We start from the raw sequence: 112,625 nt of genomic DNA on the forward strand, positions 1-112,625 counted from the left end.
CGGTCAGCACGTCGTTCTGAGCTTTCGGCCGAGACTCGTTGATGTCGATGGGCTGCCCGGTACCGCTGTCGACCAATCTCGGATCGAGCTTGCCGGCGTCGAAGGCCGAGTTGATAATCTCCTGCTGAAAGTTCCTGTACCCCTGGGCATTTATTTCGGTGACGTTTGGGTACAACGGAGAACCCAAGGGATCGGGTTCGGGCACGAACTTCGAGATGAGCCCACCTGCGGCGTGCTCGGCGAGCATTTCGGCAGCCACGCCACCGGCTTCGCCGCCTGGCACGTGAGCAACCTCGAGGGAGCCGACGCCGACTTGGGAGATGATCTCCGCGGCCGCCATCTTCTTTTCGAAGATCTCCTGCAGGTTGGCGTTGTAGTCGTGGATCTTGTTGCCGTCCTGGAACGTCAAGGCGTTCTGCGCCGCGTTGGTGACTCGCGCATCGAGACCTGCCAGTTGCTGCATCTTGGAGCTGGCGTAATCGCCGGGTGACACCCCGTCCTGCGCGAATGCCCTTGTGAGGACATCGGATTCATATGCCTGCCGCGCGACCTCGAGCGTCAGGCGGCCCTGCTCCGACTGGCTGGAGAGGAAGAGCAGGCGGTTCGCATCGGTCACGTTGAGCTGTGCCTCGCCCGCGTCCGGAAGGTATTTCGTACTGGGCGCCGCGCTGTCGATGTAGGAATCGATATTCGAACCCATGACGTGTGCGAGTGACCGAGCGAGTTCGGGGTTGTCGGAGAAGCCCTTCGCAGTCGCGGTGAAGGAGCCGACGTCGAGGCCGCCGCTACGATGCAGCGCCGGTTTGCCGTCGAGCTTCGACGGATCTTGTGGATCGTCGGAAGGCGCGAAGAAGTCCGGTAGCCGGGTAAGCGCCTCACGGGCATGCAGAGCCTGAATCGTGGGTTTGCCATCGGGGCCGGTGTCGTGGGAGTCAGTGCCGATCCAGTCGATCGTCTGTCCGACGGCTTTTCCGTCATCCTTCCAGTCATGTTGGAACAGTGAGGAATAGAGCTTTGGATCGTACTTTTCGTAACTCTGTCCGGGCACGTCCTTGCCGAACAGCTCCTCCGAGCCGTTTCCGGTCAGCAGGGCGTAACTGGATTCCGTGTTGCGGGCACCCACGCCCAGGAGGTTCTGTGCGCTGCGTTCGGTATCGGACAGCCATTCGGACTCGTTGACCCCGATCGAGCTGTATCCTGCGTAGCCGCCATGGTCGAGGATCCAGGCTTGATGTGCGGCCTGGCGTTGCAATTCGACTCCGAATCGCTCGCCCGGGATGTAGTTCGGGTCCGCGTTGTTGAGGAAGCCCGCGAACTTGGCCATGTCCTCCGTGTAGTTGAACAGTCCGTGCCGGTCGTCGATGGGGGCTCCGAAGAGCTTGCCCCGGTAGTCGTCTGGAAGTAGGCGGGTATTGGAATCGGGTGCGTCGGCGATGTTCGGTCGGGTGCCGATGAGTTCGCGGACCTCGGAGTCGAGCTTGTTCCAGCCGCCGCGGTCGCTGATTCGGCCATCGGATCCTCTGGTCACGACCTGCTCGTTCGAAAGCGTGACCATGCCATTGGCGAGTTCTTGACGCAGCCGAAGGGCTTCGGGGGAACCGTTCGTCTGCAATCGGTCGGCGAGCTGGATCAACCCGTCTCGTCCGGCCTTGTCGTAGAAGTTCGACAGGTAATCCATGGTCGATTGCGGAACCGTGATCTCGCCGCCGCCAGCCAGCGTCAGTAACTGCTCAGGAGTAAGGCCCGCTTGATCGAGCCGGCCCGCGATCCGTGCCATCTCCTCAGACGAGAGTTTCCCATCCGAGACGGTTTCACCGTCCTGGCGACCGAGTGCCGCCGGATCGACGTTGGTGGGAGCCGGAGCATCGATGCCTTTGCCGAGTTGGTCGCCACGGATGCGAACCTCGTCGGCAGCGCTGTCGATCCCGGCGATCAGCTCGGCGACGGCGGACAGCAGGTTGGTATGAGCGGTGTCGATCAGACCCTGATGATGGTTGATGCGGTCCAGGACCTTGCGCTGATCCTGATCCGAGAGGTTCTCGTACGGCTTGGCCTGTACTTTCCAAGCATCGTCCACGGTCAATCCGACAGGAGAGTCGGTGTCGTGTTCAGCGTCGGAAACCCGTGAGAGAAGGACGCGCTGTTCGTCTGTCAGCCGCGTATCGGCTTTGCGCAGTGCGGTCGCGATGTCGCGGATTTCCTGGGAAAGTTTGAGGCCTTGCTCATGCTCCTCGCCGAATCGGTCGTAAGCGGCGAGGTACGCCTTCCCCGACCACGTCGTTCCGCGGAAATGGCTGAGCGTCAGACCTAGCTGGACTTCGTAGGCGGCAGTGTCGTCGTCCAGTTCTTGGGCCCAGGCCGATAGTTTCTCGGGCTTCCAGCCCTCTACGTCCTTGCGACTGGGCATTACGCAACACCGTCGGTGCGAAAGAAATCCATCGCATCGAGCCGATTCTTGAACTCGACATCCGTCACTCGGACGTCGTCGGCGCATTGATTGACGATGCCGGCCAGCTTGCGCATCCGATCGGCGATGCGCAGCCAGGCTCCCTCGGTGTACTCGCCTGCCTTCGCGCACGAAGCCCCGACTGCGATCCCCGGCAAGGCTGAGCCGATCTGGTCACCGGTGGTGCGAACGTCGATCTTGTCGATCTCCTCGCCGACCGATGTCACCGTGGAGGCCAGCGCCTTCAACTCGTCAATATCGACCTTGAACATTCGGCACCGTCCCTGGATCCGATGTCTGCTTCCAGCGAACTGGGAGCTTCACTCGCTAATGCCCAGGTTTGGCCTGGTAGATGGATTCTGCCAGAGCGCTCATCGGGTGCTTGATGTGGGTTCAGTGAATAATTCGCAATGGCTGCCCGGGGTGATGTAGCCGAGTCAGCCCTGGATTCGGCACTCCCACACATAGTCGCGTGCCCGGCTCCGGGCGACCATGATCTGCCGCGCCGCCAGTTCCGGGTCGTCGGGAAGGGCGGATTCGCGGACTATGTGGAAGACGGCCGCGAAGTCCATGCCCTTGGCTCGGTGGACGGTGCCGACTTTGATTCGGGTGTCGTCGGTGCCGTCGTAGTGCTCCAGGGACATGGTGCGGAAGCGTTGGCGGGTCAGGAAGTCGCGGATGTGTTTCGCGTCGCGGTGGTTGGTGATGATGGCGATGTCGCCGGGGGCGAAGCCGCAGGTTCGGATTCGGTGGAGGAGGGCGGCTTCCAGGTCTTTGGCGGGGAGGGATTCGAGGGTGGCGGTGCCTTCGGGGAGGACGGCTTCGCTGTCGCGGAGGGTGTAGGCGGGGGAGCCGTCGAGGTCGTCGACGGTGTCGGTGGCGTTGATTTGCTGGGCGAAGGTGAGGATGGCCTCGCGGTTGCGGTAGTTGATGCGGAGTTTGGCGCCGCGGCCGACGATGGGGATGCCGGCGTCGCGCATGCGCCAGCCGCCGGGGTAGACCTGCTGTTGGCCGTCGCCTACGAGGAGCAAGGGGGAATCGGGGGTGCCGCCGGCGATTTGGTGGACCAAGCGTAGTTCTACGAAGGTGAAGTCCTGGACCTCGTCTACGACTACCAGGCCGTAGGGGTCGTCCAGCGGGGCGGCGCGGAGTTCCTCGGTGGCGGTGGTGATGAGGTCGTTGTAGTCGGGGAGGCCGCGGGCGGACAGGAGGGCTTGGTAAGGCTCGTATAGTTCGTGCCAGACGAGTTCCTTGCGGCGGCCATCGAGGGTGATGCCGTGGCGGCTGGTGCGGTCTACGCGTTTGTATTCGGCCAGGGTGGTCAGGCCGAGTCCCTTGATGATGCGGTCGATTTCGTCTTGCCAGTAGGAGGGGCTGGGATGGATGGGGGTCAGCAGGTCGCGGGCGCGCCACCGCCAGATGTCGGCGAAGGCGGTCCTGAACTTGCCTTCCTCGGGATTGAGCGGCTTGCCGCGCTCTTTGAGGAATTCTCTTGCCCAGGAGTGCAATCCGATGAAGGTCGCGCGGTCTGCGGCGTGCGGAGCCAGTTGGGCGAACCCTGATCGATGGTAGGTCGGCAGGGTTTTCACGAAGCTGGTGAAGAGCAGGCGGCCGGGGTTGTGCTTCGCGAAATGCGCCATACGGTGCACGGCGACAACGGATTTGCCGGTGCCGGCGGGGCCGCTGAAGCGGGCGGGACCGTTGAACTTCCGGTACACCAGTTCGAGCTGCTGGGGGTCCAGGAACGTCATCCAGTCCTTGAACGGGCGTTGCAGCATACGGTTGCGTTCGTCGTCGCGCAGGTCGGTGGAGTCGAAAAGTCCTTCGGTGACCGGTGTTTCGGTGCTGGGTGCGTCGTCGGCGGAGAGCAGTTCGAAGTGGTCGGAGCGGGCCGCCACCTCGAAGGCGATATCGCGGGCGCGTTGGCGCGTCAGTTGTGCGGCCTGGCTGAACAGGTGCTTCGGCAGGCTGGTCGGATCCAGGACGGTGTAGGAGCCGGAATCGCCTGGAGCGGTGGGTCGCTCGGACAGCACCAGCATTTCGATCATGTGCGGCACGTACCGGTGTTGTCCCGCGGTTACATTCGCGAACAGCTCTTCGGCTTTCACCCGAATTCGCGTCAGCCGGTCGCGTTCCGGGAGGTGGTCGGCGAAGACGAAGGCGAACACCCCGGTCGGGCCCACCGCGAACGCTCCGGCCCGGCTGGTGGGCGGGAAGGTCTCGCCGCGGTGGACGAGCACATGCCAGCCGCTCTGCATGAGCGGCACGGACAGGAACAGTCGATGCGTTCCCGACAATGCCGGGAACGCGCCCAGCTGTTCCTCGATCCACTGCCGCCGCTTCTCGCGCCGCATATCGACCATCGGATCAACCCCTCGGTACCTTCGCGGCCCCCGCGCCGCGAATCGAGTATGAGCGAGATGTCCGCAGAAAGACTGTGGTTCAAGGAGATTGGCAGGCGACGGTAGGTTCGGTCAGGGCGAGCGGGTGGTCAGAGAGCGTTGCGGAAGGGCTGCCAGGTGGCGTCGGAGGAGACGAACAGCTGGACGTTGGAGGCCGGGATGTTGGGGAGGGCTTTGGCGCCGGGGAACTCCGCGCGGCGCAGGGTGAGGCCGACTATGACGGGTTGCCAGGTGCGGTTCAGGGAGCGCATGTGCTTCTCGATCTCGGTGAGGGTGCCGATATCGCCGAAGACGTCATAGCTGATGCCGTCCTTCATGGCCTTCCACTGCGTGAGAATGATCGGATAGTTGTTCACGTCGGCTTCGGTCGCCGTGTTGTAGGCGATGTCGTAGCGGCGGCCGGGGGCGTTCCACTCGCGTTCGAAGTTCAGGCCCTGGGCGGCATTGCCTTGATGGAGTTGCCAGCGCAGGAACTGGACGACGCACCATTGTTCCCAGCCGCCGTTCTTGGAGAAGCTGACAACCTCGTTGAGGGCGACCGCTTCGGCGGCGGCCCATTGGGTGAGATCACTGAAGAGATTGTCGATCGTAAGTTTCCGCATCGTGTCCTCCGCGGTGCTCGTGTCCCCGGAATCATGGTAGGGCGGATGAAATTCGCAGGGACACGGTTCATCTGACGGATCGTGCCATCCTTGGGCACGTCGGCGAGCCGGGTGGTCGGTCCGATTATGTGTCCCAGCCGAGCCGGGCCGGGGGCGGTTCCGAATATCAGGTCATGAATGATCAGCCGTTGACTCCGGTGGGCGAGATCTGGCGGATGACGGACGCGTTCGGCACCCGTATCGCGATCATCGCCGGATTCGGGCTCGGTGAGGAACGATCGGTGTATTGCATCGATGTCGATGTGTGCGCTGAACCCGAGATATTGGGTGCGTGCGAGTTCGCCGCACTCGAAGATGCGATGGAGGCATGGCGTTTCACCGTGGGCGATACCGCGGCCGACTCCCGCGCGGATGCGGTGAGTGATCCGCAGTGGCTGATAGGTGTACTCGAATACGCCGCAACAGATCTCGACAATGATGCCGACCGTGACGTCGCGGATAGAACCCAGGCGCTCACGCGGAGATGGCGAGACGAAGGCGTGCAACCGAAATCGGATGAGCCGCTGTCATTGTCGGACACTTCGCAGATCGTGGACGTCTTCATCCGATGGCATCGCGAACGCTTCAAAACCGCAGTCGATGTCTCCGCCGCTGTCGCCCTAGCCTGGCATTGGCACACGGTCGCGATTCGCGGCACCTGGGGCCGAATTTCACCCCACCGTGCCGCTCATCTCCGGGCCGTCATCCACGGCTGGGATCACAACGAGATGGTCCGCGCGGCAGCCCTCAAACTACTGCCGCGCTGGATCCTCTTCCTCGGCGAATGCGGTAAATTGCCACCGTCGCTGGTGCAGTCAGCCGTTGACGCAGCAGCGAAGGATGCCTGCGCGTCATGTGCGCATCAGTGCTGTGACGACACCGAAGTCACGCCGACACCGAGTCCGGCCCTTCCAGAATCACCTTCCGAATCGCCTGCAACACAACGGCCCGATGCGGAATGACCAGATGCCCCGGCTTCGGCTCGCTGACCCAATGCCAATCCGCGGGATGATCCGAACTCGGCAACATCACCCGAGAGCCGCGCGCCGGGAACGTAACCCCATAGGCGGTAAGCAAACTCCGCATACGCACCGGCACCCCGTGATACGGCGTCGGCGCCGCCACCAGAAACGCCCAACGCCGATCCCGCGGATCAGCCACCGCCGGCGTCGCGGGCAATTCCGCGAGCCGATCCCGCACCTGCGCCCCCATTCCCGCCGGAATCTCGATCGCCTCCACCTGATCCCCACTGGTGAGATATAGGCGAGCGGCGAACATCTCCACGGGTAGCCCGAAGCGGGAATGCAACAGGTGTGCGGATTCGTGTGGTGAGCAGCATGATTCGAACATCGGAACCTCCGGAAGACGGTGTGGTGTGCACCCGGCGGCGGGGACGCGGCGGATATTTGCATGGACCGGACGCGAAGGCTGGAGAACTTCGTGTCGGACCCGCGGCGTGGGGCCCGAATGCGGAGGGTTGGGGCCCTTCGACCCGGCGCCGGGTGCAGAAATATTGTGCGCCCGGATGTTTGCCATCGGAGTGACGTCCTGATGGCTATCCGATGACCGGCTGTAACGTCGCGGTAGCCGAACGTGCGGAAGTGGCTGTGAGTTGATTCACCGTACTGGACGGCCTCGTTTTTGGGGTGAACCGCATTGGCACGTAACCGATTTGGTTGTCGGTGGGGTGCTCTACGGTGAATGCGGTCGATGCGTCGAACGGCATTGGAGCGGAATGAGCAACGCTGTCCTGTCCCTCGTGGTGGTGCTGAACAAAGTCGAGGATCGTCTCGCCGTCTGGCATGTGAATGTCGGGCGGCCGATCGGGCTGTCGCGATTGTCCGGAGCTTGGGTGCTGGGGGCGGAACGGGAAGAGGTGGCGTCGTTGACTGCGGGGTATCGGGCGTTCGATTGCGGGGAAGGCTCGCTCGACGGGCTCGAAGTAGCCGGGGTGATCGATTTGGATGCCACCGTCGCGGCGGCCCGGGCGGAGGTTGCCGCGGTGGATGAGGCGTTCACCGCGCACCAGGAGCTAGGGAACAAACTGGTTCGACCGCACTGGCCGGAGATCGGTCATCCGCTCGAGACTCGGTTGCCTTCGAGTGAAATCGACGAGGCGGTGCGCCCGGTGCTGGCTGCGGCTCGGGGAATCGCTGAATTGGCGGATGGGTGGGCGGCGTTCGAGTCGTTGCGGACGGCTCGGTCGTTTCTCGCGGATCTGGGCGGGGAGGTTGCCCGGCCATTGCCACTCACGGTTCGGTGAGCGGATCGGCGGCGTAGTGGTCAGTCGGTGCGATACGAGTGAAAGGGGAGGGACCGATAAGCTCTGACGGGTGACCGACGAGAAGCTGCTGCAGGGACCCATCCATAACGTCCACGTTGAGTTGGGCGCCACCTTCGCACCGTTCGGGGGGTGGGAGATGCCGGTTTCCTATGCGGGGACCGTGGGGGAGCACACTGCCGTGCGCACCAGTGTGGGGCTTTTCGACGTCAGCCATTTGGGGAAGGCGACCGTCAAGGGCGCGGGGGCCGCGGCGTTCGTGAACTCGGCATTGAGCAATGACCTGAATCGGATTCGCCCCGGGAAGGCGCAGTACACGCTTTGCTGCACGCCCGAGGGCGGGGTCATCGATGACTTGATCGCCTATTACGTGAGTGACGACGAGATTTTCCTCGTGCCCAACGCGGCGAATACCGCCACCGTGGTGGCCGAGCTGGTGAAGGCCGCGCCCGAGGGCATCACCGTGACCGATGAGCATCGGGAGTACGCGGTGTTCGCGGTGCAGGGGCCCAAGTCGGCGGAGGTGCTCGAGAAGCTGGGGCTGCCCACCGAGATGGAGTACATGGCGTACGCCGACGCCGAATGGGAAGGGCGACCGGTTCGGGTTTGCCGGACGGGCTACACCGGCGAACACGGGTACGAGCTGCTGCCGCGGTGGGCGGATGCCGAGGCGGTGTTCCGGGGGATCCTGGCCCAGGTTGAGGCCGCCGGAGGACAGGCTGCCGGTCTGGGCGCCCGGGATACCTTGCGGACCGAGATGGGTTACCCGCTGCACGGACATGAACTGTCCGTTGATATTTCGCCGCTGGAAGCGCGCACCGGGTGGGCCGTCGGCTGGAAGAAGGACGACTTCTGGGGCAAGGCCGCGCTGGAGCAGGAGAAGGCCGCAGGGCCGAAGCGGATTCTACTGGGGCTCAAGGCAATCGACAAGGGCGTGCTGCGACAGGGCCAGACCGTGATGAAGGGGGATGCGAAGGTCGGGGAGACCACGTCCGGGACCTTCTCGCCCTCGCTGAAGATCGGCATCGCGCTCGCGCTGCTGGATACCGCCGCGGGGATCGAGCCCGGCGACGAGGTCGAGGTGGATGTGCGCGGCCGGCGCTTGCGCTGCGAGGTCATTCGCCCGCCGTTCGTTCAGGCCAAGACGGCGTAATCACTGAGATCGCCCGCCTGCCAGGGGTTTTCGGACCGGCGGGCGGGCGATCGTCGTTTCAGCACCAGGTGCCGACTACTGAATCGTCCTGCTTGCATTCGGCCTGGGAGAGATTCGCCGGACGCAGGGTCATGAACATCTGCCGCATGGTGTCGGCCGTGGCGGCGTCGGAGACGTCCTGGTCGGCGTAGATCACCATCACAACCGACTGACCGTTGTTCGCCGCGATGGCCACCGCGTGCAGCACCGCGCTGGCGGTGTTCTTGCAGTCGTAGGGCGCCGCATTGGCGATGGTCGCGGTGACATGCGCGGCCGTTCGGCCCTGGATGGTGAGCTCCTCGGTGCCGCTCAAGCTGATCTGACCGGCCACTTTGCCTTCATCAGAAGCCGCCACCTTGGCCCAGTTGTCGGCGACGGCGCGCGCCGCATCGGCGGGAATGCCCAGCCGGGAACCGGTCACCCCGGCGATGGCGCGCGGACTGTAATCCCCGCACGCTTTCTCCCTGAAGTTCGACGCCCCACTCATGACCACCCGATTCCCGCCGTCCTCGAACCCCACGATGGTGGTCGGCGTCCGGACATTCCAATCGGCGGGCACGTCGTACGCGGCATTGCGCGAGATCGAATACGCGGTCTGCCAGCCCGGGACCACGGCGGGGATTACCGCCTTGGGCGCGGTCGTCGTAGTCGGCGTGGTGGTCTTCGGTGCGTGGGTCGCCGTGTCCTGCGGCCCGTAATTGTCTGCGGGAAGCGCGTTTCCATTGACCACATGATCAGGTTGCAGAGCCGCCACGGTCAGCACCGCGATCATCGCCACCACCGACACCAGGATCAACGCGAGCAGCCACGGCCGGGTCGACCGGGGCGGTTCGGGTGTGGCGGCGTATTCGGTGGGCGGCTGCTGATACACGCCGTCAACCCTATCGGCGTGCCGACCGCCCGGCTCGATTCCCGGGTTTGCCGCCGGGCGCGGCGCGGCCCGGGATACCGGCTCCCACCTCGCGTGCCCGGCGATTTAGACTCCAAGCCATGACTGTTGCCGCGAAGTTCAGCCGTGTCTCGCATCCCGCACCGATCGCTGCGGAGCGGCGGCAGGAGATTCTCGCGGCGCCCGGCTTCGGGCGGTTCTTCACCGACCACATGGTGTCCATCGATTACGTGGACGGGCAGTGGGTGAACCCGACCGTCGAGCCGTACGCGCCGATCTCCATGGACCCGGCGACCATGGTGTTCCACTACGGTCAGGCCATTTTCGAGGGCTTGAAGGCGTACCGGCAGGCGGACGGCAGCATCGCCACCTTCCGCGTCGATGCCAATGCCGCGCGCTTCCGCCGCTCGGCCGCCCGCATGGCGATGGCCGAGCTGCCCGATGAACTGTTCATCGAATCCGTGCGCCAGCTGCTCGAGGCCGACGCCGACTGGGTGCCCGCCGCCGGCGGCGAGGACGCGCTGTACCTGCGGCCCTTCATGTTCTCCACCGAGGTCGGCCTGGGCGTCAAGCCCGCCTCCGGCTACAAGTACCTGCTGATGGGTTCCCCGGCCGGCGCCTACTTCGCGGGCGGGCTGAAGCCGGTCAAGGTGTGGCTGTCCACCGAATACGTGCGCGCCGCACCGGGCGGCACCGGCGAGGCGAAGGTGGCGGGCAACTACGCCGCGTCGCTGCTCGCCCAGCGCCAGGCCGCCGAGAAGGGCTGCGATCAGGTGGTGTGGCTGGATGCCTGCGAGCACCGGTATGTCGAGGAAATGGGCACCAACAACCTGTTCTTCGTCTTCGGCAGCGGCTCCGACGCGCGCCTGGTCACCCCGGAACTGTCCGGTTCGCTGCTACCCGGCATCACCCGCGATTCGCTCATCACCCTCGCCGCCGACGCCGGCTACGCGGTCGAAGAGCGCAAGATCTCCGTCGACGAATGGCGCAAGGGCGTCGAATCCGGTGAGATCACCGAGGTTTTCGGTTGCGGCACCGCCGCCGTCGTCATCCCGGTCGGCTCGGTCCGCTCCGCCGAAGGCGAATTCACCATCGGCAACAATGGCGAACCGGGCGAGGTCACCATGGCCCTGCGCGACACCCTCACCGGCATCCAGCGCGGCACCTTCGCCGACACCCACGGGTGGATGCGCACGCTCGCCTGAGCTGACAGCCGAACGAAATCCGCCCGCCCCGAACAGATTCGGGGCGGGCGGATTGCTGTGAGGGTGTGGGCGCATCGCCTGAGGCTCGGCATGCACCGCGCGGGCGCACGACGTCCATCCGGCCCTGCGCACGTTACGCGATGTGGCTGGGGCCGGTTGGCCACGAATATGAACCGGTCAGCTGGGCATGAACATCTGCCACTGTTCGAGGGTTTGCGGCCGCATCACATAGTTGTGGTCACGGATGTGCGAGAGGGCGGCGGACGGTTCGTCGGAGTACCAGTGGCCGGGGTACACCACCGGATCTCCTTGCAGCCCAGCCAGATAGCGCAGGCTGCGGAACATGTCGTCGGAATTGCCGCCGGGGAAATCGGTGCGTCCGCAGCCGTCCACGAACAATGTGTCGCCCGCGATCAACCGGTTCTCGAACAGGAAGCACTGGCTGCCCGGGGTGTGGCCGGGGGTGTGCAGGAGTTCGATCTCGAAGCCGCCGACCTGCACCTTGTCGCCGTGGGCGTGGCCGGTGAGTTCACTGGGGGCGATGCCGGTGACATTCGCGACCCAGGGCAGCTCTTCGGAGTTCACGTGCACGGCCACATCAGTCTTCTCCAGCAGCTCCTTCACTCCGCGCAGCGTGAAGCCGAGCATGGTGCCGCCGACGTGGTCGGGGTGGTGGTGCGTGGCCAGCACCCCGGTCAGCCGCATATCGTCCGCCGCTGCGATATCGACCAGCTGGCTCGCCTCGTACGCCGGATCCACCACAACGGCTTCGCCGGTTTCGCGATCGCCGATCAGGTACGCGAAGTTTCGCATCTGCGTGGCGATCGGATCGCCGACTGCCCAGTCGCGCCCGGAGAGCAGCTGTCGAAAATACAAACGGTCGGAAGCCATGCGGTAAGAGTAGCTAGGCGGCAAGTTGCGTCCCCGCAGTACACCGCTCAGTGACCGCGCGCAGCCAATTGGCGAAGAACAGGCGGGAGTGGGCGGACCAGTCGGCGGCGACCTCGGTGTAGTCGGCGGGCAGCGGCAATTCGTCGAGCAGGCTCGGGTCACGCTGGGTGCGAACCAGTTCGGCGTGCGCGGTCAGCCGGGCATACACGTCGGCGGGGAAATAGCCGCGCGGGATGTCCGGGAACGACAGCGTGGGGTCGGCCAGCCAGCGCCGCAGATCGCGCCGGTATTCGCGAGCCATGGTGTCGCACAGGTACTCGGGATGACCCTGGATGAACAGCATCCCGTCGGGGCCGGCGGCGAGCTGCCATTCGGCTTCGGCGGAATCCAGCAGGATGGGCACCCCGGCGGCGCGCAGGTCGGCGGAAAGCATTGCGTTCCAGCGGGAATGGGGCACGAGCACGGTCTCGGGCAGATCCGCGGTCAAGGGATCGGCCACCACCCGATGCTCGAAACACCCGTGCTGCCGCCGCGCCAACCGCTGCCGCCCCAGCCCGTACAGCAGATGAAGGGCGGCGTGCGCGGACTGGCAGGAGAACAGCAGGGACGCCCCGGCGCACTCCCGCAGCATGGCGTCGATGATCCGCAGGCACGGCTCGTCCGCGATATCGGCGGTGGTCGGTTCGCTGCCGCTGACGATCAGCGCGTCCATGGCGGCCAGACCGGCCCAATCCGCATCCTCGACCGGTCCGCGCGGATCCACCCCGAAAACCGTTGTCTCGAAATGGAATCCACCGGGTCCTAGATACTGGGCGGCTCCGTCCAGAGCCTCCAGGAATACCCGGCGAGTCATGCTCTCGGGTCGCAGCGAGATCAAGTCGACAATGCCGACCCGCACCACCATCATCAGGTCCTTCGAAATAAAGAGTGTGCGCGCAGAAAACCGCACGCTGATCAACGAGGATCAGCGTGCGGGATGAACTTTTCAGGCAGGTGTCAGCGAAGAATACTTTCGATCTCGGCCGCCGCCTCCGAACCGTACGCTTCGCGCAGGCGCTTCAGGGCGACGTCGTGATCGAGGGTCCATTCCTGGGTGCCGACGGTTTCCAGGATGTGCACGGCGATGAGCGAACCCAGCTGCGCCGAACGCTCCAGCGACAGGCCGGCGGTGTGGCCGGTGAGGAAGCCGGCGCGGAAACCGTCGCCGACGCCGGTCGGATCGACCTTGGCGGTGTCGGGGACCACGTCCACGTGCAGTTCGGTGCCGTCGCGGTCGACGATCTTCGCGCCCTTGGAACCGAGGGTGGTGACCCGGATGCCCACGCGCTCAGCCACTTCGGCTTCGGTGAGGCCGGTCTTGGACAGCAGCAGGCCCCACTCGTACTCGTTGGTGAACAGGTAGGCGGCGCCGTCGATGAGCTTCAGCGCCTGCTCGCCGTCGAGGCGGGCCAGCTGCTGGGAGGGGTCGGCGGCGAAGGGGATGCCGGCGGCGCGGCACTGCTCGGTGTGCAGGACCATCGCGTCGGGGTCGTTGGCGCCGACGAGGACCAGCGAAAGATCGCGGCCGTCGGCCAGATCCCCGATATTGATGTCGCGAGCCTCGCTCATCGCGCCCGGGTAGAAGGAAGCGATCTGAGCCATGGACTCGTCGGTGGTGCAGACGAAGCGCGCGGTGTGGGCTTCGGTGGAGACCTTGACAGCCGAGCAGTCGACGCCGTTGTCCTGCAACCAGTTCCGGTAGTCGGCGAAGTCGGGGCCGACCGCGCCGACCAGCAGCGGGGTCTGGCCCAGCAGGCCCATGGCGTAGGCGATGTTGCCCGCCACGCCGCCGCGACGGATGACCAGGTCGTCGACGAGGAAGCTCAACGAGACGTGCTGCAGCTGGTCGGCCAGCAGCACATCGGAGAATTTCCCGGGGAATCGCATCAGATGGTCGGTCGCGATGGAGGCGGACACGGCGATGGTCACGGCTGTGGATCCTTCGGTGACATGCGCGCACACCAACATTCGACGTGCAGACGCGGGGGCCGGGTAGGGGAGGGCAGCCGAGAGTGGCCGCACTTAGAAAATACAACGCCCGTTCCCGGAAAAGAACTGTCCGGGACGGTTTGTGTTCATCTTCGACTCTCGAAGCGTTGTTCAACTCTCGAAGCTCTCAGGGGCCTCGCCCCCGAACCCCCAGGGACGGGCCTTGGGGGGCTTGTGCCCCGAACCCTGAGGACGGGCCTCGGGCTTGTGCCCGAAACCCCTGGCCTCGGGGCATGAGTTCGCTCCGGACACGCAACAGCGCGGAACCTCCGGAGGGATGTTCCGCGCTGAATGCGTTATGTCAGTTGAAGCTGTCGCCGCAGGCGCAGGAGCCGGTGGCGTTCGGGTTGTCGATGGTGAAACCCTGCTTCTCGATGGTGTCGACGAAGTCGATCGAGGCGCCCTGGATGTAGGGGGCGCTCATGCGGTCGACGGCCAGCTTGACGCCGCCGAACTCGACGACCAGGTCGCCGTCGAGCGAGCGATCGTCGAAGAAGAGCTGGTAGCGCAGGCCCGCACAGCCACCCGGCTGGACGGCGATGCGCAGCGCCAGATCGTCGCGGCCCTCCTGGTCGAGCAGCGCCTTAGCCTTGGCCGCGGCAGCATCGGTCAGAGTTGCACCGTGAGTGGTGGGCTCGTTCTGCACAGTCATGGACTCTCCTAAAAGGACCTGTTTTCAACCCGTGAAATGCGCACGGCTCGGTGGCTGTCAACGCCGCTTCGCGGGCGACTATTCCCAATCCTACGCGGCAGCTATTGCACAGGACGGCGGGGTTGTTGGGTCGCGGACAAATAGCCCTGGGGTTGTGCCCAGGTGACAACTGATTTCGGACGGCGAGGGTAACTCGCCGGGTACGCCCGGAATCGGGTCGGCTCGCAACCCCCGGGCCGCATGCACGCCGCTCAACGGCACTCGGTCGGGCGCTGAAGTTCCGGGGAGGCGGAATTGTTAGCCTGGTCGGCGTGAAGTTCCTGCGCCGTGGCGAGTCCAATCCCGCATCCGAGTCCGTCAGTGCCGACGCCGGTGGTGCCGCGACGGTCGCGGACAAGCCGGTCACCCTCGGTAAAGGGCGGCCGACCCCGAAGCGCCGCGAGGCCGAGGGCCGCCGTCGTGGCCCGGTCGCGCCCGCGCCCAAGACCTCCAAGGAGGCGCGTGACCGCCGCAAGGCGCTACGTGGTTCCAAGGAGGACCGCAAGGCCGCCTCGGCCGAGCGCAAGGCCGGGATGCAGGATCGCCGCGCCCGCATGCTCGCGGGTGAGGAGCAGTACCTGCTGCCTCGCGACAAGGGTCCGGTGAAGGGCTACGTGCGTGACATCGTCGATGCGCGCCGCAATCTGCTCGGCCTGTTCATGCCGCTGGCGCTGGTGCTCATCGTGAGCATGATCCTGTCGCCGGCGCTGCAGGCCATCGTCACGCTGGCCATGCTGGTCATGATGCTGTTCATGATCATCGAGGGCTTCGTGCTCGGGCGCATCGTGAATCGCCGGGTGCGTGAGCGCTTCCCCGAGCACACCGATTCCAGCTTCTCGCTCGGCTGGTACGCCTTCGTGCGCGCCTCGCAGGTGCGCCGGATGCGCGCGCCGAAGCCGCGGGTCAGCGCGGGCGACAGCGTCTAGTCCCCAGGACAGCCGGCGGCCGGGTGAGCGGAGTTGCTCACCCGGCCTTCGTGTTTCCCGGACCTCACCGGGGGATGAGGGTGTTCTGGCGGGCGGCGGTGTACCAGCGGCCGTCCTGCTTGACCAGCACGTAGAGCGCGATCATGGCGGGGTCGCGGTCGATGAGCTCGCCGGTCGGCGTCGTCGCCCGCGCCACCTTGTGCGCGATCGCCACATCCGGGCGCAGGAAGGTGAGGTCCTGGATGTCGTAGCGGACGTACTCGTCCTTCAGGAACCCCGCCAGCCCCGCGGTATTCGCCGCCAGCAGCGCGTCGTAACCGGTCATGAGCGTGCCGACGGCATTGACGACGCCCGCGTTGGCGGTGAAGTCGGCGGTCATCAGCTCGGGATCGTTGGTGTTGTAACCGGTTTCGACATTGGTGATGATCTGCCGGATGGCGGCGATATCCGCCTCGTGATCGACGGTGGCGTCGGCGACGATCGGTGCCTGAATATTCGCTGTGCTCATGACATTCAGGATTGATCCTCAACCATTGTTGAGGTCAACACCTTTCGCTGTGCGGCCGGTCACGTGGCCGGTTCAGCCGTGCTCGCGCATCCCGGCGATGGCCCGGATGTCGTGTGCCGCGCGTTCGCGGTCCCGATCCTGGAAATTGGTGGAACCGGCCAGGTCCCAGCCGCTTTCGCGGTGGAAGGGGACCGCGCGGCCGGCGGCGGCGAACAGGGCGGTGATGCGTGCGAGCCTGGCGTTGATGCGCGAGAACATGGCGGGTACATGCGATTCGGTAGTGGCGATGCGGAATTCGCGATTGCCGGAGAGGGTTGTCATGGCTACACCTCGAGGTCGTCGGTGGGGTGGGATTCGCCGCCGGCCATGGCGGCGCAGGTCAGAAAGCCCAGGGCGCTCATTGCGGTGCCGGCGGTGACGATTGCGGTCAGTGCGTCCATGGCAGTAAGTTTTCTCCAAAGAACTTTCTGCCAACAGTGGCTGTAATGACATTGTTCGCAAAAATCCAGCCAGGTAGGGTGGAGCCCATGCTGTCGAAGGTCGCCGTCGTACTCAACGACCGCCTCGCCATGTTCGAATTCGGCGTGGTCTGCGAAGTATTCGGCCTGGACCGGACCGCCGACGGACTGCCCGCGTTCGACTTCCGGGTCTGCGGAGCCGAACCGGGCAAGCCGCTGACCACCAGTTCACCTGGGATCTCGGTGACGCCGCAATACAGCCTCGCGGAATTGCGCGACGCGGATCTGGTGGCGATTCCGGCGTTCCCGTTCTCGGCGCAGATCCCTCTCGACCCGCGAGTGGTGGAAGCCGTGCGCGACGCCTCCGCGCACGGGGCCACCGTGCTGACCGTGTGCTCCGGGGCGTTCCTGGCGGGCGAGGCCGGACTGCTGGACGGGCGCAAATGCACCACGCACTGGCGGTATGTCGAGCAACTGGCGGAACGGTTTCCGCACGCCACCGTCGACCCGGACGTGCTGTTCGTGGACGAGGGGAACCTGATCACCAGTGCGGGGACGGCGGCCGGGATCGACGCCTGTCTGCATCTGGTGCGGCGCGAACTGGGCAGCAGCGTGGCCAATGCCATCGCGCGGCGCATGGTGGTGCCGCCGCAGCGGGACGGCGGGCAGCGGCAGTTCATCGAACGGCCGGTGGTGGATTGCAGCTCCGATTCGCTCAGCGACACCCTGCACTGGATGGGCGAGCATCTCGAAATGCCGCACACCATCGATTCATTGGCGGCGCGCACCGCCATGTCCACCCGCACCTTCGCGCGCAAATTCGCCGCCGAGACCGGGACCACGCCGGTGAAATGGCTGACCGGGCAACGGATTCTGCTGGCCAAACAGCTGCTCGAGGAAACCGATCTGGATCTGGAGTCGCTCGCGGCGCGCTGCGGGTTCGGGTCGGGGGCGTTGCTGCGGCATCACTTTCAGCGGCTGGTCGGGATCGCGCCGGTGGAATACCGGCGCCGATTCGGGGCGCGGGTGTCGTAGGGGGCGGTTAGCGTGTGGGGGATGAGTATCGAGTTTCTGCTGACGACGCTCGTGATCGTGGCGACGCCGGGCACGGGAGTGCTGTTCACGCTCGCGGCCGGGCTCTCGCGCGGGGTGAAAGCCAGTGTGATCGCGGCCTTCGGGTGCACGCTCGGCATCGTGCCGCACATGATCGCGGCTGTCACCGGGCTGGCGGCGCTGTTGAACGCGAGTGCCGTCGCCTTCCAGACGTTGAAGTACCTGGGTGTGGCGTATCTGCTCTACATGGCGTGGAACACCTTGCGGGACAAGGGCGCGCTGGCCGTGCCGGAGGAGACCACCGAGGCCGCGCCGTCCGCCGGGCGGGTCATCATGTCCGCGATCCTGCTGAACGTGCTCAACCCGAAGCTGACCATCTTCTTCTTCGCGTTCCTGCCCCAGTTCGTGCCCACCGGATCGGCCGACGCGCTACCCCGCATGCTCGAGCTGAGCGGGCTGTTCATGCTCGCCACCTTCGTGGTGTTCGCCGTCTACGGCGCGTGCGCGGCCGCCGTCCGCAGCCACATCATCTCGCGCCCGGTGGTGGTGGCCTGGATGCGCCGCGTCTTCGGGGTCTCGTTCATCGCCCTGGCCGGACGGCTGGCGGTACAGAACCAATAGGGCGGTACAGCACCAACCTGGCGGTGCAGAACCAATGGGCGTCGCCCGGTCCGGGGCGGCGGGGCAGCTGTTTCGGGCGTGGTCCCGCGATTCCGGGTGTGTGTGCGGCTCGGCCGTTTCGCGGCTGGATCACCGCTGCGGCCGTGCCGACTCCGCCGCGGTCCGGCTCCGGTTGATACCGTGCTGACCGTGTCGCACACTGCTCAAACATCCGATCGGCCGCTCCGGACGCTGGTGCTCGGTGGAGCCCGCTCCGGAAAGTCGGCTTTCGCGGAACAGTTGGTCGCCTCGGAAGCGGTGCGGTACATCGCCACCGCCGTCCCCGACCCCTCCGACACCGACTTCGCGGAACGGATCGCGGCCCACCGCACCCGCCGCCCCGCCGACTGGATCGTCATCGAAGGCGATGCGGCAGCCGCCCTGACCGAGATCACCGCGCGTACCAGCGCGCAGGTCGCGGCAGCGCCGGCCGACGGCGTGCATCCCTCCGAATCGATCCCCGCAACATTGATCGACGACCTCGGCACCTGGCTCGCCGCGCGCATCGACGCCCGCGCCGCCTGGGAATCCCCCCGCGGCACCGTGGCCCCCGACGTCGACGCCCTCGTCGCCGCGGTCACCTCCTACGAACACCGCCTCGTCCTCGTCAGCCCCGAAACCGGCCTCGGCGTCATCCCCGCCACCCCCGTCGGCCGCCTGTTCCGCGACGAACTCGGCACCATCAACCAGCGCCTGGCCGCAGTCTGCGACGAGGTCTTCCTCGTCGTCGCCGGCCAAGCCCTCCAAATCAAACCCGACCGCGCCACCACCTCGGCCGCCCTCTCCGACGCCGTAGCCACCGCCTCCCTCGGCGCCCTCACCCAAATCCCCGCCGACGCCGCAGTAGCTCCCGCAGCGCTCGATTCGACATCGGCCCGAGTCACCGGGGACACGTCGGCGACGGCAAGTGCGGTGGCGGCAGCTGGTGCAACGGCGGCCGTCGGCACTGTCGCCGACGGTGCCTCCTCCAAGGTGGAAGCAGGCGGCGACTCGGCCTTCGCAGGTGCCGCGCGCACCGAATCGGCTTCGGGCACGGGTGATTCGACCACGGCCCCCGGTCCGTACGGAGTCGCCGTGCCGCCGACTTTCACGGCGGAGCCGGGTACCGGAGGAGCAGCGGCTGCCGGCGGTGAGTTCGCTGCTGGCGGTGCGACTGAGGTCGGCGGGGTCGCTGCTGGCGGTACGACAGAGGTCGGCGAGTTCGGATCTTCCAGCGCGACACCAGCAGCCGGCGACGGCGCAGGTTCCGGGGCGACCCCGGTGGCGGGTTCGGTGGCTGGGGTGGATGTTTCGCACTCCACCGCGGCGGTGGACGCGGCGGAATCTGTGGCGGCTGAGCTGGGCTCGGCGGCTGCGGGTGTGGCTGCGAACCTTTCGAAGGGGCCCGCGGTGCGGGTGCGGTTCGGGCCGGTGGAGGGGCCCGATGCGGTGGTGCGCCAGGGGGCGGAGGAGCGGCAGGGGCAGTTGACCAAGCCGGCGGGGGCGTTGGGAAGGTTGGAGGCGCTGGGGAATTGGGTGGCGGCGTGTCAGGGGGTGGTACCGCCCAAGCAGTTCGAGCGGGCTCGGGTCGTGGTGTTCGCGGGGGATCACGGTGTTGCGAAGCATGGGGTGTCGGCGTATCCGAGTGAGGTGACCGGGCAGATGGTCGCCAATTTCCGGAATGGCGGCGCGGCGGTGAATGTGCTGGCGCGGCTGGCTGATGCCACGGTGCGGGTGGAAGACATTGCGGTCGAAGGGGATACGGCCGCCGAGATTTCACGGTTCAAGGTGCGGCGGTCGAGTGGGTCGATCGATCGCGAGGATGCGCTGAGCGAGGCCGAGGTGCAGGCGGCGCTCGCCGCGGGCGCGGCCATCGCGGATGAGGAGATCGATTCCGGGGCGGATCTGCTCATCGCGGGTGAGATGGGAATCGGGAATACGACCCCGGCGACGGTGCTGATCGCCACCCTCACCGATACCGAACCGGTGGTCGCCGTCGGCCGCGGCACCGGCGTCGACGATGCCGGCTGGATCCGCAAGACCGCCGCCATCCGCGACGCCATGTGGCGTGCCCGCCCGCACGTCAAGGATCCGGTCGCCTTGCTGCGCACCGCATCCGGCGCGGACCTCGCCGCCATGGCGGGCTTCCTCGCCCGCGCGGCCGCCCGCCGTACCCCGGTCATCCTCGACGGCGTCGTGGTCACCGCCGCCGCCCTGGTCGCCGACCTGCTCGCGCCCGGCGCCCGCGACTGGTGGATCGCCGGTCACCGCTCCAGCGAACCGGCCCACACCATCGCCCTCACCCGGTTGAACCAGGAACCGCTGCTGGACATGGAAATGCGCCTCGGCGAAGGCTCCGGCGCCCTCACCGCGCTCCCCATCCTCCGCGCCGCCGTCGCCACCCTCTCCGACATGGCGACCTTCGCCGAAGCGGGCGTCAGCACCGCCGACGCTGGTACGACAGCCGAGGAGGCCAGCACTGCCGACGTCGGTGCGTGAGGCAGTACCGATCCGCGCCGCCTCGACGACGAGAACGGCGCGGCCCGAGGCATATTCGCACCGTTCGGCGAGCCTGCGACCCCGGTCGGCAGGGCGGCAGCTCGCGAGCGGCCGGCGGGTGCAGTTGACAGATCTGCTGCCGCTCGACATGAGGCCGGCAGGCGCGTCGAACCTCGAGTTGGCGGGGGTGGTGGACTTCGAGTTGGCGGGGGTGGCCGGCTTCGAGTTGGTGGGAGTGGCGGGCTTCGAGTTGGCGGGGGCGGCGGGGATTCATGTTGTGGTGCGGTCCATGTGGTTGGTCGGTCGCGGTGTCGCGGCGGGCGGGGTTGCCCAGCGTCGGGGAGTAGCGGGATGCTCTGGCCGAGCACTTCCCGGGCGTTGTGGGGCTGCCGGCTATCGGGGTGGGGTTGCGCGTTCCGCTGGATCAGTTGGGGTGAGCTCGGTGTGCTTCGGTTCCGAGGGGGTGCGGCCATGAACGGTGTGCGGCTGGCTGTTTCGTGGTTGACCGTGTTGCCGGTGCGGGGGCCGGATGAGGTGGATCGGAAGGCGGCGGGGCGGGCTATCGGGTGGGCGCCTGTGGTTGGGGTGCTGCTGGGGTTGGGTACGGCCGGAGTGCTCTGGGCGATCGGTGCCGCCGGCGGTTCTTGGCTGCTGGGCGGGTTCGTGGCGGTGGCGGGGCTGGCGTTGATCACGCGCGGCATGCATATCGACGGCCTGGCCGACACGATGGACGGGCTGGGAAGCTACGGGCCGCCGGAACGGGCTCGGGAGATCATGAAAAGTGGTGGGGCGGGGCCGTTCGGGGTGGCTGCGCTGATTTTCGTGATCGGGATTCAAGCGGTGTCGTTCGCCGCGCTGGCGGAGGCCGGGCGGTGGGTTGCGGTGGTGCTGGCGGTGGTCGTCGGCCGGGTGGCTGTTGTGCTGGCTTGCCGGAGGGGGATTGCGGCGGCACCCGGGGCGGGGTTCGGGGCGCTGGTCGCGGGGACGCAATCGCTGGCCGTGGGGGTGCTTTGGACTGTGGCAGCGGTTGCCGCTGGTGTCTGGGCTACCGGTGACTGGCGCGGTCCGCTGGGTGTGGTTGCGGCTTTGGGAATTTCGGCGCTACTCGTGCGGCATTGTGTGCGCCGATTCGGTGGATTGAACGGCGACGTGCTGGGTGCGGCGCTGGAGGTCGCGGTCACGGTGTCGGTTGGGATTGCTTCGCTCGCGGTGTGAGCTGCGGGTGCGGTGGAGTTTTGCTCCACTTTTCGGGCTCCTGAATCCGTTTCCCGACAGATCGACGGGAAAAGTGGAGCAAAAGTCTCATGATCACTTTGGGACCAGTTGGCCGACCGCCGCGTGCACGAACTCGAGCAGGCGCTCGAGCGGGAAACGTTCCGGGTCGGTGAGCGCGGAGCGCAGCAGTTGCTCGCCGACCGCCAGCAGGGCGATGGCCAGGATTTCCGGGTCCAGGCCGCGAGGGCCGTCGGAGCGCTCATCGGCCCAGGCGATCAAGGCGCGCAGGTTCGACAGGGCGAATTCGCGGGCGCGGGCGGTGTATTCGCGGACTTCGGCGGGGGCGTCGTCAGCGGGAAGGATCAGCAAGCTCGCCGAATCGCGGTGATGGGTGGCGGCGCGGAGCATATTCGCGGCGGCGGTGGCCAGGGTGGTGGCGAAGTCGGTGCGATCCGCGTGGGCGGGCATAGCGGTGTCGAGTTGGGAGAGGACTCGGCGTTGCTCGCGTTCCAGCAGGGCCAGCAGGAGCGGGCCGCGACCCGGGTATGCCGCGTAGACACGTGGTTTCGCGAGCTGAACTTCCCGGGCGATGGCCTCCATGGTGGTGGCCGCGTAGCCGTCGCGGGTGACCAGGCGCAAGGTGGCGTCGAGGATCTGTTCGCGGCGGACCTCGAGATCCATGCGGGGCTGGCGGGGGCGGCGTTCGGCGGGCACGGGTTTCACGCTAGGGGACCGGCGTTGCGCCCTGCCGAGCGGATGGGGCCGAAATTCGATTGCTGGACGGGTCAGCGGTTTCTAGGGTGGGCGGCATGTCATGTAGCTGTTTCATGCGTTTGCGGCTGTGCCGGGCTCTGGCCCGCTAGCGGACGCAGGCGTCTGAATACGCGCGTCCGCAGGCGCGCCCAGGGCCCTTCGAGTGTTCCATTCCTCGAAGACCCGGAAGGGCAACCGCTGTGGCGCAGAACTTTTCATTTCAGGACAAGGCCGGGGTCGGTGGGCGGAGCCCACGGGATCGGGCCAGGCGGGAGTTGTCGCAGAATTTCCTCGTCGATGGCGAGGCGGTGGAATCGCTGCTGGCGGTGGCGGATCCGGGCGGGCGGGTGCTCGAGCCGGGCGCGGGGGACGGGGTGCTGACCCGGGCGCTCGCGGCGCGTGGGGCGGCGGTGACCGCGTACGAGATCGATCCGGTGATGGCCGGGAAGCTGGTGGCGCGTACCCGCGCGGAGGCCGGAATCACGGTCGTGCGGGGCGATTTCACCAAGGCGCGGCCGCCGGGCGAACCGTTCGCCGTGGTGGGGAACATTCCGTTCTCGGCGACGGCGGCGATCGTGGACTGGTGTGTGCGGGCGCCCGCGCTCACCTCGGCGACTTTGCTCACGCAGCTGGAGTACGCCCGCAAACGCACCGGTGATTACGGGCGGTGGAGTCTGGTCACCGCGCGCAGCTGGCCGTGGTTCACCTGGGAACTGGCCGGTCGGGTGGATCGGAGCAGCTTCCGGCCGATTCCGTCGGTCGATGCCGGCATCCTGCGGATCGACCGGCGCGCGAAACCGCTGGTGCGAGAGCGGCGTAGCTATGCCGAGTTGCTGGAGCTCGGGTTCTCCGGTGTCGGTGGTTCGGTGCGGGCGTCGCTGCGGACCCGGTACCGGGCCGTGGACGACGCGTTGGCGGCGGCCGGGATCGCACCTGACAGTCTGGTCGGATACGTGCATCCGGACCAGTGGGTCAGATTGCATCACGAGCTCGCATACCTGTCGTAATCAGCTGTGACAGTCCGTATCCGCGATCGGCGTACCTGTCGTAATCAGCTGCGACAGTCCGTATCCGCGATCGGCGTACCTGTCGTAATCAGCTGCGACAGTGCGCATCCGCGGTCGGCCTAGCTGGCAGCGCGGCGGCTGATCAATACAGATCCGTGCTGCCCAGCCGGGGCGGAGTGAGCTGGATCGGTCCATTGGCGAGCCAGGCCCCGGCGGGCGGGCAGACGGGCGCGAGTCGCGCGGCCAGGGTGCGGCGGCGGCGCACGGCGGGATCGGTGGCGCGCATGATGCGGAGCGCCCGGGACGACACATCGCGATTGTGCAGACCCCAGGCGCGCCGGTCGGCGGCGCAGCGGGTGATGACCCGGTGCGCCTCCGCACGATCGGCTGAATGCACCGCGGCGGCAATGGCTTTCGCCGCATCGGTGGCATCCAGCACCCCGGAGTTGAGCCCCCGCCCACCCCATGGCGCGAAGAGGTGCGCGGCCTCGCCGGCGAGCAGGACGCGCCGGTGCGGATCGGTGTAGGTGTCCGCGACGACCTGATGGAAGCGGTAGGTGGACACCCAGGTGATGTGGTCGGCGTACCAGGGCGAAACGATCGGCGCGGTCCATTCCCGGATGCCGTCCCGGGTGGCGAGCTGTTCGGCATCGTCGCCGGGCAGGCATTGCAGGTCGATGCGCATGCCGCCGCGGAACGGCATGTGCATGACATTGCGGCCGTTCAGCGCGGGATGCCGATAGTGGAAGTGGCCGGGCGTGTTCGGTGTCGAACCGTCGGGCAGTTCCTCGACATCGACGATGATGAAGGGGGTGTCATCGGTATGTCCGATCATGGTCGCGCCGATGGCCTTGCGCACTACGGACCGGGCGCCGTCCGCGCCGATCACATAGTCCGCGTCGAGAACACCCCCGGACCGCAAGGCGATACGCACCCCACCGGGATGGGATTCCAGGTCGGAAACGCTGCTCTCCCAGCGGAATTCCACCCCGGCTCGAACGCAGGCCTCGTACAGATGCCGCTCGGTGGCGCGCTGCGGCAAGCTGGTGACCAGCCGGTCGGCGCGTGCCACGCGGCCCAGCACTCCACTCCCGCTGCGGTAGTGGAAGATTCGCCGCCCTTCGTAATACGCGTCGTACCCGGTCACCCCGATGCCGTCCGCCGCGATGGCGCGCCCCAATCCGGGCAGCACCGATTCGAACCGCCGCAATGTTGGCCGAGCCAGCGCGATCGCCCGGCTTCCAGGCCGAATCCGTTGCAGCGGTTCCGATTCCAGCACCAGCGTGGGCAGGCCGTGCCGGGCCAGCGTGAGGGCGGCGATGAGCCCGACCGGCCCCGCGCCCACGACTACACAGGGGTCTCCGATGGATCGACGAATGTGCGGATTCATGACGTCCTCTCGTGCGGGCGCCGCGGGACGGGCTCGATCAGGAGCGGACCGCGGCGGCAATATCCGTACGGTAGCGTAACTACGACACCGTAACTAGCGTTCGGCCGAATCTCGCCGCACCCCAACACGCCTGCGACGCGCCGCACGGAAACCTCCCGCGTAACAGATTGTTTGCGCTTCGCAATCCGACCGCCCCGTGGCAGCGAATACCTTCCGATCGAATCTGCCCGGGTCTGGAGATGGGGTCGCGCTATGGCTTTGCGTATGGGCGTGCTCGTGTTGTTCGCGGTCGTCGCGGTGGTGGTGTTCCTCGTCGGCGACAAGCTGCGGCCCAAGTCGTGGCGGCATTCCGATGACGAGGCGTCCAGCACGATGGTGCTGGATCTGGTCAATATGTTCTTCGCGGCCATCGTCGCGTTCGTGGTGGTCATTCTGTGGCAGCAGTACGACACCGCGCACGCGCACACCGTGTCCGAGGCCAAAGGGCTGGTGACGGTGTACGAAGCGGCCAACGATCTGCCCGACGACTACCGCATCCAGATCCAGGGATTGACGCGGGAGTACACCAAGCAGGTGGTCGGAGACGAGTGGGACGTGATGGATTCCGAGCGGCGGCTGAGCCCGGACGCACAGGACACCTTCGACGATCTGCGGTCCACCGTGTCGGCGATTCCCGGCACCGATCCGGATGTGAAAGCGTTGCAGGACAAGGCGGATACGGCGTTGGACGCCGTCGCGGAGGCGCGCTACGACCGAGCGCTCGATGCCGAGTACAAGCTGCCGGGGTTCCTGTACATCGCGCTCTGGTTCGGGACCGGCATGCTGCTGCTGGGCACCGTGCTGTCCGGGGTGATGGTGACCAAGCGCAGCGTGCTCATGACCGCGCTGTTCGGGTTGGTGATCGGCGGTGTGATCGTGGCGATCTACCAGCTCGACCAGCCGTTCGCGGGCGGCAACACCGTGTCCAAAGAGGCCTACGAGCTGGCGATGTCGCGCTTCCAGCAGATCACGTCCTCCAGTACCGTCGGCGCGCTGCTGCCGCGCTGAGAATCGCACGCACGGAGGGATCCGCCCATGGCGCCCGCAACCAGGGATGGCCGAAACCGCAAGGCCGCGAAGGGAATCGCGATGGCGACGGCGGTGCCGATCGCCGCAGCCCTCATCGCCACCGGGCCCGCCACCGCCGACCCGGACCTGCCGGACCTACCTTTCCTCGGTGAAGTCGTCACCGGCAGCGGCGGTTCGGACGGGCCCGGAGCAGTGGCCGCACCGTCCGGCAGCGGGCTCGGAATGGGAACCGGCAGTTCCTACTCCGGCAGCGGAGACGGCGGAGCCAACAGTGGAAGCTCGCTGGGCCTCGGTCCCAGCGGTGCGGCGGCCGGCACCGGCAGCGCGATGGGCAACCCCGGGCAGGTCGCCGGAAGCGGCAGCGCCGTGGGGACTCTCGGAGATGCCGCCGGGACCGGCAGCGCCGTGGGGACTCTCGGAGATGCCGCCGGGACCGGCAGCGCCTTGGGGATTCCCGGCGATGCCGCCGGAACCGGTAGTGCGCTCGGCGGACTCGGGCAAACGGGCGGCAGTGGCAGTGCCGGGAATCCGGCGGCGGGACCTGCGACCGGCAGCGCCCTCGGCCTCGGACCGGGTGCGGCGGATATCGACGGCGGGGCGTACATCAAGACCGGCAGCAGCCTGACCGGCAGCTCCGGCACCGAGGCGGGCGGCAAGCTCGGCCGCGACTTCGGTGGCACCCCCGTGGCCGGTCCGAGCACGCTCGGCGAAATGCTGGGTCTCGAATCCGGCAGCGTGCTCACCGCCTGCGCGGGCAGCGCGGTGGTCGGCGTCGGCGCGATCCTGCTCGGCCTCGCCACCGGCAGCGGCTTCGGATCCGGTCTGCTCGGACCGGGATTCGTTCCCGGCTCCAGCGGCCTGGTCGGTCCCGGCTCCGCCGGCGCGGGCAGCGTGGTGGTCGGCAGCGCCGTCACCGGCAGCGCCCTGATTACCTGCCTCCTGCTCATCCCCGTCCCACCTACCCCCGAACCCGGCATCCCCCTGGAGATTCCGACCCCCGTCGCCCCGGTCGCCGCACCCATAGCCCCGGTGCCCGCTCCGGAAGTGGCGCCCCCAGCGCCCGTCGTCGTCCCGCCGCCCCGGCCCCCACACGTGTATCCCATTGCCGCCGCGCCGGTTCCGGAAGAACCCACCAACTGGACCGCGCTCCAGATGATGACCGTCATCGTCATCACCATCATCGCCGCCGCCCGCGTCAAGACCAGCCGCGGTCGCGACTGAACGATGCCGCCGGCGATGTATCGCGTAGCGCAGTGTCCACCGACGTCGGCCGGGCGGGCACCCGCCATTTCCGCATGCTTTTGGCGGGAATCCACCAAACGTCGTGTGGATCCCGGCTGAAAGCATGCCGGGATGACGGGGCGCTACCCTCGCGAAGTTTGGTGGATCCCGCACTAGCGGATAGATAACGCAGCGCGGCGAACCGCGATCCGGTGACGGTGCTGCCGCAGCGGCTGTTCTCAGTGCTCGCAGGGACCGAGTGGGCGCGGCGTACCGTCAGCGTTTCGCTTCGCCACCGCGGCTGAGGAAGGCCGATCGCTCCGATATGAACCTATTGGCGGCCAGCCGGGATCGGCATGTTCGTGCACGTCGGCCACGACCGGGGATCGTCTGAACGTAGGATGGCGGCGACGCAGATGACCGCTGGGCGAGGGTGTGAGGTGGATGGTGGGCGACCGGGAGGACGGGACGGAGGTTCCGACGCGGACGCTGGTCGAGAGCATGATTCGCGAGGATTCCACCATCGACGCGGGGGAGTTGTATGCCGTGGGCAATGCCCTCGGGATGAGTGATCAGCAGGTGCGGTTGTGTGTGCGTCGACTGGTCGCGGATGGGCAGTTCACGCAGGAGGGGCGCGGGCGGAAGGCCTTGCTGCGGGCCGGTGACAAGATGCGGCGGTCGATCGAGCCGGAGCTGGAATACCTGCGGTACATGTATGCGCAGGATCGGGGGGATGCGCCTTGGGACGGCGTGTGGCATGTGGTGGCGTTCGCGGTGCCGGAGACCGAGCGGCAGGGGCGCGATGCCATGCGGGATGCGATCGGGTACTTGGGCGGGGCCGCGATTCAGGGTGGGCTGTATGTGTCGCCGAATGCGTGGGAAGACCGGATCGCCGATGCCGCAGGGGAATTCGGGGTCGGGGAGTACATCAGCACCATGACGACCACGGATCTGCGGATCGGCCGCACGGACGGGGCGCGGGAGCTGGCCGCGCGGCTGTGGCCGCTGGATCGGCTGGCGGCCGAGCATGATCGATTGCTGCGGTTCGCGCGGCGGCAACTGGATCGGCTCCACGATGTGCAGGCGCTGACCGACACCGAGCGCACCACCATCGCGGTCGAGCTGGCCGCTGAATTCAGCCGGGTCATGGATCCCGACCCCCTGCTCCCGCCCGAACTGCTGCCTGCCCCGTGGATCGGCGCCGAAGCGAGAGCCGTTGTGGCGCAATGCTGGTCGGAACTGCTGCGCGCCGAACAGCCCGACGCGATCCGCTTGTTCCGCGTGTACTCCGACGTGCTGCGCGAAGCCGCCGCGCGCTGACCCGTCCTGCGCGCGGTGCCGGCGTGCCGTATACCTGGCCCCGGCTCAACCAATCCCGCACCGGGTTTCGTAGCTCCGCTCCCGCTCGTAGCTCTGGCCTGCTCCCGCTCGTAGCTCTGGCCTGCTCCCGCTCGTAGCTCCGGCTGCCTGCCGCCCGTAGCTCCGACCTGATCCCGCTTGTAGCGCGGGGCCCGCCGCCACCTACCGCCTGCCGCCACTGGCTCGGCCCGCTCGCTGCTGACAGCTGTCCTCTGCGGGGTATGCCCACCGCGAAATCTCTCAGCACGATTTCAGAATCGTTCAACTACAATGCGGTCGTAGAAGAAATGAACGATTAGTTCGATCGGAGGCTGTGATGAGGGTGCTGGCGCTCGGTGGAGCAGGGGCGATGGGAGCGGCGGCGGTGCGGGTCGCGGCGGACTTTCCGGATGTGGACGAGATCGTCATCGCGGATCGGGATATCGGGGCGGCGCGGGCGTTGGCGGCGGACTTGTCCGATGCCACGGTGCGGCTGCGAGTGGCGCAGGTCGATGTCACCGATTCGGATGGGCTGCGTGCGGCGCTGGAAGAGGCCGATGTGGTGCTCAATACCGTTGGGCCGTACTACGAATTCGGGATCACCGTGCTGCGCGCCGCCATCGCGACGGGAACCGACTACCTCGATATCTGCGATGACTGGGAGCCGACCCTGGACATGCTGGCCCTGGACGCGGAGGCGCGGGCGGCCGGGGTATGCGCGATCGTCGGGATGGGGGCGAGCCCCGGGGTGAGCAATCTGCTCGCCTGGTCAGCGGCCCGCGATCTGGATTCGGTGCGGGACGTCTACACCGCGTGGCCGGTGGATGCGGCTGGGGCGGACGATGATCGCGCCCAGTTGATCGGCCCGGACGGCCGTCCCTCCGCGGCGGCCGTGCACTGGATGCAGCAGATCAGCGGCACCATCGCCACGGTCGGAGACGGCCGGCTGGTACGGCAGCGCCCGCTGCGGCCGGTGCGGATGCTGCTGCCCGGAGACCGGCGCGGCACCGCCTACACCGTCGGCCACCCCGAGCCGGTGACCTTGCATCGCAGCCTCGAAATCACCGGCGACGCGGTCAATCTCATGGTGATCAAGTCCGCCACCGTCGCCTATCTGGACGACCTGCGGCGCGATATCGACGCCGGTGCGTTGAGCAACCAGCGGGCCGCCGCCCTGCTCGCCGAACCCGGTGCGTGGCGCGGCATCCGCTCACTCCTCGCGGCACCCCTTTTCCGATCGCCGGGCACGCTGCCGCCGTTCTTCGCCGTCGCGACCGGAACGCGCGCCGGACGCCCCGAGACCGTACTGGCGCGCCTGTCCGGCGGCCTGGAGAGTTTCGCGATCTCCACCGATATGGCCACCGCCACCGGAATTCCCTTGGCACTGGGCTTATCCCAGCTCGTCGCCGGCCGGGTCCGGCGACCGGGCGTACATCCACCCGAAACGATCATCGACCCCGATCGCTTCTTCGCCGGCCTGCTCGCCCACCTCGGCGCCGCCGACGCCGAATCCGGCATCGTCCTCGAACGATCCCCCCTCGCCCCGGTCACCGACCGCTGACCCGGCGACGGCTGACGGTATGCCGGGCCAACCGATGCCGCTACTTGCGGAACTTCGCTTCCAGCTCGGTCGCGGTCGCCTGGAGGTCGGCAGGGGTGTTGGTCTTGAAGATGCCGTCGTAGCCTGCTTCGGCTCGGATTGCCGCCTCGACTTCCGGATCGTGGTAGAGCTGAGCCAGTTTCAGGTAGGTGGGGTTGTCCTTGTCGGCGGCTCGGGCGGCGAAGATGTTGATGTATTGCTTGAGGTCGGCGCGGTTGGGGTCGTCGGTGTAGATGGTTTCCTTCTTGGTCAGGCCGGCGGGGATGGCGAAGGTGTCATCGACGAATGCGGCGTCCACGCTTTCCAATGATTGGGCGGTGAGCGTCGGATCGATCGGGGTCAGGCGGACCTTGGAGGCCGACTTGTCGACGTCCTCGAGTTTGGAATCCCATGTCGCGCCGCCCTTGAGCGTGATCAGGCCGGCCGCGGCGAGGCTGAGCAGTGGGCGGACTTGGTTCGCCGGATTGTTGCTCAGGGTGATTTCGCCGCCCTGCGGGATGTCGGCGACGGTCTTGTGCTTCTTGGAGTACAGGGTCAAGGCGAAGATCTCGGTCGCGCCGAGGGGCACCAGCGTGTCGTTGTTGCGGGCGTTGTAGTTGGCCAGGTAGCGCACGTGCTGGAACTTGTTGAGGTCCACGCGGCCCTGCGACAACGCCGGATTGGGCTGGTTGTAATCGGTGAAGTTGGTGAATTCGACCGTGATGCCCGCTTCGGCGGCCTTGCGCTTGTACACGTCCCAGTGCGGGAGAGCGAGATCGTTCACACCGATGCGCACCACATCGGCGGGGTGGTCCTTGCCACAGGCGGCGGCGGTGAACAGCGCTAAGAGGAGAGGAATCACCAGCAGACGGCGCATTTTTCGCATTTCACGCAAGATAGGCGGCCGACCGGTCGCCGGGCGAGCCTTTCACTCCGCCGGATCGCAACCATTGCCGGTGGATTGCCGCAACGGTTCCATTGCCGGGTTCTGTTTCGACGAATCATGCGGGAGCACGAGTGAAATTCCATCGGGTACTGGCGATCCCGGTCCTGGTAGCGGCAGTCGCGGGCCTCACCCTCACGGCCACGGCGTGCGGCAAGAACGAGAGTACCGACGCGAACACGGTGCGCATCGGCACCACCGAGAGCGACCCGCAGTGGGACGTCTTCGCGGAGAAGGCCAAGGAGCAGGGGATCACGCTGAAGATCACCCACTACTCGGACTACTCGCAGCCGAACACGGCGCTGGCGCAGCAGCAGATCGATGTGAATCTGTTCCAGCACCTGCAGTTCCTGGGCCAGTACAACGTGGCCAACAATCAGGACCTGACGCCGATCGGGGCGACGCAGGTGGTGCCGCTGGGGCTGTACTCCAAGAAGCACAAGTCGGTGGCCGAGATCCCGCAGGGCGGTGAGATCGCCATTCCGAACGATCCGACCAATCAGGCGCGGGCACTGTTCGTGCTGCAGGCCGCCGGACTGCTGAAGCTGTCCTCCGCCGATGTCCGCCAGCCCACCGCGGCCGATATCGACAAGGCCGCGTCCAAGGTCAAGGTCACCACGGTGGACGCCGCGCAGACCGCGCTGTCGCTGGAGTCGGTGGACGGATCCGTCGTCAACAACACCTTCCTGCAGAAGTCCGGCATCGACCCGAAATCCGCGCTGTTCAAGGATGATCCGAAGAGCCCGGGCGCGGAACCGTACATCAACGCGTTCGTCACCCGCGCGGCCGACAAGACCAATCCGACCTATCTGAAGCTGGTCGAGATCTGGCACGGCGCCGAGGTGCAGAAGGCGGTCCAGGAGAACACCAAGGGCACCGCCGTCGAGGTGCAGCGCGCCGGGCCGGAACTGGAGACCATTCTGGCCAAGGTGCAGCAGACCCTGCGCGAGAAGAAGTGAGCGACGAAAGCGCGGCGGTCGAATTCCGTTCGGTCACCAAGGTTTTCGAAGCCGGTAAGCAACGACACACCGCACTGTCGGAGATCGATCTGCGCATCGAGCGCGGGGAGATCTTCGGCGTGATCGGCTATTCCGGGGCGGGCAAGAGCACGCTCGTGCGGCTCATCAACGCCCTGGAGAAGCCGTCGTCGGGCACGGTGCTCATCGGCGGCGAGCCCATCACCGGGGTGCCGGAGTCGCGGGTGCGGCAGCTGCGCCGCGATATCGGGATGGTGTTCCAGCAGTTCAACCTGTTCCGATCCCGTACCGCGGCGGGCAATATCGAGTATCCGCTCAAGGTGGCGGGCTGGCCGCGCGCTCGGCGCAAGGAGCGCGTGGCCGAACTGCTGGAGTTCGTGGGCCTGACCGACAAGGCGCGCAGCTATCCGGATCAGCTGTCCGGCGGGCAGAAACAGCGGGTGGGCATCGCGCGAGCGCTGGCCACCTCACCGTCGCTGCTGCTGGCCGACGAGGCGACCTCGGCGCTGGACCCGGAGACCACCGGGGAGGTGCTGCGGCTGCTGAAGAAGGTGAACCGGGAACTCGGGGTCACCATCGTGGTGATCACGCACGAGATGGATGTGATCCGGTCGGTGGCCGATCGGGTCGCGGTGCTGGCCGAGGGCCGGATCGTGGAATTGGCGCAGACTTTCGATGTCTTCGCCGCACCGCAGGCCGCGCCGACGCGCTCGTTCGTGGAGACGGTGCTGCACAATCGCCCGACCGCCGAGGAACTGCGCAAGCTGGGAGAGCGGCATGCCGGGCGATTGGTGACGGTGGATGTCGGCGACGAACGAGGTGTGGGTGCGGTGCTGGCCACCGCCGCTCGCGCCGGGGTCGGCTTCGAGATCGTGTTCGGCGGCGTGAGTTCGTTGCAGGACAAGACCTTCGGGAGTTTCACGGTGGCGCTGGACGGGCCGGAGGAGGCCGTGGAGCAGGTCGCGGCCGAACTGGCGGCCTACGGTGGCGGGCGGGCGGACTCCGCCCCGGATGCCGTTGCCGACGACGCGGTGCGAAGCGACGCGGTCGAGACCGAGCGGAGGTCCGCGTGAATATCGCAGCCGTGCAAACGGATTGGGACAAGCTCCGGCCGGTCTTGAGCGAGGCCGTCGGCACCACCGTCTACCTGGTGCTGCTCACCTTCGTGGTGGGCGGGGTCATCGGCCTGGGCCTGGGCACCCTGCTCTACACCACTCGCAAGGGCGGCCTGCTCGCCAACGCACCCATCAACCTGGTGCTGAACTTCCTGGTGAACGTGGTGCGCCCGATCCCGTTCATCATCCTGCTGGCCGCGCTCGGCCCGATCACGCTGGAGATCGTCGGCACCACCATCGGCACCGACGCGGCGGCCTTCGTGATGATCGTGGCGGCTTCGTTCGGCATCGCGCGCATCGTGGAACAGAACCTGGTCACCGTCGATCCGGGCGTGATCGAGGCGGCGCGTTCCATGGGCGCGGGCCCGCTGCGCATCATTCTGACCCTGCTCATCCCGGAAGCCCTGGGCCCCTTGGTGCTCGGCTACACCTTCGTGGTGATCGCCATCGTCGACATGTCGGCCATGGCGGGCACGGTCGGCGGCGGCGGGCTGGGCGATTTCGCGCTGGTGTACGGCTATCAGCGCTTCGACTGGCAGGTCACGCTGGTGGCGACGCTGATCATCATCGCCGGGGTGCAGGTGATCCAGTTCGTCGGCAACTATCTGGCCCGGAAGGTGTTGCGGCGCTGATGGTTCAGTCGGTGTGGTCGGCGGATGCGGTGGCGGGGGCCCGCATCAGCACGGCCACGCCGGCTGCCGCGAGCAGCATGAGCACGGTGGTGACGGCCATGGCGACGGTGAAGCCGTGGAAGTAGGCGGTGGAGGTGCCGCGCGGGGCGCTGCCCGGGAACGCGCCGATGATCGGTGTCATCGCACCCAGCCCCAGGCCGAAACCCAGTTGTCCCACCACGGTTTTCACCGCGCCGACCGAACCCACCATGCCGGGCGGGGCGGCGGACATGATCACCGCGGACTGCGGATTCTGCGCGCACATGACGCCGAACCCGATGAAACCGCCCGCGAGCGCGTAGTAGTCCAGGCCGGTGTGCGGAGTGACCAGGCACAGCAGGAGGGTGCCGAGGCCGCAGCAGAGCAGACCGGCGACGAACAGCGTGCGCGGGGCGGTGCCCTGCTGTTGAGCGCGGCCGGCCAGCACCGCGCCGGCGATCATGCCGAAACACGCTGGGATGGTGACGAGTACGACCGTGAACGCGGATTTGCCGAGGTAGTTCTCCAACAGGGCCGCGGTCTGCAGGATGACGGCGGCGTGGCCGAAATTGAACACCACGCCGGTGAGGCAGGCGGCGCTGAAGGCGGGGGAACGGAACAGCGCGACCGGGAAACCCGGCTCGGGCGTGTGCTGTTCCCACCAGTAGAAGCCGGCCAGCAACACCACGGCGACGATCACCCCGCCGAGCACCAGCGGACTGCCCCAGCCGCGGGTGGACGCCTGCCCGATGCCGCCGATCAGGGTCATCAGGGCGGCCGCCGCCAGCAGTACGCCGATCAGGTCGAAGCGGCGGGCCCGCGCGGCACGGGAATCCGGGATGACGAACCAGCCCGCCGCGGCCGGCGCCAGCGCCGCGGCCGCGGTCAGCAGATAGCCTGCGCGCCAGCCGAATTCGGTGATCAGCAGACCGCCGCCCAGATCCGCCGACAGCAGGATCACCGACTGCACCCCCAGCCACAATCCGAACGCCCTGGGCAGCTCGCGCGGGAAGAACAGGGTCGGCAGCAATGCCAGGCTCATGCCGAAGCCGGCCGCCGTGCCCGCCCCCGTCAGCGCCCGGCCGAGCAGGAAGAACGCGGTGTTCGGGGCGGCGGCGGTGAGCAGGCAGCCCAGCGCCGTGCCCAGGGTGCCGTAGAGCAGGACCCGGCGGCGGCCGGTGTGATCGCCGAGCATGCCCGCGCCGAGCATGCACGCCGCCATCAGCAGCGTGCCGACACTGGCCGCGAGCGCCAGCGCGCCATCGCTCATGCCCAGGTCGGCGCCCGCCAAAGGCATTGCCAGGGAATGGATCGCGAGGTCGATGCCCTGCGGGCACGACAGCAGGGCGGTGGCCCACAACGCCTGGCCGCGACGATCGGCCCGGCCTGCCACGGCCGCCGGCCACGCCTGCGTGATGGGAGTGTCGGGGGGAACGGACGTTTCGGTCATCGGTGGCCGAGCCCGGTGACGTTCGGGGTGGATCCGGACAGAACGGTCAAAACCTGCACGCAACACCGCCTCACGAGATCGCCGCATTGTGACTCGCTAGAGATTAGCGAACCATCAGCTATTCAGCGGGTGTCGCATATTCTGAGCCATGCCGCCGGTCGGCGCGGTCGATTCCCGGATTGTGAGCTATGGAAGGAAAGTCATGATCTCCGCGGATCTCCTGTTCACCGATGGCGCAGGGTGGGCTGCCTGGATGGCCTAAAGGTCGCGGTACACGTCGCGTCGCCAACCGACCTTGATGACGAGAATCACGAGCACATCGTCTTGTACTTGGTAAACGATCCGGAACCGGCCGACGCGCAGCCGGTAGGCGTCGACCCCGGCGAGTTTCCGTATGTCCAGACCTTCGGCATAGGGGTCGTCGCCGAGGGCGGTGAGCGCGGTGAGCAGGCGCATGGCGTCCCGCTGTTCGAGACCGCGCAGTTCGCGGCGGGCCGATTCCAGGAATCGGAATGCATATTTCACTTACGCGCCTCGAATATGTCGGCGAGCACCTCTGCCATGCTGACGGTCTTCTCGCTGGAGGCGAGCCGGGCGGCGGCCTCACGGGCAAGCAGTTCGTCCTCGGCGTCGTCGACCGCATATACAACCGACAGTGGTACGAGCGCGGCCGCGGGCTGGCCGTCGCGAAGGATGACGACGTGTTCCCCGGCCTCGGCGGCATCGATGTACTTCGCTAGGTTGGCGCGGAGTTCGCGGGTGCTGATCTCGGACATCTCTCAAGTGTACACGCACATGTGTACACGGCATCCGGGCTCGAAGCACCGGCCGAGGGGCACGCGAGCCCGATTGCGGGCGCAGGTCATCATGTGCGGCGATATGGCGTTCACGCCCTGGCCGCTGGTAACCGAACTCTGCGACCGGAACCTGGCCAAGGTCCGCATGCGCGTGGCCTCGGCGGTTACCCGGAAGTCGCGGACCGGGCGGGTGCTGGCGGCGGAGGAGCGCATCACGGTCGAGCAGGCCATTCGCGCGCAGACCATCGATCCGGCGTGGCAGTTGTTCGCCGAGAACCTTGCCGGGTCGATTGCGCCTGGAAAGTACGCGGATCTAGTTGTCTTGGATAACGATCCGCGTCGCGCGGACCCGGATACGTGGTACGACATCGGTGTACACACCACCTACCTCGCGGGGCAGCCGACGTATCAGGCGTGATTCGGAACGGTCCCGCACTCTCATGAGGGGGAGTGCGGGACCGTTCGCTCTCTCGCGCTAGGCGGGACGGGCCTCGTGTTCGATGCCGTCGTGTTCCGCGCCGCGCCGGAAGCGCAAGAGGCGCAGGGCATTCGCCACCACTATCAACGTTGAGCCTTCGTGGACGAAGACCGCCGGGCCGATGGGCAGGCCCAGCAGGGTGGCGGGGACCAGGATGGACACGATCACCAGGGCGAAGGCGAGGTTCTGGCGGATGATGCGCGCGGTCTGGCGGCTCAGGGCCACCGCGAAGGGGAGGCGGCCGATGTCGTCGCTCATCAGGGCCACGTCGGCGGTTTCCAGGGCGACGGCGGAACCGCCTGCGCCCATGGCGATTCCGACCGAGGAGTTGACCATGGCGGGGGCGTCGTTGACGCCGTCGCCGACCATGGCGGTGCCGCCGCGGGCGGTCAGGCGGGCGATCATGGTGACCTTGTCCTCGGGGAGCAGGTTGCCGTGCGCGGCGTCCAGGCCGAGACCGTCGGCTACCGCGTCAGCCACCCGCTGATGGTCGCCGGAGATCACCACCATGTCGGTGATGCCGAGTTCGCGCAGCCGGGCGATGACGGGTGCGGCCTCGGCGCGCGGGGCGTCCATGACGCCGATGACGCCGAGGTAGACGCCGCCGCGGCGGACGATCATGGTGGTGCGGCCGTGGGCGTGCAGGTCGTCCACCGCCGCGACGATCGGCGCGGGCAGGCCGTCCGGATCGAGTTCGGTGAACATGGTGACATTGCCGATCTCGGTGGGCTGACCGGAGACCAGGGCGGTCACGCCGCGGCCGGTCACCGAATTCACCTCGGCGGCTTCGGTTTCGGTGTCGGCGGGGACCTGCTGGGCCAGATCGCGGGTGATGGCGGCGGCCAGCGGGTGGTCGCTGTAGGACTCGACCGCGAACACCGTCTCGATCAGCTCGTCGCGCACCTCCTCGCGGACCGGCACGATATCGGTGACGCGGGGGCGGCCCCAGGTGAGGGTGCCGGTCTTGTCGAAGGCGATGGCCTTGACCCGGCCCAGCGACTCGAGCGGCCCGCCGCCCTTGGCCAGCACCCCGGCCTGTGCGGCGCGCGCGATACCCGCCAGCACGGCACTCGGCGTGGCGATGGCCAGCGCGCAGGGGCTGGCCGCCACCAGCACCACCATGCCGCGATAGAAGCTGTCGCCGAAGGGCTCGTTCAGCAGCAGCACACCGAAGCCGATGACGGCCAGCACGCCGGCGAGAACCGCTGGGACATAGAAGACTTGGAAGCGGTCGATGAAGCGCTGGGTGGGGGACTTGGTGGCATCGGCATCGCGCACCATGGCGATGACCCGCGCCAGGGTCGAGTCCTCGGCCCGGCTGGTCACCATGATCTCCAGTGCGCCGGAGCCGTTCAGCGTGCCCGCGAACACCCGGTGCTCCTCGGGCACCACCCGCGCCCCGGACAGTGCGGCCGGATCATCGGCGGCCCGCTTCTCGACCGGGATGCTCTCGCCGGTGACCGAGGATTCGTCCACCGCGCTGCTGCCCGCGATCACGATGCCGTCGGCGGCGGGCCGCGAATTCGGCAGCACCACAACCACATCGCCGACCTCGAGCTCGTCGACCGGCACCTCCTCGACCGGACCGCTGCCGCGTCGCACCAGCGCGGTGCGCGGGGCCAGCTCACCGAGGGCCTCGATGGACCGCTGCGCCCGGCTCATGGCGTACTCCTCGAGCGCGTGACCGAGGCTGAACAGGAACAGCAGCACCGAGCCCTCGGCCCATTTGCCGACCGCCGCCGCGCCGGCCGCCGCGACCAGCATCAGGAAGTCCACCTCGAACCGCCCGCGCCGGATCGATTCGTAGGCCCCGCGCACGGTGAAGAAGCCGCCGAAGAAACAGGTCGCCACGAACAGCGCCGTCGACACCGCCGCCGGGGTGTGCACCACGTACCGCGCGATCATGCCCGCCGCGTAGGTGACGCCGGAGGTGATGGCGAACCCCATCTCCATGCGTGCGCCCGAGAGCGGGCCGCCGTGCGCGTGATCGTCCCGTGTGCGCTCTTTCGCCTTGGTCTCCATACGTCCGAGAATACATCAATACATGCGTATCTATGCATGTGTTGTGCCTGAGAAAACATCGCTCCGCCGCTGACCGGGTTCTCCTCGCGCGCATTCGAACGCAACGAGTGATTTCGTGCCGAGCAGGGTAACTCGGCGGAGACGCCCGACATCGGTTCGCCCCCCAACCGCCGGCACGCGTTCCCGGCGGTCGGCGGCTCTCAGCCGTGCGCTGAAGTCTCGGGGAGGCGGGGGAGCACTACAGGCTGACCGGGTAGACCGGTTCCTGGATCTCGGGCTTGATGCGGTGCTCCACGAAGATGCCGTGCCACACCATGAAGCAGATCAGGGTCCACAACCGGCGGCTGTGGTCGATCGGGCCGGTGCGGTGCGCCTCCAGCATGGCCAGGATCGCGGGCTTGTCGAGGAGGTGATCGGTGCCGGACTCGGTGATCTGGGTACGCGCCCAGTCGAAGAGCTCCGGCCCGCGCAGCCAATGCCGCAGCGGCACCGGGAAACCCAGCTTGGCGCGGTGCAGGACGTGCCCGGGCACGATGCCCTCCAGCGCCTGCCGCAGCGCGTACTTGGTGGTCTCCTTGGTGATCTTCTGGTCGTAGGGCAGCTTCTCGGCCACCTTGAAGACCTCGGCATCCAGGAACGGCACCCGCAGCTCCAGGGAATTGGCCATGGTCACCTTGTCGGCCTTGACCAGGATGTCGCCGCGCAGCCAGGTGAACAGGTCCAGATGCTGCATGCGGGTCACCGGATCCCAGTGATAGCCCTGCATGCCGTAGATGGGACCGGTCACGTCCTGATGCGTCCACTCCGGGCGGAATTCCCGCAGCACCGAACGTAATTGGGCGTCGTTGAAGCTGCGCGCGTTGCCGTAGTAGCGCTCTTCCAGGGTCATCGAACCGCGATTGAGCAGGCTCTTGCCGCGGGTGCCCTCCGGAATGCGCTCGGACAGCTTGCCCGCCAGCTTGCGCACCCGCTTGGGCAGGTATTCGAAGGGCTTGAGCGACAGCGGTTCCCGGTAGATGGTGTAGCCGCCGAACAGCTCGTCCGCGCCCTCGCCCGACAGCACCACCTTGACGTGCTTGCGGGCTTCCTTGGCCACGAAGTACAGCGGCACCAGCGCCGGGTCGGCGACCGGATCGTCCAGGTACCAGATGATTTCGGGGATCGAGGCCGCGAACTCCTCCGGGCCCACCACGCGCACCACGTGCCGGGCGCCGATGGCCGCCGCGGACTCGGCCGCCACATCCACCTCCGAGTAGCCCTCGCGCTCGAAACCGGTGGTGAAGGTGATCAGGTTCGGGTTGTGCCGCATTGCCAGGGCCGCGATCGCCGTGGAGTCGATGCCGCCGGACAGGAACGAGCCGACGGTGACATCGGCGCGCATGTGCTTGGCGACCGAGTCCTCCAGGGCCTCGGCGATCTCCTTGTACCGATTGGCCGGGGTGTTCGGGCGCTGCGCGGCCGGACGCGGGCGGGTGGTCGGCGCGTGCGCGGTCACGTCGTCGGGCTTGCCGAACGGGACGATGCGGAACTGCGGGTTGAAGTAACGGGTGACGCGCGGCGCCTCGCCGGGCTCGACCCAGGCGTAGCAGCCGGATTCGAGGCGGCGGATGTCCTTGTGCAGGGTCTCGGGCTCGGGCACGTACTGCAGCACCGTGTAGTGCTCGAGCGCGCGCGGGTCCAGGTCGTGGGTGAGCTGCAGATCGTCCAGCAGCTCCAGGATCGACTTCTTCTCCGAGGAGAAGGCGGTGCCGCCGGGGCCGGTGGCCAGGAACAGCGGCTTGATGCCGAACGGGTCGCGGGCGATGAAGAGCTTGTTCAGCTCGGTGTCCCACACCGCGAAGGCGAACATGCCGCGCAGCCGGCTCGCGGCCTTGGCGCCCCAGTAGTGGAACGCGGCGACGATGGTCTCCGAGTCGCCCTCGGTCCGGAACATGGGCGCCTCGCCGAACTCGGCCCCGTGCTCGGCCTGCAACTCCTCGCGCAGTTCCAGGTAGTTGTAGATCTCGCCGTTGAAGGTGAGCGCGTACCGTTCGGGATTCTCCGGCGGGCCCCAGCGCAGCGGCTGATGCGAGTGCTCGATATCGATGATCGACAGGCGATTGAATCCGAAGATCATCCGCTCGTCGTTCCAGGTGCCCTTCTCATCCGGGCCACGATGGCGCTGGCAGTGCAGCGCCTCGTACACCTGCGCCGCGGTGGTTTCCACCGTCCGTCCATCCGGAGTTGAAGCCGTCTGTGCTGTCAGAAATCCGAGCAGGCCACACACTGCGCCGAGAACCTCGTTTCCGGAGTCGGGGATGGTCGCGCCGCGTCACGGGCGTGAGCGGGGCGTGGGGGACGCGAAACGTACTGTCCGAGTATGCCGCACGCGGGTGGATCTCGCCGCGAGAGGCTCTGTCCTCTGTGTATGTGATTCCCGGAGTGTCGAAGTCGACCCCGGCACAACGTGGCCGGGGGTTTGGTCTACGCTGCGTAGTACTTGGGAAACTCTCAGGGTCGGTTGTGCGTTCGCGTACGGCCTTCTCAGAATTCCCAGAACGTGCTGTAGTTGCGTCGCCCGGCGGTAGGGAGTCCGGGCGATGCCGAGTCGGATAGACGACCAGGAAGGCGTTGAGCGTGGCGCACAAGGCGAGCGAGGCGATAGGGGCACGACCCGCCCAGGGTCGGCGAGGCCGTATCCTTCGGCGGGCCGGGCTGGCGGTGTCCTTGGGGATGACCGCGATGCTCGTCTCCGGTTGCTCGATCGACAACCCGTGGCTTCGGTTCGGTTGGCCCTCGGGCGTCACGCCGCAGGCCACCCGGATGCGTGAACTGTGGACCTGGTCCGTCATCGCCGCGCTGGCGATGGGCGTGCTGGTGTGGGGTCTGACCTTCTGGACCATCGCGTTCCACCGCAAGAAGGCGAATTCGCCGGAGTTCCCGCGTCAGACCGGTTACAACGTGCCGCTGGAGCTCAGCTACACGGCCATTCCGTTCGTGATCATCGCGGTGCTGTTCTACTTCACCGTGGTGGTGCAGAACTACGTGCACGAGAAGGTCGCCGACCCGGACGTCACCGTGGATGTGACCGCCTTCCAGTGGAACTGGAAGTTCGGCTACCAGAAGGTCGACCTCAAGGACGGCAGCGCGATCTACGACGGCGTCGATCACGATCGCCAGGAGATGAACACCGAAATCGACGAGCGCTACAAGGAGCGCACCGAGGACGGTCACCCGCAGCCCGGCCCGAACAACGGCAAGCCCGCGAACGACATCTCCTACCTGCACTACGACAAGATCGAGACCGTCGGCACCTCCAACGAGATCCCGATCCTGGTGCTGCCGACCGGCAAGAACATCGAGTTCCAGCTGGCCGCCGCGGACGTCATCCACTCCTTCTGGGTGCCGGAGTTCCTGTTCAAGCGCGACGTGATGCCGAACCCGAAGGAAAACAACTCGGACAACGTCTTCCAGATCACCAAGATCGAGAAGGAAGGCGCGTTCGTCGGCCGTTGCGCCGAGATGTGCGGCACCTTCCACTCCATGATGAACTTCGAGGTCCGCGCGGTGTCGCCGGAAAAGTTCAAGCAGTACCTGGAAGCCCGCAAGGCCGGCAAGACCAATGCCGAGTCCCTGGAGAGCATCGGCGAGTCCCCGGTCGCCATCACCACCAAGCCGTTCAATACCGACCGGACTGCCCGCGGTAATGAGCGCGCGGAAGCCAAGTGAGGACTGAACTGATATGAAGGTCGAAGCTCGCATCTTCGAACTGATCACGGTCTTCTTCGTGATCGTGGCCGTCGTGTACGGCTACTTCACCGGCCAGTCCCGGACCGGCGTCGAATGGGCGGGCACCACCGCCATCGTCCTGTCCGCGGGCCTGGCCCTGATCGTGGCCACCTACTTCCGCTTCGTAGCCCGCCGCCTGGACCTGCGTCCCGAGGACTACGAAGAAGCCGAAATCGTGGACGGCGCCGGCGACCTGGGCTTCTTCTCGCCCGGCTCGTTCTGGCCCATCCTGCTGGCCGCCGCGGGCTCCATCACCGCCCTCGGCTTCGCCTTCTTCGAATTCTGGCTGATCGGCACCGGCGTCGTCTGCGTGCTCATCGCCGCCGGCGGCCTGGTCTTCGAGTACCACCTCGGCCCGGAAAAGCACTGACGCTCGGCCGAGCGAACTGAACGAAGCGCCCCACCCGAATCCGGGTGGGGCGCTTCGCTGTTCCGGGCCGTTCACCGAAAGTCAGATGCCGAGGGCGTGTTTCAGGCGGGTGGTGCGGGGGGCCATGTTCGCCAGGCCGAGGAGGGCTCGGGGGAAGCGGGGGTGGATTTGGGTGGGGCGGGTGCGGATGGCGGTTTCGATCCAGCGGGCGGCTTCTTCGGGGTTCAAAAGGGGTTGTTCGGTGAAGGCCGTGGGGGTGGTCGCGTCGGGGCGGAAGGCGGGGTAGTGGACGGCGGTGACGTGGATGCCGCGGGGGGAGAGTTCGGCGTCGGCGCATTGGCCGAAGGTGGTCCAGGCGGCTTGGGAGCTGGCGTAGGAGGCGTAGTTGGGGGCGGCGCCGGTGGTGGGGTTCCAGGGGCCTACGTTGACCACGTGGCCGGAGCCGCCGGCGAGCATGGCGGGCAGCAGGCCCAGGGTGAGGCGGAGGGGGCCGAAATAGTTGGCGGCCATGGTGCGCTGGTAGTCGCGGAAGCGGTCCAGGGATTGCAGGACGGGGCGGCGGGTGGGGCGGGCCGCGTTGTTGACCAGGACGTCGATGCTGTCGAATTCGGTGAGCAGCCATTCGACGAGCTGGTCGACGTCGCCGAGGGCGGACAGGTCGCAGCGGTACCAGTGCGCGCGGCCACCGGATTCGATGAGCTGGGCGCAGTCTTCGACGAGTTGAGCGCCGTTGCGGGCCACCAGGATTACTTCGGCGTCCTGGCTGGCGAGCAGGCGGGCGGTGGCGCGGCCGATATCGGAGCAGGCGTCGGTGATGACCACCCGCTTACCGGCTATGGGTTGTTTGCCGGGTAAAGCGGCGGGTCTGGGACGGCGGGCAGCACGGAATTCGATCATGGGACAGGCAACCTTCGCTGGAAAGAATGAGCTGAACCATGCACCGGCACCCCGCCGACAGTACCGATACCGCCGCACCGCTCCCGGCTGCTAACCGGTTGCTGGGAGTGCGGCGGAACACATTCTAATCGGTCGGGTCATAACGCCGGGCGCGTTCGGAGACGCAGATCTCGTCGATCGAGGAAACGATGTCCCGCAACAGTTCCGAGGGCAGCGCGGCCGGGCGCAGCCGGCAGGTGAAGGTAATGAAGGCGTGGTCTTCGTTATCGAGTTCGTGCAGGTAGCGGGACCGCACGCCGTAGGTCATCGCGGAGATGACGGTGAAGCACCCGGTGCGTTCGCGATGCCCGGAGAACAGATCGTGCAGCCGGTGGAACACCCGCGTGTAGGACGTCATGGGCGCGAAAAGCGAGACGCGATAGGCGGGTCCGCGCTCCGAGGAGCTGATGACGGTATCGGCCAGGTACTCCGCATCGCGCAGGGTCAGCACCTTCGGAGCGAACATGAGGGCGCCGGCGGCGGCATTGCGCACGGGCATGCCGGCGCGGCCGCTGGCCGAGGAGGCGATGGCGCCCAGCGATTTACGGGCACGCGCGCCGACCTCGCGGCGGGCGCGCAGCGAGAGGTTGGGGGTGGTGGGGTGCAGGCTGGACCACTGGCCGAAGCGGACGGTGCCGAGCTGCACGTGACCGGTACCGACCGGTCGTGACACTTTCAGGGGCGCGGTATCGACCCAGCGGCCGGACTGCAGCAGCGAATCGCCCGGCGACTGAATCGCTTTGAACGACTGCTCGACGAAGGTGTCGAAATCCAGGAAGCGATGCGCGTCCGAGGTCAGCCAGGTGCGGTCCTTGTCGACCGTGTTCACTTCGAGCGTCAGCGCGGTGATGATCCCGGTGCGCCCGCCCCCGCCCAGGATCTTGCGGAACCGCTCCACGTGATGCGTGCGCCCGCAGGTGCCGAAACGCCCGTCCTGATCGACGTATTCGAGCTCCACCACATTGTCGCTGAACATGCCGTACTTGTGCGAGGCCGCCGAAAGCCCGCCCACGGCCGCGAACCCGCCCGCCGTGATGTCCCGATGGTCGCCGACGACCGGCAGCCCGAGCCCGTGCGCCGCAAGGGTTCTGTCGATATCGGACAATTTGGCGCCCGCCTGCACCCGCACGGTGCGCGCGTCCGCGTCCACCACCTGGACGCGGTTCATCTTGCGCAGCGAGAGCACCTGCCCGTGGTCGGGCACCGCCAGTTCCTCGTCCGGCCGTTCCCCACCCCGGATGATCAGGGGTTTCGTATTCTTGCGTGAATCCCGCACGGTGCGAACCACATCCGCGGTATCGCGGGGCAGGAATTCTTCGGGGAGCGTGGAGACGGGCGTGCTCATGGCGCTACAGCTAACCATAGTCGCGCCCGTCGCGCTCGTAGTTGGACAGCCGTCTCAGTGTGCGGGGGTGAGACGCTGCGTGAACAGCACGTTCCCCGTCGCGTCACACAGGTTCACCGTGAGTTCGCGGGACTTGCCGTCGATGCGCACTTCACCGAAGTGCTGGAAGGCGCCATCCAGCGGCGATGCGTTCTGAACCGGCGGCGCGTGCACGAAAACGGCTTCCGGGCCGAAGGTTCCGTCCAGGTCGTTCGGGCCGAACGCACCGGCGTTGAGCGGCCCGGAGACGAACTCCCAGAATTCATCGAAGTCCTTGAAGGCGGCGCGCTCGGGGGAGTAGCGGTGTGCGGCCGTGTAGTGCACGTCCGCGGTCAGCCACACCACGCCGCTCACCTTGTTCGCCTTGATGGAGCTGAGCACCTTGGCGATCTCGACCTCGCGACCGGACGGCATCCCCGGATCGGCATTGGCCGGGCCCTCGAAGGCGGTGCGATCCTTCTGTTCGCCGTCCTTGACCACCAGGCCCAGCGGCAGATCATTGGCGACGATCTTCCAGGTGGCCTTGGAGTCGCGCAAACCGTCCATCAGCCACTGGGTTTGGGCCGAGCCGAAGATCTTGCCGTCGGGGGAGCGGTTCTCGTTGTTCTCGTCCTTGTAGGCGCGCATGTCGAGCACGAACACGTCCAGCAGCGGGCCGTAGGAGATCTTGCGGTAGAGGCGGCCGTCGACGGCTTCCTTGGGCTCCAACGGCATCCATTCGTGGAAGGCCTGCCAGGAGTGGGTGGCGAGGGTGTCCATGCTGCGCTCGGTGTAACCCTTGGATTCGGCGACCAGGCCGCCGTGGTACCAGTTGTTGACCGTTTCGTGGTCGTCCCATTGGACGATCTGCGCGACCGAGGAGTTGAACTTCCGATAGTGCTCGTCGGTCAAGTTGTAGGCGTAGTTGCCGCGGAACTGGTCCAGGGTCTGGGCGACAGCGCTTTTCGCCTGCGAGACGGTATTGCGCCAGATGCGGCCGTCGGGCAGCGTGACCGATTCCTTCAAAGGCCCGTCGGCGTAGATGGAATCGCCGGAGTGGATGAAGAAGTGCGGGTCGCGGGCGGCCATGGCGGAGAAGATCTTCATACCGCCGAGGTCCGGGTTGATGCCGTAGCCCTGCCCGACCACATCGCCGGACCAGAGCAGCGTGATATCGGATGCCGCGGTGGGCACGGTGCGGAAGACGCCGGTGACCGCCTCGGATGTCGCGCCGCCCTCGCCTTCCAAGGTCACCCGGTAGTGCACCTGTGAACCGGCGGGCAGCCCGTTGACCCGCACCCGCCCGGTGCCGTCACTGTCCGGCGTCAGCATCGGCCCCTCGAAACGCTTGGTGTCCTTGAAGGATTCGGTGGCCGCGGTCTCCACGATCAGCTTGGCCAGCTGATCCGAACGCGCCCAGATCAGCGCCCCGTCACCGCGCGGGTCGCCGACCGCCACGCCGTGGGTCAGTGTCGGCCGCTGACGCACCAGCGCCGGGCCGTTGTCCTTGGAACACGCGACCAGACCGGGTGCGATGACCAGTCCGGCCGCGGTGGTGCGCAGCAGGGTGCGGCGCGAGAAACCGGATTGCCGAGGTGTCGAATGCGGTGCCATGCCCCGACCTTTCATCAGCCGGCTCAACATCAGCTGAACTGTGCCGGACGGGTCAGCGAATGCTCGGCTACACCGCGGCGTGTCGCCCGTGGGATATCCGGCGGACGCCGTCACCCGGGTCCACTAAGGTCGGGCGACGTGGACAGGGCGCAGCTGACAGCCGAGATGGCGGACGGATCCAGACCGGAATTCCTCTACTTCTGGGGACACACCCGGACTCCGGGGCACGAAGTGGGGAAGTGGGTGCTCAGCCAGTGGTGGCCGGTGGAGTTCACCGTCGACGGTCAGAATTACCGCAGCGCCGAACATTTCATGATGGGTGAGAAGGCGCGACTCTTCGGCGACGAGGAGATGCGGGGGAAGGTGCTGGCGAGCGAGACGCCCGCCGACGCGAAGCGGATCGGGCGGGCGGTGCGCGGATTCGATCAGGATGCCTGGATGGCGCATCGGTACGACATCGTGCTGCGGGGGAGTATCGCCAAGTTCGGGCAGCATGCGGCGCTCCGTGAATTCTTGGTGGCGACCGGGGAGAAGGTGCTGGTGGAAGCCGCGCCGCGGGACACCATTTGGGGGATCGGGCTGGGGGCGGAGCATCCGGACGCGGCGCATCCGGCGACGTGGCGGGGCGAGAATTTGCTGGGGTTCGCGTTGATGGATGCGCGGGCTGCGTTGGTATAGCTGCTGATTGGAATTCTGCTCCACTTTCACCCCCGGTCTGTCGGAAAACCGACGGCGGAGGCTTGAAAGTGGAGCAAAACTCCAGGTTCAGCGGTTGGCTAGTTCGGCCAGGCGGAAGGTGATCGCCTTCCGCACCGCTGGAATGCGGGTGACGTTGCTGATGAGCAAGTTTCGGATCGCGCGAGCGGGGCGTGCACGCAGCGTCGCCATGCGGGTGATGCGGTCGGTGAAGGCGACGACCCCCAACGCGACGGGGCGGCGCTTCGTCTCGTACTCGTCGAGCAGAGCGGCTGCTTCGCCGTTGAGCACCCGCCCGAGCAGAGTGCCCAGCAGTGCGGCGTCCTGGATGCCGGTGTTCATGCCCTGCCCGCCGGCGGGGCTGTGCACATGGGCGGCGTCGCCGGCGAGGAAGAGGCGGCCGGCGCGGTAGGCGTCGGCGACGCGGTGGTGGATGCGGAAGCGGCTGCTCCACAGCACTTCCCGCACTTCTACGTGCGCGCCGGGGCGGCGCGCGTCGATGATCGCCTGGATATCGGCGAGGGTGGGATGTTCGGGGGCTTCCGCGACGGTGGCGACCACGCGGTAACGAGTGCCGGATTCGTCGGGGAGCGGGGCGACGACGGTGACGCCTTCGGGTGAAAGATGCAACGAGACCTGGGTGCGCGGGTCCGGCCACGCCATGTGGACGTCGGCGAGGACGAAGGACTCCTGGTAGGTGGAGCCGGTGAAGCCGATGCCTGCGGCCTCGCGGACCCGGCTGTGCATGCCGTCGGCGCCGATCACGTAATCGGCTCGGACGGAACCGGTCTCGCCCGCGGCGTCACGATATTCGACGGTGGCGTGCGTGCCGTCCTGGGCGACCCCGGTGACCTCGTAGGGGCGATGCACCTGCCCGCCCGCCTTCTCCAGCCGCGCCAGCAGCAGCGCTTCGGTGGTCTCCTGACCGAGCATGAGCGTGTACGGGTAGTCGGTGGGCAGGCCCGAGAAGCCGAGGTGCGCCAGTGCCCGGTCACCGTCCCACAGCACGAAATCCGGTACCACGACGCCACGTTCACGCAGCTGAGCGGTGACCCCGTACTCCTCCAGCACTTCCAACGTGCGCGCGTGGATCACGGCGGCCCGGGAAGTGTTCGCGCCCTCGGCCAGGCGGTCCAGCAGCAGCACGTCCACGCCCGCGTCGGCGAGCGCGATGCCGGCGGTGAGACCGGCGGGCCCGGCGCCGACGATGACGACCTGGGCGGAGGCGGGGAGGGCGTTCATGGTGACTCTCCTAAAGCGTCGGCAGTGACGTGGAACAGGCTGGCATCGCGGCGGTGCGCGGGACAGTGCGTGCGCCATCTGTAGTAGGTGCGGTATCACCTGGCGGCACCGTGCAATTTGCATGAGCACCAGGGGAATCGGTGATGTCAACATCTGTTGGCCAACTTCCGTTGACTTAACGATAGGACCCCGCCGCAGCGCTGTCAACACTTGTTGGCCTACAGTTGTTGGCATGACCGCATCGCTGGAACCCGACCCCGCGCAGACCCCGGCGCCGCGCCGCTCCGACGCCACGCGCGCCGTGATTCTCGAGGCCGCGCGCCGCCGTTTCGCCGAGGACGGCTTCCGCAAGGCCACCATTCGCGCCATCGCCACCGATGCCGGGATCGATCCGGCCATGGTCATGCGCTATTACGGCAGCAAGGACGGATTGTTCGCCGCCGCCGTGGATATCGAGCTGGGATTGCCGGATCTGTCCGCGGTGCCCTCGGATTCGATCGGCGAGGTGCTGGTCCGGCGGTTCCTGGAACTGTGGGAGACCGCGCCGGGCGACGAGATCCTGTTGACGCTGCTGCGTTCCGCGGTGACCGACGACGCCGTGGCGGCCCGGGTGCGCGAGGTGTTCGCCGGGCAGGTGATGCCCGCGGTGCTGCGTTTCGGCGCGCCCGCGGACGCGCCCCGGCGGGCGGCGCTGGTGGTCTCGCAGATGCTGGGAATCGCCCTGTGCCGCTACGTGCTTCGCATTCCACCGGTCGTCGCGCTCACGCACGAAGAACTACTGGCCGAGGTCGCGCCGGCCATCCAGCGCTACCTGTCCTCCGAGCCCGCCGCCTGACCGGCCAGTGAATGGAAGACCGCCGCGGTGCGCGAACCCGGGGCGGGGCAGTAGACGATCAGCCGCTGATCGGTGTCGGAGATGTGCAGCACCTGGCATTCGAATTCCAGCCGGCCGAGCTCGGGATGCTGCAGGCGTTTGTGATACCCGCGCCGCACCTCGACATCGTGCGCGCGCCACATCTCGGCGAAACGCGGTGCGGTGCCCAGTAATTCGGTGACCAGCCCGGCCAGCGCCGGATTGCCGGGATAGCGGGCGTAGGCGGCGCGCAGGTCGGCGACGGTGGACTGGGCGAAGCGTTGCACGTCCTCCTCCGACCATTGCGGATGGTCGGCGGCCTGCTGGAACATCCAGCGCACCATATTGCGCTCGTGGCCGGGCACTCGTTCCAGATCGCCGATGAACGGCACCGCGGCGCGATTCCAGGCCAGCACCTCGTAGGTGGCGTCCACCAGATAGGCGGGCGTGGTGAGGCTGTCCAGGATCACCCGCGCCGAGGACGGCACCGTGCGATCCGGCCCGGTCACGGCCGGCGGCTGCTCGCCCGCGATCCGGTACAGGTATTCGCGTTCGTCGGCGGTCAGCATGAGCGCCCGCGCCACCGCGCCCAGCACCTGCCGGGACGGCCGGGCGCCGCGCGCCTGCTCCAGCCGGATGTAGTAGTCGACCGAGATCCCGGCCAGCTGGGCGACCTCCTGCCGGCGCAGCCCGGGCGCGCGCCGGTTCAACCCGTCGGGCAGCCCGACATCGCTGGGCTGCAAACGATTTCGCCGGGTACGTAGGAAATCCGCGAGTTCGCTCCGATCCGCCATACCTCAAGTGTCGGCCCTGTGGGCGATTCGCGGGTGGTACAACTTGTTCCTCCCCGTGGATTTCATCCGATGTCAGGGTGAATGTCATGACCATCGCACTCATCACCGGGGCCAACAAGGGCATCGGATTCGAAACCGCGCGGCAGCTCGCCGCGCGCGGCACGACCGTGCTCGCGGCGGCCCGCGACGCCGAATTGGGGCGGGCCGCGGTCGAGAAGCTGAAAGCCGAAGGGTCGCAGGCGCACTTCGTGCACTTGGATGTGACGGACGCGGAATCCATCGACCGGGCCGCCGCGTGGATCGACGCCGAGTTCGGCAGGCTCGACATCCTGATCAACAACGCGGGTATCACCGGGGGATTCGACGGGGACGGTAAACCGTCCTCGACCTCGCTCGCCAATCTGCGGAACGTATACGAGACCAATGTCTTCGGGGTGGTGGCGGTGACCAATGCGCTGCTGCCGCTGCTGCGCCGCGCCGAGGCGGCCCGCATCGTGAACGTGTCCAGTGAGGTCGGTTCGCTCGCGGGCATGAGCGACCAGGCCGGGCCCATGTGGCCGATGGTCTCGGTGCCGTATCCGTCGTCCAAGACGGCGCTGAACATGGTCACCGTCATGTACGCCAAGGAACTGTGGGACACCCCGATCAAGGTCAATGCCGCGAATCCGGGTTACTGCGCGACCGACCTCAATCGCAATACCGGCTTCCGCACCGCCGAGCAGGGTGCGGAGCCGTCGGTGTATCTGGCCACGCTGCCCGCCGACGGGCCCACCGGCGAACTGTGGGGTTACCTCTGGGGTGTGGAGGGCGGGGACGAATACGGGCGTCTGGCTTGGTGATTCACTCGCCGCGTTCGTGCAACAGGAGCATGCCGTAGGCGGCGACGGTATCGGCGTCCAGGATCTCGCCCGCGCGGATCATCCGCTCCAGTTCCGCCCGGGTGAACCAGCGCGACACCATGTCCTGCTCCGAGGGTTCGCGTTCGTGCGCGCCCTCGGTCAGGTGGGTGGCCAGGAAGACGTGCCCCGAATGGCTGCACACCGACGGGGCGACGGCCAGCTTGCCCAGGAAGGTCATGCGCCCGGCCCGCAGCCCGGTCTCCTCGCGCAGTTCCTGCCGCGCCACCGCCTCGGCGTCGAACACCTCGTCGGCGACGGTGCCCGCCGGGAACTCCCAGCTGCGCCGGTCGATCGGGTACCGGTACTGCTCGACCAGGTGGAACCGTTCCCCGTCGAACGGGATCACGACCGCGAAATCGGACTTCTCCACCACCGAGTACAGCGACGGCTGCCCGTCCCAGCCGGGAATGTAGTCCTCCCGCACCGTAATCCACCGATTCGAATAGACCTCGCGCGAGGAAAGGGCGTCCATTCCTCCGATCCTGCCCTATGACCAGCGCTGTTGCCGTTCTCCCGGAGGTGCGCGGGTGCGATTCGGTGCTTACGATGCGCATCGAGCGGTAGGGAGAACACCGGAATGTGGATGATCGTGTCGGTCGCGGCCGTGATGGCGGGGATGACCGCGGTGTTCTGGCAGACGGATCACCTGGTCGCGTTGCTGCCTTGGATGGCGGCGAGCTACCTGATCGTGTCGCTGGCGCTGCACGAACTCGGTCACCTGGCGGTCGGCCGGCTGCTCGGGGTGCGTGCGACGGCGGTGTACCTCGGCGCCCAGCCCGGGCAGTCCGGGACCCGGGAAATCCGGATCGGCGGCCTCCCGGTGTACTTCGGCCTGCACCCGACCGCGCGCGTGGAACTGCCGGTGCACCGCGCGAGATGGCCCCGGCTGATCTATTTCGCCGGTCCGGCCGCGAACCTGCTCCAGGTGGCGGCGGTAGCCGTGCCCGCCCCGATCGTGGTGCGTGTCGTGCTCGTGATGGTGCCGCTCTCCCTTGCTGTCGGCAACCTCATCCCGATGCGGGACCGGACTGGAATGTGGAGCGACGGAGCCCGCATCTTCGGCTTCGCCTCACCGACCGAGGGACGCGAGATCGAGCAGCGTCAGCGCGTCCTGACCACCGCATTCGGCCTGCCCGCCCCCGTATCCCCGGCCCCGCGCGCGGATCTCGCGCCGACCGTGATCACCGTCTGCCGCCGCACCCTCACCAGCCCCACCCCTACCGAAGCCGATCTGGAACTCACCGCGAAACGCCTGCAATGGTTGATCGAGAACACTCCGCGCACACCGCGATTGATCGGCCTGCTCGCCCTCGCCGCGCTGCGGTCCGGTGACCCGGGCCGGGCGGAGAGTCTGAGCGTCGAAGCCTTGTCGTACGGCCGGAGCCCCGCTGAAGGCGAGGAGGCCGAGTCTGGCGACGGCCGCGACTCCAGCAGCGGTGCAGCGCTTCCCGGCGATCCAACCTCCGCCGAACTGGCCGACATCCACGCCGTCCGCGCGCTCGCGGCGCACGTCCTCGGCGGCGATGGCCGAAACCACCTACGTGCTGCGATCGCCCTCGACCGCAGCGGCGACCTCGTCCGAGAAGCCGTGCGCGCCATAGCCGTTCAGCCCGACCCGATCCAGCGCTGATCATGCCGGGATGACGCGGGGGCGCGTCCGAGTCGGGGAGAGTTGAGCTGTGCCTTCGGATTCAGCGGGCGCGGGTCACGGTGTCTGCGGCGGCGACGGTGGCGGCGGCCAGCGCTTCGAGTTCGGCGGCGGAGAGCTGGCTATCGGGGCAGGCGACTATCGAAGCGGTGACGGTGCGCTGGGGGGAGAAGATCGGGGCGGAGACCGAGACGACGGCGTTGTGGTCGGTGAGTTCGTCGGGGAGGTAGTCGATGGTGATCAAATCGGCGATCAAGGCGCTGAGGCGGTGGCGGAGGGGGTCGGTGACGGGGGAATTGCGCAGGGCGGCCAGGGCTTCCAGCATGGGGCCGGAGTCGTCGGCGAGGCGTTCGACGGTGTAGCCGCGGGTGCGGACGGCGTCGAGGACCGATTCCAGGCGGGCGCGATGGGTGGGATCGGCGGCGGCCAGCCAGGATTCGCGTTCGGCGGCATCGGCCCAGGCGATGTATTCGCGGGTCACCGGGGGCGCGAGCGGGAGGCGGCGGCCGGTGCGGATCCACGGGACCGACGGGGTGCCGAGGACCTCGGTGATGACGATGGTGTCCTGCTGGCGTTCGGACAGGAAGACCGGGACGCCGAACCGCTCGTGCAGGGCGTGCATGGGGGCCAGGGCCAATTGGTGCAGGGGGAAGGCGGATTCGGCGCGGCGCGCGACGGCCAGCAGCGATAGGCCCAGGGCGTAGTTGCCGGCGTCGTCGCGGGTGGTCCAGCCGTCGGCGGTGAGCTGGGTGAGCACGGCGTGCGCGGTGGCGCGGGACATGCCGGTGGCCCGGACTATGCGGGCCAGGGACAGCCGTTCGGCGGGGTGCCGGGAGAGCAGTTCGACGGCCTGCACCACGCGGCGGGTCGGCGGCGAGGTCGCGGCGTCGGGTGCGGCCTCGGAAGTCGATGCGGCGGTGGTCATTCGGGCGGGTCCATCCCTACTGGTCGGGGGGTGCGGCGAAGCAATTATCCGTGGTCGGTGCCGGTGGGGCATGTCCGGCGGTCGGGGCGGCCGATGGCCCGCGGCTGCCGGCCGTTCGGCGGGGTGCGTATTCGGGTGTACGGGCGTGCTGTTCGCGATGCGGTGGACGGCCGCACCGCCCGCCGGGTCTTTGGCTGCACGGCCGTGAACAGGCCGGACACCGGAATGCGCGGCGGGGTATTGACCGCTGCTGGTCGGCCGACCTATCGTCGGTGTCACATTATCGAACGATAGCGTCGAATATTCGACAACGCAAGTTGGGCGGATCGGCGCGGCGAGTGAGTGACGTTGATGCGTGCGGGATACGAGTTGTCGCACCTGTCCGCCCTGGAGGCGGAATCGGTGCACATCATCAGGGAGGTGGCGGCCACCTTCGAACGGCCGGTGCTGCTGTTCTCCGGCGGCAAGGATTCGGCGGTGATGCTGGAGCTGGCGCGGCGGGCGTTCTGGCCCGCGCCGCTGCCTTTTCCGTTGCTGCACATCGACACCGGGCACAATTTCGACGAAGTGATCGACTTCCGGGACCGCACCGCCGCCGAACTCGGCGCGCAATTGCTCATCGGCAGCGTGCAGGAGGACATCGACGCCGGGCGTGCGGTGGAGAAGCCGGGCGAGACCCGAAATCGCCTGCAGACCACCACTTTGCTGCGCACCATCAAGGAACACCGCTTCGACGCCGTGTTCGGCGGGGCGCGCCGTGACGAGGAGAAGGCGCGCGCCAAGGAGCGGGTGTTCAGCTTCCGGGACGAATACGGCAGCTGGGATCCGCGCGCGCAGCGCCCCGAGGTGTGGAACCTCTACAACGGCCGGCACGCCAAGGGCGAGCACATCCGGGTCTTCCCGCTCTCCAACTGGACCGAGCTGGACATCTGGGAGTACATCGATCAAGCCGGCGTGCAGCTGCCTTCGCTGTACTACGCGCACCGCCGCACCGTCCTGGAACGTGACGGAATGCTGTTGGCGGACAATCGCTTCCTGACCGTCGGCGCGGACGAGAAGCCGTTCGAGACCACCGTGCGTTTCCGCACCGTCGGCGACGCCACCTGCACCGGCTGCGTGGAATCCACCGCCGCCACCCCGGCCGAGGTGATCGCCGAAACCGCCGTCACCCGCCTCACCGAACGCGGCGCGACGCGCGCCGACGACCGCATCTCCGACTCCGGCATGGAGGATCGCAAGCGAGAGGGCTACTTCTGATGCGCCGCAACCTTTTACGCCTCGCGACCGCGGGCAGCGTGGACGACGGCAAGTCGACGCTCATCGGGCGGCTGCTGTTCGATTCCAAGGCGCTGTTCAGCGATCAGCTCGACGCGATCGAGAAGGCGAGCGTGGCGCGCGGGGCCGGGCAGCCGGACCTGTCGCTGGTCACGGACGGGCTGCGGGCCGAGCGGGAGCAGGGCATCACCATCGATGTCGCGTACCGCTATTTCGCCACGCCGCGTAGGAAATTCATCATCGCCGACACCCCGGGGCACGTGCAGTACACCCGGAACATGGTGACCGGCGCCTCCACCGCGGACCTGGCGCTCATCCTGGTCGACGCGCGCAAAGGCGTCTCCGAGCAGACCCGCCGGCACGCCTTCCTGTCCTCGCTGCTGGGCGTGGGCCACCTGGTGCTGTGCGTGAACAAGATGGATCTCGTCGACTACTCCGAACAGCGGTTCGAGGAGATCCGTTCGGAATTCGCCGATTTCGCCACCAAGCTGGATGTCGGCGACCTGAGTTTCGTGCCGGTGTCGGCGCTGCTCGGCGACAATGTGGTGGACACCTCCGAGCGCATGAGCGACTGGTATCCGGGCCCGCCGCTGCTGCGGCATCTGGAGGAAGTGCACGTCGCCTCCGACCGGAACCTCATCGACACCCGGCTGCCGGTGCAGTACGTGATCCGGCCGCACGGGGATTCGCAGCGCAGTTACGCGGGCACCGTCGCGGGCGGCATCTTCAAACCGGGCGACGATGTGGTGGTGCTGCCGTCCGGGCGCACCAGCAAGGTCGCCCAGATCTGGGGACCGGGCGGCGGCAAGGTGGAGGAGGCCTTCACCGGGATGGCCGTCTCGCTCACCCTGGACGACGAAATCGATATCGGCCGTGGGGATATGCTCGCGCGGCCCGGCAATCAGCCGCATCAGGACCGGGAACTGGACGCCATGGTGTGCTGGTTCTCCGACGACACCGAGCTGCGGGCCGGCAATTCCTATTCGATTCGCACGGCCGCGCAGACCTCCAAGGTCGTGGTGAGCGAGCTGGACTACCGCCTGGACGTCAACACCCTGCACCGGCAGACGGACGCGGATCGGCTGGGGCTCAACGATATCGGGCGCGTGATCCTGAAGGCACGGCAGCCGCTGCTGTTCGATCCGTATCGCGCCAATCGGTCCACCGGCAGTTTCATCCTGGTCGACGACGCCACCAATCAGACCGTCGCGGCGGGCATGATCACCGGGCGGTCGACCGGTGCGCCGAAGGTCGAGCACAAGGCGTCCAATGTGGTGTGGCATCGCTCGGCCGTCGATCGCACGCAGCGGTTGAGCACCGGCGCGACCGTGTGGATGACCGGGCTGTCCGGGTCCGGGAAGTCCACCATCGCAGTGGAATTGGAGCGGCAGCTGATCGCCGCCGGACAGCCCGCCTACCTGCTCGACGGCGACAATCTGCGGCACGGGCTCAACCGCAACCTCGGCTTCACCGACGACGACCGGCGCGAGAACATCCGCCGCGTCGCCGAGGTCGCGGCGCTGTTCGCGGATGCGGGCATGATCGCCATCGTCTCGTTGATCAGCCCGTTCCGGGCGCAGCGGCGCGAGGCCCGGAAGCTGCACGACGAGAAGCACCTGCCGTTCCGCGAGGTATTCATCGACACTCCCCTGGACGAATGCGAACTGCGCGATCCCAAGGGGCTGTACAAGAAAGCCCGCGCGGGCGAACTGCGCGAATTCACCGGCATCGACTCGCCGTACGAGCGACCGGAATTCGCCGAGCTCACCATCACCCCGTCGGCCGGGACCCCGGCCGAAATCGCCCGACTCATCCGCACCGAACTAGGGATCACCGATAGCTGATGAACCAGCCGAATATCGAACAGGCCGAGCTACCGCTCACCGAGCCGTTCCTGGCCGCCGTCGCCGAAGCCGAAAAGCTCATCGCGGCAGCCGATTTCATCCGTGACGAACACGACCTGGCGGAGGGATACGACTACCTCCAGGGCAGTATCGCCGCGGTCCTGCAGCTGTCGCGGGCGCACGGGACCTCGCACCCGTACTTCGTGACCTCCACCGGGCCTTACACCAAGATGGGCCTGGATAATCCGGACACGCTGTACTACCACGCGAATATCGAACCGGGCGCGGAGTACCTGCTCACCGGCGTGCGCGGCAGCACCGTCGATCTCAGCTTCCAGGTGCTCAAAGGCGACTACACCGCCACCGATGTGCCGGGCGGTGAGGACGCGTTCGACGATCGCCGGCTGGAGATCGCCGAAGACGGCAGTTACACACTGCGATTCGGGCCGCCCAAGGAGAACCCGGAGCCGAACTACTTCCAGCTCGGCGAAGGGGCGTCCATGCTCGCGGTGCGCGAAGTTTACGGGGATTGGGCGAACGAGCGCAAGGGGCGGATCCGGATCGAGCGGGTCGACACCATCGGCACCGCGCCGGTGGAAGCCGATGCGGCGCAGCTGCGCAAGCGGTATCGGGCGGCCGGGCGGATGCTGCTGACGCGGGTGCACACCTGGTTCAACTTCCCGAAGTGGTTCTATCTGAACCTGCCGGTGAATACGCTGACCGAGCCGCGGCTCACCCCGGGTGGGTTGAGCACGCAGTACTCCTCGGTAGGGCATTACGAGCTGGCCGACGATCAGGCGTTGATCATCACCGTGCCGAAATCCGATGCGCCGTATCAGGGTTTTCAGCTGGGTAACCGCTGGTACACGTCCCTGGATTACGTGAACCACCAGACGTCGTTGAATTCCGCGCAGTCGCAGGTGGATCCGGACGGGAACATTCGCCTGGTCGTGTCGGCGCGTAATCCCGGCGTCACCAACTGGATCGAGACCACCGGTCGCAAGCTGGGCATCCTCCAGTTCCGCTGGCAGCGGGTGGCCCGGCCCATCACCGAGGCCGATGGACCCACCATCGAACTCGTTCCTTTCGACAAGGTCGCCGAGCGACTGCCCCACTACGAGACAAACAAGATCGACGAAACCGCTTGGCGCGCACGCATCGCCGACCGCCAGCGGGCTTTCGCTGAAAGGATGCTGGGCTGATGAGTGAGGACAACTCTCGTACCTCTCAGGGGCAAGCCCCTGAAACCCCGGACCAGCGCCTGCGGACCGCTCTGCTCGCCGACAAGGTCGTCGTGGTGAGCGGCGTCGGGCCCGGTCTCGGTCGTTCGATCTGCCTGGAAGCCGCCGCTGCCGGCGCCAAGGTCGTGCTCGCCGCGCGCACCGAATCGCGGTTGAAGGAAGTCGCCGCCGAGATCGAGGCCATGGGCGGCACCACGCTGTGCGTGCCCACCGACATCACCGATGACGCGGCCGTGCGGAACCTGGTGGAACGCACCCTCGCCGAATTCGGGCGGGTCGACGCGCTCATCAACAATGCCTTCGCGGTGCCGTCCATGAAGCCGTTCGCGCGCACCGACTTCAAGCAGATCACCGACAGCCTGGAGCTGACCGTGCTCGGCAATCTGCGCATGACGCAGGCGTTCACCGACGCGCTCGCCGAGACCAAAGGCGCTGTGGTGATGGTGAACTCGGCGGTGCTGCGGCACTCCGAACCCCGCTACGGCAGCTACAAGGTCGCCAAGTCGGCGCTGCTGGCCATGTCGCAGACCCTGGCGACCGAGCTGGGGGAGAAGGGGATTCGCGTCAATACCGTCGCCCCCGGCTACATTCACACCGATCAGCTCAAGTGGTACTTCGGCGAGGTCGCCAAGAAATACGGCATCACCGCCGAGCAGGTGTACCAGACCACCGCCGCCAAATCCGACCTCAAGCGACTGCCCGAACCCGACGAGATCGCCAACTCGGTCATCTTCCTGGCGTCGCCGTGGGCCAATGCCATCACCGGGCAGACCCTCGACGTCAACTGCGGCGAGTACCACGTTTAAGGAGAACGCATGAGCGGGCGTACCAACGTCGGCACCGTCGAGGATCTGCACGCCTCGGCCACCAAGCTCACCGGGCTCGACGACTTCGGGTCCGATGATCACCTCGAGGGTTTGAGCGTGCTGCTCGAGTCCTATCAGCGCGACGCCGAGCTCACCGAGCTCGGCTCGAAGATGAGCCGGTACTTCCTGCGCGGGGCGCTGGTCGCCCGCGCGCTCAGCGAAGCGTCCTGGAAGGCCAACCCGGGCTATGCCGAAACCTCGGTAGCCCGGCCGATTTTCGTGACCGGGCTGCCGCGCACCGGCACCACCGCGTTGCACCGGCTGCTCGCGGCCGACCCGCAGCATCAGGCCCTCGAAATGTGGCTGGCGGAATTCCCGCAGCCGCGCCCGCCGCGCGAGAGCTGGGCGAGCAATCCGGTGTACCAGGGCATCGACGCCGGATTCGCGCAGCATCGGGTGGAGAACCCGGACTTCATGGGCGTGCACTACATGAGCGCCGCCGATGTGGAGGAGTGCTGGCAGCTGCTGCGGCAGACGGCCAAATCCATCTCCTACGAATCGCTGGCCTATCTGCCGACCTACTCGCAGTGGCTGCGCAAGCAGGATTGGACCAATGCCTATGCGCGGCACAAGAAGAACCTGCAGCTCATCGGGCTGGGTGATCAGCGGCGCTGGGTGCTGAAGAACCCGAGCCATCTGTTCGCCCTCGACGCGCTGATGGAGGTGTACCCGGACGCGCTGATCATCCAGACCCATCGCGATCCGGTGACCATCGTCGGGTCCTCGTGCAGTCTGTCCGAGCACGCCGCTCGCGGCTGGTCCACCGGGTTCACCCGGGAACGGATCGGGGAGACCCAGCTGGAACTGTGGTCGCGGGGGCTGCGCGAGTTCGATACGGCGCGGGCCAAGTACAACCCGGACCAGTTCCTGGACATCCAGTTCGAGGATCTGCGGGCGGATCCGCTGGGCACGGTCGAGCGCATCTACTCCGCGTTCGGATTGACCTTCGACGAGCCCGCGCGGCAGGCCATGACGGCGCTGGACGAGGAGAGTAAATCCGGCGACCGCAAACCGAGCCACACGTATTCCCTGGCCGATTACGGACTGACCGAAGACCAGGTCAAGGCGGAATTCCGGGTGTCCTGACCCGACCGAAAATCCTTCCAGCTATGGTTAGCATCACCTAACGCCATCGTGGGCGTTGAGTTGGAAGGACCAAGGCAATGAACGGACGCTGGAACGGGATGCCGTCGCTGCGCAAGAACGCTCTGCGCGCGACGGCACTCGGCGCGGCGCTGATGGTCGCCGCTGCGTGCAGCAGCACCTCGTCGGACACCGACGAGGTGAAGGCCATCGACGGCAATACCTACGCGCAGACCAATCTGGCGGCCAATGCCGACAAGTACAAGGCCCAGTTCACCTTCCCCGACATGGTGAACGCCTGGGGCATCGCGGATCGCCCCAAGGGCGCCGGCGGCCACTTCTGGGTCGGCGGCGGCGGTTACTCCTTCCAATTCGTCGGCGATGTCACCGCCTCGCCGGATCCCAAGCTGCAGAAGCTGTTCCAGGATCCGCTGAAGCTGGTCACCGTGCCCGGCGCGGATTCCGACACCTCGGACAAGAGCATCGGCAAGACCACCGGCGTGGTGTTCAACGGCGCGCCCATCACCTCGGATCTGTTCGTGGTGAAGGATCAGCCGGTCAGCTACGACGGCAAGGACGAGAAGCTCACCGGTTCGGCGCGTTTCATCTTCGCCACCGACTCCGGCAAGATCTCCGCGTGGACCGAGCAGGGCGCGGGCGGTTCGATCGTGCGTCACGACGGCCCCGCGCCGCTCATGTTCGACGGCTCGGACCAGAAGATGCAGTTCTTCGGCATCGCCCTCACTCCGTCCGGTGACAAGCTCCTCGCCGCCGATTTCGGCGAGAACTCGCAGATCCGCACCTTCGACAAGAACTGGAAGCTGGTGCCCACCACCGGTTTCGCCAACCCCTTCGCCACCGGTGACGCGATCGACGCCGCCGACGCCTCGAAGGGCAAGAAGGTCAAGCCCGGCGATCCGGCCCCCTGGAACGTGACCACGCTGGGCCAGCGCGTCTTCGTCTCCTACGCCGCCACCAAGCCCGGCGAGGAAGATCCGTCGAAGATCGATGCGGGCGAAGAGGATTCGCTCGACGCGGCCGCCGAGAAGGAAGCCAAGTTCAAGCCCGGCAAGGGCAAGATCGCCGAATTCGACGCCACCGGCAAACTGGTCCGCACCCTCGACGGCGCCGACCGCTTCAACGCCCCCTGGGGCGTCGTGGTGGCCCCCGACAACTTCGGCCCGCTCTCCGGCAAGCTCCTGGTCGGCAACTTCGGCGGCGCCGGCCGCATCGTCGTCCTCGACGACAAGACCGGCGAATTCGTCGATTACCTGCGCAACACCGTCAGCCAGCCGGTCGAGATCGGCGGCCTGTGGGGCCTGATGTTCGGCAACGGCGAAAGCCTCGGCGACGCCAACGCCCTCTACTTCACCGCGGGCCCGGAGGACGAGAAGGAAGGCCTCTTCGGCAGCCTCCGCCTGAAGTAATCAGTCACCCACGTGAGCCCCGAGCCGATTCCGGTTCGGGGCTCTCGTGTTTCGCGGGTTGCGGTTAGTGCGCGAGGGCGGCCTGCTGGCGGCGGAGGGCGGTGTCGAGGGCGAGGGTGTCCTCGAGGACGAGGTCTTCGGTGAGGCGGCCCCAGCGCAGGGTGAGCCATTGGATCGCGGTGTTGCGGTAGGGGGTTCCGTCGGCGAGGGTGCCGGTTACTCGCAGGCGGGCGGCGACGGTGGTGTTCCAGGGCCAGCCGCCCGCTACGACGTCTTCGAGTTCGAGGCGGATGCCGGGGAGGTGTTGTTCGAAGGTGCCGAACCAGGCGCGGAAGGCGTCGCGGCCGTGCAGGTCCGCGCCGAGCGGGGTGTCGCCGAGGAAGCGGAAGTGGACGTCCGGGGCGGCCATGCCGACGGCGGCGTCGAAATCGCCCGCGCCGGCGCGACGCCAGGTTTTCCGGACCAGGTAACGCACGATAGCGTGGTACATATAATGACGTTAACCTGCTGACTTGCTTCTAGCAAGGGACTCTAGGGAAGGGTGTGCCGTGGCTCGGACGGACTTCGGGGCGATCGCGTGCTCGATCGCGCGGTCGGCGGCCATCGTGGGGGATCCGTGGGCGCTGCTCGTGGTGCGGGACGTGGCGGTGGGGCTGCATCGGTTCGACGAGTTGCAGCGGGATCTCGGGGTGGCCACCAACGTGCTCAGCGATCGGTTGCAGCGGCTGGTGGATGCCGGTGTGCTGCAACGGGATCGGTATGCGACGCAGCCGGATCGGTTCGAGTACCGGCTCACCGGGAAGGGGCGGGATCTGGTGCCGGCGCTACTGGCATTGATGGCGTGGGGCGACCGGTGGGAGGCGGGGGCGGACGGGCCGCCGTTGCTGGTGCGCCATCACGACTGCGCGCACGTCACGGCGGCGGCGGTCAGCTGCGCGCACTGCGGGGAGTCCCTGGCCGCGGAGGCTGTGGAATACCTGCCCGGCCCGGGTGGTCGCGGGGGGCCGGGCGCGGCCTTGATCGGCGGCTACCTCAGCCCGCCTGCGTGACCGGGATCGGCAGGGCCGCAGCCCATTCGCGGGCCATGTCCTTCGGCTTCACTTCGCTGGAACCGTCGTGACGGGCGTGTTCGCCGATCTGGATCGCGCCGCGTTCGGTGAGCTTCTCGGCCGCGATCTCGCCGCCGCGATTGAAGGTGTCGCCGTACACGCTGTCGCCGAGCCCGAAGACCGCGAAGCGCAGGCCGGTGAGATCGGGGCGGGTGGCGTCCAGGGTGTCGAAGAAAGGCTCTGCGCCGGTGGGCAGGTCGCCGTCGCCGTAGGTGGAGCAGACGACCACCAGGAGTTCTTCCGCGGTCAGATCCGCGGGGTCGAAATCCATCATGTCGTAGATCGACACATCGCAGCCCGAGAGTTCGTCGGCGATGCAATCGGCGACGGTTTCGGCGGTGCCCATTTCGGTTCCGAACAAGATGACGACGCGCACACGGCTCCCTTCGATAGGTAAGTAAGCCTATCCTAACCGACGGGTTTGCCGAGCTCCACGGCTTTCCCGCGCAGTAGCGGGACTACTTGCGGCGCTTCTTCTTCGAGAACGGCTCGAAGCGCAGCGACAGGCCGTCCACGAACGCGGTGAGTGCGAGTTCGAAACTCTCCGAATCGATTTCGTCGGCTTTGGCGCGTAGTAGATGCGCCTGCTCGAGGTGTGGGTAGCGGTCGCGGTAGACCTGTACGTCATCGACGAAGCCGCGCGAGAACGAGCCGATGGTCGCGCCCATGACCAGGTAGCGGGTGGCGGCGCCGATCATGGTCGCCTCGCGGGGCGGCCAGCCCGCGCCGACCAGCCCGCCGTGCACCGCGTCGGCGTGGCGCAGGTTCTCTTCGCGCTTGCCGGGGCCGGTGGCCAGGTACGGCACGAAATTGGGGTGGGCGACCAGGGCGTCGCGATAGGACCGGGCCCAGGACATGAGCCCGGCGCGCCAATCGCCGGACTCGAAACCCGAGGTGTCGACGGTCGCCATGATGGCCCCGGCGATCTCGTCGTACAGATCGTCCTTGGTCGGGTAGTGGCCGTACAGCGAGGCCGCCTGCACGCCCAGTTCGGTGGCCAGCTTGCGCATGGACAGCTCTGCCAGCCCGTCCCGGTCGATGAGTTCGACCGCCGCGTCGCGTATGCGATCACGGCTCAGCAGCGGCACTTTCGGCCTGGCCATGGCACCTCCCTCGCCTGTCCCGGTGAAGTTATCACCTCGTCCTTGATAAACCGAACAGCGTTAGGATAGCGTGGGTCACATAAACCTAACAACGTTTGGTTAAGGAGCATTCGCTCATGGACTTCGAACTCGGCGAATCCCAGCGCGAGCTGCGCGACCTCGCGCGCGCCTGGGTGGACAAAGAGGTGGTTCCGTTCGCCGCGGCATGGGATCGGGCCGAATCGGTGGACACCGCCATCGTCGGCAAGCTGGGGGAGATGGGGTTCCTCGGCATCGAGATTCCCGAGGAGTACGGCGGTTCGGGCGGCACCGCCACCGACTACTGCCTGCTGCTGGAAGAGCTCGGGCGCGGCGACTCCTCGGTGCGCGGCATCGTCTCGGTCTCGCTGGGACTGGTCGGCAAGTCGATCAAGACCTACGGCACCGAGGAACAGAAGCGGCAATGGCTGCCCCGGCTGTGCGCCGGCGAGGCGCTGGGCTGCTTCGCGCTGACCGAACCCGGCACCGGATCCGACGCCGGCAATCTGACCGCCAAAGCCGTTCGGGACGGCGATGATTGGCTGCTCTCCGGCACCAAGATCTTCATCACCAACGGCACCTGGGCCGATGTCGCGATCGTGTTCGCGCGCAGCGGCGGGCCGGGTCCGAAGGGAGTCACCGCCTACCTGGTCCCCACCGACGCACCCGGCTTCACCCGCACCGAGATCAAGGGCAAGCTCGGGCTGCGCGGACAGGCGACCGCCGAACTCGTGCTGGACAACGTCCGCGTCCCCGACAGCGCCCGGCTGGGCGCCGAGGGCCAGGGCTTCAAGATCGCCATGGCCGCGCTGGACAAGGGCCGCATGGGCGTCGCGGCCGGCTGCGTCGGCGTCGCCAGGGGCTGCCTGGAAGCCGCGGTGAAATACGCTCAGGAGCGCGAGCAGTTCGGCAAGCCCATCGCCTCCTATCAGCTGGTTCAGGAGCTGCTCGCCGATATCGCCGTCGATGTGGAGGCGGCGCGGCTGCTCACCTGGCGGGTGGCCGATCTGGTGGAGCGCGGCAAACCGTTCGGCACCGAAGCCTCGGTGGCGAAGCTGTTCGCGAGCGAAGCGGCGGTCAAGGCCGCCAACAATGCCATTCAGGTCTTCGGCGGGTACGGGTACATCGACGAGTTCCCGGCCGCCAAATACCTGCGCGACGCGCGCGTGCTGACCCTGTACGAGGGCACCAGCCAGATCCAGAAACTGCTCATCGGCCGCGCCCTCACCGGCGTCAACGCCTTCCTCTGAAACCCCTCTCGGACAAGGAGAATCGAATGTCGAAAGTTGCCTTCGTGACCGGTGCGGCGCGCGGGATCGGCGCGGCCACCGCCGCCCGGCTGGCCGCCGACGGGTTCACCGTCGCCATCGCCGATCTGGATCCGGCCGCCTGCGCGGACGCGGTGGCCAAGATCGAGGCCGACGGCGGCAAGGCGATCGCGGTGGCCTGCAATGTGACCGACGAGGCGCAGGTGGACGCGGCCGTCGACGGCGTGGTGGCGCAGCTGGGTTCCCTCGACGTGCTGGTCAACAATGCGGGCGTGCTGCGCGACAACCTGCTGTTCAAGATGTCGGTCGAGGACTGGGACATCGTGATGGGCGTGCATCTCAAGGGCGCGTTCCTGTGCTCGCGGGCGGCGCAGCGGCACATGGTGAAGCAGAAGTCGGGCAAGATCGTGAACACCTCCAGCGTGTCGGCGCTGGGCGCTCGCGGGCAGGCCAACTACAGCGCCGCCAAAATGGGGATTCAGGGGCTGACCCGCACGCTCGCAATGGAATTGGGGCCGTTCGGGATCAATGTGAACGCGGTCGCGCCGGGGTTCATCGTCACCGAGATGACCGATGCGACGGCTGCTCGTGTCGGCGCGACCCCGGAGCAGTTCCGCGAGGAAGCCGCCAAGATCACCCCGCTGCGCCGGGTCGGCAAGCCGGAGGACATCGCGAACGTTGTTTCGTTCTTGGTCTCCGACGACGCGTCGTTCGTGACCGGCCAGACCATTTACGTCGACGGCGGACGCCGGCTCTGACGCCTCCGGTCCAAGACCCACCCCGCGCGTCGCTAGATCGGCGCGCGGGCGCACTGAGAGTTGGTTCACCCATGCAGAGAACAGTTTTCGACGCCGATCACGACGCCTTCCGCAAGACGGTGCGCGCGTTCATCGAAGCGGAAGTGGTCCCCGTCTACGACGAGTGGTACGCGGCGGGCATCGTGCCGCGCGAGTTCTATTACAAGCTGGCCGAACTCGGCGTCTTCGGCATCGAGGTGCCGGAGGAGTTCGGCGGCGCGGGCATCGAATCCTTCAAGTTCCAGGCCATTCTGATGGAGGAGACCGCCCGTGCGGGCGTGTCCTTCGGCGGCTCCGGCGTGCACGTCGGGCTGTGCCTGCCCTACATCAAACACCTGGCCACCCAGGAGCAGAAGCAGCGCTGGCTGCCCGGCTTCGCGGCAGGCGAGATCATGTTCGCCATCGCCATGACCGAACCCGGCACCGGCTCCGACCTCGCCGGAATGCGCACCACCGCAAAGCTTTCCGAGGACGGCACGCACTACCTGCTGAACGGGTCCAAGACCTTCATCACCGGCGGCGTGCACGCCGACCGCGTCATCGTGTGCGCCCGCACCGCCGCACCGTCGGAAAGCGACCGCCGCCACGGCATCTCGCTGTTCGTGGTGGACACCAAGTCCCCCGGCTACACCGTCGGCCGCAAGCTCGACAAGCTCGGCCTCAAGACCTCCGACACCGCCGAACTCAACTTCACCGATGTGAAGGTGCCGGTCGAGGACCTGCTCGGCGAGGAGCACAAGGGCTTCTCCTACCTGGGCCAGAACCTGCCGCAGGAGCGGCTGTCCATCGCGGTCGGCGCGTACGCGCAGGCCACGGCGGCCATCCGGTTCGCCAAGGAATACACCCGGCAGCGCAATGTGTTCGGGCAGCCGGTCGCGTCCTTCCAGAACTCCAAGTTCGAGCTCGCCGCCTGCCAGGCCGAGACGGACGCCGCCGAAGCCGTGGTGGATCGCGCCCTGGAGGCCCTGGACGCCGGCACGCTGACCCCCGCCGACGCCGCCTCGGCCAAGCTGTTCTGCTCCGAGGTCGCCGCCCGCGTCATCGACCGCTGCCTGCAGCTGCACGGCGGCTACGGGTTCATCAACGAGTACCCGATCGCCCGCCTGTACGCCGACAACCGGGTCAATCGCATCTACGGCGGCACCAACGAGGTGATGAAGATGATCATCGCCAAGGACATGGGCCTCTAGGCGCTCGGAACGAAGGAGTTCTCATGACCGCGACTCTCTCCCTGGCCAGCATTCTCGCCGAACCGGCGCGCCGGCGGCCCGACCACCTCGCGCTCATCGAAGGGGCGCAACGGATCACCTTCGCGCAGCTGTGGCGGCAGGCACGCGAACAGGCCGCGGCGCTCATCGAACTCGGGGTGCGGCCCGGGGATCGGGTCGCGCTCATGGGACCCAATACCGCCGACTTCCCGCGCGCCTACTTCGCGATCCTGGCGGCGGGCGCGACCGTGGTGCCGGTGCATCTGCTGCTCACCGCCGACGAAGCCGAATACGTGCTGCGCGACAGCGGGGCGAAACTGCTGGTCTGCCATGAGATGGTGACCGCGGTCGGCACGGAAGCGGCGGCGCGCGTGGGGATTCCGTGCGTGAACCCGAAAGAGCTGACGGCGGAACCGATTCCGGCCTTCGTCACGCGCGGACCGCTCGACACCGCGGTGGTGTTCTACACCAGCGGCACCACCGGGCGGCCCAAGGGCGCGGAGCTGAGCCATCTCAATATGGTCATGTGCGCCACCGTGAACGCCTTCGACGCCAATGAAGTACACCGGGACGATATCGCGCTGGGGGCATTGCCGCTGTTCCACGTGTTCGGTCAGACCGTGTCGATGAACTCGCACTGGCGGGTCGGGGCGACGCTGGTGCTGCTGCCGAGATTCGATGCGGCGGAAGCGATCCGGCTGATGAACGCCGAAGGGGTCAATACCTTCCACGGGGTGCCGACCATGTACCTCGGGCTGCTGGAAGCCGCGCGTGCGGCCGAGACGCTGCCGAAGCTGAAACTGTGCATCAGCGGCGGCGCGGCGCTGCCGCCGTCGGTGCTGGAGGAATTCGAGCGCGTCTACGGCGCGTACATCCTGGAAGGCTACGGCCTGTCCGAGACCTCGCCGACCGCCTCGGTGAACCAGCCGGAACTCGGCCCCAAGGCGGGCACGGTGGGCCATCCGGTGTGGGGCGTGGATGTCGAGATCGCCGATCCGGCGGTGCGCGACGCCATCGCACTGCTGCCGGTGGACACCGTCGGCGAGGTGGTGGTGCGCGGGCACAATGTGTTCGGCGGCTACACCGGAAAACCCGAAGCCACCGCCGAAGTCATGACCGACGGCTGGTTCCGCACCGGCGACCTCGGCATCAAGGACGCCGACGGGTATCTGCGGATCGTCGACCGGATAAAGGAAATGATCATTCGCGGCGGCTTCAACGTGTACCCGACCGAGGTCGAGGCGGCGCTGCTGCGGCATCCGAACATCGCCCAGGTGGCGGTGATCGGCGTACCGGACGAGAACTACGGCGAGGAGATCCTGGCGGTGGTGGTGCCGTCGGGACCGCTGCGCGCCGAGGAAGTCGTCGACTTCGCGAAAGAGCATGTGGCACGGTACAAGTACCCGCGCCGCGTCGAGTTCGTCACCGAACTGCCGCTCGGCCCGGCGCACAAGGTCCTCAAGCGAGAATTGAAGGAGCGGTACTCATGATCGACTTCGAGAGCTTCGATCAGCTGCGGGCGGCGGCGGGCACCGAGATCGGCGTCAGCGACTGGATCACGGTGGACCAGAAGCGCATCGACACCTTCGCCGATGCCACCGACGACCATCAGTGGATTCACGTGGACGCCGAGCGGGCGGCGGCGGGACCGTACGGGCGCACCATCGCGCACGGATTCCTGACGCTGTCGCTGGTGGTGCCGCTGACCGCGCAGGTGATGACCTTCAGCTGCGCGAGCATGGCGATCAACTACGGGCTCAACAAGGTTCGCTTCATCACCCCGGTGCAGGTCGACTCGCGCATCCGGGCGCGCTTCACCCTCGATTCCGTCACCGACATCCCCGGCGGCGTGCAAGCCGTCCGCACCGTCACCGTCGAGATCGAGGGCGAATCGAAACCGGCCTGCGTGGCCGAGAGCATCGCCCGCTACCTGGCCTGAGTCACGGCTGCCAGGAGTCCGGGTCGGCGATGGGCGTCCCGTAGCCGGCCCGGCCCGACTGGTCGATGCCGTGCGCGGCCCAGGTGTAGAGGTGCAGTTCCAGACCGTCCGGGTCGTTGAACACCAGCAGCCAGCCGATGGACGCCTCGATGATCGGCGAATGCGCGACGCCCAGCTCGTCCAGCCGTGCGGCCCACCCCTCGAGGTCCGCACGGTCCCGGGCGGCGAAGCTCACCGGGGCGAAACCCTTGCAGCCGCGCGCCGCGACCTCGTTCACCCGCAGGCACAGCTCGGTCGGGCCGAGCCCGGGCACCGAGCCCGCGACGCCGCCCACCGAGCCGTCGGCATCGCGGAACTCGTACTCCGGGCGGAAATCGAAGACCTCGCGATACCAGCGCACCGACCGCGGCATGTCGGTGACCGGGAGCTTGACGTGATGAATGCCGGCGACTTCGGGCATCGGGATCACCTTCTCCTGATTTCACCGCAGTGGCACTGCGGCGGATATTGATAGAATCCTCTCCATGACCGACGCAGTCAAGAGGCCGTATCGCGCCGCCAAACGCGCCGAGACCGCCGCGGCCACCCGCGCCGCCATCCGCCGGGCGGCGACCGAGCTGTTCGTCGAAAAGGGGTATGTGGCAACGCCATTGCGCGAGGTGGCGAAGCGTGCCGGGGTAGGTGAACGCACCCTCTACGACGCGTTCCCCACCAAACTGGATCTCTTCCAGCACACCCTGAACGTGGCCACGGTCGGCGACGAGGAACCGATCGCCGTCGCCGACCGCCCCGAAGTCCTGGCAGCCCTCGACGACCCCGACCCTCGCGCCGCCCTGACCGGCCTGACCGGCTACACAGCCGAATTGTTCGAGCGCGCAGGCGATCTCATCATGGTGGGCGTGGATGCGGCCGCCGCCGACCCCGCCATGCGCGCGGGCGACGAAGCGGGCGCGAACGCCACCCGCGCCCTGTGGCTCACCTGCACCGGCAAGCTCGCCGAGCGCGGCGCCCTGCGGGCAGGACTCGACCCCGAGACCGCCGCCGACATCCTGTTCGCTCTCGGCTCCCCGCACGTCTTCCGGCTGCTACGCCGCCGCCGCGCCTGGACCGCCGATCGCTACCGAAACTGGTTGCGGGACAGTGTTATCGCCCAGGTGCTCTGATACCTCGGAAGGACGGAGGGGATGGGCGGCTACCAGTTGACGACGCCCGGGCCGAAAGGTTCGGCGTTCAGGGGCGTGCGGTCGGGGGTCATTGTCGCGACCACGGCGATACCGGCGGCGCGGAAGTTGTTGAGGGCGCGGCCGATATGGTCCGCGGAGGTGATGAGGAGGGCGGCGTGCGCGCCGATGGCGTTCATCAACTCCGCTGAGAAGGCGGCGTTCTGGACGGTGGAGTTGGCCTTGGTCTCGGTGAAGATGCGGGAGGCGGCGATGCCGCGCTCGATCAGCCAATCGGCCATGGCCTGCGCCTCGGTGACGCCGGCCTGCGGATTGCCGCCGGTGACGATGACCGGGGCGGTGGGGGAGAGCAGGGCCGAGACATAGCCCGCGTGCAGGCGGTTGACGAGCTCGGGGCGCATCTCGCCGTCTTCCTGGAGCCCGTAGCCGAGCACCACGATGGCGGTGTCGGGGGAGAAGAGGGCGGGCAGATCCAGGCCCGGGAGGGTGAAGGTGGTGAACGAATTGATGGTCGCGAGTACGTCATTGGTGACGCCGGAGACCGCGTCGGGCTGGGTGTCGGCGTGCGCGGGCACGGCCGCGGCGGTGCCGATCATGGTGACCGCGGCGCCGGTGGCGAGCACGCGGGCGGCATAGATCCGGAACCAGTTCGGCTCCGCCTTGCGATGGCGTCCCGCGCCCGACCGCCACTGCCAGGTGGGCAGCTGCCACTCGGCGCGCAGGCTCTGCCAATCCGGGCGCAGGCTGGGCAGATTGATGCGGGCCGCCGCGCGCCGGCGATGCCGGCCCGAGACGCCCGACCGGGAGGCGAGCGTGAGGGTGCGCGGCGCCGAAGCGGACGCGCGGTGACGGACGGATTTGGATGAACGGAGCTGTGCGAACATCGCGACCCCCTGGGCAGTCAACATTGTGACCACTAGCCGGTTCACATTTCGGTCCATGATGGCGTGAAACGGCCGGGTGGGTAGGCCATTTCACAAAATCAAGATCCGATTTGTCCGACTGGGTCAACAGTGGCGGACCGGGTCAATCCCCTAGAGTTGGCCCCATGATTACTGCCATCGTCCTGATTCACGCCGAGTCCGCCGCCATCCCGGAGACCGCGCAGGCGGTGGCCGATATCGACGGCGTGGCCGAGGTCTTCTCGTGCGCGGGCGACGTCGACCTGATCGCCAAGGTCCGGGTGCGCGACCACGAGCAGATCGCCGAGGTGGTGACCGGCCGGATCAACAAGACGCCGGGCGTGATTCGCACCGACACCCACATCGCGTTCAAGTCCTACTCGCGCGCCGACGTGGAAGCCGGTTTCTCCATCGGCGAATAGCCGGTTACTCCGGCTGGAACGAGGCCCCGAGCGGATTCGCGCTGTGCCCCGGATCCACCACATTGGTGACGCCGCCCTTGCAACCGGGCAGCAGATACACCCGGACCGCTTTGCCGGTGTTGTTGGTGACCGACAGGCGCCGGGGCACCTTGCGCACCGTCATGCACCCGGTCGGATCCGGATAGTCCTCGCCGTCCACCACCACGGTCCCGCCCTCGGCGGCCTGGCGGACCGGATGCGTCGAACTCTGCGCCCCGGCGGGCACCCCGGCGATCAGCAATGCCGCCGCCGCGACCACACCGGTCACCATCAGTCCGGCGCGTAGTCCGGGCTTCCACAAGGCGGCTCGCATAAGGCCGAACTGTAGCCCGCTACCAGGCTTTTCAAGGCGGAACAACACACCTGGCCGGAATCCGGCCGGTCCGTCGCCGCCGATCGCTCAGTTGTCGCCGAGCTTGTTGGTGACCTCGACCCAGCGCTCCAGCAGCGCCGCGGCCGCACCGGTGTCGATGGCCGCGGCCACCCGCTCCAGCGCCGCGGCCAGCTTGTCATGGATATCGGCGGCAGGGTCCGAGCCGGGCAGCTCGTACGCCACCACGGCGGCGGCCGAATTCAGCAGCACCGCATCGCGGACCGGCCCGCGGTCGCCGGCCAGCATATTCCGGGCGATCACCGCATTGAGGGAGGCGTCGCCGCCCTTGAGGGCCTCCGGAGCCACCCGCTCGATGCCGAGTCGCGTTGGGTCGATGGTGGTTTCGGAGCGCTCGCCGCCCACGACCACCCAGGCGTCGGTGGTATCGGCGGTGGTGATCTCGTCCAGGCCGTCGTTACCCCGCACCACCAGCGCCGATGCCCCGCGATCGGCGAACGCGCCCGCGATCACCGGCAGCAGGTCCGGGAAGGCGCAGCCGATCAGCCCCGCGCCCGGCTGGGCCGGATTGGTCAGCGGCCCGAGAATATTGAAGACGGTCGGAATGCCGATCTCACCGCGCGCCTGGCTGGCGAAACGCAGCGAGGGATGGAAGACGGGCGCGAAACAGAAGCCGATGCCGACCTGGCGCACGCATTCGGCCACCGATTCCGGGCCGAGGGCGATCTTCACGCCCAGCGCTTCCAATACATCCGCGCCGCCGCTCTTGGAGGAAGCCGCGCGGTTGCCGTGCTTGACCACGGGAATCCCGGTGGCCGCCACCACGATCGAGGACATGGTGGAGATGTTCACGGTGCCGGAGCGGTCGCCGCCGGTGCCGACGATATCCACGGCCGGAGTTTCGACCCGCACGCGGCGCGCGTGCGAGAGCATGCCGGAAGCCAGTCCGCCCAGTTCGGCGGGGGTCGGGCCCTTCATCTTCATGGCCACGCCGAACGCCGCGATCTGCGCGGAGGTGGCGCTGTCGGTGAAGATCTCGTTCATGGCCCACGCGGCCTCGTCCTCGGACAGATCATTGCCGTCGGTGAGGATGCCGAGGATTTCTCGCCAGCTGCGCGCGCTCATTGCTCTGCCTTCCGGGTGTTGTTGCCGCAAGCCTAGTGCGACGGGCCTAATTCTTTACGCCTGGTTCGCGACCCGCCGGTTGCAGGGCGTCCCAGCCGAGCACGTCGCCCTCGTGCCGCTGGGCGATGGCGGCCATCCGGGAGCGCTCCTGCGAACAGTGCAGGGCATCGAGCACCTGCACGCGCTGCAACACCAGCTTGGCCGGATCCGACTCGTCGACCGACCCGGTGTCATAGCCGAGCTGCCCCGCGATGATCTGCACCTCATTCACCCGCACCGTGGGTATGCGCAGGTGATGCCGGAGAACGACCGGTTGGTCCGGAGTCCAGTTCAGGGCCTTCCCCAAGGCGGCCGAACACGCTTCCGCGTCATCGAAACTCGACGCCACCACGACCAGATCCGGACGCCCGGCATCCAGTTCCGTTGTCCCGCCGCGCTTGAACAATCCGCGCCACCACGCCATCGGCTCACACTCCCTCGAAATCCGGCTCAGGTTCCTCTTACCTGGGCAATCTAGGCTGCGTCGTGACACGCCGAGCGGTCGTTGAGAGACCCGCTCGCCCTGCGGTTTCCGACACGTACGACAAAGTTTCGTACCCGCCTACTCCTGTCGTACTACGACAAGTCATACTTACCGGCGTGACGACCGCAGTAGGGACCCCAGGATCGGCCATTACCCAGCGTGTGCATTCGCTGAACCGGCCCAACATGGTCAGCGTCGGTACCATCATCTGGCTGTCGAGCGAGCTGATGTTCTTCGCCGGCCTGTTCGCCATGTACTTTGTCGCCCGCGCTCAGGCCCACGGGAACTGGCCGCCGGAGCCGACCGAGCTGAACCTGAAGCTCGCCGTGCCGGTGACCGCCGTCCTGGTCGCTTCGTCCTTCACCTGCCAGATGGGCGTGTTCGCGGCGGAGAAGGGCGACGTCTTCGGTCTGCGTCGCTGGTACCTGATCACGCTGATCATGGGTGCGTTCTTCGTCGGTGGCCAGGGCTACGAGTACTACCACCTGGTCGCCGAGGGCACCTCGATCTCCAGCTCCGTGTACGGCTCGGTGTTCTACATCACCACCGGCTTCCACGGCCTGCACGTGATCGGCGGTCTCATCGCGTTCGTGTTCCTGCTGATCCGCACCACGCTCAGTAAGTTCACCCCGGCGCAGGCCACCGCGGCCATCGTCGTGTCCTACTACTGGCACTTCGTCGACATCGTCTGGATCGGGCTCTTCGCCACGATCTACTTCGTCCGCTAACCCCGGGCGCAGCGCTTCGACGGCAGCCAGCCCCCGCCGTCGGCACCAACACTTTTTGTACAAGTCGGTTCCGTCTACTCCAAAGGGACACAGATGAGTTCATCTCCCCCGTCAGCGCCAGATCCCAGCGAAGGGAACGGCGAGGCCACCAAGACCCGGAAGCAGCGTCGTATGCGGCGCAAGCTGGCCGGCGGTCTGGTTCTTCTGATGGGCCTCGTCGGAGCCGGCTTCGCGGCCGCGGCCCTGACCCCGCAGGCGCAGGTCGCAACCGCGCACGAGGACCAGTCCGCGCTGATCCGCGAGGGCAAGCAGATCTACGACACCTCCTGCGTCACCTGCCACGGTGTCAACCTGCAGGGCGTCCAGGATCGCGGCCCCAGCCTGATCGGCGTCGGTGAGGCCGCGGTCTACTTCCAGGTCTCCTCCGGCCGTATGCCGGCCGCGCGCAACGAGGCTCAGATCGAGCGCAAGCCCCCGAAGTTCGATGCCCGCCAGACCGACGCCCTGGGTGCCTACATCCAGGCCAACGGTGGCGGCCCGACCGTGCTGCGCGACGCCAACGGCGAGATCGCCCAGGAGTCGATCATCGAAGGCGCCGACCTCGGCCGCGGTGGCGAGCTGTTCCGCATGAACTGCGCCTCCTGCCACAACTTCACCGGCAAGGGCGGCGCGCTGTCCTCCGGCAAGTACGCGCCGCCGCTGGAGGAAGCCTCCGAGCAGCAGATCTACCTCGCGATGCTGACCGGCCCGCAGAACATGCCGAAGTTCTCCGACCGGCAGCTGACGCCGGAGGAGAAGAAGGACATCGTCGCGTACATCAAGGACCGTATGGAGACCAAGTCCGAGGGCGGCTGGGGCCTGGGTGGCTTCGGTCCCGCCACCGAAGGTCTCGCCATGTGGCTGATCGGCATCGTGGCCCTGGTCGGTTCCGCGATGTGGATCGGATCCCGGTCATGAGCGAACAGGAGCGAAACAGCATGGGGGCCAACCCCACCGAACCCACCGATGAGCAGCTCGACGCCATGTCGCGCGACGAGCTGGTCAAGCTCGGTACCGAGCTGGACGGCGTCGACGTCGCCTACCGCGCCCCGCGCTGGCCGGTGCCCGGCACCAAGGCCGAGAAGCGCGCCGAGCGCAAGGTCGCGCTGTGGTTCGCCATCTCCGCGCTCGCGGGCGCGGCGCTCATCGGCGTCTACCTGTTCTGGCCCTGGGAGTACAAGGGCCGCAACGACGAAGGCAATGCCGCCTACACGTGGACCACTCCGCTGTACGGCCTGACGCTGGGTATCTCCATCCTGGCCATCGGCATCGCCGTGGTGCTCATCCGCAAGCACTTCATCCCCGCCGAGATCTCCGTGCAGGATCGCCACGACGGCGCCTCCTCCGAGGTCAACCGGCGCACCCTGGTGGCGCAGCTGCAGGACGCGGCCGACACCTCCACCCTGGGCCGCCGCAAGCTCATCACCCGCACCGCGGGCCTGGGCGCGGGCATGTTCGGCATCGGCGCGCTGTTCGTCTTCGCCGGCGGCATGATCAAGAACCCGTGGGCCAAGGGCGACAAGTCGCCGCTGTGGGTCTCGGGCTGGACCCCGGACTACGAGGGCCAGACCATCTACCTGCGTCGTGACACCGGCCGCCCCGAGGACGTCGTCCTGGTGCGCCCGGAGGACCTGGACGCCGGCGCCATGGAAACCGTCTTCCCCTGGAAGGAAGAATGGCGCGGTAACGAGCACGCGACCCTGGAGTCGCTGCGCGGTATCCGCAACGCGGTCATGCTGATCCGCTTGCGCACCAAGGACGCCGAGCACGCCATCAAGCGCAAGGGCCAGGAGAGCTTCAACTACGGCGACTACTTCGCCTACTCGAAGATCTGCACCCACCTCGGCTGCCCCACCTCGCTGTTCGAGCAGCAGACCAACCGGATCCTGTGCCCCTGCCACCAGTCGCAGTTCTCCGCGACCGAATGGGGTAAGCCGGTCTTCGGTCCCGCCGCCCGCGCGCTGCCGCAGCTGCCGATCACCGTCAATGCCGAGGGCTACCTGGTGGCCGTCCACGACTTCATCGAAGCCCTCGGCCCGGCCTTCTGGGAGCGTCGTTCATGAGCCCGAGCAAAGCCGCCGTCCAGGCGAACGAAATGGACGAGCGCTACCACCTGGCCGCGTTCGCCAAGCGCTCGATCAACAAGGTCTTCCCGACCCACTGGTCGTTCCTGCTGGGTGAGATCGCGCTGTACGCGTTCATCATCCTGCTGCTGTCGGGTGTGTACCTGACGCTGTACTTCGACCCGTCCATGTCGGAGACCGTCTACAACGGCGCTTACCAGCCGTTGCGCGGTGTCACCATGTCGCGGGCCTACGAGACCGCGCTCGACATCTCCTTCGAGGTGCGCGGCGGTCTGTTCGTGCGCCAGGTGCACCACTGGGCGGCGCTGCTGTTCGCGGCGTCGATCATCATCCACCTGTTCCGCATCTTCTTCACCGGCGCGTTCCGCAAGCCGCGTGAGGCGAACTGGGTGATCGGCTCGCTGCTGCTCATCCTGGCGATGTTCGAAGGCTTCTTCGGTTACTCGCTGCCGGACGACCTGCTCTCGGGTACCGGTCTGCGCGCGGCGTTCTCGGGCATCACCATCGGTGTTCCGGTGGTCGGCACCTGGCTGCACTGGCTGATCTTCGCCGGTGACTTCCCGGGCCACATCATCATCCCGCGTCTGTACATCGCGCACGTGCTGCTGCTGCCGGGCATCATCCTGGCCCTGATCGCCGCCCACGTGGCGCTGGTCTGGTACCAGAAGCACACGCAGTTCCCCGGACCGGGCCGCACCGAGAAGAACGTCGTCGGCGCCCGCATCATCCCGGTGTTCGCCGCCGATCAGGGTGCGTTCTTCGCCTTCACCCTCGGCGTCGTCGCCATCATGGGTGGCGTGCTGCAGATCAACCCGATCTGGAACCTGGGTCCCTACAACCCGTCTCAGGTCTCCGCGGGTTCGCAGCCCGACTTCTACATGATGTGGACCGACGGCATGGCGCGTCTCATGCCGCCGTGGGAGCTGTACCTGGGCCGCTACACGGTCCCGGCGCCGTTCTGGGTCGCTTTGATCATGGGCTTGGTCTTCACCGTGCTGGTGGCCTACCCGTGGATCGAGAAGCGCCTCACCGGCGACACCGCCCGCCACAACCTGCTGCAGCGTCCGCGCGACGTGCCGGTCCGCACCGCCATCGGCGCCATGGCCATCGCGTTCTACCTGGTGCTGACGCTGGCCTGTGTCAACGACATCATCTCGCTGAAGTTCTCGATCTCGCTGAACGCGACGACCTGGTTCTTCCGCATCGCCCTGCTGGTCGCCCCGCCGCTCGCCTACTTCGTGGCCTACCGCTTCTGCATCGGCCTGCAGCGGTCGGACCGCGCGGTGCTCGAGCACGGCGTCGAAACCGGTGTGATCAAGCGGCTCCCGCACGGCGAGTACATCGAAATCCACCAGCCCCTGGGCGGCGTGGACTCGCACGGCCACGCCATCCCGCTGGAATACCAGGGCGCCCCGGTGCCCAAGAAGATGTCCAAGCTCGGCTCCGCCGGCAAGCCCGGCACCGGTTCCTTCCTCTTCGCCGACCCCCCGGCGCAGCAGGAGAAGAACGTCGAGCTCGCCCACGAGGAAGAGCACGCCATGCTCACCGCCCTCGAGGCGCAGCAGCCGACCGGTGGCAACAGCAGCCACTGATCCGGTTCGTGAAAAGGGAAGGCCCCGAGTCGAATTCGACTCGGGGCCTTCCCCGTTGTCCGGGCCGGTTCAGGACGTGAAAGATACCGGGAGCGCGCCGAAACGAAGAGCGTTGGCGAGCTGGGCCGCCGAGTCCTCGGTGAAACGGCCGCTGATCTGAATCTGATTGCCGGTGATCATGGCCTGCACGACCGGCGCCGACAGCACCTCCGAGTCCAGGCTGATGGCGATCCGTTGGTAGAGATACTCGGTGGTGAGCCTCCGCATCAGCTCGGCTGCCTCGGGCGTGAAGTTGATCAGCACCATGTGCTGAGCCGATGCGGAGTCGAGAACGGCTTCGGCCTTCTCGATACCGCCGCCATCGACCGATGACTTGCTCAGTACGAAGACCTCCTTGCCTTCGCTGTCGCACGTCACCAGCGGTAGGCGCGGGTCGTCGCCGCCGTGCAGCGGGTCGGGGTGTGTGCAGGCGATCGAGGCCATCGTCGAAGCCTGCACGCTCGGATCATTGCTCTGTCGAACCTCTTTCGCCACGGTGACCCCCGACCGGGCGGGCGTCGATGCGGTCAGCACGGGGCGAATGGTGAGGTGGGCTGTCCGTGCGAGCGCCTTGGCTCGCGAGCCGTCATCTCCGGGCACCGTGATCACGAGGGCGTTGCCCTGGACTTCCACCGAGGTGCCGTCGAGACCGAGCCCCTTCGCACGTTTCTCGATGATCCGCTGTGCCGTCTGCATAGTTTCGCTCGTTGGCCGGCCGCCGTCCGCGGTCTGCGCGGTCAGCGTCACCGCCGTACCCGGTTTCAGCTTGTCCGGCACCAGACCGCAGCCGCCGAGCACCGCCGTCGCCGCGACCACGACCAGTGCGGTTTGCAGCCCGCCGAACCGAAAAGCGCTGTGCCTCATACCCACCCCGTTCATCGATACAGATCGGAGCGACTATATCGGGGCGACGCCGATCAGCTCGGCTTGGTCCAGGTGAGGGCGTAGCGCCAGAGGAGGAGGCGGCGGAAGTGGGCGCCGGGGAGTTGGGATTCGGCGAGGGTTCGCATTTGGGAATAGGTTTCGGGTGGGGGCCAAGCCACGGGGGAGGGGTGGGTCCATTGGGTGCGGATGATGCGGTGCCAGGTGCCGGCCAGGAGGGTGGCGGCTTCGAAGGGGAGGTCGCGGGGGAGGTCGGGGCGGGCCATGCCGAGGATCGCGAGGGTGCCGCCGGGGCGTAGGAGGTCGCGGATGCGGGTCAGGGCGGTGGGGGCGTCCATGTGGTGGAGGGTGGCGACCGAGACTATGCCGTCGAAGGATTCGGGGGCGAAGGGGTGGGTCAGGAAATCGTCTTGGAGGTAGGTGATTTCGCCGTCTGGGGATTGGGCGCGGGCCAGATCTATGCCGTGTTCGTCCAGGTCGATGCCGGTGACCCGGTGGCCTTCGGCGTGCAGGCGGCGGGCCAGCATGCCTTCGCCGCAACCGATGTCGAGGACGGCGCCGCCTGCGGGGAGGGCGTCCGCGAGTAGACGGTGGTAGTGGATGTTGTGGTTCCAGCGCTCGGCGTCCGGGACGTGCATGGGGTCCATTGTGGCCGAGATGATCAGTCGGGCACGGATTCGGAGGGGGAGAGGGGTTCGCCCAGAAGGTCGAGAGCGGCCTGGTTGATTTTGGCCAGCGCGGTAATCAGGTGGCGGCGTTCGGTCGCGGTGAGGGTGGCGGTGACATCGGCGGCGAGCGCGTGGCGGTCACGTTCGATGGGGTCTCGAAGGTCGCGGCCGTGGTCGGTGAGCCAGAGGCGGACCAGGCGGTTGTCGCGGTCGTCGCGGCGGCGTTCGAGCAGGCCGGCCGCTGCCATGCGGGTGGCCATCTTGACGATGGTGGGGGTGGTGACATTCAGGGCGGCGGCCATTTCACCGGGGGTGCGGCCATCTTGTTCCCAGAGCGCCGCCAGTACGTGGTTCTGGCCGAGATGCAGGCCGTGGCGGCGCATGTCGCGATCGGCCAAGGCGCGCACCGCTTTCGAGGTGCGGCCGAACAGGTCGAGGAACTCGGACATGGGACCTCCGGTCGGTGGCTGCGGGGTATTGCCGGTTGATCGTTAGCCGTCTAGTGTTTTTCGATAGACGGCTAACGATCGGAGATGTGATGATACTGCTCACCGGTGCCACCGGAAACATCGGCCGCGAGCTGATGCCTGCGCTGACGGCCGCCGGGGCCGAGTTCCGGGTTCTGGTGCGGGACCCCGCCAAGGTGAGCCGGTTGGCCGGAGCTCGGATCTTTGTCGGCGACCTGGACGAACCCTCCACGCTCGCACCCGCTTTCGAAGGCGTAGACCAGCTCTTTCTGCTCGTCCCGGGCGTCGGCCTCGATCATGCTCGCCATGCCGTCGCGGCCGCCGAACGATCCGGCGTGAAGCGAATCGTTCAGCTGTCCTCCTTCCATGCCGCCCTGGAACCCCGTCCGGCCATGGGCTCTTGGCATCATGAACGCGAAGAACTGGTGCGGGCCGGCGGAATTCCCGCCACCGTGTTGCGCCCCGGCGGATACATGAGCAACGCGCTGCAATGGGCTCCCGCCATCCGAGCGGGCCGACCGGTCGACGACCCCACAGGCCCCGGCCGCTACGCCCCGATCGACCCTGCCGATATCGCGGCCGTCGCGGCCCGCGTCCTGACCGAATCCGGCCACGAAGGCAAGTCCTACAACCTGACCGGTTCCGAAACCTTCACTGTCGCAGAGCAAGTGGAGGTACTGGCGGCGGAGCTGTCCCGTCCTGTCGAGGTCCGCACCGCCGCCACTGCCGAAGCCGCACTGCGCTCCCGCTACCCGAACGGCGCACCGCCGGCCCTCGCGGCGGCCATCCTCGAATGGTTCACCATCATGCGCGCCGACACCGTCGGCTTCCGCACCGACACCGTCGGTGAACTATTGGGCCGCCCGCCCCGTACCTTCGATCGATGGTGCCGCGCCCATCGAGCCGACTTCGTCTGACCGGATGACTTCGATCAGTGCGAAATCCAGAGGCAGCGTATGGGTTCGGGCGATGAACAGGCCCGCGTCAGCGGCCAGATCGCCATAGTGGGACAAGGTGCGTTCCCGGCCGCCGACATTGCAGAGCATGTGGATGTCCCAGGCGGGTGCGAGGGATGCGGCATCGTTGTCGGGCAGGAGGCGTTCGATCACGTAGAGGCGAGCATGGGCCGGCATGGCCGCGGCGCATCGAGTCAGGATGGTGCGGCAGCGGGCGTCGTCCCAATCGTGCAGCACCCGGGACAACAGGTAGATATCACCACCACCGGGCACCTCGGCGGTGAAATCGCCCTCCTGCAAACGGCATTGGTGCAGGCACCCGGCGCGTTCCAGCGCGGCTCGCGCGGTGACCAGGGCCGAGGCTCGCTCCAGCAGGATGCCTTGTGCCCGCGGCGCGGTGCGCAGCAGTGCGGCCAGCAGCGTGCCGTTCCCGCCCGCGATATCGACGATGGTCTCACCGCCGCCCAGCTCGATGAGCTCGCCGACCTGGCCGAAGATGGCCGCGCTCGCCGCCATCGCATTGTCGAAAAGGGCTGCACCGGAGGGTGTCCCGGAGAAGTACTCGAAGTGGTGCCGGCCGAAATGATGGTCGAATCCGGCTGTGCCCGTCCGCACCGCGTGATCGAGGTGGGCGAAGGATTCGTAGAACGCTCCGCCGTACAACTGCGCCAATGGCTGCAGCGATTGCGCGGCGGAGCTCGAGAGCAGCGCCCCGGAATCGGTGAGCTCGTATCCGTCCCCGTGCGGCCGCACGATATCGAGTTCGGCGAGGTAGCGGAGCAATCGGGCCAGGCTGTCCGGGTCGGTGGCGGTCAGTTCGGCCAGGTAGGCGACCGATGCGCCGGGGGCGGCGGCCAATCGGTCGGCGATGCCGAGGGTGGCGGTGACGGCGAGTGCCTGGGTCGCCCACGCGCCGGTCATCAGGCGGAGCAGGCGGGTGGGCGCGTCGTGCGAGGCATGGCAATGCGCGGTCAAGATCGGCGAATGCCTGCCTGCCACATGCAATTCCAGGCGACGGTACGGGCGGTCCGTCGCGGTGGTGCGGAAGTAGAGAACGGTCGCGTTCTCGTGGCTGTTGTATCCGCCGCCGTCGGCGTGCATGCGGCCGCGACGCAACAGCAGGGTGCGCAGTCCGGCCAGTTCGACCGGGTCGGTGCTCTCGACCTCCAGCGCCAGATGCGATTCGTTCCCGGCGGCGCGTTCGGCGCCCGCGATCTCGGTCTGATCACCGATCAGCGCGAAGATCTCCAGCAGGCGCGGATCGCCGTCCGGGCTGGGTAGCGCGACCCGCACGATCCGCACATCCAGTCTGTCGGCTGATCTCCCGTACCGGGTGGCCAGCCGCGCCCGCACCACCATGGACGGCGTGGCCGGCCCGGCGGTCATCCCGCGCTGCGCCAAGGCAGCAACGAGGGTCTCCGGATCCGGCGGGAACACCAGTACGGCGGTGTGCGCGAAGCGGCACCGGGCCACGATCGCGGCCCGCTCGCCCGCGGTCAGACCGGGCAGCATGGCGTTCAGCACGGCCTCGGTGTCGTAGGTCGTGGCGAATCTCGCCGCGGCGTCCAACTGGTGGAGATCGAACGAATCGAGCTCGGCAGGCGCTGCCAGCGCGGGGGTCACGCGTCCTCCTGAGGGGATGGCGAAATAGGTTGTTCAGTTGTGGGACAGGGAATTCAGAGTCCGACGTAGTTGTCGGCGAAGAAGTCCTGATGCGCCCGGGAGGTTGCCAGGTCGCGCAGGCGGGAACGGCGCAGCACGCGTTGATAGTCGGCGTGTGGATCGCCGGCGGCCGGGGGATGCAGCAGGTCGATCATCCAGTGTGAGAACTCTTGGGCGCGTTCGATTATCGGCGCGTAATCGGCCGTGTATCGGTCCAGGCCGTCGAGGTCGCCGTACCGCACCGCGCTGGTGAGTGCCCGTGACAGGAGCTCGGCGCCCAGGATCGCGAGGTTGGCGCCCTTGGCTGCCGATGGGCTGATCGCGGTGGCGGCGTCCCCGGCGAGCAGCAGGGGGCCGTATCGCAGCTGATCGCGGATCTCCGAACGCAGTCGCACCAGGCTGCGCTCGATGATGGGGCCCTGGGTGAGCGGTCCGTGCCTCGCGATGTCCAGGCGCCGGTTCAACGCGGTCCAGGTGCGCGCGTCATCCCAGTCCTCGGGTGTATCGGCCGGATCGCATTGCAGGTAGTAGCGGGTGATTTCGGGGGTGCGCGGCATCTGTCCCGCGAACCCGTCGGGGTGGACGCCGTACAGCACATTCGGCGAACTCGGCGGTGCCTGCACCAGCAATGCCAGCCAGGTGATCCCGTGATCGCGCACCGCCCGTGACCCCGGAACCGCGGTGGCCCCCACCCCGCGCCCGCCATCGCAGCCCGCCACATAGCGCCCGGTGATCCGCCGCTCCCGCCCGTCGCGGTCACGAACCAGCACCCACGGCCGCTCACTCTCCAGCCCGCCGACGTGTTCCGCCGCGGTCTCGAAATGCACTGTGCCACCGTGCCGCAGAAATTCTGCGACCAAATCGGAAACCAGCGCCTGCTGTGGGTACACCGTATGCACCCCGCGCGAACCGCTTCGCCCATAACGCAATTCGAACCCGCCGTCGGGCCCCCGGAATTCGCACACATCATGCTCGCGACCGCGCTGAAGCAGACCCTCGGCCAGCCCGTGCGTACGCAGTACCCGCACCGCGTCGGGCGCCAAAAACCCTGCTCGAGCGCGGTTCTCGATCCAATGGCGAGACTGCCGCTCCACCACTGCGCATTCGATCCCCGCCGCCCGGAGCAGGTTCGCCAGCACCAACCCGGCCGGCCCCGCACCCAAAACGACGACCTCGGTGTCGATCTCGCCATCCCGGCGATCCATCGACTCCACGTTGCTCACGAAACCGTCCTAACCGAAAGGAAAGTGGTGACGCGGAAGTGTGTTCGGCGGCAGATGTTACTGGCCTTGACAAGTCCAACCCGGCATTGCTTCACAAACCGTGTGGCGGCGTGGCGGACCTGCCCTTATGCCGACAAATCGCCCGTAAAAGACATACCGCCCCGTCCCCTTCGGTGTCAGCACACCTGTCAGTCCGCTGTCAGCGCGATATCAGCGGGTCCGGCGAAAGTGTGTACATCGAACAAAGCGACCGGATCCCCGGTCCACCGAAACCACAAGGAGCACAACAAATGTCCACCATCGCCCTCACCGCCGAAGCCACCTCCACCCTCCGCACCGCCGCCTACGGCGCCGTCTCCCTCCTCGCCGCCGCCGGCGCGCCCCACAAGTCCGTCGCCCAGGCCACCATCGCCCTCACCTCCGCCACCGGCCTCGTCGGCCACGTCCTGTCCACCAAGTCCCGCGACATCCACCTCCCCGGCAAGTCCGTAGCCGAACTGGCCGACCACGTCCTCCCCGCCCTGACCTCCGCCATCCACCTCCTGAACGCCCAGTCCCCGACCGAATCCGCCAACTTCCGCACCACCGTCCTAGTCGCAGTCGAAACCGCCACCACCGCCAAAGGCCAGCCCACCCCCACCGTGAACGCCATGGCCCGCAAAATCATCGAGTCCCTCGACGCCGCCTGATGCGTCCCGTCGGCGGCGCGTCGCCCACCCGGCGCCGCGCCTAGCTGAACATCATTGCTACACAGCGGATTCTCGCCCGATATCGAGGATATCCGTCCCGTTGAGCCGGAAGACCTCGAAGAGCATGTCAGCACCCTCGTCCGCCACGAAATCGATCTCGTATTCGGTCACGGGCACCAGCGAGATCATCTGCACGGTCGCCGCATCGGCGGTCGGGAAGAAGTCGAAGCCCGCGTCGAACAGCGGACTGGTGTAAGCGATTACGCCAGTGATCGAGGTCCCGTCGATGATCGGCCGATCGCCCCCGAAGACCGACCCGTACTCCATCCCGCGGCCATTCTCGACGATCATCGATGCGATCGAATCGACGAGGTAGTGCACAAAACGCTCCTGGTCAGACCGCAAGGAGCAGACCAGTTCCTCGGGGCGAATCGCCGTGATCCGTTGAAACCGCAAGCCATTGGTGACCACCGTGACGATCCCTGGATCTTCCACCTCATAGAAGACCAAGTCGTAGCCCCGATTCCCTCGATCGGACTGCGCGGACTCCACCCGACGTGGCGACCCCAGCCGTCGCTTCAGATGCTCGAGAAGTCCTGGAATCCTCTCCATGTTCGGTCCTTGATCCCCTTGTGAGTCCGTGTCCGGGGTCCTGGTGAGCGGAAAGGGTTTCAGGTTGTCATCGGACCCCGGGATATCGCGCATCCGCTCTCGAAGATCGTCCGGCATGCTGATCGCTGCCCCGTTCGAATCGGATTCGTGCCGGGCTCGACGGTAGTGCCGGGTGACGGTGCGGGCAAACCCGATCACCGACCCGATCAGTCGGTGATCGGGTCGGTGGCTGCGGCTTCTGCGCGCGCCAGCCAGTCGAGCCAGGCGCCCGCGCCGAGGCGGGGTTCTTGGTAGCCGTCGGTGGTGCGGACTATGCGGGTGCCGGGTTGTTCCAGCCAGCGGACGAGGAGGCCGGCTTCTTCGGGGAGGGCGCCGCGGAGGGGTGGGTAGGGCGCGCGGGGGTCGGCTGCCGGTGTTGATCCGGTGTCGTCGAGAGGCGGTTCGGCTTCCGTTGATTCCAGGCGGGTTGGGATGACGGTTTCGGCGGAGGCGGCGAGACGGTCGACTATGTGCATGGGGGCGGTGCCGCGGGGTGCGTTGCCGGCGGCGGCTAGGCGGGCGTGGCGGATTACGGCGAAATGCCAGCCGCCGGCGCCGTCGGGGTGGGCGGCTATCAGTTCGGGGATGCGGGCCAGGGCGGCGAGGCGCTGGGTGCGGCGGAGGGCGCGGACGATGGGGACGGTGCGGTCTCGGAGGCGGGCGGCGGCTTCGAAATGCTCTGCGGCGGAGAGGGATTCGAGCTTCGCGTTGATGGCGTGCAGGAGCGCGTCGTCGGCGCCGGTGAAGAGGGCGCGGATCGCTTCGGGGGCGTGACTGTATTCCTTTATATATAGGGGGCTGTTTTCAGTGGCCGCGGGGCAACCGCCGACGATGGCGGGCTGGCAATCGTGGCGGCCGGTGCGGGGGATGCGGGTGGTGCAGGTGCGCAGGCCGGCGGTTTCGGCGAGGGTGATCGAGATCTCCTGGGCCTCGGTGCGGGAATTGAAGGGGCCCAGGGCATCTCGGGTGGGGGTGCGGGAGACGGTGAAGCGGGGGAAGGGTTCGTCGGTGAGGGTGAGCCACCAGGCGCGCTGCGGGAATTTGGAGCGGCGGTTGTAGGGCGGGGTGTGAGCGAGCAGGAGCCGGAGTTCGCGAACGCCCGCCTCCAAGCCGTGGGCGCACTCGACGTGGTCGACTCGGGTTGCCAGCTGGACCATTTCGCGCATGCGGGGGCGAGTGTCGGAACCGGTGAAGTAGTTGCGGACACGGCGGCGCAGGTTCACGGCCGTCCCTATATAGAGGACTTCGTCGGAGGGGCCGCGGAAGAGATAGACGCCGGGGGTGGCCGGGAGGTCGGTGGCGAGAACGCGTTTGGCGCGCTGGCGGCGCGTGACCTCGGGGAGATAGTCGAGGAGTTCGGTGAGGCTGTGCACGCCCTGATTGCCGACGCGGGCGATGAGCGCGTGCAGCACGTCCACGGTGGCTCGGGCGTCGTCCAGGGCGCGGTGGGTGGGACGGGTTTCCGCGCCGAGCAGCTGTGCGAGAAACCAGAGCTTCGCCGACGGCGCTTCGTCCTTGGGCAGCACGCGGCGGGCCAGCTGCACCGTGCACACCACTTGGAAGGCGGGCCACGGGAGTTCGAGGCGATGCGCGGCGGCGCGCAGGAAGCCGGTGTCGAAGCGGGCGTTGTGGGCCACCAGCACCGCGCCCTTGGCGAACTCCAGGAAACCGGGCAGTACTTCTTCTATGCGGGGCGCGTCCATGACCATGGCGGTGGTGATGCCGGTGATGTGGACGATCTGCGGCGGTATGGCGCAACCGGGGTTGATGAGGGTGGCGAACTCGCCGAGCACCTCGCCGCCGCGCACCTTCACCGCCCCGATCTCGGTGATGGCGTCCCCGTCGGGGCTGGTACCGGTGGTTTCCAGGTCGACGACCACGAATGTGGTGTCGTACAGCGGGGTTTCGAGTTCGTCGAAGGCCAGCTGCTGGGACACGGACAGCAAGCGTAGGCGCGAGGTCCGACAAGATTCGCGTGTCGTGGGACGGCCGCGGCCGGACCGGACCTCGCTGTTGATCTTGTTGGGCTCCGCCCCAGGTCAGCGGCTCGAGGCCGCCGGCGCCACCGAGTCGTGCGCCGAGGCATTTCCTGGGGAAATGTCTGAATATCGCATCGAGATACTCGAGATGAGATCTCCGAATTGCAGAAATATGCCGAAATGTGGTCAGGGTCACATTGATTCAGAAAGTGGATCAATTCGGGCGGACCGGCCGGATGGTTCGGCTCGGTGCCGACCGCGTGCTGCCGGCTCCCCGCGCGGTCGGGCGTGTCGCTCGAGGTCAACCGTCCAGCCCAGGTCGCGGGGTTAGGTGCTGAGCTGGTGTTATACGGAATCTGTCGAGCTCGAGCGCGTTTCACGGGCGTGTCGGCTACCGGCGGGTAGCCGCCGGGAAGCTCCCGGCAAAACCGGCGTCGTTATCGTTTCGTGATTGCTGTGACGTTTGTCGCACCGAAATGCGAGCGCGTAACTATTTCCGATCACCGAGCGTTCGTCTCGGCTTTACAAGCCACCGTTATGTCCTCGTAATCTTCCTGAGACCTCGCGGAGTCCGACGCACCACCCGGTGCGACGCTGCGGGGCAGATTGGAAGTACCTCATCATGGCGACCAACACCGTCAAGCGGGTCCGGGGCATGCAGCGCGGCGCGCAGCGTGCTGTCGCGGCCGGCGCCGTCGGCGCTGCCACGCTGAGCGCGCTGCTGCTGCCCGCCGCCCCCGCGTCGGCCCAGCCGGTGACCATCCCCGGCGTCGGCACCTTCGACGTACCGGATCAGATCCAGCTGCCGGCCGGCATTCCCGGTGTGCCGGAATCGATTCCGGTGACCATCCCCGCCATCCCCGGCGTCGAGACCCCCGGCGCGCCTGCCGCCCCGGCTCCGCAGGCGAGCCCGCGCGCGGAGGCCGTGAACGCCGCGCTGAGCAAGGTCGGCTCCCCGTACGTGTACGGCGCCGCCGGCCCGAACGCCTTCGACTGCTCCGGCCTGGTGCAGTGGTCCTACGCGCAGGCCGGCGTGAGCCTGCCGCGCACCAGCTACGAGCAGCTCAATGCCGGCTACGCGGTGTCCGAGGACGCCCTCGAGCCCGGCGACGTGGTCTCGTTCTACGGCGGCAGCCACTCCGGCATCTACGTCGGTGACGGCAATGTGGTGCACGCCTCGACCTCCGGCCAGCCGGTCAAGGTCGCGCCGATCTCGTCGATGCCGTTCGCGGGCGCGCGCCGCATCTGAGGCTCGAACCGCAGGTCGTGACCTGCAAACGAAGCGGCGGCCGTAATGATTTCGTGGCCTGCTGGACACAAGCGGTCGCCGTTTCGTAATCTTATCGAGACCTTCTTTTCCAGCACGGGGTAAGAGAACGGGACAGGCCGACGGTGGCAGCGCAGCAGCATCGAACACGGCGGGATCGGGTGCGGGACCATCGCACCGCGAAACTGGTGGGAGCGGCCCTGACCGCGGGGGTCATCGCGGTAGCCGCGGGGGCCGGACCCGCGACAGCCGATCCGGTCGCCGCACCGGCATCCGCGGGGGAAGCGGTGCAGCGGCTGGTGGATCTGTCGCGGCAGTCCGAACAACTCAATCAGCAGGCGCTCGACGCGCAGACGGACTTGGACAACAAACTCACCGTCGCCCGGGACGCCGACGCCAAGGCCGGCAGCGCCGCCGCCGCTCTCGAAGCGGCCCGTGGCGAGATCAAGAAGTATCAGCCGGTCATCGATCGCGCCGCCACCTCCAGCCTGCTCGGCGGGCGCACCAATCGGCTCAGTTCGCTGCTGGTCAGCAGCTCCCCGCAGCAGTTGCTGGATCAGATGTCCATCGTGGATCTGGTCGGGGCGCGCACCAATGAGCAACTGGGCCAATACAAACAGGTGAGCGACGCCGCCACCGCCGCCGAGAAGACCGCGCGCGCCACCGCCGAGGAGGCGCGCGCCGCCAGCAATCAGGCCGACGCCTTGCGCGCCGAGCTGGAACGCAAGCGCTCGGATCTGCAAGGTTCCATCGCCGGCGTGATCGCCGCCTGGGGTCAGCTCTCGGCCAGCGACAAGTCCGCGCTGGCCGGTTCCATGTTCCCGCCCGGCTTCGATCGGGATTCGTTGCTGCGCGGCCTGGTTCCCGGCAGCGGCACCAGCGCGCTCGCCGCCGGGCTGACCCGGGTCGGCGCGCCGTACGTCTGGGGCGCGGTCGGTCCAGACCAGTTCGATTGCTCGGGACTGGTGCAGTGGGCTTTTCACCAGGTAGGCAAGAACGTGCCGCGTACCAGCCAGCAGCAGTCCAACTTCGGCACGCCCGTGGACCAGAAGGACCTGCAGCCCGGCGATGTGGTGTTCTTCTACTCTGAGGTCTCGCACGTGGGCATCTACGCCGGCAACGGATTGATGCTGCACGCTTCGACTTTCGGCGTACCGGTCCAGGTCGCGCCGATGGGATCCACCCCGTTCCATTCCGCGCGCCGGTTCTGACCGCGCCGCACCCGGAGGAGGCAGCATGCGTACCCACGGTCCGGCCTGCGTCCCGCCGCGTACGGAGCTGCCATGACGGGATTGCGGCGATTGCGCGGGTGGTGGCTGGCGAAACGGCGGTTCCAGTTCGCGCTCACCCTGGTCACGGTCAGCGCGCTGACCGCCGCGTGCGGGGCGCTGCTCATGCTGCCCAATTCGGTACTGCCGAAACTGCGTGCGGTGGCGCCGGCTTCGGATGCGCTGACCGTCACCGATCCGCAGCTCGCCGAGTTGCGCCGGACCATGGAGTCCTACGGCAAGCTCGTGGTCGAACCCGTGCCCACCGGGGCCGGAAAGGTCGGCGCGGTGGTCGGGCATCCCGCGCGGCAGAGCGATATCGACGTGCTGGCCGGGGAACTCGCGGCGGCGACCACCGCGGTCAGCTCGCTGTGGGGATCGGACTGGTCGCAGGCTCCGGTCGTGGTGGTCGCGTCCTCGCCCGCCGAATTCGCCGCGCTCACCCATGAAACCGGAACCGTGCCCGCCGAAGTGGCGGCCGCGACGGTGGCCGATCCGTTCCATCCGGGCATGCAGCCGAAGGGGCAGCGGGTCGTCTTCGGATCCGAGGCCGGGCGGCGGCTGGGCGCGGACGGACTGCGGGTGACGCTGCGGCACGAGCTCACGCATGTCGCGACGCGGGCCGTCACCGTCGACGGTTCGCCGCAGTGGATGCTCGAAGGCTTCCCCGAATACTCCGCCTATCGCGGGCTGCGGCGGCCGATCACCGAGACCGCGCCGACGCTGACCACTCGCGCTCGCGCCGGGGAACTGCCCGCCGAGCTGCCGTCCGACGCGCTCTTCGCACCCGGCGGGCAGCCCGCACTGGCCTACGAACAGGGCTGGGCCGCCTGCGCTTTCATCGCCGATCGATTCGGTGAACAGCAGCTCGTGACGCTGTACCGGCAGCTGGCCACCGGGGCCAAGGATCGGGCCGCGGTCGACGGCATCTTCCAGAAGACGCTGGGCACACCGTATTCCGCCTTCGTCGCGGACTGGCGGGCGTGGCTCACTTCCCGTACCGCCGAAGGCGCGTGACCTGCGCGGTCACTGATCGTGCGGGCCGCCGGACTCCGCGAGATCGCGCAGGCGGTGCAGGTCGCGGCGCAGATTCCGTTGCAGCGGACCGCCGAACAGCAAGGCCACCACGCGGTCGGCGCCGCGCGGGCGCAGCAGCGTTTCCAACCGGACCTCGCAGCGATCCGCGCCGAGCGGCGTGACCGTGCGCGTTCCGGTCGCGTCGACGCCGCTGGTGGTGCGCCATTCGAACCGCACACCCTGCTCGACCGCCACCACCTCGCCGTCATTGCGATAGGTGCGCCCGGCGAACCGCAGCTGCTCGGCGGTGCGCGTGCCGACCTTGACCGGGCCTTCCGGGTCCGGGGCCATGGTGCGCACACCCTCCCGCCATTTCGGATCATTGCCGTAATCGGCCAGCAGCGCCCACACCGCGGCGGCCGGCCGGGCAATCTCGGTCTGCGCGGACAAACGGGTAGTCATCGATTCCCTCCCTCGAACCTCGAGATTCGATGGTCGCGCCGGCCGGGCTCCCGATGCCATAGTCGAAGGAGATATGGAGAGGAATCGGCCATGGGATTCGGAAAACCCGGTCGGCCCAAGGAGGATCGGCTCGCCCGGCAGCAGGAGATCTTCCTGGCCGTCCGCCCGCTGCTGACCCCCGGCCGCACCCGGCAACTCACCATGGCCCAGGCCGCCCGGCAGGCGCATCTCTCGGTCGGCGGGCTCTACCACTACTTTCCTTCCAAACGCGACCTCGTGCTCTTCGGCATAGACCCCGAGAATCTGGGCCGGGTCTGCACGGATTTCCGGGCCGAGCACGAACGCGCCGGCACCGACGCCCGCGGCCTGCTCACCGCCAGCCTGGACATGTTGGCCTGGGCCGCACTGCATTACGTACAGCCCTCGGTGCTGGCGGCGGTCGAACTCGGCCTCGACACTTTCCGCACTGCCCTCGACGACGTGCTGACCACCGAGCTCATCGGCTTGATGGAGACCGTCGGCCGTGCCTATCCCGCGCTCACCGCGGAGGGCGCCGCCGCACTGCAACTCACCCTGCGTCGCATCTGCACCCTGGCCTTCGTCGATCCGTCCATGACTCAGGCGCAGTTGCGGGACCAGCTGTGCGCCACCGTGGACGGGAACCTCGCGCGGGCGGGATGACGGACCGCACCGGCGCGTCGTGCGCGAGGATTCGGGCTGGGGCGGGGATCGGGGGGTGGTGCAGTAGGTTTGTGGGATGGGGCGAACTCTGCTGGTTACCAATGATTTCCCGCCGCGACCGGGAGGTATCCAGTCCTATGTGCATTCGCTGGCCATGCAGCTGCCGCCGGACGAGCTGGTGGTGTACGCGCCGCGGTGGAAGGGCGACAGCCACTGGAAGTTCGATGCCGACCAGCCGTTCCAGGTGGTCCGGCATCCCACCACCTTGATGCTGCCGACGCCGCTGGTGGCGCGGCGGGCACGCAAGCTCATGCGGGACGAAGGGTGTGACCGGGTGTGGTTCGGCGCCGCCGCGCCGCTCGCGCTCATGTCGCCCTACCTGCGCAAACACGGCGCCCAGCGGATTCTCGCCTCCACCCACGGGCACGAGGTGGGCTGGTCCATGCTGCCCGGGGCGCGCCAAGCCCTGCGCGTCATCGGCGATCACACCGATGTGGTGACCTACGTCAGCAAATACACCCGCCGCCGGTTCGCGCCCGCGTTCGGCGCGCAGGCCGCCCTCGAATATCTGCCGCCCGCCGTGGATTCCGAAGTGTTCAAACCGGATCCGGCCGCGCGCGCGGAACTGCGCGAACGCTACGGCCTGGGCGAACGCCCCACCATCCTGTGCCTGTCCCGGCTCATGCCGCGCAAGGGCCAGGACGCCTTGATCGTGGCCATGCGCGAGATCCGCAAGAAGATCGACGGTGCGGTCCTGGTCATCGCGGGCGGCGGCCCCTACGAGGGCAAACTCCGCGAACTCGCCAAGATCATGGAGGTAGAGAACGACGTGGTCTTCGCCGGCCGCGTCGCGTCCAAGGAACTGGCCGCGCATTACACCCTGGCCGACGTCTTCGCCATGCCCTCCCGCACCCGCGGCTTCGGCCTGGACGTCGAGGGCCTGGGCATCGTCTACCTGGAAGCCTCCGCCGCGGGGATTCCGGTGGTCGCGGGCACCTCCGGCGGCGCCCCCGAAACCGTGCGCGAGGGCGAAACCGGCCTGGTCGTGAACGGCCGCTCCGGCGAGGCCATCACCGAGGCAATCGTTTCCATCCTCTCCGATCGCGACGCCGCCGCCCGCATGGGTTCGGCCGGTCGTGCCTGGGTACAGCAGCAATGGAGGTGGGATCTGATGGGAGAGCGACTACGTGAACTCCTCGACCCGGGCGTCTCGCAGGCTCTGCGCTAGGCTCAGCGCCGTGAGCAGTATCCAGGTTGCCGATCAGACCTTCGTCGCCGCGCCGGGCACGGCCGTGGCCGAGGTGCTGGCGGATCGTGGCCGGTGGCGCCGGTGGTGGCCGGACCTGACGATTCAGGTGCGGGAAGACCGGGGCGACAAGGGGATTCGCTGGACCGTGGAAGGCCCGGTGCACGGGACCATGGAGGTGTGGCTGGAGCCCATGCTGGACGGGGTGATCATGCATTACTTCATGCACGCCGAACCGCAGGGCCTGTCGGGGATGTCGGCGCGGGACCTGCTGGCCGCCAACCGGGTGCGCCGGATCGCCGGGAAGAAGATGACGTTCGAGGTGAAGGCCCGGCTGGAGGCCGGTCGCAAGGCCGGCGTCGCGCCCGCCGCGCGCTAGTTCGCCACCATCGTGGCGGTCCGCCCGCCGCGTCCAGAAAGGAAGCGTTGCCACCCATGGCCGATCGCACTCAACGGTCGATCGTGATCGCCGCCCCGTCGGATCGGGTGATGGCCGTGATCGCCGACCTGGAGTCGTATCCGGAATGGGTCGCCGCGGCCCGCTCGGTCGAGGTGCTGGAGAAGTACCCGGACGGCCGTGCCCGCACCGCGCGCTTCGTCTTGGACGCCGGGGTCGTCAAGGACACTTACACGCTCTCCTACACCTGGCGGCCCGACGGCAAGGCGGTCAGTTGGACGCTGGTGGGCGGTGACCTGCAGAAAGCGCAGGACGGCACCTACGAATTGATCGCCCTGCCCGACGGCACCACCCAGGTGGTCTACGAACTCACCGTCGACCTGAACATCCCGATGATCGGTATGTTCAAGCGCAAAGCCGAGAAGGTCATCACCGATACGGCCTTGAAGGAACTCAAGAAACGGGTCGAAGGCTGACCGCGAGCACACAGGGGAGCCCGCCGCGGCCCACCACCCGGGTGGAGCTTTTCGTCGGCAAGGGCGGAGTGGGGAAGACGACGCTGGCCTGCGCGACCGCGCTCGCCTACGCGCGTGACGGCCGGCGGGTGCTGCTGGCCTCGCTGGATCAGGCGCATTCGCTCGGCGACGCGCTGGGTTTCCGGTTCCGGCGCGAGCCCGGCGGGGTGGCCTCGGTCGCCACCGGGCTCGATGTGATCGAAGTGGATTCGCTTGCGCTGCTGGAAGATCGGTTCCGGTCGGTGGCACTGATGCTGTCCGGTGCCGGACACGATCACGGCGTCGACGTCGGGGCGCTGGATCCGGCCGAACTCACCGGGCTGCCCGGCGTGCAGGAGATCCTGGCGCTGCTGGAGATCACCCAGTTCGCCGCGCGCGCCCGCTGGGACGTGATCGTGGTGGACTGCCCGCCGTCGGCGGACATGCTGCGCATCGTCACCACGCCCGACACGCTGCTGGGTTACCTGGAGCGGGTGTGGCCGGCGCACGCGCGCACGCTGAGCGCGGCGGGCGGGGACTTCCGGCGCGCGGTGCTGGCCGTCAGCGTCGAGCAGATCGCGTCCGCGGTGGCGGGCGCGCGGGATCTGATCGCCGATCGGGAGCGCACCGGCGCTCGCCTGGTGACCGCGCCGGAACGGGTGGCGGTCGCCGAATCCGCGCGGGTGCGATCCGCCGCGGCCCTGCTCGGACTGCGCCTGGATTCCATCCTGGTCAACCGGGTACTGCCGGAAATGCCTGCTCCCACAGACAGTGCGGACCCGCACCCCGCGGTGCGCTGGTACTTCGACCGCCGCGGCGAACAACTCGACGTGGTGGCCGAACTCCGCAAGCGAATGACCGGTATTCCCGTCCAGGTGGTCGGGCACGCCGGAGCCGAACCGATCGGGCTGGCCGCGCTTTCCGCGCTGTCCTACCAGGTCGACGCGAGTGGTAACTGGGTGGGAACGGGTCCGGTACCTATGCTTGGCACAGACGTGGACGCCGGGACGTCCGTTCCGACCGGGCCGGACGTGCGGCTCGAGTCGGGAACGGGGCTGCAGTCGGTGTTCGCGATGCGCATGCATCTGCCGGTGGTCGACGCGTCGACCCTGCAGCTGGGACGAGTGGAGGACGATTTGATCGTGGGAGCGGACGGCGTCAGGCGGCGCCTGCGCCTGGCACCGGTATTGCGGCGGTGCACGGTCGACGCCGCCGAACTCGACGGCGACCAACTCGTCATCCGATTCCGTCCCGACCCGCAGGTGTGGCCGAAATGACCAGTACGCACGACCCCGCCGCGGCGCCCGGCCCGGCCGAGGTCAATTTCGCCGAATTCGCCGAGGAACTGCGGCTGCTCGCCGAGGCCGTGCTGGAACGGGTCGAACCGGTGCTGCGCCGCACCGCTTCCGACGGGCGCGCCAACTGGGACAACTGCAGCTGGTGCCCGGTGTGCGCGGCCGCGGCCATCGTGCGCGGGGAGCATCACGATGTGGTGGCCGCCATCGCCGACCACGGGACCGCCATCGTCACGGTATTGCGCGAAGCGCTGGCCGGGGTGCCGGTGGATCCGGTGATCCCGCCGGATCTGGATCCCGAATCGGCCGAATTCCATGCCCACCACCAGCATTCGAGCCAGCGGGCGGGCATTCCGCCCGAGGCTCCGGAGGCCGCGGGCGAGGGTGAACCGGATGGCGAGCGCCGCAGGCGTTTCGGGCGCGGACCCGGGACGGCGCGCCGGCCCGGCGCCGAGAATGCCGGAGCGCCCGCGGATTCCGCGCCGGGCGGCCGCCAATCGGGGGAGCGAGGGCGGTCGAAGCCGGGTTACGTGCCCATCAACGTCACCATCAAGGCATGAACGGCGGTGGGAACGTGCCGTTGACAGTCGGAATCGATGTGGGCGGCACGAATATTCGCGCGTCGGTGGTGGACGGGGCCGGTGAGGTCCTCGACACCGTGACCGCGCCGACCCCGCAATCCGCGCGGGCGCTGGAGGACGGTCTGGCGCGCGCGGTGCGTGAGCTGTGCGCCCGGCATCCCATCGGCGCGGTGGGGCTGGCGGTGGCCGGTTTCGTCGACGAGGACCGCGCCACCGTGCGTTTCGCGCCGCACCTGCCGTGGGAGGACGCGCCCGTCGCGCAACGCCTCACCGACCGCCTCGGCCTGCCGGTCATCCTCGAACACGATGCCAATGCCGCGCTCTGGGCCGAATACCGTTTCGGCGCGGCGGCGGGCGGTCGCAATGTGGTGCTGGTCGCCATCGGCACCGGTATCGGCGCCGCCCTGCTGATCAGCGGCCAGCTCTATCGCGGAAGCTACGGTGTGGCACCCGAACTCGGCCATATCCAGGTCGTTCCCCAGGGCCGTGCCTGCGCCTGCGGCAAACGCGGCTGCTGGGAACGCTATTGCAGCGGAACAGCTCTGGTGGACACCGCCCTGGAGATGCTGGCCACCGACCCCCAGCGCTCCAAAGTCCTTGCCCGCGAAGCCCTCCGCGACCCCGGCTCCCTGACCGGCCGCCGCGTCGCGGGCGCGGCCCAGGACGGCGACCCGGTAGCCCAGGAAGTCATGGCCGACTTCGCCCGCTGGCTGGGCCTCGGCCTGGCCGCCGTCAGCGACATCTTCGACCCCGACCTGATCGTGGTGGCCGGCGGCGTCAGCACCTCCGCACCTCTCTTCCTCGACGACGCCCGCGACCACTACGCCGCCTCCATCACCGGCGCCCGCCACCGCCGCCTCGCCCGCATCCGCACCGCCCAACTAGGCGAAGCCGCCGGCATGATCGGCGCCGCCGAACTCGCCCGAGCCGCCCTCGAAGCCCCCCAAGACGCCATCCCCGCCCACCACTGACCCGAGCCGCGCCGGCGAAGCGCGATGCGCGGGTGGGCATTCGGCGTCTGCATCACCGGCCACCCCGGCCAGGTCCTACACGGTGATGCGCATTCGAGGGAGGCGACGAGGATAAGCGGGCAGCGCTCGCTGTCTCGTCGCTCGGCACACCGCCGTGTGAGCCGACGAATCGGTCCGATTGTCGGCGGGTATCGCAGCGACCCGATGTGAGTGACAGGGCCAGGCGGGGTCAGACCCTGCCGAGTCGTGGGGCGCGGGGCGCGGGCAGTGAGGCCGAGGCCGCTGCGGTACTGCGCGCTGCTCGTCGACGTCGGGCAGACCGGTCCCCGCTCTCTCCTTCTTCCGGGGGTGTGGGGGCGTCAGCCCCCGCGCTCGACATCCTCAGCTCGTAAAAGCTGGATGAACCGATCACATTGGGCGGGGGAGAGGTTGGTCACCGATCGGTCTCAGCGGTAGGGTGGGCATTTGAGTGTGGTGCCCGCAACGAGGCCGGTCCCGGGTATCGAAACAGGGGAAAGGACGCAATGTTCTACTGGCTGCTGAAGTTCGTCTTCGTGGGACCGCTGATCCAGTTGCTGAACCGGCCCAAGGTCGAAGGCGTCGAGAACATACCGGCCGAGGGTGCGGCGATTCTCGCCGGTAATCACCTGTCGTTCACCGACTGGTTGTTCACCCCGCTTGCCAGCCCCCGGCGCATCACCTACCTGGCCAAGGCCGAGTACTTCACCACCCCGGGCCTCAAGGGGCGGCTGCAGAAGTTCTTCTTCTCCGGCACCGGCCAGTACCCGATCGACCGTTCGGGCGCGAGCGCTGCCGAAGGTGCGCTGAACACCGCGCGCAAGCTGCTCGAGGAAGGCCGCCTGGTCGGCCTGTACCCCGAGGGCACCCGGTCCCCGGACGGCCGTCTGTACAAGGGCAAGACCGGTGTGGCACGCCTCGCCCTGGAGACCGGTGTCCCGGTGATCCCGGTGGCTCTGATCGGCACCGACGAGGTGTGCCCGCCCGGACCGTTCCGCTGGCGCCCGCGCAAGGTGACCGTGAAGTTCGGCAAGCCGATCGACTTCTCCCGCTACGAGGGCATGGGCGGCAACCGCTTCGTCGAGCGCGCCGTCACCGACGAGATCATGTACGAGCTCATGACCATGGCCGGCCAGGAGTACGTCGACGTGTACGCCGCCAGCCTGAAGGAAGGCGTGCCCTCGGGTTCGCGTCCCGACGCCGACCGCGTCCCGCAGACCATGGCCGGCTGAGTCCGAGCCTGGCGCAAAGCAGAGAACCCCGGGAGCGATTCCCGGGGTTCTGTCGTTTCAGCGGTCCTGCGGATTCAGAACGCCTTCATCCGCCGATGCGCCTCGATGGCCTCGAACTTGGCCAGGTTGTGGCGGGCATCGGCGAGCGCGTCGTGCGCGTCCTTCGGCACCGGCGGCAGCGCGGGGCGGCCGTGCTGATCCCAATGCTGGCGCAGCTCATTGGTGTAGCGCGGCAACGCGTTCGGCAGATCGACCATCGAGCCCCACAGCTGGCACAACGCGACGTGGTCGTAGGCGCCCACCCACGCCCACAGCTCGGGCTCCACGCCCGGGCGCGGCACCAGGAACTTGTACAGGTCGTCGCGGATCTTCTCCCGGTTCCGCCACAGCGGCGAAGAGGGCGGCGGCAGCTTGGGCAGCACGTTGCGGCGGACGAACGGGCCGGCTTTCTCCGCATCGAATTCGGTGGAGACGGCGTAATATTCGCGCCCGTCCTCGCAGACGACGGCGATCGACACCAGGTCGATGGTGGTCCCGTCCTCGATGAATTCCGAGTCGTAAAAATACCGGATGGTTCTCTCCTCAGTTCGTCGCCGCTGACCGCCGCCACCGACAAGCTCGCCGATCCGCGCGGATCGTCCGATGTGCCAGCCTAGGCAACCGCGCCCGGCTCCCGCCCGGCAGGCGCAGACCATCCGGCACGGTGTGAGTCATCCTCACCCTGGGGGTGGTCCAAGTCACCGATAGCGGTCCGTATTCTGAACGGGTGAACTGGACCGTCGACGTACCGATCGATCGCTTGCCCGAGCTGCCCCCGTTGCCCGCCGAGCTGCGTCGGCGTCTGGACGACGCCTTGGCCCGACCGGCGCTGCAGCAGCCTTCGTGGGATCCCGAGCAGGCCGCCAAGATGCGCACCGTGCTCGAATCCGTGCCGCCCATCTGCGTGCCCGCCGAGGTCGAGGAACTCAAGCTACGACTGGCCGAGGTCGCCCGCGGCGAGGCCTTCCTCATGCAGGGCGGCGACTGCGCGGAAACCTTCGCCGACAACACCGAACCGCATATCCGCGGCAATATCCGCACCCTGCTGCAGATGGCCGTGGTGCTCACCTACGGCGCCAGCCTGCCGGTGGTCAAGGTCGCGCGCATCGCCGGCCAGTACGCCAAGCCGCGGTCCTCCGACACCGACGCGCTGGGCCTCAAGTCCTACCGCGGCGACATGGTCAACTCGCTGACCGCCGATGCCGGTCTGCGCGAACACGATCCGTCGCGCCTGGTGCGCGCCTACGCCAATGCCTCGGCCGCCATGAACCTGGTGCGCGCGCTCACCTCCGCCGGCATGGCCGACCTGCACAAGGTGCACGACTGGAACCGCGAATTCGTCGCCCAGTCCCCGGCCGGCGCCCGCTACGAGGCCATGGCCACCGAGATCGATCGCGCGCTGGCGTTCATGAACGCCTGCCGGGTCAACGATCCGAACCTGTCCAGCGCCCGCCTGTACGCCAGTCACGAAGCGCTGGTGCTGGATTACGAGCGCGCCATGCTGCGTCTTGCCGAGCATCCCGTGACCGGTGAGCCGTCGCTGTACGACCTGTCGGCGCACTTCCTGTGGATCGGCGAGCGCACCCGCGGGCTCGACGGCGCGCACATCGCCTTCGCCGAACTCCTCGCGAACCCCATCGGCCTGAAGATCGGGCCCACCACCACGCCGGAGATGGCGGTGGAGTACGTGGAGCGCCTGGACCCGAACAACGAGCCCGGCCGGCTGACCCTGGTGGCGCGCATGGGCAATGGCAAGGTGCGCGATGTGCTGCCCGCCATCATCGAGAAGGTGCAGGCCACCGGACATCAGGTGATCTGGCAGTGCGATCCCATGCACGGCAACACCCACGAGGCGTCGACCGGTTACAAGACCCGGCATTTCGATCGCATCGTGGACGAGGTGCAGGGCTTCTTCGAGGTGCACCACGCGCTGGGCACCCATCCGGGCGGCCTGCACATCGAGCTCACCGGTGAGAACGTCACCGAATGCCTCGGCGGCGCGCAGGACATCTCGGACCTCAACCTCGAGGAGCGCTACGAGACCGCCTGCGATCCGCGCCTGAACACCCAGCAGTCCCTCGAACTGGCCTTCCTGGTCGCGGAAATGCTGCGCTGATCCCCGCGCGACAAGCGAATACGTACGGCCCGATCGGAATCCGATCGGGCCGTACGTGTTTTCCTATGGAAGTCAGCGATCAGGGCAACGCGACCAGCGTGATATTGGCGCCCGGCTCCACGTTCGCGGTCGGCGCGACACTCTGCGAGATGACGATCGAGGAATCGTTGGAGGCCAGCTGCCGCACCGTGACGGTCAGGCCCATACCCTCCAGTTTGGCGCGCGCGGTGGCGACGCTGTTGCCGAGCACCGAGGGCATCTCGAGCGCGTTGTTGACCAGCAGCACCACCCCGTTGCCGGAGTCCACGGTGGTGCCGGACGCGGGATCGGTGCCGATGACCTGCCCGGACTTCACCTTGCCGTCGTACTCGCTGCGGGTGGAGCTGACGGTCAGCCCGGCCTTCTGCAGGGCGGTGCGCGCCTCTTCCTCGGTCTTGCCGCTCACATCGGGCACCTTGACCGGCTGGGAGCCCTTGCTGCGGTAGACCTTCACCTGCGCGTTGGCGGGCAGCACGGTGCCGGGGCCCGGATCGACCTTGGCCACACTGCCTTTGGGTGCGGTGCTGCCGACCTCGCCGGCGTCCACGGGCGTCAATCCGGCCTCGCGAATGGCCTTGTTGACCGCGTCCACGGCCTGTCCGGGCTGGACGTCGGGGACCTTGGGCTTACCGCTGGACACCAGCACGGCGATGGTCGCGCCCTTGAGGACCTTGCTGCCCGCGGACGGATCGGTGCCGACCACATTGCCGGCCGGCACCGTATCGGAAGCCTTGTTGCGGATCTCGGTTTCGAAGCCGGCGGACTGCAGGGTGCTGACCGCCTTCTGCTGATCCATGCCCGCGATGGACGGGACCGCGTCGTAGCGGCCCACCCCGAGCCACCAGCCGCCGATGCCGAGCAGCAGCGCGAGGGTGATCACGATGCCCAGCCAGATCATCACCCGCCGCCGGGATTTGCCGCGATCCTCGATGAAATCGCCGTGCCCGGGCGGCTGCTGCTGGGTGGGCGGGGCGCCGGGCGGCGCGTAATCGGGGGCGAGTTCGCGCGCGGCGGTCATCACCCGGGTCTGCTGATGCGGCGGCTGCACGAATTCGGTGGGCGGGTCCACCGGGAGTCTGGTGGTGAGATCGGCTGCGCCGGAAGGGGACTGCCGTGCCGCGGCGGCCTGCGGGGCATGGCGTGCGGCCGGGGCGTGCCGGACCGGGCCGGGCGTGTGCGGGGCCCGGGCGGGCAGCTGCGGCGTCGGGCCGCCGACCTGGTAGCGGGCGCTGAGATGTTCGGCCGATTCCTGCGGTGCGGGCACCCGGTAATCGGGTAGCTGCAGGTCGCGGGCGATCCGGCGTAGCTCATCGGCCATCGCGGTGGCGTCGGGGAAGCGATGCGACGGCTCGCGGGCGGTGGCGTGCGCGACCAGTTCGTCGATCTCCGGCGGGACGCCGCCGATGAACCGGCTCGGGCTGGGCACGTCCTTCTCGGTGCGCTGCAAGGCGATCGAGAGCGAATTGTCGCCGGTGAAAGGCGTACGGCCGGTGAGCATTTCGAAGATGAGGATGCCGGCCGAGTACACGTCGCTGCGGGCGTCGGCATCGCCGGTGGTGACCTGTTCGGGCGAAAGATAGGCGGCCGTGCCGAGAATCACGCTGTCGGCGGTGATCTTGGCTTCGGCGACGGCGCGCACCAGGCCGAAATCGGCGATCTTCACCTCGCCGGAATCGGAGATGAGCACGTTCTCGGGCTTGATATCGCGATGCACCAGACCCGCCGCGTGCGCCACCCCGATGGCCTGCAGCACCGGTTCGGCTACCGCGCGCACCGCGTGCGGCGGCATCGGCCCGCGTTCGCGCAGCAGTTCGCGCAGGGTGCCGCCCTCCACCAATTCCATGATCAGGAAGGGGTGGTCGCCGTCCACGCCCTGGTCGTACACCGCGACCAGCGACGGGTGCTTGAGCTTGGCGACGGCGCGCGCCTCCAGTTCGAATCGCGTCAGGAATTGGGGATCGGAGGCGAATTTCGGATCCATCACCTTGATCGCGACCGGTCGGTCCAACCGGGTGTCCACCCCCCGGAACACCATGGACATACCGCCACGCGCGATCGGCGCGTCGATGCGGTAGCGCCCTTCCAGCATCTCGCCGATCAACTGAGTATTGCCCTTCCACGTCCCAGGCCGCCCGGTGCGGCTCACCCGATGGTAGTCGCGTCGGGGTGTGATGCGACCGTGGCGACGCGAGCGACTACCGTTATCGCCGTGAGTGCCTTTCCTTGCAGCGAAGACGTCCTGCCGGACTCGGTGACCCTGATCCCGCTGCCCGACGTGGCAGAACAGCTGGGCATGGTGGTCACCCGGGTGCATCAGATGCTGCGCGACCACCAGATCATCGCGGTCCGCCGCGACGGCGTGGCCGGCATCCCCAAGGAGTTCTTCGACTCCACCGGGGCCGTCGCCAAGCATGTGACCCCGCTGATCACCGTCATGCGTGACGGTAAATACACCGACGAAGAGATCCTGGAATGGATCTACAAAGAGGACGACTCGCTCCCGGGTCGCCCCATCGACGCCCTGCACGGGCCCCTGGCGCGCGAGGTCATTCGCCGCGCGGCGGCGGATCCGTTCTGAGCGCAGACGAAAACGCTCCCCGGCACTGACGTGCCGGGGAGCGTGAAAGTGGGGGTGCGGGACATGTCCCGCACCCCCACTGCTTTCCCTTGCCCACCAACGGGAACGAAGCGCTCGGCCGCCAAACCCGGTCGCCGCCTGGGGATTGCTCCGCACCCCCACATGTTTGGCGGCTGGAGATAGCGGGGAGCGAAATCAGGGAAACCCCGCATCCCGTTGTGTCGGCCGCCGCGCGAAGGGACCGAATAGCGGTCGCCAACCCGGCTGCGGTGGTCGGGGAGTTCGCGTCGGGGTGGCAGGTTGCGGTGACTGAGCCGGGGCGCGGCGCCTGCGCCGTGAGGCGGCGACCGTGGCCGGTCAGTGGGGGGTGGGGCTGCGGAATGGGTGGGAGGCGGCGAATTCTTTTGCGGCGACGCGGATTCGGCGGTGGGCGGGGACTACCGCGCGGCGGGTGAAGACGGTGTAGTCGTTGCGCTCGATCTCGTCGAGGATGCCGCTGTAGAGGGTGGCCGCGGTGCGGATGCCGGGGCGGACGCGGGGGGTCAGCAGGTCGATGCCGGGGACGGCGCGGCGGTAGATGCCGCGGTTGACGGCGATCAGGTGGGCCAGGGCGCGGCGGACGCGTTCGTCGGTGCGGCCGGTGCGGCGGCAGTGCTGGAGCAGGTCGGGGTCGACGTCGAAGGCGGAGAGTTCGTCGGCGGGGAGGTATATGCGGCCGCGGTCGAGGTCTTCGGCGACGTCGCGCAGGAAGTTGGTGAGCTGGAAGGCTTCGCCGAGGGCGGCGGCCGCGGGTTCGGCTTCGGCGCGGGGGACGACGGTGCCGAGGACCGGGAGCAGTTGCAGGCCGATGGCGGCGGCCGAACCGCGCATGTATTCGCGCAGGGCGGCCATCGACGGATAGCGGTCGCGGTATTGCGGGCCGCCGGGGATGTCCATGCGCATGGAGTCGAGGAACACCCAGAAGTGTTCCGGCGCAATCTCATAGCGCCGGATGGTGTCGGAGACGGCCAGCAGGATCCGGTCTTCGTCGTTCGCCGGGGCGACGGCCAGCGTGTGCACCAGCCGCCCGCGTAGTTCGTATTCGATGCGATCCAGCGCCCGCGTCGATTCGGCGGCGTGCGCGGGGGCGTCCGCGGCATCGACGATGTCGTCCACCATGCGCGCGAACGCGTACAGCGCGTGCACGGCCGGTCTTCGCTCCGCCTCCAGCAGACGGGTGGCCAGGAAATACGTCCGCCCGTGCGCCGCGGCGACCCGGCGGCAGTCCCGGTAGGCGCGCGCGAGCTGAGCTGCGGCCGCCGTTGCACCGATGCCGGTTTCCACCGCGCACGGGGTCGAACGTGCGCTGGTCATGTCGTGGCGGCGTGGCCGGCGTCCGCCCGCACCGCCTCGCGCTGCGGGTGGTGGGCGCTGAGCTTCAGCGGGTCCACGTTCTTCAGCGCGAGGGCGGCGACGACGGCGGCGAAGGTGGCCAGGGCCACGTGCACGAAGTTGTACAGGCCGATGGAGCCGTCGGGCTGGAAGACCAGCATGAGCCAGGTGCACAGGCCGACCAGCCATTGCAATGTCCTGGTGGACAGGGCGAATCCGGCGGCCAGGGCCAGCGGCCAGGAGTAGTACCAGGGCAGCGCGGCGGGGGAGAGGATGACGATCGCGACGAAGGCGACCAGGATGCCCATCACCGCTTCGCGTTCGGTGCTCTTGAACCGCCACCAGGCCCAGACGAGCACCGCGACCATGGCGATCGCGCAGATGGTGCGGGTCACCGACAGCACCGATTCCAGGCGCAGCGGCGTCACCCAGGTGACCATGTGCGCCATGACGGTCGGCAGCGACAGCCAGTTGATGATCTTCTTCGAGCCGGAGAGCGCGGTCAGCCAGCCGACCCCGTCACGGCCCAGCCCGGTCAGCCAGGTGGCCACCGCGAACACCACCACGAACACCGCCACGCCCAGTCCGCTGATCTTGGCGAAAGTCCGTACCGGATGCGGCAGTTCGCCTTCGTTCTGCGCGGCCCGGCGCTCGCGTTCGTGAATCATCCAGATCCACACCAGGAACGGCAGCGCCACGCCCGCGGTCGCCTTCACCGCCACGCCGATGGCCACCACCACGATGCCCGCCGCGTGATGGTGTTCGAGCACCAGCGCGATACCGGCGGTCATCAGCCCGACCATGAGCATCTCGTTGTGCACGCCGCCGATCAGATGGATCAGCACCAGCGGATTGAGCACCGCCAGCCACACCGCCACGGTCGGCTTGCCGCCCAGATGCTTGGTCAGATGCGGTACCGCCCAGAGCATCAGCGCCAGGCCGGGCAGCATGACCAGCCGCAGCGCGATGGTCCCCGCCACCACGTTGTCACCGGTGATGGTGGTGATGCCGCGCGCCATGAGCAGGAAGATCGGCCCGTAGGGCGCGGTGGTGGTGGTCCAGACCGGGCTGACATTGTCGAGCAGGATGCCCGGGTTCTGCACCGGCCCGACCAGGTACGGGTTGAAGCCGTCGCGCAGCAGCGCGCCCTGCGCGAGGTAGGAGTAGGCGTCGCGGCTGAACATGGGCACCGCGAACAGCAGCGGGAAGATCCAGATGCCGACGATGGCGCGCAGTTCGTTCAAGCTCACCATCGCGCCCGGCTGATTGCCGATGACGATGCGCCCCAAGCGCACCCACGCGGTGATCATGGCGAGCACGCCGATCCAGACGAACACCGTCGACAGCGCGTACCCGTGCCCGAAGCGCAGCCACGACAGGTGCGCGGCCTCGAGCAGCGGATCGGTGCGGCGCACGCTGCCCGCGCCGAAACCGCCGAAGGTGATCAGCAGCGCGCCGAAGAAGCCGAGCGCCGCGGCGTGCCCTTCCGGACTGCGCGCGAAATCGGCGGCATTGTGCAGCGGGTGATGCGACGGGGTCCGAGGGTCCGGGCGCGGCGTCGCGACAGCGCGGGCGCGAGTGGCGTCCGGGGCGATGGCGGCGTCCGTATCGGGGGTCGGCATAAGGCGGTCGTTCCCCCCGGAAAGGTCGGCGGCGGTCGGCCGCGCTGGATTCAGGACGCCGGTCAGTCTAGTGCTTCGCGGCCGGTGCTACCGCCCCGGTGCGGGGTGATCGGGTCCGGGCATGTCGGAGATCACCCTGTGATGCGTGCCGCGGCCAGTTTTCCGGACAGCAGCACGGTCGGCACGCCGACGCCGGGAACGGTTCCCGAGCCTGCCAGGACCACGTTTTCGCGCCCGCGCACCAGGTTCCGGGTGCGGAACGGACCGGTTTGCCGGAACAGGTGCGCGGCGGAGAACGGGGTGCCCGCGAGCATGCCCTGGCGCGCCCAGGTGCGCGGGGTCTCGATGTGGTCGACGGTGAACGCGGTCGAAATGCCTTGGTAGCCGCGGGCTTCCAGGGTTTCCAGGAGTTCGCGCAGGTAATAGGGGGTGAGGCGGTCCCAGTCCAGCGGCGCCGCATCCAGATTCGGGCAGGGGGCCAGGAGTGAGAAAGGTTCGTAGCGCCGGGTCTCACCCAACCGACCGGTCGCGTCGATGTGCGGTTCGGTGCGATCGAGGAAAAGATTCGGGTCGGTCAGCGCCGGCCGGGTCAGCAGCAGCGACGGATCGCTCATCAGCTTCCCGCGCCCGCGCCGCGCCGCGATCTCGGCGAACGTCCGCGTCCACTCCTGCCCGAAGTCGATGGTGTGATGCGCCTGCACGGGCCAGCTCGCCGCCACGTCCGCGGGCACGGTGCCGTGTGCGACCACCGCCGACGGCGAGGCGCGCAACCAGCGGCGACGGCGCAGCCCGAAGCGGGCGAGCGAGCCGATATCGGCGGTCACCACCACGGCGTCGCAGGGCAGGGCGCGCCCGTCGGCGGTGTGCACGGCGGTCGCCCGCTTGCCCTCATAGTTGATTCCGGCGACTTCGGTGTTCAGCTCGAGCGTGCCCCCGGCCTCGGTGAACGCCTTCGCCATGGCCTCGGCGATGGCACGCATGCCGCCCTCGGGGTACGAAACCCCCAGGCAGGTGTCCATATACGGGATGGCCCCGTAAACAGCGAGCGCCTGATCCGGCGAGGTCCCCGCGAACAATGCCTGGAAACTGAACAGCCGCGCCAGCTGCTCATCACCCATGATCTTCCGCACCCGCGGCCCGAGCCGGCCGAAACCGCCCAGCCGCACCAGCTTCAGCAGCGCCCGCCGCTTCTCCGGAATCCGCACCATGTCCAGGGGCGAATCGAAATTGGTGTCCATGAACTGCCCGAACTCGGCTTCGTACACCCCGCCCAGCCAGCCGCGTAGCCGCCGATACCGTTGCGCCGCACCGGAACCGCGCACCCGCTCCACCTCGGCCGCCATGGCCTTCGGATCCGAATAGACCCCGACATCACTCCCGTCGGCGAACCGCGCCCGATACGCGGGCTCCATCTCGATGATCCGCAACCCCACGCTCTCCCGGGTCTGCCCGACCGCGCCCAGCGCCTCGTCGATCAGCCCGGGAACAGTCAGAATCGTCGCCCCGGAGTCGATCTCGTAATCCGGCCCCCGGTACCGCCCGACCCGACCGCCCGGATGATCCGCGCGCTCGAGCACGGTAACCCGCCGTCCCGCGCCGATGAGATGCAGCGCGGCAGCCAGCCCGGACAGTCCGGCCCCGACGACCACGACCCGATCAGTCGCTCCCGCAACCGTTTTCATCTCGCGCCCGCTCTCCCGCCCCTACCGGAGCCGTCATCCGTCTCACGCGCCCGTCACGCGCTCGCCGCCCTGCCCGCACCTGCCCGGCCGCACACCATTCGAATGCGCGAACCGAGTCCGGTGGTCAGCGTGCCGGGGCCGGCGAACAGGACAGACCCGGTCATCGCCCGTCGGCTGTCGCTGTGCGAGCCTGCCGCGGCGGACAATTCGCCTGGTGGCTGGACCGTATCAGTGCACCGCGCGGGCGCGATCAGGAGGCCCGCCGGTCACGGCCGCCGTGCTCGGACCCGCGACCGGGCGAACATCGGCACGCGCTGTCGTGGCGCCTGATCCGCCCCGAGGTGCGTGGTCGTGGCGGCGGGCATGGCAGATCCCAGGTGCGTGGTCGTGGCGGTGGGCATGGCGGCTCCCAGGTGCGTGGTCGTGGCGGTGGGCATGGCGGCTCCCAGGTGCGTGGTCGTGGCGGCGGGCATGCGCGGCCTTGATCGGGAGTTGGGTGTGATCGTGGCTAGTGGGCCTGCGCGGTTGTGCTCGAGGAGGCCGCGTGTGGTGGCCGGCAGGTCCGCGCGGCGGCGATCATCACGCCCGTGCGGTCGTGATCAGTGCGCCCGAACGGTCGTGGTCAGTAGGCCCGCGCGGTGGCGGCGAGGGCCATGGCGCGCAGCTGCTGTTTCGCGTCGGTGGTGGCGGTGCTGGCGTCCAGTGCCGTCAAGGCCTGTTCGGTGAGGCCGGTGATGCGCTGCTCGACGGCGTCGGCCGCGCCCAGTTCGGTGAGGACGGTGCGCAGTTCGGTGACCTGCTCGGGCGTCACGTCGGTGCCCAGGCTGGTGCGGATCAGCGTGGCGGCGGCCGGGTTCGCGTGGTCGGCGCGCTGGAGGGCCTCGGCGATGAGGACGGTGCGCTTGCCTTCGCGCAGGTCGTCGCCGGACGGTTTGCCGGTGATGGCGGGGTCGCCGAAGACGCCGAGCAGGTCGTCGCGGAGCTGGAAGGCGATGCCGATATCGGTGCCGAATTCGCGGTAGGCGGCGATCAGGTCGGCGTCGGCGCCGGCCAGGGCCGCGCCCATGTGCAGGGGGCGTTCGATGGTGTAGGCGGCGGTCTTGTAGCGGTTGATGCGCAGGGCCGCCGCCACCGTCTCGTCGCCGCTGACCTCGCCGTAGATGTCGAGCAGCTGCCCGCCCAGCACCTCGGTGCGCATGCCCGCCCACACGGGGGCGAAGCGGGCGGCGGCCGCGGCGGGCAGGCCCGCGTCGCGGACCATATCGTCGGCCCAGGCCAGCGCCAGATCGCCGATCAGGATGGCGACGCTCTCGCCGTAGTGAGCGGAATCACCCGCCCAGCTCCGATTCCGGTGCCGCTCTTCGTAATCCACGTGCACGGTCGGGAACCCGCGCCGGGTGCGCGAGGAATCGATGATGTCGTCGTGGATGAGCGCGCACGCCTGCACCAGCTCCAGCGCGGAGCAGGCGGTCAGCACGGCATCGGCTTCCGGCTCCGCCGCATCGCGGCCCGCGCCCAGCCAGCCGGTCCACGCGAAGGCCGGGCGGGTGCGCTTGCCGCCGCGCAGCACGAAGTCCCGCAGCGCCCCGGCGGCGTCCACGAACACCGGCCCGAGCGGTTCCACGAGCTCGGCGCGGGTCGCGAAGAACCCCTCGAGTCGTTCCTCCACGGCGGCGACGACTGCGCCCGCACCGACCGGATTGCGGGTCGGAGTACCAGGTCCGGCGGACAGAGGAACCTCCTGTGGTGTGGCCGCGCTCCCCGCGCGACGCCGAAAAATCCCCGCCGCCGACTGTACCGAGCGCCCGGTCGCCCCACGGAATCGGTCGGCCGGGAGCGCACGGCCCGGCGATCCGCCCGCCGTAGCGCCCGATTCCCCGGGTCCGAGCGGGAATTCCAGGTCGCGCCCGCACCCGGGGATCGGCGCGGCGCGGCTTCGGGCCCGGGGCCCGCGTGGAGCGCGCTCGCCGCCCCTTAAAATGACCGGGTGAGTTTCGACAATGTACGGGGATATTCGACCCCTGGCCGAGTTTCCCGCACACCGCAAGTGTCCGGAACTCGCTCCGTGGTGCAGCAGCTGGGCCCGCGGCCCGATGGGTCGGTTCCGTTCTCGGTCGAGTTCAATCCGCCGCGTGACGCGGCCGGTGAGGCTCGGTTGTGGCGGGCGGCGCGGGAGTTCGAGCGGCTGCATCCGGCGTTCGTGTCGATGACCTACGGTGCGGGCGGTTCCACCCGCGATCGCACCATCCGGGTGACCGGGCAGCTGGCGCGCGAGACCACGCTGCTGACGGTGGCGCATCTGACCGCCGTGGATCACAGTGTCGCCGAACTGCGTTCGATCGTCGGCGCGTACGCGGACTCCGGGATCCGCAATCTCCTGGTGCTGCGCGGCGATCCGCCGGGCGATCCGCTGGGCGAGTGGGTGCGGCATCCCGAAGGCGTCGAATACGCCGACGAACTGGTGCGCATGGTGCGCGACCTCGGCGACTTCCATGTCGGCGTGGCCTCGTTCCCGCAGGGGCATCCGCGCTCCACCAGCCTCGAGCACGACACCGCGCACCTGACCGCGAAACTGCGTGCGGGCGCGGAGTATTCGATCACGCAGATGTTCTTCGACGTCGATCACTACCTGCGCCTGCGCGATCGGGTGGTCAAGCACGATCCGGTCGAGGGCGACAAGCCGATCATTCCCGAGCTGATGCCGATCACCTCGCTGCGGACGGTGCAGCGCGCGGTCGAACTGTCGGGCCGGGAACTGCCGGCGGCGGTGCTGGAACGGTTGCAGAAGGCGGCCGGTGATGGGCCGGAGGAGGATCGCGCCGCGGTGCGCGCCGCCGGTATCGAGATCGCCACCGAGATGGCGCAGCGGCTCATCGACGAGGGCGCGCCGTGCCTGCACTTCATCACCCTGAATTTCGCCAAGGCCACCAGCGAAGTGCTGGCGAACCTCGGTTACACCGTGTCGGCGGCTCCCGCCTCGGCCTGATTCCAGTGCGCACGCCGGGGTTCCGTCCCCCGGCGTGCCGAGTGGAATGCCGGGATTTCGCTGGTAGGCGGAGTACCGTCGCCCTCGGACCATGATTTCGAGGGGAGCAAGCGAATGCCTGTGAGGACCGATCTCATCCGTTTCGCGGGCGTACTCGGTGCCTGCGCCCTGCTCACCGCCACCGGTCCGGCAACCGCCGCGCCATCGGGTGAGACCCAGGCCATCGCCCCCGACGCCGGCCAATTCGCCGCCCCCGCAACCGGTACCGCACAGGCCGCCGCCATGCTCGCCGCGATCAATCGCGCCAACCAGGCCGCCGCGCCCTCCGACTGGTTCTCCGCCTACGGCCAGACCCTCGACGGCCTCCAGGCTCTGGGCGTCGAACCGTTCCTCTACCCGACCGCCTCCCCGTTCTGCCTGGGCGGCACCGTGCTCGGTCTCGCGCCCGCCGTCGCCGGCGCCATCCCCGGCCCGTGGCCGCGCTACGCGGTCTCCATCCCCGGGCTCGACCTGTCCGCGGTCAAGGCGGGCCAGACCATGTTCGCCTTCGTCCCCTACGGCCTCAATGCCGACGGCGCGGATACCTCGGGCATGCAGGTCATCTGGCTCAACCTGACCACCGGGCGGGGCGGGGCGGCGCCCATGGGCTCGCTGGCGCAGGTCGTCAGCGGCATGATCCCGCCCCAGGTGCCCAACGAGCTGCGCCCGGTCGTCGAACAGGCCGTCAGCGATTTCTTCACCAGCGCCCTCCCGCGCGGCGGGGTGCGCGCCGTACCGGTCGACACCGGCTCGGGCACGGTCCTGGCGACCATGTTCGGCGTGGTCCGCAACGGCCAGAGCTCCTGCTTCTTCTTCCCGACGGTCGGAATCACCCCCGTACCCTGAACCTGGTCGGACCAACGGGTCTCGGCGGCCCGGCGGGGATACTTCGTTGGTGGTCTGGTGAGCGTGGGGGAGAAGTGGCCCGGTTCGCCGACGTGGTGGATTCTGCCTGGTTCACCGATCGGTGGGGAGGGCTCGGCCTTTCCAGGACAGCGCACGGGCGCGGTGCGCGCGATGGGAGTACGCCGACAGGCGTGCGTAGGCCGCGATCGACACTGGATGTGCCAGCGCCGCAAAGATATCGGCGCGCGCGATGGGCCCGCCGTTTTCGGTGGAGCGCGCGAGGAGCCGACCGGCTACGCCCGCCGCATATCCCAGCGCCCCGATCCGCCGAACCCTGCCGCGTCCGCCGAGCGCGGCGAGCGGCGGCACCCAATAGGCGAGCGCCGCGAACGCGCCGACGGCCAGGCTGCCCGCCGGGCCGCCGTATGCCGACCACAGCCAGCGCGTGTACCCGGCCTCGACTTCGCCTGCGCCCCGGTACATCCGGGTCGCCGCGACCTGCCCGCCGCCGACCAGCACGGTCCGCCGCCCCGCCCGCCGCAGTTCCCGGGCGATCGCCAGATCCTCGGTCACCTCACCGGCAACCGCCGTATGCCCGCCGATCGCGCGATATGCGGCGGCGTCGAACACCAGAAACTGCCCGCACGCCACCGCCATCGACGGCCGCAGACTCCGATTCCCCACCGCCACCGGCAAAGTCGACGCCCACGACCAAGCCAGCAACGGCTGCACCAGCCACTCGGCGAGCGACCCGGCCCGCTGCCGTGGCCACGGGCAGACCAGCGCCGCACCCGACCTCCGCAGTTCGCCGACCGCCGCCGCCAGCGCCCCGGGCGTCAACCGCACATCGGCATCCAGGAATACGAGCGTGCCTGCGTCACAATCGGATTCGTGCCAGTTTGCGCCGGTCTCCCGGTCTGGCTGGGTTTTCGCGCTGAAGGCGGCAGGCTCCCCGAGGCGATCGATGGGATCATCCGTTCCACCCGGCCCGCCGTCCGCCCGCGATTTGCTCCGATCGCGAGGGGATGGTGAGGCCCCGGCCAGGGCGGCCAGGAGATCGCACGCGGCGGTCTTGCCGTTCCAGCCCGCCGGCGGCTCGGTTTCGTTGCGTACCAGGGTGAATCGGGAGTCGCCGCTGATCGCGGCGGCGGCCGCGGC

Annotated in this window: 107 protein-coding genes and 2 pseudogenes (2 of these 109 running past the window's edge); 60 read left to right on the forward strand and 49 right to left on the reverse strand. The window is 67.9% G+C overall.

Features of this window, described 5'->3' with window-relative positions:
* From LTV02_RS33895 to LTV02_RS33910, 4 genes are all read right to left on the reverse strand, one after another.
* Window positions 1-2,407, reverse strand: the 5' portion of a protein-coding gene (locus tag LTV02_RS33895; protein ID WP_233035683.1) for a TPR repeat region-containing protein. Its footprint begins 161 nt before the window's first position; only the first 2,407 of its 2,568 coding nucleotides appear in the window; its start codon is at window positions 2,405-2,407; its stop codon lies off the left edge, out of view.
* Window positions 2,407-2,718: a hypothetical protein gene (locus LTV02_RS33900; protein ID WP_233035684.1), complete on the reverse strand. Its 312-nt coding sequence runs from the start codon at window positions 2,716-2,718 to the stop codon at window positions 2,407-2,409. Before LTV02_RS33900 ends, LTV02_RS33895 begins: the two co-directional genes overlap by 1 nt.
* A gap of 165 nt (window positions 2,719-2,883) precedes the next feature.
* Window positions 2,884-4,809: a UvrD-helicase domain-containing protein gene (locus tag LTV02_RS33905; protein WP_233035685.1), complete on the reverse strand. Its 1,926-nt coding sequence runs from the start codon at window positions 4,807-4,809 to the stop codon at window positions 2,884-2,886.
* A 128-nt stretch (window positions 4,810-4,937) separates the two neighbouring features.
* Complete coding sequence (locus LTV02_RS33910; protein ID WP_233035686.1) at window positions 4,938-5,450, reverse strand: hypothetical protein; 513 nt, start codon at window positions 5,448-5,450, stop codon at window positions 4,938-4,940.
* A gap of 173 nt (window positions 5,451-5,623) precedes the next feature.
* Here LTV02_RS33910 and LTV02_RS33915 point away from each other — a divergent pair, with 173 nt between their 5' ends.
* From LTV02_RS33915 to gcvT, 3 genes are all read left to right on the forward strand, one after another.
* Window positions 5,624-6,451 (forward strand): hypothetical protein, encoded by an 828-nt coding sequence (locus tag LTV02_RS33915; RefSeq protein ID WP_233035687.1) that lies wholly within the window; start codon window positions 5,624-5,626, stop codon window positions 6,449-6,451.
* A 773-nt stretch (window positions 6,452-7,224) separates the two neighbouring features.
* Complete coding sequence (locus LTV02_RS33920) at window positions 7,225-7,752, forward strand: hypothetical protein (protein ID WP_233035688.1); 528 nt, start codon at window positions 7,225-7,227, stop codon at window positions 7,750-7,752.
* 70 nt (window positions 7,753-7,822) lie between these two features.
* The gene (gene gcvT / locus LTV02_RS33925; protein ID WP_233035689.1) at window positions 7,823-8,923 is read left to right on the forward strand and encodes a glycine cleavage system aminomethyltransferase GcvT; all 1,101 of its coding nucleotides are present in this window, start codon (window positions 7,823-7,825) and stop codon (window positions 8,921-8,923) included.
* 58 nt (window positions 8,924-8,981) lie between these two features.
* On the opposite strand, the gene LTV02_RS33930 is transcribed toward gcvT, so the two are convergent.
* Window positions 8,982-9,833: a hypothetical protein gene (locus LTV02_RS33930; protein ID WP_233035690.1), complete on the reverse strand. Its 852-nt coding sequence runs from the start codon at window positions 9,831-9,833 to the stop codon at window positions 8,982-8,984.
* Window positions 9,834-9,952: 119 nt separating this feature from the next.
* Between LTV02_RS33930 and LTV02_RS33935 the strand changes: the two genes are divergently transcribed.
* On the forward strand, window positions 9,953-11,056 hold the full coding sequence (locus LTV02_RS33935; protein WP_233035691.1) for a branched-chain amino acid aminotransferase: 1,104 nt from the start codon (window positions 9,953-9,955) through the stop codon (window positions 11,054-11,056).
* Window positions 11,057-11,233: 177 nt separating this feature from the next.
* Here the strand turns inward: LTV02_RS33935 and LTV02_RS33940 are convergent, their stop codons facing one another.
* From LTV02_RS33940 to LTV02_RS33955, 4 genes are all read right to left on the reverse strand, one after another.
* The gene (locus LTV02_RS33940; protein ID WP_233035692.1) at window positions 11,234-11,947 is read right to left on the reverse strand and encodes an MBL fold metallo-hydrolase; all 714 of its coding nucleotides are present in this window, start codon (window positions 11,945-11,947) and stop codon (window positions 11,234-11,236) included.
* 13 nt (window positions 11,948-11,960) lie between these two features.
* On the reverse strand, window positions 11,961-12,851 hold the full coding sequence (locus LTV02_RS33945) for a homoserine O-acetyltransferase/O-succinyltransferase family protein (protein WP_233035693.1): 891 nt from the start codon (window positions 12,849-12,851) through the stop codon (window positions 11,961-11,963).
* A 92-nt stretch (window positions 12,852-12,943) separates the two neighbouring features.
* Entirely contained in the window at window positions 12,944-13,915 is a 972-nt protein-coding gene (locus tag LTV02_RS33950; protein ID WP_233035694.1) for a carbohydrate kinase family protein, read from the reverse strand.
* Window positions 13,916-14,276: 361 nt separating this feature from the next.
* A complete protein-coding gene (locus tag LTV02_RS33955; RefSeq protein ID WP_067717607.1) occupies window positions 14,277-14,627 on the reverse strand; it encodes a HesB/IscA family protein in 351 nt (116 codons plus the stop codon).
* Window positions 14,628-14,938: 311 nt separating this feature from the next.
* Between LTV02_RS33955 and LTV02_RS33960 the strand changes: the two genes are divergently transcribed.
* A complete protein-coding gene (locus LTV02_RS33960) occupies window positions 14,939-15,592 on the forward strand; it encodes a DUF3043 domain-containing protein (RefSeq protein WP_233035695.1) in 654 nt (217 codons plus the stop codon).
* 64 nt (window positions 15,593-15,656) lie between these two features.
* Here LTV02_RS33960 and LTV02_RS33965 read toward each other — a convergent pair whose 3' ends face one another.
* Both LTV02_RS33965 and LTV02_RS33970 read right to left on the reverse strand, forming a co-directional pair.
* Window positions 15,657-16,100, reverse strand: coding sequence for an SgcJ/EcaC family oxidoreductase (locus tag LTV02_RS33965; RefSeq protein ID WP_233035696.1), 444 nt, complete (start codon window positions 16,098-16,100; stop codon window positions 15,657-15,659).
* A 72-nt stretch (window positions 16,101-16,172) separates the two neighbouring features.
* The gene (locus tag LTV02_RS33970; protein WP_233035697.1) at window positions 16,173-16,421 is read right to left on the reverse strand and encodes a hypothetical protein; all 249 of its coding nucleotides are present in this window, start codon (window positions 16,419-16,421) and stop codon (window positions 16,173-16,175) included.
* Between the two features lie 206 nt (window positions 16,422-16,627).
* Here LTV02_RS33970 and LTV02_RS33975 point away from each other — a divergent pair, with 206 nt between their 5' ends.
* The 5 genes and pseudogenes from LTV02_RS33975 to LTV02_RS33995 all read left to right on the forward strand — a co-directional run bounded on the left by LTV02_RS33975 (window position 16,628) and on the right by LTV02_RS33995 (window position 21,964).
* Window positions 16,628-17,593 carry a helix-turn-helix domain-containing protein gene (locus tag LTV02_RS33975; protein ID WP_233035698.1) on the forward strand — a complete coding sequence of 322 codons (966 nt, stop codon included), beginning with the start codon at window positions 16,628-16,630 and terminating at the stop codon, window positions 17,591-17,593.
* A gap of 21 nt (window positions 17,594-17,614) precedes the next feature.
* Window positions 17,615-18,232, forward strand: a complete 618-nt coding sequence (locus LTV02_RS33980; protein WP_233035699.1) for a LysE family translocator — start codon at window positions 17,615-17,617, stop codon at window positions 18,230-18,232.
* Between the two features lie 234 nt (window positions 18,233-18,466).
* A pseudogene (locus LTV02_RS33985) lies at window positions 18,467-18,961 on the forward strand (bifunctional adenosylcobinamide kinase/adenosylcobinamide-phosphate guanylyltransferase); the annotation flags it as partial.
* Window positions 18,962-19,660: 699 nt separating this feature from the next.
* A complete protein-coding gene (gene cobT, locus LTV02_RS33990; RefSeq protein ID WP_233041812.1) occupies window positions 19,661-20,749 on the forward strand; it encodes a nicotinate-nucleotide--dimethylbenzimidazole phosphoribosyltransferase in 1,089 nt (362 codons plus the stop codon).
* A 471-nt stretch (window positions 20,750-21,220) separates the two neighbouring features.
* Complete coding sequence (locus tag LTV02_RS33995; RefSeq protein WP_233035700.1) at window positions 21,221-21,964, forward strand: adenosylcobinamide-GDP ribazoletransferase; 744 nt, start codon at window positions 21,221-21,223, stop codon at window positions 21,962-21,964.
* 93 nt (window positions 21,965-22,057) lie between these two features.
* Here the strand turns inward: LTV02_RS33995 and LTV02_RS34000 are convergent, their stop codons facing one another.
* A complete protein-coding gene (locus LTV02_RS34000) occupies window positions 22,058-22,678 on the reverse strand; it encodes a TetR/AcrR family transcriptional regulator (RefSeq protein WP_233035701.1) in 621 nt (206 codons plus the stop codon).
* Window positions 22,679-22,917: 239 nt separating this feature from the next.
* Between LTV02_RS34000 and erm the strand changes: the two genes are divergently transcribed.
* On the forward strand, window positions 22,918-23,724 hold the full coding sequence (erm, locus tag LTV02_RS34005; RefSeq protein ID WP_408639297.1) for an ErmE/ErmH/ErmO/ErmR family 23S rRNA (adenine(2058)-N(6))-methyltransferase: 807 nt from the start codon (window positions 22,918-22,920) through the stop codon (window positions 23,722-23,724).
* Between the two features lie 142 nt (window positions 23,725-23,866).
* On the opposite strand, the gene LTV02_RS34010 is transcribed toward erm, so the two are convergent.
* Window positions 23,867-25,069, reverse strand: a complete 1,203-nt coding sequence (locus tag LTV02_RS34010) for an FAD-dependent oxidoreductase (protein WP_233035703.1) — start codon at window positions 25,067-25,069, stop codon at window positions 23,867-23,869.
* Between the two features lie 297 nt (window positions 25,070-25,366).
* Here LTV02_RS34010 and LTV02_RS34015 point away from each other — a divergent pair, with 297 nt between their 5' ends.
* The 4 genes from LTV02_RS34015 to LTV02_RS34030 all read left to right on the forward strand — a co-directional run bounded on the left by LTV02_RS34015 (window position 25,367) and on the right by LTV02_RS34030 (window position 30,302).
* Window positions 25,367-26,161 (forward strand): bestrophin-like domain, encoded by a 795-nt coding sequence (locus tag LTV02_RS34015; RefSeq protein WP_233035704.1) that lies wholly within the window; start codon window positions 25,367-25,369, stop codon window positions 26,159-26,161.
* 81 nt (window positions 26,162-26,242) lie between these two features.
* Entirely contained in the window at window positions 26,243-27,403 is a 1,161-nt protein-coding gene (locus tag LTV02_RS39395) for a hypothetical protein (RefSeq protein WP_269821581.1), read from the forward strand.
* Between the two features lie 444 nt (window positions 27,404-27,847).
* On the forward strand, window positions 27,848-28,723 hold the full coding sequence (locus LTV02_RS34025) for a PaaX family transcriptional regulator C-terminal domain-containing protein (protein ID WP_233035705.1): 876 nt from the start codon (window positions 27,848-27,850) through the stop codon (window positions 28,721-28,723).
* Window positions 28,724-29,078: 355 nt separating this feature from the next.
* Window positions 29,079-30,302, forward strand: a complete 1,224-nt coding sequence (locus LTV02_RS34030; protein WP_233035706.1) for a saccharopine dehydrogenase family protein — start codon at window positions 29,079-29,081, stop codon at window positions 30,300-30,302.
* 40 nt (window positions 30,303-30,342) lie between these two features.
* Here the strand turns inward: LTV02_RS34030 and LTV02_RS34035 are convergent, their stop codons facing one another.
* Entirely contained in the window at window positions 30,343-31,206 is an 864-nt protein-coding gene (locus LTV02_RS34035) for a MetQ/NlpA family ABC transporter substrate-binding protein (RefSeq protein WP_233035707.1), read from the reverse strand.
* A gap of 131 nt (window positions 31,207-31,337) precedes the next feature.
* Here LTV02_RS34035 and LTV02_RS34040 point away from each other — a divergent pair, with 131 nt between their 5' ends.
* Genes LTV02_RS34040 through LTV02_RS34050 form a run of 3 tightly spaced genes read left to right on the forward strand, consistent with a single transcriptional unit; the run spans window position 31,338 to window position 33,987 of the window.
* A complete protein-coding gene (locus tag LTV02_RS34040) occupies window positions 31,338-32,222 on the forward strand; it encodes a MetQ/NlpA family ABC transporter substrate-binding protein (RefSeq protein ID WP_233035708.1) in 885 nt (294 codons plus the stop codon).
* A complete protein-coding gene (locus LTV02_RS34045) occupies window positions 32,219-33,313 on the forward strand; it encodes a methionine ABC transporter ATP-binding protein (RefSeq protein ID WP_233035709.1) in 1,095 nt (364 codons plus the stop codon). The genes LTV02_RS34040 and LTV02_RS34045 overlap by 4 nt, the downstream gene beginning before the upstream one ends.
* Window positions 33,310-33,987, forward strand: a complete 678-nt coding sequence (locus tag LTV02_RS34050) for a methionine ABC transporter permease (protein ID WP_408639298.1) — start codon at window positions 33,310-33,312, stop codon at window positions 33,985-33,987. The genes LTV02_RS34045 and LTV02_RS34050 overlap by 4 nt, the downstream gene beginning before the upstream one ends.
* 4 nt (window positions 33,988-33,991) lie before the next feature.
* On the opposite strand, the gene LTV02_RS34055 is transcribed toward LTV02_RS34050, so the two are convergent.
* The 3 genes from LTV02_RS34055 to LTV02_RS34065 all read right to left on the reverse strand — a co-directional run bounded on the left by LTV02_RS34055 (window position 33,992) and on the right by LTV02_RS34065 (window position 36,231).
* Entirely contained in the window at window positions 33,992-35,455 is a 1,464-nt protein-coding gene (locus LTV02_RS34055; protein WP_233035710.1) for an MFS transporter, read from the reverse strand.
* A 258-nt stretch (window positions 35,456-35,713) separates the two neighbouring features.
* A complete protein-coding gene (locus tag LTV02_RS34060; protein WP_233035711.1) occupies window positions 35,714-35,980 on the reverse strand; it encodes a type II toxin-antitoxin system RelE family toxin in 267 nt (88 codons plus the stop codon).
* Window positions 35,977-36,231 (reverse strand): type II toxin-antitoxin system Phd/YefM family antitoxin, encoded by a 255-nt coding sequence (locus LTV02_RS34065; protein WP_233035712.1) that lies wholly within the window; start codon window positions 36,229-36,231, stop codon window positions 35,977-35,979. Before LTV02_RS34065 ends, LTV02_RS34060 begins: the two co-directional genes overlap by 4 nt.
* A 172-nt stretch (window positions 36,232-36,403) precedes the next feature.
* On the opposite strand from LTV02_RS34065, the pseudogene LTV02_RS34070 reads away from it, so the two are divergent.
* Window positions 36,404-36,670 (forward strand): annotated as a pseudogene (locus tag LTV02_RS34070) (amidohydrolase family protein); the annotation flags it as partial.
* Window positions 36,671-36,727: 57 nt separating this feature from the next.
* Here the strand turns inward: LTV02_RS34070 and LTV02_RS34075 are convergent.
* Together LTV02_RS34075 and asnB are read right to left on the reverse strand one after the other, a co-directional pair.
* Window positions 36,728-38,752 (reverse strand): heavy metal translocating P-type ATPase, encoded by a 2,025-nt coding sequence (locus tag LTV02_RS34075; RefSeq protein ID WP_233035713.1) that lies wholly within the window; start codon window positions 38,750-38,752, stop codon window positions 36,728-36,730.
* A gap of 238 nt (window positions 38,753-38,990) precedes the next feature.
* Window positions 38,991-41,018, reverse strand: coding sequence for an asparagine synthase (glutamine-hydrolyzing) (gene asnB / locus LTV02_RS34080; protein WP_408639299.1), 2,028 nt, complete (start codon window positions 41,016-41,018; stop codon window positions 38,991-38,993).
* 446 nt (window positions 41,019-41,464) lie between these two features.
* On the opposite strand from asnB, the gene ctaC reads away from it, so the two are divergent.
* Window positions 41,465-42,460, forward strand: a complete 996-nt coding sequence (gene ctaC / locus LTV02_RS34085) for an aa3-type cytochrome oxidase subunit II (RefSeq protein WP_233035715.1) — start codon at window positions 41,465-41,467, stop codon at window positions 42,458-42,460.
* Window positions 42,461-42,473: 13 nt separating this feature from the next.
* Window positions 42,474-42,890 (forward strand): cytochrome c oxidase subunit 4, encoded by a 417-nt coding sequence (locus tag LTV02_RS34090; RefSeq protein ID WP_067717536.1) that lies wholly within the window; start codon window positions 42,474-42,476, stop codon window positions 42,888-42,890.
* 81 nt (window positions 42,891-42,971) lie between these two features.
* Here LTV02_RS34090 and LTV02_RS34095 read toward each other — a convergent pair whose 3' ends face one another.
* From LTV02_RS34095 to LTV02_RS34105, 3 genes are all read right to left on the reverse strand, one after another.
* The gene (locus LTV02_RS34095; RefSeq protein WP_233035716.1) at window positions 42,972-43,787 is read right to left on the reverse strand and encodes an SDR family NAD(P)-dependent oxidoreductase; all 816 of its coding nucleotides are present in this window, start codon (window positions 43,785-43,787) and stop codon (window positions 42,972-42,974) included.
* A 124-nt stretch (window positions 43,788-43,911) separates the two neighbouring features.
* A complete protein-coding gene (locus LTV02_RS34100; protein ID WP_067717530.1) occupies window positions 43,912-45,171 on the reverse strand; it encodes an FAD-binding oxidoreductase in 1,260 nt (419 codons plus the stop codon).
* A 54-nt stretch (window positions 45,172-45,225) separates the two neighbouring features.
* Window positions 45,226-46,803, reverse strand: coding sequence for an alkaline phosphatase D family protein (locus LTV02_RS34105; RefSeq protein WP_233035717.1), 1,578 nt, complete (start codon window positions 46,801-46,803; stop codon window positions 45,226-45,228).
* Between the two features lie 138 nt (window positions 46,804-46,941).
* On the opposite strand from LTV02_RS34105, the gene LTV02_RS34110 reads away from it, so the two are divergent.
* A complete protein-coding gene (locus LTV02_RS34110) occupies window positions 46,942-47,481 on the forward strand; it encodes an NADAR family protein (RefSeq protein ID WP_233035718.1) in 540 nt (179 codons plus the stop codon).
* Window positions 47,482-47,568: 87 nt separating this feature from the next.
* Here the strand turns inward: LTV02_RS34110 and LTV02_RS34115 are convergent, their stop codons facing one another.
* On the reverse strand, window positions 47,569-48,741 hold the full coding sequence (locus LTV02_RS34115) for an FAD-dependent monooxygenase (RefSeq protein ID WP_233035719.1): 1,173 nt from the start codon (window positions 48,739-48,741) through the stop codon (window positions 47,569-47,571).
* Window positions 48,742-48,973: 232 nt separating this feature from the next.
* Here LTV02_RS34115 and LTV02_RS34120 point away from each other — a divergent pair, with 232 nt between their 5' ends.
* Entirely contained in the window at window positions 48,974-49,576 is a 603-nt protein-coding gene (locus LTV02_RS34120; RefSeq protein ID WP_233035720.1) for a TetR/AcrR family transcriptional regulator, read from the forward strand.
* Here the strand turns inward: LTV02_RS34120 and LTV02_RS34125 are convergent.
* The gene (locus LTV02_RS34125) at window positions 49,549-50,388 is read right to left on the reverse strand and encodes a helix-turn-helix transcriptional regulator (RefSeq protein ID WP_233035721.1); all 840 of its coding nucleotides are present in this window, start codon (window positions 50,386-50,388) and stop codon (window positions 49,549-49,551) included. The two genes, LTV02_RS34120 and LTV02_RS34125, sit on opposite strands and share 28 nt — an antisense overlap.
* Window positions 50,389-50,474: 86 nt before the next feature.
* On the opposite strand from LTV02_RS34125, the gene LTV02_RS34130 reads away from it, so the two are divergent.
* Window positions 50,475-51,227: an SDR family oxidoreductase gene (locus tag LTV02_RS34130; RefSeq protein ID WP_233035722.1), complete on the forward strand. Its 753-nt coding sequence runs from the start codon at window positions 50,475-50,477 to the stop codon at window positions 51,225-51,227.
* Window position 51,228: 1 nt separating this feature from the next.
* Here the strand turns inward: LTV02_RS34130 and LTV02_RS34135 are convergent, their stop codons facing one another.
* Window positions 51,229-51,759 carry an NUDIX domain-containing protein gene (locus LTV02_RS34135; protein WP_233035723.1) on the reverse strand — a complete coding sequence of 177 codons (531 nt, stop codon included), beginning with the start codon at window positions 51,757-51,759 and terminating at the stop codon, window positions 51,229-51,231.
* Window positions 51,760-51,870: 111 nt separating this feature from the next.
* On the opposite strand from LTV02_RS34135, the gene LTV02_RS34140 reads away from it, so the two are divergent.
* Window positions 51,871-52,917 (forward strand): zinc metalloprotease, encoded by a 1,047-nt coding sequence (locus tag LTV02_RS34140; protein ID WP_233035724.1) that lies wholly within the window; start codon window positions 51,871-51,873, stop codon window positions 52,915-52,917.
* A 61-nt stretch (window positions 52,918-52,978) separates the two neighbouring features.
* On the opposite strand, the gene LTV02_RS34145 is transcribed toward LTV02_RS34140, so the two are convergent.
* Entirely contained in the window at window positions 52,979-53,860 is an 882-nt protein-coding gene (locus LTV02_RS34145) for a helix-turn-helix domain-containing protein (RefSeq protein WP_233035725.1), read from the reverse strand.
* A 351-nt stretch (window positions 53,861-54,211) separates the two neighbouring features.
* Between LTV02_RS34145 and cysD the strand changes: the two genes are divergently transcribed.
* The 6 genes from cysD to LTV02_RS34175 all read left to right on the forward strand — a co-directional run bounded on the left by cysD (window position 54,212) and on the right by LTV02_RS34175 (window position 61,596).
* Window positions 54,212-55,117 carry a sulfate adenylyltransferase subunit CysD gene (cysD, locus tag LTV02_RS34150; RefSeq protein WP_233041815.1) on the forward strand — a complete coding sequence of 302 codons (906 nt, stop codon included), beginning with the start codon at window positions 54,212-54,214 and terminating at the stop codon, window positions 55,115-55,117.
* A complete protein-coding gene (cysC, locus tag LTV02_RS34155; protein ID WP_233035726.1) occupies window positions 55,117-56,979 on the forward strand; it encodes an adenylyl-sulfate kinase in 1,863 nt (620 codons plus the stop codon). Before cysD ends, cysC begins: the two co-directional genes overlap by 1 nt.
* Window positions 56,979-58,181, forward strand: a complete 1,203-nt coding sequence (locus tag LTV02_RS34160) for a hypothetical protein (RefSeq protein WP_233035727.1) — start codon at window positions 56,979-56,981, stop codon at window positions 58,179-58,181. The genes cysC and LTV02_RS34160 overlap by 1 nt, the downstream gene beginning before the upstream one ends.
* Window positions 58,181-59,026: an SDR family oxidoreductase gene (locus tag LTV02_RS34165; RefSeq protein WP_233035728.1), complete on the forward strand. Its 846-nt coding sequence runs from the start codon at window positions 58,181-58,183 to the stop codon at window positions 59,024-59,026. The genes LTV02_RS34160 and LTV02_RS34165 overlap by 1 nt, the downstream gene beginning before the upstream one ends.
* A gap of 9 nt (window positions 59,027-59,035) precedes the next feature.
* Entirely contained in the window at window positions 59,036-60,172 is a 1,137-nt protein-coding gene (locus tag LTV02_RS34170; protein WP_233035729.1) for a sulfotransferase family protein, read from the forward strand.
* A 77-nt stretch (window positions 60,173-60,249) separates the two neighbouring features.
* Window positions 60,250-61,596, forward strand: coding sequence for a TIGR03118 family protein (locus tag LTV02_RS34175; protein ID WP_408639300.1), 1,347 nt, complete (start codon window positions 60,250-60,252; stop codon window positions 61,594-61,596).
* A 64-nt stretch (window positions 61,597-61,660) separates the two neighbouring features.
* Here the strand turns inward: LTV02_RS34175 and LTV02_RS34180 are convergent, their stop codons facing one another.
* On the reverse strand, window positions 61,661-62,086 hold the full coding sequence (locus LTV02_RS34180) for a nuclear transport factor 2 family protein (RefSeq protein WP_233035730.1): 426 nt from the start codon (window positions 62,084-62,086) through the stop codon (window positions 61,661-61,663).
* Window positions 62,087-62,144: 58 nt separating this feature from the next.
* On the opposite strand from LTV02_RS34180, the gene LTV02_RS34185 reads away from it, so the two are divergent.
* Window positions 62,145-62,645 carry a winged helix-turn-helix transcriptional regulator gene (locus LTV02_RS34185; protein ID WP_233035731.1) on the forward strand — a complete coding sequence of 167 codons (501 nt, stop codon included), beginning with the start codon at window positions 62,145-62,147 and terminating at the stop codon, window positions 62,643-62,645.
* On the opposite strand, the gene LTV02_RS34190 is transcribed toward LTV02_RS34185, so the two are convergent.
* Together LTV02_RS34190 and LTV02_RS34195 are read right to left on the reverse strand one after the other, a co-directional pair.
* Window positions 62,629-63,081, reverse strand: a complete 453-nt coding sequence (locus tag LTV02_RS34190; RefSeq protein ID WP_233035732.1) for a flavodoxin domain-containing protein — start codon at window positions 63,079-63,081, stop codon at window positions 62,629-62,631. The genes LTV02_RS34185 and LTV02_RS34190 overlap by 17 nt on opposite strands.
* Before the next feature lie 82 nt (window positions 63,082-63,163).
* Entirely contained in the window at window positions 63,164-63,808 is a 645-nt protein-coding gene (locus LTV02_RS34195) for a TetR/AcrR family transcriptional regulator (RefSeq protein ID WP_067717484.1), read from the reverse strand.
* Window positions 63,809-63,924: 116 nt separating this feature from the next.
* Here LTV02_RS34195 and LTV02_RS34200 point away from each other — a divergent pair, with 116 nt between their 5' ends.
* From LTV02_RS34200 to LTV02_RS34220, 5 genes are all read left to right on the forward strand, one after another.
* Complete coding sequence (locus LTV02_RS34200) at window positions 63,925-65,076, forward strand: acyl-CoA dehydrogenase family protein (RefSeq protein ID WP_067717481.1); 1,152 nt, start codon at window positions 63,925-63,927, stop codon at window positions 65,074-65,076.
* 26 nt (window positions 65,077-65,102) lie between these two features.
* A complete protein-coding gene (locus tag LTV02_RS34205) occupies window positions 65,103-65,852 on the forward strand; it encodes an SDR family NAD(P)-dependent oxidoreductase (protein ID WP_067717478.1) in 750 nt (249 codons plus the stop codon).
* A 71-nt stretch (window positions 65,853-65,923) separates the two neighbouring features.
* Window positions 65,924-67,081: an acyl-CoA dehydrogenase family protein gene (locus LTV02_RS34210; RefSeq protein ID WP_233035733.1), complete on the forward strand. Its 1,158-nt coding sequence runs from the start codon at window positions 65,924-65,926 to the stop codon at window positions 67,079-67,081.
* A gap of 23 nt (window positions 67,082-67,104) precedes the next feature.
* Entirely contained in the window at window positions 67,105-68,589 is a 1,485-nt protein-coding gene (locus tag LTV02_RS34215; RefSeq protein WP_233035734.1) for a long-chain-fatty-acid--CoA ligase, read from the forward strand.
* Window positions 68,586-69,038 (forward strand): MaoC family dehydratase, encoded by a 453-nt coding sequence (locus tag LTV02_RS34220; protein ID WP_233035735.1) that lies wholly within the window; start codon window positions 68,586-68,588, stop codon window positions 69,036-69,038. Before LTV02_RS34215 ends, LTV02_RS34220 begins: the two co-directional genes overlap by 4 nt.
* A 1-nt stretch (window position 69,039) precedes the next feature.
* Here LTV02_RS34220 and LTV02_RS34225 read toward each other — a convergent pair whose 3' ends face one another.
* The gene (locus LTV02_RS34225) at window positions 69,040-69,498 is read right to left on the reverse strand and encodes a VOC family protein (protein ID WP_233035736.1); all 459 of its coding nucleotides are present in this window, start codon (window positions 69,496-69,498) and stop codon (window positions 69,040-69,042) included.
* Between the two features lie 64 nt (window positions 69,499-69,562).
* Between LTV02_RS34225 and LTV02_RS34230 the strand changes: the two genes are divergently transcribed.
* Entirely contained in the window at window positions 69,563-70,201 is a 639-nt protein-coding gene (locus tag LTV02_RS34230) for a TetR/AcrR family transcriptional regulator (protein ID WP_233035737.1), read from the forward strand.
* Window positions 70,202-70,230: 29 nt separating this feature from the next.
* On the opposite strand, the gene LTV02_RS34235 is transcribed toward LTV02_RS34230, so the two are convergent.
* Window positions 70,231-71,103, reverse strand: a complete 873-nt coding sequence (locus LTV02_RS34235) for a YdcF family protein (RefSeq protein ID WP_233035738.1) — start codon at window positions 71,101-71,103, stop codon at window positions 70,231-70,233.
* 164 nt (window positions 71,104-71,267) lie between these two features.
* Here LTV02_RS34235 and LTV02_RS34240 point away from each other — a divergent pair, with 164 nt between their 5' ends.
* On the forward strand, window positions 71,268-71,543 hold the full coding sequence (locus tag LTV02_RS34240; protein WP_067717463.1) for an Lrp/AsnC family transcriptional regulator: 276 nt from the start codon (window positions 71,268-71,270) through the stop codon (window positions 71,541-71,543).
* Window positions 71,544-71,547: 4 nt separating this feature from the next.
* Here the strand turns inward: LTV02_RS34240 and LTV02_RS34245 are convergent, their stop codons facing one another.
* The 3 genes from LTV02_RS34245 to LTV02_RS34255 form a co-directional block, all read right to left on the reverse strand.
* Entirely contained in the window at window positions 71,548-71,895 is a 348-nt protein-coding gene (locus LTV02_RS34245; RefSeq protein ID WP_233035739.1) for a hypothetical protein, read from the reverse strand.
* An 87-nt stretch (window positions 71,896-71,982) separates the two neighbouring features.
* Window positions 71,983-73,038, reverse strand: coding sequence for an anthranilate phosphoribosyltransferase (gene trpD, locus LTV02_RS34250; RefSeq protein WP_233035740.1), 1,056 nt, complete (start codon window positions 73,036-73,038; stop codon window positions 71,983-71,985).
* Window positions 73,039-73,084: 46 nt separating this feature from the next.
* Window positions 73,085-73,501 (reverse strand): hypothetical protein, encoded by a 417-nt coding sequence (locus LTV02_RS34255; RefSeq protein ID WP_233035741.1) that lies wholly within the window; start codon window positions 73,499-73,501, stop codon window positions 73,085-73,087.
* A 176-nt stretch (window positions 73,502-73,677) separates the two neighbouring features.
* On the opposite strand from LTV02_RS34255, the gene ctaE reads away from it, so the two are divergent.
* The 4 genes from ctaE (at window position 73,678) to qcrB (ending at window position 78,004) form a co-directional block, all read left to right on the forward strand.
* Complete coding sequence (gene ctaE, locus LTV02_RS34260; RefSeq protein ID WP_067717455.1) at window positions 73,678-74,289, forward strand: aa3-type cytochrome oxidase subunit III; 612 nt, start codon at window positions 73,678-73,680, stop codon at window positions 74,287-74,289.
* A 93-nt stretch (window positions 74,290-74,382) separates the two neighbouring features.
* Complete coding sequence (gene qcrC, locus LTV02_RS34265; protein ID WP_067717452.1) at window positions 74,383-75,246, forward strand: cytochrome bc1 complex diheme cytochrome c subunit; 864 nt, start codon at window positions 74,383-74,385, stop codon at window positions 75,244-75,246.
* A complete protein-coding gene (gene qcrA / locus LTV02_RS34270; RefSeq protein ID WP_233035742.1) occupies window positions 75,243-76,391 on the forward strand; it encodes a cytochrome bc1 complex Rieske iron-sulfur subunit in 1,149 nt (382 codons plus the stop codon). The genes qcrC and qcrA overlap by 4 nt, the downstream gene beginning before the upstream one ends.
* Entirely contained in the window at window positions 76,388-78,004 is a 1,617-nt protein-coding gene (qcrB, locus tag LTV02_RS34275) for a cytochrome bc1 complex cytochrome b subunit (RefSeq protein WP_233035743.1), read from the forward strand. Before qcrA ends, qcrB begins: the two co-directional genes overlap by 4 nt.
* Window positions 78,005-78,073: 69 nt before the next feature.
* On the opposite strand, the gene LTV02_RS34280 is transcribed toward qcrB, so the two are convergent.
* From LTV02_RS34280 to LTV02_RS34290, 3 genes are all read right to left on the reverse strand, one after another.
* Window positions 78,074-78,859, reverse strand: coding sequence for a preprotein translocase subunit SecD (locus LTV02_RS34280; RefSeq protein WP_233035744.1), 786 nt, complete (start codon window positions 78,857-78,859; stop codon window positions 78,074-78,076).
* A gap of 101 nt (window positions 78,860-78,960) precedes the next feature.
* Complete coding sequence (locus LTV02_RS34285) at window positions 78,961-79,563, reverse strand: class I SAM-dependent methyltransferase (protein ID WP_233035745.1); 603 nt, start codon at window positions 79,561-79,563, stop codon at window positions 78,961-78,963.
* Window positions 79,564-79,586: 23 nt separating this feature from the next.
* A complete protein-coding gene (locus LTV02_RS34290) occupies window positions 79,587-80,042 on the reverse strand; it encodes a MarR family winged helix-turn-helix transcriptional regulator (RefSeq protein WP_233035746.1) in 456 nt (151 codons plus the stop codon).
* Window positions 80,043-80,131: 89 nt separating this feature from the next.
* Between LTV02_RS34290 and LTV02_RS34295 the strand changes: the two genes are divergently transcribed.
* Window positions 80,132-80,977, forward strand: a complete 846-nt coding sequence (locus LTV02_RS34295; protein WP_233041818.1) for an NAD(P)H-binding protein — start codon at window positions 80,132-80,134, stop codon at window positions 80,975-80,977.
* Here LTV02_RS34295 and LTV02_RS34300 read toward each other — a convergent pair.
* Both LTV02_RS34300 and LTV02_RS34305 read right to left on the reverse strand, forming a co-directional pair.
* Window positions 80,912-82,639 carry an acetylserotonin O-methyltransferase gene (locus LTV02_RS34300; RefSeq protein WP_233035747.1) on the reverse strand — a complete coding sequence of 576 codons (1,728 nt, stop codon included), beginning with the start codon at window positions 82,637-82,639 and terminating at the stop codon, window positions 80,912-80,914. The genes LTV02_RS34295 and LTV02_RS34300 overlap by 66 nt on opposite strands.
* A gap of 53 nt (window positions 82,640-82,692) precedes the next feature.
* Window positions 82,693-83,901, reverse strand: a complete 1,209-nt coding sequence (locus LTV02_RS34305) for an FAD-dependent monooxygenase (protein WP_233035748.1) — start codon at window positions 83,899-83,901, stop codon at window positions 82,693-82,695.
* Window positions 83,902-84,191: 290 nt separating this feature from the next.
* Here LTV02_RS34305 and LTV02_RS34310 point away from each other — a divergent pair, with 290 nt between their 5' ends.
* A complete protein-coding gene (locus LTV02_RS34310) occupies window positions 84,192-84,590 on the forward strand; it encodes a hypothetical protein (protein WP_233035749.1) in 399 nt (132 codons plus the stop codon).
* A 57-nt stretch (window positions 84,591-84,647) separates the two neighbouring features.
* Here LTV02_RS34310 and LTV02_RS34315 read toward each other — a convergent pair whose 3' ends face one another.
* Together LTV02_RS34315 and LTV02_RS34320 are read right to left on the reverse strand one after the other, a co-directional pair.
* The gene (locus tag LTV02_RS34315) at window positions 84,648-85,400 is read right to left on the reverse strand and encodes a suppressor of fused domain protein (RefSeq protein ID WP_233035750.1); all 753 of its coding nucleotides are present in this window, start codon (window positions 85,398-85,400) and stop codon (window positions 84,648-84,650) included.
* Between the two features lie 8 nt (window positions 85,401-85,408).
* Window positions 85,409-87,184, reverse strand: a complete 1,776-nt coding sequence (locus tag LTV02_RS34320) for a DEDD exonuclease domain-containing protein (protein ID WP_233041819.1) — start codon at window positions 87,182-87,184, stop codon at window positions 85,409-85,411.
* A 658-nt stretch (window positions 87,185-87,842) separates the two neighbouring features.
* On the opposite strand from LTV02_RS34320, the gene LTV02_RS34325 reads away from it, so the two are divergent.
* The 3 genes from LTV02_RS34325 to LTV02_RS34335 all read left to right on the forward strand — a co-directional run bounded on the left by LTV02_RS34325 (window position 87,843) and on the right by LTV02_RS34335 (window position 90,772).
* Window positions 87,843-88,469, forward strand: coding sequence for a C40 family peptidase (locus tag LTV02_RS34325; RefSeq protein ID WP_233035751.1), 627 nt, complete (start codon window positions 87,843-87,845; stop codon window positions 88,467-88,469).
* Between the two features lie 179 nt (window positions 88,470-88,648).
* Entirely contained in the window at window positions 88,649-89,698 is a 1,050-nt protein-coding gene (locus LTV02_RS34330) for an NlpC/P60 family protein (RefSeq protein WP_233041821.1), read from the forward strand.
* Between the two features lie 72 nt (window positions 89,699-89,770).
* Window positions 89,771-90,772 carry a hypothetical protein gene (locus LTV02_RS34335; RefSeq protein WP_233035752.1) on the forward strand — a complete coding sequence of 334 codons (1,002 nt, stop codon included), beginning with the start codon at window positions 89,771-89,773 and terminating at the stop codon, window positions 90,770-90,772.
* A gap of 9 nt (window positions 90,773-90,781) precedes the next feature.
* On the opposite strand, the gene LTV02_RS34340 is transcribed toward LTV02_RS34335, so the two are convergent.
* Entirely contained in the window at window positions 90,782-91,234 is a 453-nt protein-coding gene (locus LTV02_RS34340; RefSeq protein ID WP_233035753.1) for an SRPBCC family protein, read from the reverse strand.
* 90 nt (window positions 91,235-91,324) lie between these two features.
* Here LTV02_RS34340 and LTV02_RS34345 point away from each other — a divergent pair, with 90 nt between their 5' ends.
* The 8 genes from LTV02_RS34345 (at window position 91,325) to LTV02_RS34380 (ending at window position 98,149) form a co-directional block, all read left to right on the forward strand.
* Window positions 91,325-91,915 (forward strand): TetR/AcrR family transcriptional regulator, encoded by a 591-nt coding sequence (locus tag LTV02_RS34345; RefSeq protein ID WP_233035754.1) that lies wholly within the window; start codon window positions 91,325-91,327, stop codon window positions 91,913-91,915.
* Window positions 91,916-91,991: 76 nt separating this feature from the next.
* Window positions 91,992-93,143: a glycosyltransferase family 4 protein gene (locus LTV02_RS34350; RefSeq protein ID WP_233035755.1), complete on the forward strand. Its 1,152-nt coding sequence runs from the start codon at window positions 91,992-91,994 to the stop codon at window positions 93,141-93,143.
* 10 nt (window positions 93,144-93,153) lie between these two features.
* Entirely contained in the window at window positions 93,154-93,540 is a 387-nt protein-coding gene (locus tag LTV02_RS34355; protein ID WP_233035756.1) for a polyketide cyclase / dehydrase and lipid transport, read from the forward strand.
* A gap of 56 nt (window positions 93,541-93,596) precedes the next feature.
* Window positions 93,597-94,034, forward strand: a complete 438-nt coding sequence (locus tag LTV02_RS34360; protein ID WP_067717418.1) for an SRPBCC family protein — start codon at window positions 93,597-93,599, stop codon at window positions 94,032-94,034.
* Window positions 94,035-94,075: 41 nt separating this feature from the next.
* Complete coding sequence (locus LTV02_RS34365) at window positions 94,076-95,329, forward strand: ArsA family ATPase (RefSeq protein WP_233035757.1); 1,254 nt, start codon at window positions 94,076-94,078, stop codon at window positions 95,327-95,329.
* Complete coding sequence (locus tag LTV02_RS34370; RefSeq protein WP_233035758.1) at window positions 95,326-95,907, forward strand: hypothetical protein; 582 nt, start codon at window positions 95,326-95,328, stop codon at window positions 95,905-95,907. Before LTV02_RS34365 ends, LTV02_RS34370 begins: the two co-directional genes overlap by 4 nt.
* Window positions 95,904-96,899 carry an ROK family glucokinase gene (locus LTV02_RS34375; protein ID WP_233035759.1) on the forward strand — a complete coding sequence of 332 codons (996 nt, stop codon included), beginning with the start codon at window positions 95,904-95,906 and terminating at the stop codon, window positions 96,897-96,899. Before LTV02_RS34370 ends, LTV02_RS34375 begins: the two co-directional genes overlap by 4 nt.
* Window positions 96,900-97,423: 524 nt before the next feature.
* Window positions 97,424-98,149 (forward strand): lysophospholipid acyltransferase family protein, encoded by a 726-nt coding sequence (locus LTV02_RS34380; protein WP_233035760.1) that lies wholly within the window; start codon window positions 97,424-97,426, stop codon window positions 98,147-98,149.
* A gap of 74 nt (window positions 98,150-98,223) precedes the next feature.
* Here LTV02_RS34380 and LTV02_RS34385 read toward each other — a convergent pair whose 3' ends face one another.
* Window positions 98,224-98,721 (reverse strand): polyadenylate-specific 3'-exoribonuclease AS, encoded by a 498-nt coding sequence (locus tag LTV02_RS34385; protein WP_233041823.1) that lies wholly within the window; start codon window positions 98,719-98,721, stop codon window positions 98,224-98,226.
* Window positions 98,722-98,915: 194 nt separating this feature from the next.
* Here LTV02_RS34385 and LTV02_RS34390 point away from each other — a divergent pair, with 194 nt between their 5' ends.
* Complete coding sequence (locus LTV02_RS34390) at window positions 98,916-100,304, forward strand: class II 3-deoxy-7-phosphoheptulonate synthase (RefSeq protein WP_067717411.1); 1,389 nt, start codon at window positions 98,916-98,918, stop codon at window positions 100,302-100,304.
* 79 nt (window positions 100,305-100,383) lie between these two features.
* On the opposite strand, the gene LTV02_RS34395 is transcribed toward LTV02_RS34390, so the two are convergent.
* On the reverse strand, window positions 100,384-102,432 hold the full coding sequence (locus LTV02_RS34395) for a Stk1 family PASTA domain-containing Ser/Thr kinase (RefSeq protein WP_233041825.1): 2,049 nt from the start codon (window positions 102,430-102,432) through the stop codon (window positions 100,384-100,386).
* A gap of 120 nt (window positions 102,433-102,552) precedes the next feature.
* Here LTV02_RS34395 and LTV02_RS34400 point away from each other — a divergent pair, with 120 nt between their 5' ends.
* On the forward strand, window positions 102,553-102,921 hold the full coding sequence (locus LTV02_RS34400) for an Rv2175c family DNA-binding protein (protein WP_067717407.1): 369 nt from the start codon (window positions 102,553-102,555) through the stop codon (window positions 102,919-102,921).
* 357 nt (window positions 102,922-103,278) lie between these two features.
* Here the strand turns inward: LTV02_RS34400 and LTV02_RS34405 are convergent, their stop codons facing one another.
* The 4 genes from LTV02_RS34405 to LTV02_RS34420 all read right to left on the reverse strand — a co-directional run bounded on the left by LTV02_RS34405 (window position 103,279) and on the right by LTV02_RS34420 (window position 109,328).
* Window positions 103,279-104,274: a phytoene/squalene synthase family protein gene (locus LTV02_RS34405; RefSeq protein WP_233035761.1), complete on the reverse strand. Its 996-nt coding sequence runs from the start codon at window positions 104,272-104,274 to the stop codon at window positions 103,279-103,281.
* Window positions 104,271-105,914, reverse strand: a complete 1,644-nt coding sequence (locus LTV02_RS34410) for an alpha-(1->6)-mannopyranosyltransferase A (RefSeq protein ID WP_233035762.1) — start codon at window positions 105,912-105,914, stop codon at window positions 104,271-104,273. Before LTV02_RS34410 ends, LTV02_RS34405 begins: the two co-directional genes overlap by 4 nt.
* A 131-nt stretch (window positions 105,915-106,045) precedes the next feature.
* Window positions 106,046-107,596: a phytoene desaturase family protein gene (gene crtI / locus LTV02_RS34415; protein WP_233035763.1), complete on the reverse strand. Its 1,551-nt coding sequence runs from the start codon at window positions 107,594-107,596 to the stop codon at window positions 106,046-106,048.
* 622 nt (window positions 107,597-108,218) lie between these two features.
* Window positions 108,219-109,328, reverse strand: a complete 1,110-nt coding sequence (locus LTV02_RS34420; RefSeq protein ID WP_233041827.1) for a polyprenyl synthetase family protein — start codon at window positions 109,326-109,328, stop codon at window positions 108,219-108,221.
* 255 nt (window positions 109,329-109,583) lie between these two features.
* Between LTV02_RS34420 and LTV02_RS34425 the strand changes: the two genes are divergently transcribed.
* Complete coding sequence (locus LTV02_RS34425) at window positions 109,584-110,582, forward strand: methylenetetrahydrofolate reductase (RefSeq protein WP_084535278.1); 999 nt, start codon at window positions 109,584-109,586, stop codon at window positions 110,580-110,582.
* 114 nt (window positions 110,583-110,696) lie between these two features.
* Window positions 110,697-111,467, forward strand: coding sequence for a hypothetical protein (locus LTV02_RS34430; protein WP_233035764.1), 771 nt, complete (start codon window positions 110,697-110,699; stop codon window positions 111,465-111,467).
* A gap of 111 nt (window positions 111,468-111,578) precedes the next feature.
* Here LTV02_RS34430 and LTV02_RS34435 read toward each other — a convergent pair whose 3' ends face one another.
* Window positions 111,579-112,625, reverse strand: partial view of a glycosyltransferase gene (locus LTV02_RS34435; RefSeq protein ID WP_233035765.1) — the 3' portion only. It continues 255 nt past the right edge of the window; only the last 1,047 of its 1,302 coding nucleotides appear in the window; its start codon lies beyond the right edge, outside the window; the stop codon is at window positions 111,579-111,581.

It is taken from the genome of Nocardia yamanashiensis (genome assembly GCF_021183565.1).
Taxonomy (GTDB): domain Bacteria; phylum Actinomycetota; class Actinomycetes; order Mycobacteriales; family Mycobacteriaceae; genus Nocardia; species Nocardia yamanashiensis.

Bases quoted from the DNA above. Each gene is read 5' to 3' on its own strand.
- LTV02_RS33900 (WP_233035684.1), bottom strand. From the start codon at position 2,718: ATGTTCAAGGTCGATATTGACGAGTTGAAGGCGCTGGCCTCCACGGTG.
- LTV02_RS33905 (WP_233035685.1), bottom strand. From the start codon at position 4,809: ATGGTCGATATGCGGCGCGAGAAGCGGCGGCAGTGGATCGAGGAACAG.
- LTV02_RS33910 (WP_233035686.1), bottom strand. From the start codon at position 5,450: ATGCGGAAACTTACGATCGACAATCTCTTCAGTGATCTCACCCAATGG.
- LTV02_RS33915 (WP_233035687.1), top strand. From the start codon at position 5,624: ATGAATGATCAGCCGTTGACTCCGGTGGGCGAGATCTGGCGGATGACG.
- LTV02_RS33920 (WP_233035688.1), top strand. From the start codon at position 7,225: ATGAGCAACGCTGTCCTGTCCCTCGTGGTGGTGCTGAACAAAGTCGAG.
- LTV02_RS33935 (WP_233035691.1), top strand. From the start codon at position 9,953: ATGACTGTTGCCGCGAAGTTCAGCCGTGTCTCGCATCCCGCACCGATC.
- LTV02_RS33940 (WP_233035692.1), bottom strand. From the start codon at position 11,947: ATGGCTTCCGACCGTTTGTATTTTCGACAGCTGCTCTCCGGGCGCGAC.
- LTV02_RS33945 (WP_233035693.1), bottom strand. From the start codon at position 12,851: ATGGTGGTGCGGGTCGGCATTGTCGACTTGATCTCGCTGCGACCCGAG.
- LTV02_RS33955 (WP_067717607.1), bottom strand. From the start codon at position 14,627: ATGACTGTGCAGAACGAGCCCACCACTCACGGTGCAACTCTGACCGAT.
- LTV02_RS33965 (WP_233035696.1), bottom strand. From the start codon at position 16,100: ATGAGCACAGCGAATATTCAGGCACCGATCGTCGCCGACGCCACCGTC.
- LTV02_RS33970 (WP_233035697.1), bottom strand. From the start codon at position 16,421: ATGACAACCCTCTCCGGCAATCGCGAATTCCGCATCGCCACTACCGAA.
- LTV02_RS33975 (WP_233035698.1), top strand. From the start codon at position 16,628: ATGCTGTCGAAGGTCGCCGTCGTACTCAACGACCGCCTCGCCATGTTC.
- LTV02_RS33980 (WP_233035699.1), top strand. From the start codon at position 17,615: ATGAGTATCGAGTTTCTGCTGACGACGCTCGTGATCGTGGCGACGCCG.
- LTV02_RS33995 (WP_233035700.1), top strand. From the start codon at position 21,221: ATGAACGGTGTGCGGCTGGCTGTTTCGTGGTTGACCGTGTTGCCGGTG.
- LTV02_RS34015 (WP_233035704.1), top strand. From the start codon at position 25,367: ATGGCTTTGCGTATGGGCGTGCTCGTGTTGTTCGCGGTCGTCGCGGTG.
- LTV02_RS39395 (WP_269821581.1), top strand. From the start codon at position 26,243: ATGGCGACGGCGGTGCCGATCGCCGCAGCCCTCATCGCCACCGGGCCC.
- LTV02_RS34025 (WP_233035705.1), top strand. From the start codon at position 27,848: ATGGTGGGCGACCGGGAGGACGGGACGGAGGTTCCGACGCGGACGCTG.
- LTV02_RS34030 (WP_233035706.1), top strand. From the start codon at position 29,079: ATGAGGGTGCTGGCGCTCGGTGGAGCAGGGGCGATGGGAGCGGCGGCG.
- LTV02_RS34035 (WP_233035707.1), bottom strand. From the start codon at position 31,206: ATGCGAAAAATGCGCCGTCTGCTGGTGATTCCTCTCCTCTTAGCGCTG.
- LTV02_RS34055 (WP_233035710.1), bottom strand. From the start codon at position 35,455: ATGACCGAAACGTCCGTTCCCCCCGACACTCCCATCACGCAGGCGTGG.
- LTV02_RS34065 (WP_233035712.1), bottom strand. From the start codon at position 36,231: ATGTCCGAGATCAGCACCCGCGAACTCCGCGCCAACCTAGCGAAGTAC.
- LTV02_RS34075 (WP_233035713.1), bottom strand. From the start codon at position 38,752: ATGGAGACCAAGGCGAAAGAGCGCACACGGGACGATCACGCGCACGGC.
- ctaC (WP_233035715.1), top strand. From the start codon at position 41,465: ATGACCGCGATGCTCGTCTCCGGTTGCTCGATCGACAACCCGTGGCTT.
- LTV02_RS34090 (WP_067717536.1), top strand. From the start codon at position 42,474: ATGAAGGTCGAAGCTCGCATCTTCGAACTGATCACGGTCTTCTTCGTG.
- LTV02_RS34095 (WP_233035716.1), bottom strand. From the start codon at position 43,787: ATGATCGAATTCCGTGCTGCCCGCCGTCCCAGACCCGCCGCTTTACCC.
- LTV02_RS34100 (WP_067717530.1), bottom strand. From the start codon at position 45,171: ATGAGCACGCCCGTCTCCACGCTCCCCGAAGAATTCCTGCCCCGCGAT.
- LTV02_RS34105 (WP_233035717.1), bottom strand. From the start codon at position 46,803: ATGGCACCGCATTCGACACCTCGGCAATCCGGTTTCTCGCGCCGCACC.
- LTV02_RS34115 (WP_233035719.1), bottom strand. From the start codon at position 48,741: ATGAACGCCCTCCCCGCCTCCGCCCAGGTCGTCATCGTCGGCGCCGGG.
- LTV02_RS34120 (WP_233035720.1), top strand. From the start codon at position 48,974: ATGACCGCATCGCTGGAACCCGACCCCGCGCAGACCCCGGCGCCGCGC.
- LTV02_RS34125 (WP_233035721.1), bottom strand. From the start codon at position 50,388: ATGGCGGATCGGAGCGAACTCGCGGATTTCCTACGTACCCGGCGAAAT.
- LTV02_RS34130 (WP_233035722.1), top strand. From the start codon at position 50,475: ATGACCATCGCACTCATCACCGGGGCCAACAAGGGCATCGGATTCGAA.
- LTV02_RS34135 (WP_233035723.1), bottom strand. From the start codon at position 51,759: ATGGACGCCCTTTCCTCGCGCGAGGTCTATTCGAATCGGTGGATTACG.
- LTV02_RS34140 (WP_233035724.1), top strand. From the start codon at position 51,871: ATGATCGTGTCGGTCGCGGCCGTGATGGCGGGGATGACCGCGGTGTTC.
- LTV02_RS34145 (WP_233035725.1), bottom strand. From the start codon at position 53,860: ATGACCACCGCCGCATCGACTTCCGAGGCCGCACCCGACGCCGCGACC.
- cysD (WP_233041815.1), top strand. From the start codon at position 54,212: ATGCGTGCGGGATACGAGTTGTCGCACCTGTCCGCCCTGGAGGCGGAA.
- cysC (WP_233035726.1), top strand. From the start codon at position 55,117: ATGCGCCGCAACCTTTTACGCCTCGCGACCGCGGGCAGCGTGGACGAC.
- LTV02_RS34160 (WP_233035727.1), top strand. From the start codon at position 56,979: ATGAACCAGCCGAATATCGAACAGGCCGAGCTACCGCTCACCGAGCCG.
- LTV02_RS34165 (WP_233035728.1), top strand. From the start codon at position 58,181: ATGAGTGAGGACAACTCTCGTACCTCTCAGGGGCAAGCCCCTGAAACC.
- LTV02_RS34170 (WP_233035729.1), top strand. From the start codon at position 59,036: ATGAGCGGGCGTACCAACGTCGGCACCGTCGAGGATCTGCACGCCTCG.
- LTV02_RS34175 (WP_408639300.1), top strand. From the start codon at position 60,250: ATGAACGGACGCTGGAACGGGATGCCGTCGCTGCGCAAGAACGCTCTG.
- LTV02_RS34180 (WP_233035730.1), bottom strand. From the start codon at position 62,086: ATGTACCACGCTATCGTGCGTTACCTGGTCCGGAAAACCTGGCGTCGC.
- LTV02_RS34195 (WP_067717484.1), bottom strand. From the start codon at position 63,808: ATGGCCAGGCCGAAAGTGCCGCTGCTGAGCCGTGATCGCATACGCGAC.
- LTV02_RS34200 (WP_067717481.1), top strand. From the start codon at position 63,925: ATGGACTTCGAACTCGGCGAATCCCAGCGCGAGCTGCGCGACCTCGCG.
- LTV02_RS34205 (WP_067717478.1), top strand. From the start codon at position 65,103: ATGTCGAAAGTTGCCTTCGTGACCGGTGCGGCGCGCGGGATCGGCGCG.
- LTV02_RS34210 (WP_233035733.1), top strand. From the start codon at position 65,924: ATGCAGAGAACAGTTTTCGACGCCGATCACGACGCCTTCCGCAAGACG.
- LTV02_RS34215 (WP_233035734.1), top strand. From the start codon at position 67,105: ATGACCGCGACTCTCTCCCTGGCCAGCATTCTCGCCGAACCGGCGCGC.
- LTV02_RS34220 (WP_233035735.1), top strand. From the start codon at position 68,586: ATGATCGACTTCGAGAGCTTCGATCAGCTGCGGGCGGCGGCGGGCACC.
- LTV02_RS34225 (WP_233035736.1), bottom strand. From the start codon at position 69,498: ATGCCCGAAGTCGCCGGCATTCATCACGTCAAGCTCCCGGTCACCGAC.
- LTV02_RS34230 (WP_233035737.1), top strand. From the start codon at position 69,563: ATGACCGACGCAGTCAAGAGGCCGTATCGCGCCGCCAAACGCGCCGAG.
- LTV02_RS34235 (WP_233035738.1), bottom strand. From the start codon at position 71,103: ATGTTCGCACAGCTCCGTTCATCCAAATCCGTCCGTCACCGCGCGTCC.
- LTV02_RS34240 (WP_067717463.1), top strand. From the start codon at position 71,268: ATGATTACTGCCATCGTCCTGATTCACGCCGAGTCCGCCGCCATCCCG.
- LTV02_RS34245 (WP_233035739.1), bottom strand. From the start codon at position 71,895: ATGCGAGCCGCCTTGTGGAAGCCCGGACTACGCGCCGGACTGATGGTG.
- trpD (WP_233035740.1), bottom strand. From the start codon at position 73,038: ATGAGCGCGCGCAGCTGGCGAGAAATCCTCGGCATCCTCACCGACGGC.
- LTV02_RS34255 (WP_233035741.1), bottom strand. From the start codon at position 73,501: ATGGCGTGGTGGCGCGGATTGTTCAAGCGCGGCGGGACAACGGAACTG.
- qcrC (WP_067717452.1), top strand. From the start codon at position 74,383: ATGAGTTCATCTCCCCCGTCAGCGCCAGATCCCAGCGAAGGGAACGGC.
- qcrA (WP_233035742.1), top strand. From the start codon at position 75,243: ATGAGCGAACAGGAGCGAAACAGCATGGGGGCCAACCCCACCGAACCC.
- qcrB (WP_233035743.1), top strand. From the start codon at position 76,388: ATGAGCCCGAGCAAAGCCGCCGTCCAGGCGAACGAAATGGACGAGCGC.
- LTV02_RS34285 (WP_233035745.1), bottom strand. From the start codon at position 79,563: ATGCACGTCCCGGACGCCGAGCGCTGGAACCACAACATCCACTACCAC.
- LTV02_RS34290 (WP_233035746.1), bottom strand. From the start codon at position 80,042: ATGTCCGAGTTCCTCGACCTGTTCGGCCGCACCTCGAAAGCGGTGCGC.
- LTV02_RS34295 (WP_233041818.1), top strand. From the start codon at position 80,132: ATGATACTGCTCACCGGTGCCACCGGAAACATCGGCCGCGAGCTGATG.
- LTV02_RS34310 (WP_233035749.1), top strand. From the start codon at position 84,192: ATGTCCACCATCGCCCTCACCGCCGAAGCCACCTCCACCCTCCGCACC.
- LTV02_RS34325 (WP_233035751.1), top strand. From the start codon at position 87,843: ATGGCGACCAACACCGTCAAGCGGGTCCGGGGCATGCAGCGCGGCGCG.
- LTV02_RS34335 (WP_233035752.1), top strand. From the start codon at position 89,771: ATGACGGGATTGCGGCGATTGCGCGGGTGGTGGCTGGCGAAACGGCGG.
- LTV02_RS34340 (WP_233035753.1), bottom strand. From the start codon at position 91,234: ATGACTACCCGTTTGTCCGCGCAGACCGAGATTGCCCGGCCGGCCGCC.
- LTV02_RS34345 (WP_233035754.1), top strand. From the start codon at position 91,325: ATGGGATTCGGAAAACCCGGTCGGCCCAAGGAGGATCGGCTCGCCCGG.
- LTV02_RS34350 (WP_233035755.1), top strand. From the start codon at position 91,992: ATGGGGCGAACTCTGCTGGTTACCAATGATTTCCCGCCGCGACCGGGA.
- LTV02_RS34360 (WP_067717418.1), top strand. From the start codon at position 93,597: ATGGCCGATCGCACTCAACGGTCGATCGTGATCGCCGCCCCGTCGGAT.
- LTV02_RS34370 (WP_233035758.1), top strand. From the start codon at position 95,326: ATGACCAGTACGCACGACCCCGCCGCGGCGCCCGGCCCGGCCGAGGTC.
- LTV02_RS34375 (WP_233035759.1), top strand. From the start codon at position 95,904: ATGAACGGCGGTGGGAACGTGCCGTTGACAGTCGGAATCGATGTGGGC.
- LTV02_RS34380 (WP_233035760.1), top strand. From the start codon at position 97,424: ATGTTCTACTGGCTGCTGAAGTTCGTCTTCGTGGGACCGCTGATCCAG.
- LTV02_RS34395 (WP_233041825.1), bottom strand. From the start codon at position 102,432: ATGCTGGAAGGGCGCTACCGCATCGACGCGCCGATCGCGCGTGGCGGT.
- LTV02_RS34405 (WP_233035761.1), bottom strand. From the start codon at position 104,274: ATGACCAGCGCACGTTCGACCCCGTGCGCGGTGGAAACCGGCATCGGT.
- LTV02_RS34410 (WP_233035762.1), bottom strand. From the start codon at position 105,914: ATGCCGACCCCCGATACGGACGCCGCCATCGCCCCGGACGCCACTCGC.
- crtI (WP_233035763.1), bottom strand. From the start codon at position 107,596: ATGAAAACGGTTGCGGGAGCGACTGATCGGGTCGTGGTCGTCGGGGCC.
- LTV02_RS34430 (WP_233035764.1), top strand. From the start codon at position 110,697: ATGCCTGTGAGGACCGATCTCATCCGTTTCGCGGGCGTACTCGGTGCC.